Origin of the sequence: Acinetobacter sp. WU_MDCI_Abxc222 (assembly GCF_025514755.1) — a bacterium.
Classification (GTDB): domain Bacteria; phylum Pseudomonadota; class Gammaproteobacteria; order Pseudomonadales; family Moraxellaceae; genus Acinetobacter; species Acinetobacter geminorum.
The window spans coordinates 692,059-807,401 of sequence record NZ_JAHPVG010000001.1; the positions used below are offsets into that span (position 1 = coordinate 692,059).

Annotated in this window: 113 protein-coding genes, 2 tRNA genes and 4 pseudogenes (2 of these 119 only partly in view); 52 read left to right on the forward strand and 67 right to left on the reverse strand. The window is 38.2% G+C overall.

Translation table 11 applies throughout. The annotated features are described in order from the left end of the window. The 8 genes from KTJ10_RS03280 to KTJ10_RS03320 all read right to left on the reverse strand — a co-directional run. A protein-coding gene (locus KTJ10_RS03280) for an HlyD family efflux transporter periplasmic adaptor subunit (protein WP_032042581.1) crosses the window boundary here: on the reverse strand, positions 1-315 show its 5' portion. 882 nt of this gene lie to the left of the window's left edge; 315 of the gene's 1,197 nt are visible here — the first part of the coding sequence; it begins with the start codon at positions 313-315; the stop codon falls past the left edge of the window. Further along, complete coding sequence (locus KTJ10_RS03285) at positions 312-2,453, reverse strand: type I secretion system permease/ATPase (RefSeq protein ID WP_032003909.1); 2,142 nt, start codon at positions 2,451-2,453, stop codon at positions 312-314. Before KTJ10_RS03285 ends, KTJ10_RS03280 begins: the two co-directional genes overlap by 4 nt. After that, complete coding sequence (locus tag KTJ10_RS17995; protein WP_410468407.1) at positions 2,450-3,916, reverse strand: TolC family protein; 1,467 nt, start codon at positions 3,914-3,916, stop codon at positions 2,450-2,452. Before KTJ10_RS17995 ends, KTJ10_RS03285 begins: the two co-directional genes overlap by 4 nt. A 273-nt stretch (positions 3,917-4,189) precedes the next feature. Then, positions 4,190-4,933, reverse strand: coding sequence for an LPS export ABC transporter ATP-binding protein (gene lptB / locus KTJ10_RS03300; RefSeq protein ID WP_002122331.1), 744 nt, complete (start codon positions 4,931-4,933; stop codon positions 4,190-4,192). Next, positions 4,933-5,481 (reverse strand): lipopolysaccharide transport periplasmic protein LptA, encoded by a 549-nt coding sequence (gene lptA, locus KTJ10_RS03305; RefSeq protein ID WP_016144762.1) that lies wholly within the window; start codon positions 5,479-5,481, stop codon positions 4,933-4,935. Before lptA ends, lptB begins: the two co-directional genes overlap by 1 nt. Next, positions 5,465-6,013, reverse strand: coding sequence for an LPS export ABC transporter periplasmic protein LptC (gene lptC, locus KTJ10_RS03310; RefSeq protein WP_032007582.1), 549 nt, complete (start codon positions 6,011-6,013; stop codon positions 5,465-5,467). Before lptC ends, lptA begins: the two co-directional genes overlap by 17 nt. A gap of 37 nt (positions 6,014-6,050) precedes the next feature. Beyond that, entirely contained in the window at positions 6,051-6,590 is a 540-nt protein-coding gene (locus tag KTJ10_RS03315) for a KdsC family phosphatase (RefSeq protein ID WP_002122322.1), read from the reverse strand. A gap of 3 nt (positions 6,591-6,593) precedes the next feature. Next, the gene (locus KTJ10_RS03320; RefSeq protein WP_002122342.1) at positions 6,594-7,571 is read right to left on the reverse strand and encodes an SIS domain-containing protein; all 978 of its coding nucleotides are present in this window, start codon (positions 7,569-7,571) and stop codon (positions 6,594-6,596) included. Between the two features lie 213 nt (positions 7,572-7,784). On the opposite strand from KTJ10_RS03320, the gene cysS reads away from it, so the two are divergent. Both cysS and KTJ10_RS03330 read left to right on the forward strand, forming a co-directional pair. Beyond that, positions 7,785-9,206, forward strand: a complete 1,422-nt coding sequence (cysS, locus tag KTJ10_RS03325) for a cysteine--tRNA ligase (protein ID WP_032007583.1) — start codon at positions 7,785-7,787, stop codon at positions 9,204-9,206. 63 nt (positions 9,207-9,269) lie between these two features. Continuing rightward, positions 9,270-9,345, forward strand: a tRNA-Gly gene (locus KTJ10_RS03330). A 173-nt stretch (positions 9,346-9,518) separates the two neighbouring features. Here the strand turns inward: KTJ10_RS03330 and KTJ10_RS03335 are convergent. Further along, the gene (locus KTJ10_RS03335) at positions 9,519-9,872 is read right to left on the reverse strand and encodes a lysozyme inhibitor LprI family protein (RefSeq protein WP_000735767.1); all 354 of its coding nucleotides are present in this window, start codon (positions 9,870-9,872) and stop codon (positions 9,519-9,521) included. A gap of 111 nt (positions 9,873-9,983) precedes the next feature. Here KTJ10_RS03335 and KTJ10_RS03340 point away from each other — a divergent pair. The 3 genes and pseudogenes from KTJ10_RS03340 to KTJ10_RS03350 all read left to right on the forward strand — a co-directional run. Continuing rightward, a pseudogene (locus KTJ10_RS03340) lies at positions 9,984-10,163 on the forward strand (hypothetical protein); the annotation flags it as partial. A 305-nt stretch (positions 10,164-10,468) separates the two neighbouring features. Further along, positions 10,469-11,902 carry a hypothetical protein gene (locus KTJ10_RS03345; protein WP_032042649.1) on the forward strand — a complete coding sequence of 478 codons (1,434 nt, stop codon included), beginning with the start codon at positions 10,469-10,471 and terminating at the stop codon, positions 11,900-11,902. Further along, entirely contained in the window at positions 11,889-12,284 is a 396-nt protein-coding gene (locus KTJ10_RS03350; RefSeq protein WP_031960191.1) for a hypothetical protein, read from the forward strand. The genes KTJ10_RS03345 and KTJ10_RS03350 overlap by 14 nt, the downstream gene beginning before the upstream one ends. A gap of 68 nt (positions 12,285-12,352) precedes the next feature. On the opposite strand, the gene KTJ10_RS03355 is transcribed toward KTJ10_RS03350, so the two are convergent. Next, positions 12,353-12,895 (reverse strand): hypothetical protein, encoded by a 543-nt coding sequence (locus KTJ10_RS03355; RefSeq protein ID WP_228131199.1) that lies wholly within the window; start codon positions 12,893-12,895, stop codon positions 12,353-12,355. A gap of 387 nt (positions 12,896-13,282) precedes the next feature. Here KTJ10_RS03355 and KTJ10_RS03360 point away from each other — a divergent pair, with 387 nt between their 5' ends. After that, complete coding sequence (locus tag KTJ10_RS03360) at positions 13,283-14,419, forward strand: beta family protein (protein ID WP_159454953.1); 1,137 nt, start codon at positions 13,283-13,285, stop codon at positions 14,417-14,419. 3 nt (positions 14,420-14,422) lie between these two features. Here the strand turns inward: KTJ10_RS03360 and KTJ10_RS03365 are convergent, their stop codons facing one another. The 3 genes from KTJ10_RS03365 to KTJ10_RS03375 form a co-directional block, all read right to left on the reverse strand. After that, entirely contained in the window at positions 14,423-15,028 is a 606-nt protein-coding gene (locus KTJ10_RS03365; protein ID WP_032007592.1) for a sce7726 family protein, read from the reverse strand. A gap of 450 nt (positions 15,029-15,478) precedes the next feature. After that, complete coding sequence (locus tag KTJ10_RS03370) at positions 15,479-15,808, reverse strand: hypothetical protein (RefSeq protein WP_032007594.1); 330 nt, start codon at positions 15,806-15,808, stop codon at positions 15,479-15,481. 85 nt (positions 15,809-15,893) lie between these two features. Beyond that, entirely contained in the window at positions 15,894-16,340 is a 447-nt protein-coding gene (locus KTJ10_RS03375) for a winged helix-turn-helix transcriptional regulator (protein ID WP_262441347.1), read from the reverse strand. A 111-nt stretch (positions 16,341-16,451) separates the two neighbouring features. Here KTJ10_RS03375 and KTJ10_RS03380 point away from each other — a divergent pair. Both KTJ10_RS03380 and KTJ10_RS03385 read left to right on the forward strand, forming a co-directional pair. After that, positions 16,452-17,718 (forward strand): annotated as a pseudogene (locus KTJ10_RS03380) (MFS transporter). Between the two features lie 132 nt (positions 17,719-17,850). Beyond that, the gene (locus tag KTJ10_RS03385; RefSeq protein ID WP_125519125.1) at positions 17,851-18,255 is read left to right on the forward strand and encodes a hypothetical protein; all 405 of its coding nucleotides are present in this window, start codon (positions 17,851-17,853) and stop codon (positions 18,253-18,255) included. Between the two features lie 87 nt (positions 18,256-18,342). Here KTJ10_RS03385 and KTJ10_RS03390 read toward each other — a convergent pair whose 3' ends face one another. Beyond that, positions 18,343-19,590, reverse strand: a complete 1,248-nt coding sequence (locus KTJ10_RS03390; RefSeq protein ID WP_032003974.1) for a mechanosensitive ion channel family protein — start codon at positions 19,588-19,590, stop codon at positions 18,343-18,345. Positions 19,591-19,831: 241 nt separating this feature from the next. Between KTJ10_RS03390 and KTJ10_RS03395 the strand changes: the two genes are divergently transcribed. Continuing rightward, positions 19,832-20,194, forward strand: coding sequence for a DUF3592 domain-containing protein (locus KTJ10_RS03395; RefSeq protein WP_262441350.1), 363 nt, complete (start codon positions 19,832-19,834; stop codon positions 20,192-20,194). Positions 20,195-20,198: 4 nt separating this feature from the next. Here KTJ10_RS03395 and KTJ10_RS03400 read toward each other — a convergent pair whose 3' ends face one another. The 4 genes from KTJ10_RS03400 to KTJ10_RS03415 are packed head-to-tail and all read right to left on the reverse strand — an operon-like array spanning position 20,199 to position 23,209. After that, complete coding sequence (locus tag KTJ10_RS03400; RefSeq protein ID WP_032003976.1) at positions 20,199-20,843, reverse strand: glycosyltransferase; 645 nt, start codon at positions 20,841-20,843, stop codon at positions 20,199-20,201. After that, positions 20,840-21,439 (reverse strand): class I SAM-dependent methyltransferase, encoded by a 600-nt coding sequence (locus tag KTJ10_RS03405; protein ID WP_262441351.1) that lies wholly within the window; start codon positions 21,437-21,439, stop codon positions 20,840-20,842. The genes KTJ10_RS03400 and KTJ10_RS03405 overlap by 4 nt, the downstream gene beginning before the upstream one ends. Beyond that, positions 21,414-22,208 carry a PIG-L deacetylase family protein gene (locus KTJ10_RS03410; RefSeq protein WP_262441352.1) on the reverse strand — a complete coding sequence of 265 codons (795 nt, stop codon included), beginning with the start codon at positions 22,206-22,208 and terminating at the stop codon, positions 21,414-21,416. The genes KTJ10_RS03405 and KTJ10_RS03410 overlap by 26 nt, the downstream gene beginning before the upstream one ends. After that, complete coding sequence (locus tag KTJ10_RS03415) at positions 22,196-23,209, reverse strand: acyl-CoA dehydrogenase (protein ID WP_262441353.1); 1,014 nt, start codon at positions 23,207-23,209, stop codon at positions 22,196-22,198. The genes KTJ10_RS03410 and KTJ10_RS03415 overlap by 13 nt, the downstream gene beginning before the upstream one ends. Before the next feature lie 249 nt (positions 23,210-23,458). Here KTJ10_RS03415 and KTJ10_RS03420 point away from each other — a divergent pair, with 249 nt between their 5' ends. Beyond that, positions 23,459-23,692 (forward strand): DUF2171 domain-containing protein, encoded by a 234-nt coding sequence (locus KTJ10_RS03420; RefSeq protein WP_014206240.1) that lies wholly within the window; start codon positions 23,459-23,461, stop codon positions 23,690-23,692. Positions 23,693-24,012: 320 nt separating this feature from the next. Continuing rightward, positions 24,013-24,957 carry a metal-dependent hydrolase gene (locus KTJ10_RS03430; RefSeq protein WP_262441354.1) on the forward strand — a complete coding sequence of 315 codons (945 nt, stop codon included), beginning with the start codon at positions 24,013-24,015 and terminating at the stop codon, positions 24,955-24,957. A 68-nt stretch (positions 24,958-25,025) separates the two neighbouring features. On the opposite strand, the gene KTJ10_RS03435 is transcribed toward KTJ10_RS03430, so the two are convergent. Both KTJ10_RS03435 and KTJ10_RS03440 read right to left on the reverse strand, forming a co-directional pair. Then, the gene (locus KTJ10_RS03435; protein WP_262441355.1) at positions 25,026-25,580 is read right to left on the reverse strand and encodes a TetR/AcrR family transcriptional regulator; all 555 of its coding nucleotides are present in this window, start codon (positions 25,578-25,580) and stop codon (positions 25,026-25,028) included. A gap of 634 nt (positions 25,581-26,214) precedes the next feature. Next, positions 26,215-26,844, reverse strand: a complete 630-nt coding sequence (locus KTJ10_RS03440; protein WP_262441356.1) for a class I SAM-dependent methyltransferase — start codon at positions 26,842-26,844, stop codon at positions 26,215-26,217. Between the two features lie 182 nt (positions 26,845-27,026). On the opposite strand from KTJ10_RS03440, the gene KTJ10_RS03445 reads away from it, so the two are divergent. Further along, positions 27,027-27,530, forward strand: a complete 504-nt coding sequence (locus KTJ10_RS03445) for an AAA family ATPase (RefSeq protein ID WP_262441357.1) — start codon at positions 27,027-27,029, stop codon at positions 27,528-27,530. Positions 27,531-27,789: 259 nt separating this feature from the next. On the opposite strand, the gene KTJ10_RS03450 is transcribed toward KTJ10_RS03445, so the two are convergent. Further along, positions 27,790-28,128, reverse strand: a complete 339-nt coding sequence (locus KTJ10_RS03450; RefSeq protein ID WP_262441358.1) for a hypothetical protein — start codon at positions 28,126-28,128, stop codon at positions 27,790-27,792. Between the two features lie 284 nt (positions 28,129-28,412). Continuing rightward, the gene (locus tag KTJ10_RS03455) at positions 28,413-29,180 is read right to left on the reverse strand and encodes a class I SAM-dependent methyltransferase (protein WP_068563693.1); all 768 of its coding nucleotides are present in this window, start codon (positions 29,178-29,180) and stop codon (positions 28,413-28,415) included. A 363-nt stretch (positions 29,181-29,543) separates the two neighbouring features. On the opposite strand from KTJ10_RS03455, the gene KTJ10_RS03460 reads away from it, so the two are divergent. Beyond that, a complete protein-coding gene (locus KTJ10_RS03460; RefSeq protein ID WP_031945309.1) occupies positions 29,544-30,029 on the forward strand; it encodes an Lrp/AsnC family transcriptional regulator in 486 nt (161 codons plus the stop codon). Between the two features lie 178 nt (positions 30,030-30,207). Continuing rightward, entirely contained in the window at positions 30,208-30,324 is a 117-nt protein-coding gene (locus KTJ10_RS03465) for a hypothetical protein (RefSeq protein ID WP_002117441.1), read from the forward strand. A gap of 15 nt (positions 30,325-30,339) precedes the next feature. Here KTJ10_RS03465 and KTJ10_RS03470 read toward each other — a convergent pair whose 3' ends face one another. The 4 genes from KTJ10_RS03470 to KTJ10_RS03485 form a co-directional block, all read right to left on the reverse strand. After that, positions 30,340-31,149, reverse strand: a complete 810-nt coding sequence (locus tag KTJ10_RS03470) for a pyrroline-5-carboxylate reductase family protein (RefSeq protein WP_262441359.1) — start codon at positions 31,147-31,149, stop codon at positions 30,340-30,342. Between the two features lie 343 nt (positions 31,150-31,492). Next, a complete protein-coding gene (locus KTJ10_RS03475; protein WP_032037905.1) occupies positions 31,493-31,717 on the reverse strand; it encodes a hypothetical protein in 225 nt (74 codons plus the stop codon). A 221-nt stretch (positions 31,718-31,938) separates the two neighbouring features. Continuing rightward, the gene (locus KTJ10_RS03480) at positions 31,939-32,154 is read right to left on the reverse strand and encodes a cold-shock protein (protein WP_032037901.1); all 216 of its coding nucleotides are present in this window, start codon (positions 32,152-32,154) and stop codon (positions 31,939-31,941) included. 333 nt (positions 32,155-32,487) lie between these two features. Further along, positions 32,488-33,420, reverse strand: coding sequence for a lauroyl acyltransferase (locus KTJ10_RS03485; RefSeq protein WP_262441360.1), 933 nt, complete (start codon positions 33,418-33,420; stop codon positions 32,488-32,490). Between the two features lie 239 nt (positions 33,421-33,659). Between KTJ10_RS03485 and KTJ10_RS03490 the strand changes: the two genes are divergently transcribed. Beyond that, positions 33,660-34,277: a LysE family translocator gene (locus tag KTJ10_RS03490; protein WP_262441361.1), complete on the forward strand. Its 618-nt coding sequence runs from the start codon at positions 33,660-33,662 to the stop codon at positions 34,275-34,277. Positions 34,278-34,372: 95 nt separating this feature from the next. On the opposite strand, the gene KTJ10_RS03495 is transcribed toward KTJ10_RS03490, so the two are convergent. The 3 genes from KTJ10_RS03495 to KTJ10_RS03505 all read right to left on the reverse strand — a co-directional run bounded on the left by KTJ10_RS03495 (position 34,373) and on the right by KTJ10_RS03505 (position 35,804). Next, complete coding sequence (locus tag KTJ10_RS03495; RefSeq protein WP_262441362.1) at positions 34,373-34,918, reverse strand: glycoside hydrolase family 108 protein; 546 nt, start codon at positions 34,916-34,918, stop codon at positions 34,373-34,375. Between the two features lie 30 nt (positions 34,919-34,948). Continuing rightward, complete coding sequence (locus KTJ10_RS03500; protein WP_002119864.1) at positions 34,949-35,338, reverse strand: hypothetical protein; 390 nt, start codon at positions 35,336-35,338, stop codon at positions 34,949-34,951. A gap of 211 nt (positions 35,339-35,549) precedes the next feature. After that, on the reverse strand, positions 35,550-35,804 hold the full coding sequence (locus tag KTJ10_RS03505; RefSeq protein ID WP_262441363.1) for a hypothetical protein: 255 nt from the start codon (positions 35,802-35,804) through the stop codon (positions 35,550-35,552). Between the two features lie 672 nt (positions 35,805-36,476). Between KTJ10_RS03505 and KTJ10_RS03510 the strand changes: the two genes are divergently transcribed. Then, complete coding sequence (locus tag KTJ10_RS03510) at positions 36,477-37,148, forward strand: XRE family transcriptional regulator (protein WP_002119885.1); 672 nt, start codon at positions 36,477-36,479, stop codon at positions 37,146-37,148. Between the two features lie 151 nt (positions 37,149-37,299). Here KTJ10_RS03510 and KTJ10_RS03515 read toward each other — a convergent pair whose 3' ends face one another. Both KTJ10_RS03515 and KTJ10_RS03520 read right to left on the reverse strand, forming a co-directional pair. Then, complete coding sequence (locus tag KTJ10_RS03515; protein WP_002119938.1) at positions 37,300-37,533, reverse strand: hypothetical protein; 234 nt, start codon at positions 37,531-37,533, stop codon at positions 37,300-37,302. 174 nt (positions 37,534-37,707) lie between these two features. Further along, positions 37,708-37,784, reverse strand: a tRNA-Met gene (locus KTJ10_RS03520). 255 nt (positions 37,785-38,039) lie between these two features. On the opposite strand from KTJ10_RS03520, the gene xseA reads away from it, so the two are divergent. Beyond that, complete coding sequence (gene xseA / locus KTJ10_RS03525) at positions 38,040-39,305, forward strand: exodeoxyribonuclease VII large subunit (protein ID WP_108008439.1); 1,266 nt, start codon at positions 38,040-38,042, stop codon at positions 39,303-39,305. After that, positions 39,295-39,489, forward strand: a complete 195-nt coding sequence (xseB, locus tag KTJ10_RS03530) for an exodeoxyribonuclease VII small subunit (RefSeq protein WP_002119890.1) — start codon at positions 39,295-39,297, stop codon at positions 39,487-39,489. Before xseA ends, xseB begins: the two co-directional genes overlap by 11 nt. Before the next feature lie 254 nt (positions 39,490-39,743). Here the strand turns inward: xseB and KTJ10_RS03535 are convergent, their stop codons facing one another. Both KTJ10_RS03535 and KTJ10_RS03540 read right to left on the reverse strand, forming a co-directional pair. After that, entirely contained in the window at positions 39,744-39,962 is a 219-nt protein-coding gene (locus KTJ10_RS03535) for a hypothetical protein (protein WP_004709788.1), read from the reverse strand. 48 nt (positions 39,963-40,010) lie between these two features. Beyond that, positions 40,011-40,604 (reverse strand): LysE family translocator, encoded by a 594-nt coding sequence (locus KTJ10_RS03540; RefSeq protein WP_032006561.1) that lies wholly within the window; start codon positions 40,602-40,604, stop codon positions 40,011-40,013. Positions 40,605-41,046: 442 nt separating this feature from the next. Here KTJ10_RS03540 and KTJ10_RS03545 point away from each other — a divergent pair, with 442 nt between their 5' ends. Beyond that, the gene (locus KTJ10_RS03545) at positions 41,047-41,376 is read left to right on the forward strand and encodes a hypothetical protein (RefSeq protein ID WP_086266310.1); all 330 of its coding nucleotides are present in this window, start codon (positions 41,047-41,049) and stop codon (positions 41,374-41,376) included. A 475-nt stretch (positions 41,377-41,851) separates the two neighbouring features. Further along, positions 41,852-42,208 carry a four-helix bundle copper-binding protein gene (locus KTJ10_RS03550; RefSeq protein WP_262441364.1) on the forward strand — a complete coding sequence of 119 codons (357 nt, stop codon included), beginning with the start codon at positions 41,852-41,854 and terminating at the stop codon, positions 42,206-42,208. Positions 42,209-42,805: 597 nt separating this feature from the next. On the opposite strand, the gene KTJ10_RS03555 is transcribed toward KTJ10_RS03550, so the two are convergent. The 3 genes from KTJ10_RS03555 to KTJ10_RS03565 form a co-directional block, all read right to left on the reverse strand. Continuing rightward, entirely contained in the window at positions 42,806-43,213 is a 408-nt protein-coding gene (locus tag KTJ10_RS03555; RefSeq protein ID WP_046812967.1) for a GFA family protein, read from the reverse strand. A gap of 27 nt (positions 43,214-43,240) precedes the next feature. Continuing rightward, a complete protein-coding gene (gene cueR / locus KTJ10_RS03560) occupies positions 43,241-43,642 on the reverse strand; it encodes a Cu(I)-responsive transcriptional regulator (RefSeq protein WP_001020650.1) in 402 nt (133 codons plus the stop codon). Between the two features lie 75 nt (positions 43,643-43,717). After that, positions 43,718-46,189 carry a heavy metal translocating P-type ATPase gene (locus KTJ10_RS03565; protein WP_262441365.1) on the reverse strand — a complete coding sequence of 824 codons (2,472 nt, stop codon included), beginning with the start codon at positions 46,187-46,189 and terminating at the stop codon, positions 43,718-43,720. A 166-nt stretch (positions 46,190-46,355) separates the two neighbouring features. On the opposite strand from KTJ10_RS03565, the gene KTJ10_RS03570 reads away from it, so the two are divergent. After that, complete coding sequence (locus KTJ10_RS03570; RefSeq protein WP_077164555.1) at positions 46,356-46,556, forward strand: heavy-metal-associated domain-containing protein; 201 nt, start codon at positions 46,356-46,358, stop codon at positions 46,554-46,556. 49 nt (positions 46,557-46,605) lie between these two features. Here the strand turns inward: KTJ10_RS03570 and KTJ10_RS03575 are convergent, their stop codons facing one another. After that, complete coding sequence (locus tag KTJ10_RS03575) at positions 46,606-47,565, reverse strand: LysR family transcriptional regulator (RefSeq protein WP_039757490.1); 960 nt, start codon at positions 47,563-47,565, stop codon at positions 46,606-46,608. A gap of 44 nt (positions 47,566-47,609) precedes the next feature. After that, positions 47,610-47,739, reverse strand: a pseudogene (locus KTJ10_RS03580) (hypothetical protein). 106 nt (positions 47,740-47,845) lie between these two features. Here KTJ10_RS03580 and benA point away from each other — a divergent pair. From benA to KTJ10_RS03615, 7 genes are all read left to right on the forward strand, one after another. After that, positions 47,846-49,228 (forward strand): benzoate 1,2-dioxygenase large subunit, encoded by a 1,383-nt coding sequence (benA, locus tag KTJ10_RS03585; protein ID WP_262441366.1) that lies wholly within the window; start codon positions 47,846-47,848, stop codon positions 49,226-49,228. Then, positions 49,225-49,725, forward strand: coding sequence for a benzoate 1,2-dioxygenase small subunit (gene benB, locus KTJ10_RS03590; RefSeq protein WP_001275819.1), 501 nt, complete (start codon positions 49,225-49,227; stop codon positions 49,723-49,725). Before benA ends, benB begins: the two co-directional genes overlap by 4 nt. Before the next feature lie 71 nt (positions 49,726-49,796). Next, positions 49,797-50,813, forward strand: coding sequence for a benzoate 1,2-dioxygenase electron transfer component BenC (gene benC / locus KTJ10_RS03595; RefSeq protein WP_262441367.1), 1,017 nt, complete (start codon positions 49,797-49,799; stop codon positions 50,811-50,813). A gap of 21 nt (positions 50,814-50,834) precedes the next feature. Continuing rightward, positions 50,835-51,620 (forward strand): 1,6-dihydroxycyclohexa-2,4-diene-1-carboxylate dehydrogenase, encoded by a 786-nt coding sequence (locus KTJ10_RS03600; protein ID WP_262441368.1) that lies wholly within the window; start codon positions 50,835-50,837, stop codon positions 51,618-51,620. A gap of 57 nt (positions 51,621-51,677) precedes the next feature. Then, positions 51,678-52,871, forward strand: coding sequence for a benzoate/H(+) symporter BenE (gene benE / locus KTJ10_RS03605; RefSeq protein WP_262441369.1), 1,194 nt, complete (start codon positions 51,678-51,680; stop codon positions 52,869-52,871). 479 nt (positions 52,872-53,350) lie between these two features. Next, a complete protein-coding gene (locus KTJ10_RS03610; RefSeq protein ID WP_262441370.1) occupies positions 53,351-54,709 on the forward strand; it encodes an aromatic acid/H+ symport family MFS transporter in 1,359 nt (452 codons plus the stop codon). 44 nt (positions 54,710-54,753) lie between these two features. Continuing rightward, complete coding sequence (locus KTJ10_RS03615; RefSeq protein WP_262441371.1) at positions 54,754-56,010, forward strand: OprD family porin; 1,257 nt, start codon at positions 54,754-54,756, stop codon at positions 56,008-56,010. Between the two features lie 100 nt (positions 56,011-56,110). On the opposite strand, the gene KTJ10_RS03620 is transcribed toward KTJ10_RS03615, so the two are convergent. Together KTJ10_RS03620 and hrpA are read right to left on the reverse strand one after the other, a co-directional pair. Next, on the reverse strand, positions 56,111-57,217 hold the full coding sequence (locus KTJ10_RS03620; protein ID WP_032004013.1) for a beta-ketoacyl-ACP synthase III: 1,107 nt from the start codon (positions 57,215-57,217) through the stop codon (positions 56,111-56,113). 95 nt (positions 57,218-57,312) lie between these two features. Then, the gene (gene hrpA / locus KTJ10_RS03625) at positions 57,313-61,170 is read right to left on the reverse strand and encodes an ATP-dependent RNA helicase HrpA (protein WP_262441373.1); all 3,858 of its coding nucleotides are present in this window, start codon (positions 61,168-61,170) and stop codon (positions 57,313-57,315) included. Between the two features lie 352 nt (positions 61,171-61,522). On the opposite strand from hrpA, the gene ahpC reads away from it, so the two are divergent. After that, a complete protein-coding gene (gene ahpC / locus KTJ10_RS03630) occupies positions 61,523-62,086 on the forward strand; it encodes an alkyl hydroperoxide reductase subunit C (protein WP_003652649.1) in 564 nt (187 codons plus the stop codon). Positions 62,087-62,280: 194 nt separating this feature from the next. Then, on the forward strand, positions 62,281-62,496 hold the full coding sequence (locus tag KTJ10_RS03635) for a KTSC domain-containing protein (protein WP_005070287.1): 216 nt from the start codon (positions 62,281-62,283) through the stop codon (positions 62,494-62,496). A 65-nt stretch (positions 62,497-62,561) separates the two neighbouring features. Here the strand turns inward: KTJ10_RS03635 and KTJ10_RS03640 are convergent, their stop codons facing one another. Continuing rightward, entirely contained in the window at positions 62,562-63,149 is a 588-nt protein-coding gene (locus KTJ10_RS03640; protein WP_262441374.1) for an O-methyltransferase, read from the reverse strand. Positions 63,150-63,194: 45 nt separating this feature from the next. Further along, positions 63,195-63,413, reverse strand: coding sequence for a DUF1653 domain-containing protein (locus tag KTJ10_RS03645; RefSeq protein WP_004702746.1), 219 nt, complete (start codon positions 63,411-63,413; stop codon positions 63,195-63,197). 256 nt (positions 63,414-63,669) lie between these two features. Here KTJ10_RS03645 and ahpF point away from each other — a divergent pair, with 256 nt between their 5' ends. Continuing rightward, entirely contained in the window at positions 63,670-65,235 is a 1,566-nt protein-coding gene (gene ahpF / locus KTJ10_RS03650; protein ID WP_031946971.1) for an alkyl hydroperoxide reductase subunit F, read from the forward strand. A 172-nt stretch (positions 65,236-65,407) separates the two neighbouring features. Continuing rightward, entirely contained in the window at positions 65,408-65,752 is a 345-nt protein-coding gene (locus KTJ10_RS03655) for a hypothetical protein (protein WP_060465558.1), read from the forward strand. A gap of 61 nt (positions 65,753-65,813) precedes the next feature. On the opposite strand, the gene KTJ10_RS03660 is transcribed toward KTJ10_RS03655, so the two are convergent. Together KTJ10_RS03660 and KTJ10_RS03665 are read right to left on the reverse strand one after the other, a co-directional pair. Beyond that, the gene (locus tag KTJ10_RS03660; protein ID WP_005303579.1) at positions 65,814-66,425 is read right to left on the reverse strand and encodes a glutathione binding-like protein; all 612 of its coding nucleotides are present in this window, start codon (positions 66,423-66,425) and stop codon (positions 65,814-65,816) included. A 207-nt stretch (positions 66,426-66,632) separates the two neighbouring features. Beyond that, positions 66,633-69,071, reverse strand: coding sequence for an ExeM/NucH family extracellular endonuclease (locus KTJ10_RS03665; protein ID WP_262441375.1), 2,439 nt, complete (start codon positions 69,069-69,071; stop codon positions 66,633-66,635). 145 nt (positions 69,072-69,216) lie between these two features. Here KTJ10_RS03665 and trmB point away from each other — a divergent pair, with 145 nt between their 5' ends. Further along, positions 69,217-69,933 carry a tRNA (guanosine(46)-N7)-methyltransferase TrmB gene (trmB, locus tag KTJ10_RS03670; protein WP_002121537.1) on the forward strand — a complete coding sequence of 239 codons (717 nt, stop codon included), beginning with the start codon at positions 69,217-69,219 and terminating at the stop codon, positions 69,931-69,933. 173 nt (positions 69,934-70,106) lie between these two features. Beyond that, the gene (locus KTJ10_RS03675; RefSeq protein ID WP_069122659.1) at positions 70,107-70,733 is read left to right on the forward strand and encodes a glutathione S-transferase family protein; all 627 of its coding nucleotides are present in this window, start codon (positions 70,107-70,109) and stop codon (positions 70,731-70,733) included. 13 nt (positions 70,734-70,746) lie between these two features. On the opposite strand, the gene KTJ10_RS03680 is transcribed toward KTJ10_RS03675, so the two are convergent. The 5 genes from KTJ10_RS03680 to KTJ10_RS03700 form a co-directional block, all read right to left on the reverse strand. Further along, entirely contained in the window at positions 70,747-71,526 is a 780-nt protein-coding gene (locus tag KTJ10_RS03680) for a Rossmann-like and DUF2520 domain-containing protein (protein WP_262441376.1), read from the reverse strand. Positions 71,527-71,619: 93 nt separating this feature from the next. Then, entirely contained in the window at positions 71,620-73,041 is a 1,422-nt protein-coding gene (locus KTJ10_RS03685; RefSeq protein WP_262441377.1) for an OmpA family protein, read from the reverse strand. Positions 73,042-73,254: 213 nt separating this feature from the next. Then, positions 73,255-74,490, reverse strand: a complete 1,236-nt coding sequence (locus KTJ10_RS03690; RefSeq protein WP_262441378.1) for a dihydroorotase — start codon at positions 74,488-74,490, stop codon at positions 73,255-73,257. 12 nt (positions 74,491-74,502) lie between these two features. Then, positions 74,503-75,519 (reverse strand): aspartate carbamoyltransferase catalytic subunit, encoded by a 1,017-nt coding sequence (locus KTJ10_RS03695; RefSeq protein WP_002121555.1) that lies wholly within the window; start codon positions 75,517-75,519, stop codon positions 74,503-74,505. A 124-nt stretch (positions 75,520-75,643) separates the two neighbouring features. Further along, positions 75,644-75,988 carry a hypothetical protein gene (locus KTJ10_RS03700; protein WP_014206195.1) on the reverse strand — a complete coding sequence of 115 codons (345 nt, stop codon included), beginning with the start codon at positions 75,986-75,988 and terminating at the stop codon, positions 75,644-75,646. Positions 75,989-76,228: 240 nt separating this feature from the next. On the opposite strand from KTJ10_RS03700, the gene rlmKL reads away from it, so the two are divergent. Then, positions 76,229-78,439 carry a bifunctional 23S rRNA (guanine(2069)-N(7))-methyltransferase RlmK/23S rRNA (guanine(2445)-N(2))-methyltransferase RlmL gene (gene rlmKL / locus KTJ10_RS03705; protein ID WP_199978422.1) on the forward strand — a complete coding sequence of 737 codons (2,211 nt, stop codon included), beginning with the start codon at positions 76,229-76,231 and terminating at the stop codon, positions 78,437-78,439. Between the two features lie 18 nt (positions 78,440-78,457). On the opposite strand, the gene KTJ10_RS03710 is transcribed toward rlmKL, so the two are convergent. After that, positions 78,458-78,874, reverse strand: a complete 417-nt coding sequence (locus KTJ10_RS03710; protein ID WP_199992618.1) for a hypothetical protein — start codon at positions 78,872-78,874, stop codon at positions 78,458-78,460. 265 nt (positions 78,875-79,139) lie between these two features. Here KTJ10_RS03710 and KTJ10_RS03715 point away from each other — a divergent pair, with 265 nt between their 5' ends. Beyond that, positions 79,140-79,634: a CinA family protein gene (locus KTJ10_RS03715; RefSeq protein ID WP_262441379.1), complete on the forward strand. Its 495-nt coding sequence runs from the start codon at positions 79,140-79,142 to the stop codon at positions 79,632-79,634. Positions 79,635-79,685: 51 nt separating this feature from the next. Here KTJ10_RS03715 and clpB read toward each other — a convergent pair whose 3' ends face one another. Next, complete coding sequence (clpB, locus tag KTJ10_RS03720; protein WP_086264406.1) at positions 79,686-82,265, reverse strand: ATP-dependent chaperone ClpB; 2,580 nt, start codon at positions 82,263-82,265, stop codon at positions 79,686-79,688. Between the two features lie 299 nt (positions 82,266-82,564). Here clpB and KTJ10_RS03725 point away from each other — a divergent pair, with 299 nt between their 5' ends. Next, positions 82,565-83,374: a M23 family metallopeptidase gene (locus tag KTJ10_RS03725; RefSeq protein ID WP_262441380.1), complete on the forward strand. Its 810-nt coding sequence runs from the start codon at positions 82,565-82,567 to the stop codon at positions 83,372-83,374. Here KTJ10_RS03725 and KTJ10_RS03730 read toward each other — a convergent pair. From KTJ10_RS03730 to KTJ10_RS03740, 3 genes and pseudogenes are all read right to left on the reverse strand, one after another. Then, a complete protein-coding gene (locus KTJ10_RS03730; protein ID WP_262441423.1) occupies positions 83,371-83,796 on the reverse strand; it encodes a GNAT family N-acetyltransferase in 426 nt (141 codons plus the stop codon). The genes KTJ10_RS03725 and KTJ10_RS03730 overlap by 4 nt on opposite strands. Positions 83,797-83,892: 96 nt before the next feature. Next, positions 83,893-84,315: an OsmC family protein gene (locus KTJ10_RS03735; RefSeq protein WP_005041936.1), complete on the reverse strand. Its 423-nt coding sequence runs from the start codon at positions 84,313-84,315 to the stop codon at positions 83,893-83,895. Positions 84,316-84,393: 78 nt separating this feature from the next. Continuing rightward, a pseudogene (locus KTJ10_RS03740) lies at positions 84,394-84,504 on the reverse strand (hypothetical protein); the annotation flags it as partial. 249 nt (positions 84,505-84,753) lie between these two features. Between KTJ10_RS03740 and crp the strand changes: the two are divergent. Together crp and KTJ10_RS03750 are read left to right on the forward strand one after the other, a co-directional pair. Then, positions 84,754-85,461, forward strand: a complete 708-nt coding sequence (gene crp, locus KTJ10_RS03745; RefSeq protein WP_046812331.1) for a cAMP-activated global transcriptional regulator CRP — start codon at positions 84,754-84,756, stop codon at positions 85,459-85,461. A gap of 158 nt (positions 85,462-85,619) precedes the next feature. Beyond that, the gene (locus tag KTJ10_RS03750; RefSeq protein ID WP_262441381.1) at positions 85,620-86,669 is read left to right on the forward strand and encodes an NADP(H)-dependent aldo-keto reductase; all 1,050 of its coding nucleotides are present in this window, start codon (positions 85,620-85,622) and stop codon (positions 86,667-86,669) included. A 54-nt stretch (positions 86,670-86,723) separates the two neighbouring features. Here the strand turns inward: KTJ10_RS03750 and KTJ10_RS03755 are convergent, their stop codons facing one another. The 6 genes from KTJ10_RS03755 to KTJ10_RS03780 form a co-directional block, all read right to left on the reverse strand. Continuing rightward, positions 86,724-87,503, reverse strand: a complete 780-nt coding sequence (locus KTJ10_RS03755) for a M48 family metallopeptidase (RefSeq protein WP_002121572.1) — start codon at positions 87,501-87,503, stop codon at positions 86,724-86,726. A gap of 115 nt (positions 87,504-87,618) precedes the next feature. After that, positions 87,619-87,936 (reverse strand): hypothetical protein, encoded by a 318-nt coding sequence (locus KTJ10_RS03760; protein ID WP_199992622.1) that lies wholly within the window; start codon positions 87,934-87,936, stop codon positions 87,619-87,621. A gap of 121 nt (positions 87,937-88,057) precedes the next feature. After that, entirely contained in the window at positions 88,058-89,377 is a 1,320-nt protein-coding gene (locus tag KTJ10_RS03765; RefSeq protein WP_086264402.1) for an adenylosuccinate synthase, read from the reverse strand. A 63-nt stretch (positions 89,378-89,440) separates the two neighbouring features. Then, on the reverse strand, positions 89,441-90,607 hold the full coding sequence (locus tag KTJ10_RS03770; RefSeq protein WP_262441382.1) for an ATP phosphoribosyltransferase regulatory subunit: 1,167 nt from the start codon (positions 90,605-90,607) through the stop codon (positions 89,441-89,443). A gap of 189 nt (positions 90,608-90,796) precedes the next feature. After that, the gene (locus KTJ10_RS03775) at positions 90,797-91,879 is read right to left on the reverse strand and encodes a hypothetical protein (protein WP_262441383.1); all 1,083 of its coding nucleotides are present in this window, start codon (positions 91,877-91,879) and stop codon (positions 90,797-90,799) included. A 166-nt stretch (positions 91,880-92,045) separates the two neighbouring features. Further along, positions 92,046-93,065 (reverse strand): type I glyceraldehyde-3-phosphate dehydrogenase, encoded by a 1,020-nt coding sequence (locus KTJ10_RS03780; RefSeq protein ID WP_262441384.1) that lies wholly within the window; start codon positions 93,063-93,065, stop codon positions 92,046-92,048. A 269-nt stretch (positions 93,066-93,334) separates the two neighbouring features. Here KTJ10_RS03780 and alaS point away from each other — a divergent pair, with 269 nt between their 5' ends. The 3 genes from alaS to csrA all read left to right on the forward strand — a co-directional run bounded on the left by alaS (position 93,335) and on the right by csrA (position 97,818). After that, positions 93,335-95,971 (forward strand): alanine--tRNA ligase, encoded by a 2,637-nt coding sequence (alaS, locus tag KTJ10_RS03785; RefSeq protein WP_130118807.1) that lies wholly within the window; start codon positions 93,335-93,337, stop codon positions 95,969-95,971. 65 nt (positions 95,972-96,036) lie between these two features. Beyond that, positions 96,037-97,317: an aspartate kinase gene (locus tag KTJ10_RS03790; protein ID WP_032004034.1), complete on the forward strand. Its 1,281-nt coding sequence runs from the start codon at positions 96,037-96,039 to the stop codon at positions 97,315-97,317. Between the two features lie 246 nt (positions 97,318-97,563). Further along, positions 97,564-97,818 carry a carbon storage regulator CsrA gene (gene csrA, locus KTJ10_RS03795; protein WP_000906487.1) on the forward strand — a complete coding sequence of 85 codons (255 nt, stop codon included), beginning with the start codon at positions 97,564-97,566 and terminating at the stop codon, positions 97,816-97,818. Positions 97,819-97,885: 67 nt separating this feature from the next. On the opposite strand, the gene rnhB is transcribed toward csrA, so the two are convergent. Both rnhB and KTJ10_RS03805 read right to left on the reverse strand, forming a co-directional pair. Beyond that, positions 97,886-98,452, reverse strand: coding sequence for a ribonuclease HII (gene rnhB / locus KTJ10_RS03800; protein WP_002163155.1), 567 nt, complete (start codon positions 98,450-98,452; stop codon positions 97,886-97,888). Between the two features lie 68 nt (positions 98,453-98,520). Further along, positions 98,521-98,907, reverse strand: coding sequence for a hypothetical protein (locus tag KTJ10_RS03805; RefSeq protein ID WP_078220413.1), 387 nt, complete (start codon positions 98,905-98,907; stop codon positions 98,521-98,523). Between the two features lie 239 nt (positions 98,908-99,146). Here KTJ10_RS03805 and KTJ10_RS03810 point away from each other — a divergent pair, with 239 nt between their 5' ends. Next, on the forward strand, positions 99,147-99,701 hold the full coding sequence (locus tag KTJ10_RS03810) for a cytochrome b (protein ID WP_262441385.1): 555 nt from the start codon (positions 99,147-99,149) through the stop codon (positions 99,699-99,701). A gap of 44 nt (positions 99,702-99,745) precedes the next feature. Here the strand turns inward: KTJ10_RS03810 and KTJ10_RS03815 are convergent, their stop codons facing one another. The 3 genes from KTJ10_RS03815 to KTJ10_RS03825 all read right to left on the reverse strand — a co-directional run bounded on the left by KTJ10_RS03815 (position 99,746) and on the right by KTJ10_RS03825 (position 102,728). Next, entirely contained in the window at positions 99,746-100,744 is a 999-nt protein-coding gene (locus KTJ10_RS03815; RefSeq protein ID WP_086264397.1) for an adenosine deaminase, read from the reverse strand. A gap of 115 nt (positions 100,745-100,859) precedes the next feature. After that, entirely contained in the window at positions 100,860-102,179 is a 1,320-nt protein-coding gene (locus KTJ10_RS03820) for an NCS2 family permease (RefSeq protein ID WP_069141079.1), read from the reverse strand. A 321-nt stretch (positions 102,180-102,500) separates the two neighbouring features. After that, positions 102,501-102,728, reverse strand: coding sequence for a hypothetical protein (locus KTJ10_RS03825; RefSeq protein ID WP_171545296.1), 228 nt, complete (start codon positions 102,726-102,728; stop codon positions 102,501-102,503). A gap of 598 nt (positions 102,729-103,326) precedes the next feature. Here KTJ10_RS03825 and KTJ10_RS03830 point away from each other — a divergent pair. Next, positions 103,327-104,049 carry a pirin family protein gene (locus KTJ10_RS03830; RefSeq protein WP_005070386.1) on the forward strand — a complete coding sequence of 241 codons (723 nt, stop codon included), beginning with the start codon at positions 103,327-103,329 and terminating at the stop codon, positions 104,047-104,049. Between the two features lie 78 nt (positions 104,050-104,127). Here KTJ10_RS03830 and KTJ10_RS03835 read toward each other — a convergent pair whose 3' ends face one another. Continuing rightward, on the reverse strand, positions 104,128-104,748 hold the full coding sequence (locus KTJ10_RS03835; protein ID WP_262441386.1) for a TetR/AcrR family transcriptional regulator: 621 nt from the start codon (positions 104,746-104,748) through the stop codon (positions 104,128-104,130). Positions 104,749-105,274: 526 nt separating this feature from the next. Here KTJ10_RS03835 and KTJ10_RS03840 point away from each other — a divergent pair. The 4 genes from KTJ10_RS03840 (at position 105,275) to KTJ10_RS03855 (ending at position 109,668) form a co-directional block, all read left to right on the forward strand. Next, on the forward strand, positions 105,275-106,234 hold the full coding sequence (locus KTJ10_RS03840; protein ID WP_002163169.1) for a metal-dependent hydrolase: 960 nt from the start codon (positions 105,275-105,277) through the stop codon (positions 106,232-106,234). Positions 106,235-106,299: 65 nt separating this feature from the next. Continuing rightward, positions 106,300-107,133 carry an SDR family NAD(P)-dependent oxidoreductase gene (locus KTJ10_RS03845; RefSeq protein WP_002163159.1) on the forward strand — a complete coding sequence of 278 codons (834 nt, stop codon included), beginning with the start codon at positions 106,300-106,302 and terminating at the stop codon, positions 107,131-107,133. A gap of 22 nt (positions 107,134-107,155) precedes the next feature. Further along, positions 107,156-108,679: a flavin-containing monooxygenase gene (locus tag KTJ10_RS03850; RefSeq protein WP_262441387.1), complete on the forward strand. Its 1,524-nt coding sequence runs from the start codon at positions 107,156-107,158 to the stop codon at positions 108,677-108,679. A 113-nt stretch (positions 108,680-108,792) separates the two neighbouring features. Beyond that, positions 108,793-109,668, forward strand: coding sequence for a class I SAM-dependent methyltransferase (locus KTJ10_RS03855; protein WP_262441388.1), 876 nt, complete (start codon positions 108,793-108,795; stop codon positions 109,666-109,668). Between the two features lie 11 nt (positions 109,669-109,679). On the opposite strand, the gene KTJ10_RS03860 is transcribed toward KTJ10_RS03855, so the two are convergent. Then, on the reverse strand, positions 109,680-110,693 hold the full coding sequence (locus KTJ10_RS03860; RefSeq protein WP_262441389.1) for an AraC family transcriptional regulator: 1,014 nt from the start codon (positions 110,691-110,693) through the stop codon (positions 109,680-109,682). Between the two features lie 135 nt (positions 110,694-110,828). Between KTJ10_RS03860 and KTJ10_RS03865 the strand changes: the two genes are divergently transcribed. The 4 genes from KTJ10_RS03865 to KTJ10_RS03880 form a co-directional block, all read left to right on the forward strand. Next, the gene (locus KTJ10_RS03865) at positions 110,829-112,316 is read left to right on the forward strand and encodes a flavin-containing monooxygenase (RefSeq protein WP_167563907.1); all 1,488 of its coding nucleotides are present in this window, start codon (positions 110,829-110,831) and stop codon (positions 112,314-112,316) included. A gap of 44 nt (positions 112,317-112,360) precedes the next feature. Next, positions 112,361-113,215 (forward strand): SDR family NAD(P)-dependent oxidoreductase, encoded by an 855-nt coding sequence (locus KTJ10_RS03870; RefSeq protein WP_262441390.1) that lies wholly within the window; start codon positions 112,361-112,363, stop codon positions 113,213-113,215. A gap of 72 nt (positions 113,216-113,287) precedes the next feature. Continuing rightward, a complete protein-coding gene (locus KTJ10_RS03875) occupies positions 113,288-114,181 on the forward strand; it encodes an alpha/beta hydrolase (RefSeq protein ID WP_262441391.1) in 894 nt (297 codons plus the stop codon). A gap of 27 nt (positions 114,182-114,208) precedes the next feature. Beyond that, positions 114,209-115,343 carry the 5' portion of a GMC family oxidoreductase gene (locus KTJ10_RS03880; RefSeq protein ID WP_262441392.1) on the forward strand. It continues 536 nt past the right edge of the window, so the window shows 1,135 of its 1,671 coding nt (coding positions 1-1,135); its start codon is at positions 114,209-114,211; its stop codon lies off the right edge, out of view.

The following is a 115,343-nucleotide window of genomic DNA, read 5'->3' on the forward strand; positions in this document are numbered from 1 at the left end:
AACATTAGAGGCAAAACGGGTTGGATCGAGCTGCGCAAGAATTTCGCCTTTTTGAACAATATCGCCTTCTTGTACATTCAGCTTGGTTAAAATACCGCCTTCTAAAGACTGGATGACCTGCTCTTTAGATGATGGAATGACTTTACCTGTACCGGTAGAAACTTCTTCAAGTTTAAATACCCATGCCCAGATAAAGAAAATAACTAAGCCAATGCCCACAATCCAGATTACTAAGCTCGCACGTGGTAAGGGTGGCTCACTATAAGAGACATTCATTGAACGGGTGAGTTGTTGTTCTTGTTGTGGTTCGCTCATGAATTACCCCCTTGGCTCACTTGTTTTTGTTGGGCTGTTGATTGATTAAGGACCTGATCTCTTGGACCGTCCATCACGATTTTGCCTTCGTTAACGACAATGATACGATCCACCAGTTCTAAAACAGCACGGCGGTGGGTCGCAACGACCAAAGTACGATGTGCTAGCCAACCTTTTAAATGATCAATCAGTTGTTTCTCTGCCACGTCATCAATTGCGGCTGTCGGTTCGTCTAACAATAAAATGTTAGGTTGACGAATCAACAAACGAGCCAGTAACAATGCTTGTTTCTGACCACCAGAGAAACCAACACCACCTTCTAAAATCAGATGATCTAACCCTTCTTTTTTCTCTTGAACAAAAGGTAATGCACCAGTCACCACTAAAGCTCGAAGAATCTCTTCATCCGTTGCAAGCGGCGCGCCTAAAGTGAGGTTTTCACGAATCGTACCGTAGAAAAGATGCGCATTCTGGTTAAGTAAGCCCATATCACGACGTACATCAGACGGATCAATTAATGAAAGATCGAGACCATCTAAATGTACTGCGCCTTGAGTTGGAACTTGCATACCAGATAGAAGCTGGAGCAGTGTCGATTTACCTGCACCGTTACGCCCCAATATGGCAATTTTTTCACCAGCGCGAATTTTTAAATGACGGATTGCCAAACTTGGTTTCGGGTCTTCTTCGCCATACTGGAATAAGACATTTTTTAATTCATAGTCGCCATTTAAAACTGCTTTGTGTACCAGATGCGAACGGTCAGCCTGATCAATCGGACGCTGCATGAGTTCATCAAGGCTTTGTTTGGCAACTTTTGCTTGCTGTAAACGACCTAAAACACCTGTAATCTGTGCAATCGGTGCCAACATACGTGAAGATAGAATGGAGCAAGCCACTAACGCACCTGTGGTCATTTCACCGTCCATTACGGCAAAACATCCTACCAACACCACAATTGCATAGGTCAAACCTTGAAGCATTTGAGTCCATGCCATTAAGGTACCGACAATTTTACGCTGTCTCATCCCGATATCGGCTGAAACTTCATTCATGTGGTTCCACTGATTTTGGAAACGTGATTCAGCACGCAATAGCTTAATATCTTCGATGCCCTGCACCGCTTCAACAAGAATTGCGTTACGGATTGAAGACTCTCTCATGCCCTCTTGTGCGAGTTGCGCTAGCTTCTTTTGCACCAGAATACCCGGCAAAATCATAAGTGGCACAACCAGCAACATCACCCAAAATAGCTTTCCGCCAATAATCGCAAAAATGATCAGGAAAAGGAAAAAGAACGGGAAATCAGCAATAGCACTAATGGTGGTTGAAGTCACCAGTTCACGAACACCTTCGAGCTCACGAATCTGGGAAATAAAACTACCGGTAGACTTTGAACGGTCTTTATTTTTGATGCGTAAGGCATGACCAAATACACGGTCAGACACCCGTAAGTCAGCACGTTTACCAATAATATCGGATAAATATACCCGTGATATACGTAAGGTAAACTCAAAAAGTGCTGCAATGAGTACACCCCCTGCCAGCACCCATAAAGTCGGGATAGACTGTGAGGGTACAACACGGTCATACACTTGCATTGAAAAAATAATGGTTGCCAGTGCCAAGACATTGGCAATGAGTGAGGCAAACATAATATCAACGTAGCGCTTCCAGTCTCTTAGAACAATCGACCAGAACCAGCTTGCTTCGTACGGTTTGATATATTCGTCAATACGCGCATCGGGAATAGACGTTTCAGGACGCAGAATATAGACATTCTTAATTGTTGTTTTTAAGACATCTAAGCTTAAATTTTGGGAAAGGCCATGATCTCCACTAAACTGGATACTGACATTTCCTTGAGTATCAGCCTTATCAATTACACCAACTTGTCCGTCATTAAACTCGACCATGACAGGTAAACGCCATGGGTTGAGCAACTCTAAAGAAAACGGCACTTTACGTAAATTGAGTCCTACCTGACGTGTAATGAGTTGTAAAACATCATCAAGGTTTTGGTTTTGGTTCCAGTCAAGTTGTAAACGAATCCTTTCTTCTGAAGGCTCAATTCTATAATGTTTAGCAATCGTTAAGACCGCCTGTAACCAGGGCTGGTAATTTATTTTTGTCATCATGGTTGTACTTCGAACCCCTGAATTGAAATATTATTTAAGTCATAAGCTTGGCGAGAACGTCCTGTTGCCGCAATGTACTGAACAATACTGCTGTAGATGTCATAACGTGCAGTTTCAAGTTCCGAATTAGCGCTATGAATCGCTTGTTCAGCATTCAGTAAGTCAACCAATGAACGGGTACCGAGTTTGTACTGCTCTTGATAAAGTTCGCGTGTACGAACTGTTGTCGCTTGGCGGTTTGCTAAAACCTGCATTTGACGTTGTTTATTTTCAATTTGTTCACGGCTAGTTCTAATCTGATCGAGCACATCCAGATACACAGAATTCACTTTAGATTTAGCGGCTTCTTCTGCATAACTTGCCATTTTTACTTGGGAAGAAACTGCCCCACCTTGATAAAACTGGCTGGTGGCTTCAAGCATGATGGAACTATATAAACCGTCGTCCTCATCATTGTTTGGGTTTTTTCCATTAATGGCCTGACTGACTGAACCTTTCACTGCCAAAGTTGGATAACGAGTTAAGCGAGTCTGTTCCTTTTGAGCTTTAGCCACTTCAATGCCCGCTTGTGCAGCGATCATTTTTGGAATGGTATTAAACTCAGGCTCGCCATATAAATCAGATACTTTCACCAAATCATCTGAAATAATCCAACCTGTACGCGAAACATCAGCACCCAACAATGTTCTTAAATGTTGTTGGTACTGACGTAATAAAGATTGCTGTGCAATCAAACCGGACTGTGCAGCTTGTAAATAAGACTGAGCTTGGATCGGGTCAGCCTGACTGCTAATACCAGCATTTGCACGTAAATTAGCGATTTCCTGAATTCGCTGAATACCCGCAATTTGCTGCTCGGCAATTTTATTTAATTGGAGATAGCGCTGAATATTGATAATCGACTGAGCCACATCAAGTGCAATATCATCAATGCTGACCAACACATTCGCCTGCTCGACTTGGAGTTTAGCCTTCTCAACCGATACGCCTGATTTGACTTTACCAAAATCATAAAGCATTTGAGTTGCGTTTAAAGTCAATAACTGCCGACCACGTTCACCACTACTCAAGTCTCCTGTGGTAATACCACCTGAAATTTGAGGATAGTAACCTGCCTTCGCAACATCAATACCAGCGTTTTGGCCAGCTAGAGTTGAAATGGCTTGGGAAATATCAGGGTTACGCTGGATGGCGATTTTCACCGCTTCCTGTAGAGCCATTTTCCTTGATGGCAAATTTGAATAAGATGAAGCTGCTCTATCATTGAGCTGAACAGTCGGAAACTCCTGCACTCTAGAACGATCTAGCCTAAAATTACTCAACTCTTGCATCTTAGCGACTTTAAATTCATCACTACTTTTAGGGGCAAAAAGTTGTGATAAGTTGTCTTTTAATGTGTGATATTGCTCACTTGGTTTAGCGGCATATATCACCATAGGTACATGCAGTGAAGTTAAAAGCATCAACCCTTTCAGGAAAGCTGGCTTTTTACATGTCCTTTTTACTCTTCTCTGGTTATATCCAATCATGCTTGTCTTGTTGATCTTGTTTGTTATCGTTTAAAAGCTTTTACATTCTACATATTTTTTTGCATAAAGAAGCATAAATGCAGGAATAATTCACATATTACTTTTTCATCAACTAAAGATTCTAATTTATTGTTTTTAAAAAATAAATATAAAAAAACTAAAAAGAGGCACTGACCTCTTTTTAGCCAAACAGATTAACTTTTTTATTTAAACTGTAAAATCGTCGCCTAAATATACTTTACGGACTTGTTCATTATCCAAAATTTCTTGTGGAGTGCCTTCCGCAATTACCGCACCTTCACTCACAATATACGCACGTTCACAGATTGCCAAAGTTTCACGTACGTTATGGTCTGTGATAAGCACACCAATACCACGATCTTTTAAGGTCTGGATAATATCTTTAATATCACCTACCGAAATTGGATCGACACCGGCAAACGGTTCATCAAGTAACATAAACTTAGGATCAGCAGCCAATGCACGTGCAATTTCAGCACGACGACGCTCACCACCAGACACACTCATTCCTAATGAATCTTTAATATGACTGATTTTAAAGTCATTCAACAATTCAGTAAGACGTTGTTGGCGCTGTTGCTTATTTAAGTCTTTGCGTGTTTCTAAAATAGACATAATATTTTCAGCAATTGTCAGTTTTCTAAAAATAGAAGCTTCTTGCGGAAGATAGCCGATTCCCTTACGTGCCCGTTCATGCATTGCTAAATCGGACATATCAAGATCATCAAGGTGAATTTCACCTTTGTCCATACGCACTAGCCCAACAACCATATAGAAGCTTGTTGTTTTTCCTGCACCGTTAGGGCCAAGCAAACCAACAATCTGTCCACTTTGCATACTAAAAGATACGTCTTTGACGACCCAACGTTTACTATAGTTTTTTGCTAAGTGCTTAATACACAAAGTTTGGGGTTGAAGAGCTTGTTGCATTAGTCACGCGCTCCTGGGAAACTTTTTGAAGTTGATGGCGGAATAATAATTTGAACACGGTTTGATGATGAACCTTGAGCTTCAACATCACCTTTGTTCATACTATATTTCAATGAGTTACCACGGATGCTTGAACCATCTTGATATAGATATGCACCACCAGTCAAAGTAATAATGCCTGTATCTGCATTATAAACAATGGTTTGACCCTCGCCTCGTGCAACGCCCTTGTCAGCACTAATTTGCTGTTGGAATTTAGACGGTCTACCTTTGGCAGTAATCGTTTGAATTTCACGTTTAGAGTTCAGCGTAGCAACAATCGAGTCGGCTTGAAGCTTCATCGTACCTTGCTCAATCACAACATTACCCGTATAGGTCGTCAAACCCGTTTTTTCATTATAAGTTGCACGATCTGCCACTAAAGAAATTTGTTGATTACGGTCAGACGGTAAAGCAAAAGTCGAAGCAGATGATAAAGCAACGAATGTAATTACCGCAGCTTGTTTTAGGAAAGCTGAAGAACGTTTTAAATTAAGACTTTGGTACATACTTTCCTCGAATATTAAAAAATTCGTACTGACCATTATTCAAATTAGCTTTTAATCCTTTGCTGACAAAATCGCCTTGCGGAGATTGAACAACCACTTGGTGATCGGTTTCAATTTCTCTGGTTTTTGGATATCCGGTTAACTCATCAGTTTGGAACTCAATCTTCCCTTGTGGCGCAAGTTTAGTTGCGACCACATCACCCGATAAAATAACTTTACGGTTATCATCGTAGCCATTTGCCTGTTTTGCAAAGAACGTCGCATCAACTTTGCCATCTTTATACATCGAGGCATTAAGTTGATCCAACTTTGATGTTTTTTGTTGCATATCCTGTTCAAGCTGACGAACTTCAGCACGGATATACAAATTGCCTTGATCATCAGTTTGAGTCAAATGGACGCCCTGCGCTGAATATGTCATATTCTTCGCAGAACCAATGTCTAGTTTTTTTGCCTTGCCACTATAGTAGTAGTAACCACCACTTATAGCAGCAACCACTACAGCAACAATTGATAAAACTCTGGTATCCATGAGCAGGAATAGCCTACCTTTTTAAGTAATCTTATTATTAATGCGGTACTGCAAGATATTTTTCAAGAAGTTCTTGGTAAATGCCTTTTGCGATCAGCAACATATCACAGACTTCACGCACAGCACCACGCCCACCCATCGACTGCGTAACCAAATGCGCACGGCGACGTACTTCTTCGTGACCATTTGGCACAGTAACACTCATACCTGCGATTGCAAAAGCAGATAAATCAGGCCAATCATCGCCCATATACAAGCAATCAGACGGCAAAATATTAAACTGCGCACAAGCTTCACGAAGTGCTGAGCCTTTGTCTTCACGGCCTTGAAAAACGAGATCTACACCTAAATCAGACATACGTTTTTCAACAATATTACTTTTTCTGCCTGTAATAATGATAACTTTCATGCCGGCTTGCTGTGCAAGCTTCATTCCTAAACCATCACGAATATCGAATGATTTAATTTCATCGCCACTATTGGTTAACGTTACGAAGCCATCACTTAAAATACCATCAACATCCAGAACCAATGCCTGTAAATGACGCGCTTGTTCTAACAATGCATAAGATGCCATTGATTAATTCACCCCTGCCTGAATAAGGTCATGCATACTAATTACACCAATCACTTTGTTTTGGTCATCTACCACAACAAACTGACTAATTTTTTTCAGGTTCAGCTGTTGTAGAGCTTCTACCGCACGTGCTTCTTGAGAAATCGTTGATGGTTTTTTTGTCATCACTTCTGAAACAGGCAAATTCACATCAAAACCTTGCTGTTTATCAATTAAACGGCGCAAGTCACCATCGGTGAAAATACCAAGCAAATGTTCTTGTTCATCTACAATTGTCGTCAAGCCTAAACGTTTATTAGAAATTTCATAAAGCACTTGATTCATTGGTGTATCTGGTGAAACTTTTGGCAGTTCATCGCCTGTATGCATCAGATGTTTTACATGTAAAAGTAAGCGTTTACCCAACGCACCTGCTGGATGCGAACGAGCAAAATCATCTGCGGTAAAACCACGCGCTTCAAGTAAAGCGACAGCCAGTGCATCACCCAATACTAAAGTTGCTGTAGTACTCGACGTAGGCGCCAAACCTAATGGGCACGCTTCGTCAGACTCACCTAAAGTTAAAGCGATGTCGGCATTTTGTGGCATTGGGCCTTTATCATCACGGCTAATCGTAATAAGAGGAACGCCAAGATGTTTGATTAAAGGCATCAACATCATGATTTCATCACTTTTTCCAGAGTTGGAAATCGCAATTAAAACATCACCACGAACCAGCATTCCCAAATCGCCATGTCCAGCTTCACCCGGATGCATAAAGAAAGATGGTGTACCAGTTGAGGCGAAAGTAGCAGCCATTTTACGGCCAATATGCCCTGACTTACCCATGCCAGTGATCACAACACGACCTTTACACTGTAACAATATTTCACAAGCTCGGTTAAAACTGTCACCAATTTGTGTTGCTAACACGTCTAAGGCTTGTTGCTCAATACGCAATGTTGCTAATGCGCTGCTTTGGAAATCTGTAGGATTGGGCATACGAGTTTGACTCAAAATAATTGATCTGATCTCTTGTGAAGATCGGTGATTTTAATCAAAAGATTTGGGGGCATTCTAACATAACTCAATCATCTACACGTTTTTAAATGTATAAGATTTCACAAGCTTATAAAATTCTTGCATAAACCTTTGTGAAAAATGATGCATCAGTTATGATGTAACACTGTTTTTGTTGAGTGTTTGAAAACCCTTATGCAACCGTTTGTTTTATATAACTCTGAGCAACGAAAAAAAGTTGAATTTGTACCTCGCAAAGAAGGTCACATCGATATGTACGTCTGCGGTATGACCGTTTACGACTACTGTCATATCGGGCATGCTCGAGTTATGGTTGCATTTGACTACATTATTCGTTTCTTACGTAGTCAAGGCTGGAATGTGCGCTACATTCGCAACATTACCGACATTGACGACAAAATCATCAAACGTGCGAATGAGAATGGTGAAACAATCCAACAACTCACCACTCGTTTCATCGATGCAATGAATGAAGATGCAGCGAACCTAGGCTGTTTGGCTCCTGATGAAGCACCTAAAGCAACTGAATATATCGACCAGATGCAAAATATGATTGGCAATTTGGTCAACAAAGGCGCTGCTTACCCTGCTTCAAACGGCGATGTTTATTTTGAAGTGACCAAATTTGAAAAATATGGTCGTCTTTCTGGCCGTAAGCTTGATGATATGCAAGCTGGCGCAAGTGAGCGTGTTGATGTAGAAGTTGAAAAGAAACACCCTTTTGACTTTGTACTTTGGAAACATGCCAAAGAAAATGAACCATCTTGGGCATCACCTTGGGGTAATGGCCGTCCGGGTTGGCACATTGAATGTTCTGCAATGTCGACTTGCTGCTTAGGCAATCACTTTGACATTCATGGTGGTGGTTCAGATTTAATGTTCCCACACCATGAAAATGAAATTGCGCAAAGTGAAGCTTCGACTGGTGAGCAATATGTAAACTACTGGATGCATGTTGGCTTCATTAACGTTGACGGAGAAAAGATGTCTAAATCTTTAGGCAACTTCTTTACGATTCGTGACGTGATGGAGAAATTCCACCCTGAAGTGATCCGCTACTTTATTGTGTCTTCGCACTATCGTAGTCCTGTGAACTTCTCTGATGTGGCACTCAAAGAAGCAAAAACTTCTTTAACTCGCTTCTACCATTCATTTAAAGCTTACCAACAAGTGTATGGTCACAAGACAACTGAAACGCTTGAGCAAAGCTTTATTGAACGCTTTAACAATGCAATGTGTGATGACTTCAACACGGCCGAAGCAATGGCTGTATTGTTTGAACTCAATAAAGAGTTAAACCGTGCTGTAAAAGAAGAGCAAGCTGACCAAGCGACTGTACTTTATTCGACATTACGTCACCTCACCAATATTTTAGGTTTGGTACAACACAATGTAGATGATTTCTTAAAATCAGATATTGGACAAGAAGCGCTTGCTTTGTCTGATGCTGAAATTGAAGATTTCATTCAACAACGTGTTGATGCGAAAAAAGCAAAAGACTTTGCTAAAGCAGACGGTATTCGCCAGTCTTTACTCGACCAAGGTGTGGTACTTGAAGACACTCGCCAAGGTACAGTTTGGCGTCGTGCTGATTAAACGTTCAATTAGATCACAAGAGTGTTGACACTTTAATGAAACACTCTATAATGTGCTCACATTGCGGGAATAGCTCAGTTGGTAGAGCATAACCTTGCCAAGGTTGGGGTCGCGAGTTCGAGTCTCGTTTCCCGCTCCAAAATTTAAAAACCACCTAATTTGAAAGAATTAGGTGGTTTTTTATTGTCTGGTAGTTATTTGCTTTGATTAATTAGACTATTCAACTAACCTATACTTTAAGTATTAAAAAAACCCGCTAAAAAGCAGGTTTAGAATTAAATATTTAAAACACCGTAATTTTTAAAACCTATTTTAAAGATCTAAACTTTTAAGCTCATTAAGACGTTCTTTAGTTTTATCAGCTTCACAACTTAAAATAATTAAATGTGAACCTGCTCCCATTGCTTGAGATCCATAATACCCCATCAAACCAGAACATTGCTTTGTACGATAATCAAGCCAAGCCTTTTGGGAATTTTCCAAACTGGCTTTCCCTTCACTATCCAAGTTTGAAGCTAATTTATTGTATATCTTATTCATTTTAGCTTTATCAGTTTTTAACTGTTTTTCAAAACATTCAATATCAGAATAAACATTGCCAGTTTTACATTCTGCATGAGCAACCCCACAAAATAACACTAACAATGTAAGCATTAATTTCTTCATTTATATAATACCTTTCAAATTTCTAACTATTTGAATCATTAGGTTTTAATTATGACATGAAACAACTTTTATTCGTACCAGAGGTTTTAATTATTTAGCTACGTCATTTCAGTTACTGCAGCATGGTTAATTGATCGCTATAGCCTGTCTCGTAAATTGATTATTGATGAGCTTCGTCCATTCAATAAAGGGACTGATGGCAAGCATCTTTATGAACCGAATGAAGTTATTCCTATCCTTGAAAATTTAAACAGGCAAAGACAGCAACGTCAGTCGAGAAGGAAGAATTAATATAGGGCTTTACGCCCCTTTATTATTTCTTATAAAAATATATTCCACCAAAAAAACCAAGTTTAAATAAAATCACAAATTTAAAAACAATATTTTCATTAAAGTTATTCAATGTAAAAACCACTTATAAATTAATTTATTTACAATTTTACAATGATTTTATTTTCATATTTATATTAACCATTTAACATATAAATTCTTATATTTTATCAATTGGTAAAATATTTAGTTACACGCTTTTATATTTTATAAAAAAACTATATGTTAGGTTTTAGACTCATAATTGATTCCATTGTGAGATAAAAATGTCATCTAAATACAAGAAATTTAAATTAAAAACCCTTTCAACCACTTTATTTATTGCATTTACTTCGACCGGTGTATTTGCAGCAGATAGTAATTCAAATCAACAAAAACCTGTAATGAATGTCGCTGAGACATTAGCATTTGATGCGAAACACTATGCAGCATCTTATGGAGTTACATTAGACGAAGCTATGCGAAGATTACTTATTATGCATGGTACAGATAATCAGGTAGCAGGTTTAAGTGATAAATATAAAAATGTTATTTCTGGTCTATATTTTGATAATGGACCTGACTTCGGATTAAAAGTTAAAGTTGTTGGAAATAATAATTCTCAACAAGCTTTTAAATTAGAAAGAAAACCAGATACATCGATTAAGCTTTTAAAAAATAAAAATGTTCAAGAACGTATTCAAGTTAGAAAGCTGGCAAATTTAACTGAAACAGAAGTGGAATCAGCATATAGAGCTATTGAGCGCGGTGTAAGTGCCCCTATTACCCTTATACAAGGGGCTTCAAATACTAAGCAACAACGAGTAAATCATCTTAATAAATCATTTGCTGCTGTGAAAAAGGCTTACCCTACAGTTGAAATGATTTTAGATAATGAGCAGACTGGAAATGCCTTAGTCTATGTGAAATCTCTAAAACAAGTTGATAAACAAGCTCTCGAAAGACTACTCAACGTCAAAGTAGATTTATCAGAAATTCCTAGTGGTATTCGCCCTACTAAAACACGTGGGGGTTCATGGTTAGTAACGAATTCAGGTGGTAACTACTGTATGACTGGTTTTACCGCAAAAAGAATTTCTACTGGTGAGCTTGGCGTTATAACTGCAGGCCACTGTATAGATCCAAATGTTCCTTTAAATTATAAAGATAAAGATGGAACTCAATATGCTATTTCACCAGTAGCAGGTATGTATCGTGACGATACTGGAATGGATCTAGCTTTTATGAAAGCTGGAACGACTACTACTCAACAAGCAGTACCGGAGTTTTATGCTGACGCAACATCACCAGCTCGAGCATTAACAGGTAAACGAAATCGAACAAGTACTGCAGTAAAAAGTGGAACAGTTAAAGGATCTTATGTTTGTCACCTTGGACAAACTTCACCAACAAATCCAGCATTGATGCAAAGCTGTGGTGAAGTAATATCAATTACTGGTGCGAATCATCATCCAGGTGGAAACACTTATGTAGTTGTTACCAATACCCAAAGTGGAGCTGGCACTAATCATACATCTGGCTTAGGTACTTTGCGTTGTGTGCGTGGTGACAGTGGCGGCCCATGGTTTGCTTTAAATGTAGCATTTGGTATTCAGTCAGCATGCTCATGGAAAGATACTGGCGAAACAATCACAAATACAGTCATTTATACCAGCGTAGATTACTTGGCTGATATAGGAGCTCAACTTGTATATCAATAAAATATTATTAGCGGTTGCTTCGTTAGGACTACTTGCTGCATGTCAGCAGCAAGTACCCAGTAAGCAAGAAAATAAAGATCAACTTAACTCAGTAAAAATTCCTGTTTATCAATTCAATGGTATTTCTGCTTCTGCAAGATTAAGAGGACCATTACAACTTAAGGATGAGTGTCTATATGTGAATGACATTTTAGTTGTATTTCCTGAACGATCTACAGAATGGAATAGCAAAAATCAGACTTTAACTTATAAAGGTAAAAAAATTGCCTTAGGTGAAGAATTGGACATAGCTGGTGGTTTTGGTCAGTTTGAACGAGATAGCCAGCGAATTCAAAACTTAAGTACTTTATGTGATCATAAAAGTATTTGGTTTGCTGGATAACTTAACATCTTATTAAAAGGCAGCAGCGGCAGTCGAGACGGAAGAATTAAAGGGCGCTAAAAGCGCCTTTATCCCTTAGCCGATAACTTCCCTATCAAACCAAAAACGATCTCAACATAAAGTTTTCCCACCAAGTCATTTTCGAGATCTCTAAAATTTTTTAATTTATAAATTGTTTCTTCATAGTTATTTGTATCTGAGATTTTTTGAATTTCATTACATACATTCTGATAAGAATTATATAGCTCATCTTCATAATCAGTAATCGTTTTATACATCTCATCAAAATTATTAAAGTCACTCTTAATTTCCTTAATTTCTAATAGAGTAATTTGAATTTCTTTAAATACTCTTGAGAAAGTAGTATATGACAAAGTAATTTTTTCGATTACTTCAAACGTCAACGCTTGTGTAGGCTGATTGAATTTAAGCTTGTGTAGCATTTCATGTAAGCTATATAAGTCTTCAATATATTTGTCATTTAATTTTCTATAATCTTGTTTAATAGTTTTTATAAGTTCAGTGAACACTTGATGTTCTTGTTCATCTCTCCAATCATTGAAAAGTATAAAAGCAATAACTGAAGCAAATAAAGTTGCTGCAGCAGACAAATAGTCTCCTTCTAGACCTAAAATATGTTTCCCTATGAGAGAAAAAATTATACAGGTTAGTAAAAGAGCAATTCCTATTCCTATTAATTGAAATTCATTAAAATTTTTCATTAGCTAAAGTTAGTAAATAGTTTCCTTAATCTTAACCTAAGACACTGAAAGTTTGAAAATTATTACTTTTTTATTATCGCCACTGCTTTTAAAAATTTTTATATCAGTTAATAAAAGTAGGTTTGATATGTATTTTGGCCCTTAGTCTTATTAATATTTACAATAAGAAAATATTACATTATATATTTAATAAATATTTATAAATTTTAACCACATAATTTTAGTTTTCGTCATGAGCCCGACATGACTCTTTATTACAGATCGGGGGGAGAAATAATGAATAATCTATTGAGCACAATAAACTATTGTCCAGCAATAAGAACGAGTAGATTTGAACTAGCAGCCCTTACTGAGCTTGACAAAAAAGTTAAACAACAAGTAGCACCGTTATTAATTTTGAGAAGTAATTCGGAATCACTTAAAGATATTGAACGCTTCTTGAGTGACTGGGATGGTGGACCATTATTTGTTGATAATTCTAGATATACACTTGATCAAGTCTCAGGCATTGCTCCTCTATTAGACAATTCAGAGAACCATTATGAATACAAATACAATTTTTTCGAAAATTTATCTCAACTAAACTCGAATATAAAGCCAGTCGTGGGTTTTAACGCATTAGACGATGCCAGATCTGTCACACAGTTTGCTTTAAAAGTATTAGATAAATTTGGATATTTAGGAATCAGATTAGAAATCGATCATATCGATAGCACAAATCTAGATAAAAAGCTTGGTATTTTCTCATCTATCATGAATGCAATTCCTGACGAGAAAATAAATAAAATCCTTCTTATTATTGACATATGCTCAATCGAAGTCATACCTTCTTTAAGTGCAGAAAGTGCAGTTATGAAATGTGTGAACAGAGCTATATCATATGAAATTAAGAATATTTTAACTCTAAGTACCTCTTGGCCTAATAATCGTCCTAATAAAAATGAAGAATTAGAGATTAGAAATATAGATCCAATTTGGCAAGCTTATTTTGCTCAATTAGTAAATAAGTCAAATCCAGCTATTAGATGTATATATGGTGATTACGCCTCTACGAATCCATTAAGAGATATTTCAGATGATTACGATCCTGCAAAAATGAGTCTACCTATACCTTTTGCAGGCTATGCCTTTGACTTAGGCTGGATTCAATATCGTTACGGTAAGAGCGGAGAATGGGAGCAATTAATTGAAGTAGCAAAGCGAATTGTTGAAACTGTACACTTTAAGGAACATGGTGAGAATTTTTGTTGGGGAAATCGAAGAATTCACGCAATTAGTCGATGTACTGAAGAACCCAAAACAAATTCTGTATGGAATAAAATTCGGATTAATCAACATATTACTCTTTTGAATAAGCTGTTAACCGAAGACCTTTACAACAAATTACTTACTCCAAAAGATGAAGATGAATAAATTTCAATCAACTAAAGAATAAGCTCTATCTCTAGTTTTAAGACATTTTAAAACAAAATCGTTAATTACATTCATATCAATATTTGATGCTATTCGTTCCCTTATAACTTTCTTATTATCAGATGAGCGAATAGCCAAGTTATTTAAATATGCCAATTCTTTAAGTTCATCCTTCCACAAAAAACTTGTTAAATCAAAAGCATTAATATTTTTATTTGGACTAGCATTTTTATAAATTGCAATTGTACCATGGTCATCAACCATTAAAATTCCAATATGATTTTCAGTAGTTTCAATTGCTTTTTTTAGATGAGAGCTATGACAACATAACCAAACTTCATTGAAAACATTGCTATAAGCTAACATTTGCTTATCCCAACGTTTTAAAGAATCTGCCTTAGATTTAATTTCAAATCCGACTAGACGACCATTGGCCAAAACTAAGTCAGCTCGGAAAGTTGTTTCAACTGATGATTCAGGAGTTCTATTGTAAAAACCTAACTCATTAATAAGCATATCATTATGTTTTAATTCAGCTTTATCTTTAAGCCAATTGGTTAAATTAATTCTAATTTCGTCAGGCCCAAGCGCATTTTCAGTGTAAAACATAAAGTATCCTCCGTTACTTTTGCCTCCATGCAAAAAGTGGAAAAGATTCTAACAAACCAGTATGATTTTTCAATCGTCCAATAGTACTTAAAAAATTATTGTTCTCTTTATTAGTAATCTAATATGCATCTGCTGCTATGACAACAGATTATTTATATTAGAATTAATTGTAGATAATCTCATACATTTTTTAGAATCATATTCTGTTAGTAATTTTGAAAAATAATGAGAAAAACATTCAAAGTAACTCAAGATTTTTGTAAAAAAATATTCGACACCACTTCGACCCCATTAAAATATAAACTATTGTTATTTAATAGTTATTATAACCTTGCCAAGGTTGAGGTCGCGAGTTCGAGTCTCGTTTCCCGCTCCAAAATTTAAAAACCACCTAGCTTAAAAAATAGGTGGTTTTTAGTATCGGTTAGTTAGCTAATTTCGCCAACTCCCTCACATATTTTTAGCTAATTCTTTTGCCAAACATTGTTCATGCCAAGTGGTTTGAAAATTTTCGACAGCTTTTGACTTAATGAGAGGATCTTCAAATAGCTTTGAAGAATATGCAGATTTGATAAGTTCTTGATAAAGTTGCTTGGCTTGTTGCTCTTCAAGATGATTGGCGATGTCATGTAACTCTTTAGCGGGCACATCATGTTGTCTAGCATCCATCACACCACTCGCTGCTTTTTTCACAGTTTCACAGTAATGAAGTTCCATTGCTTCTGATGCTGCATAACATTGAATTGAAATTGCACTTATAAAGAGGAATATAAATCTCATAATCTCACCTTAATTTGACGCGCAAGATTAGCAACTAATCTGCCCAAATTTAAGTTAAAAAAAGTTATTTTTGTTTTCTCTTCTTTTATTTCACCTTTTGCACTTCAGTATTAGAAGCTCTCAGCACTGTTCCATCTGCCGCGACTGGTGCCATAAATGGAATTTGCTGACCCGTATTTTTATCAATTAACAGTGAATGGTGCTCACCACTTTCAAATAGGTTCTGCTCTCCCCATTGTCGTAGGGCAACAATCACTGGGAACAAACTCTCCCCTTTAGCGGTCAATACATATTCTTGATAAGCCGTGCCATCTGAAGCATCTTGCAGTTCAAGAACACCTGCATCGACTAATTTTTTTAGGCGATCAGAAAGAATATTACGTGCTACTCCTAAGCTGCGCTGAAAATCTCCAAAACGGCGCATTCCATCAAAAGCATCACGCACAATAAGCAATGACCAACGATCTCCTATGAGATTGACACAGCGCGCAACAGGACAAGGTTCATCTTTTATCAGTGTAGAGTTCGCCATTGAGTTTCCTAACCAATTATCAGTAACAAGTTATCTAGTTGCATTTTAAAACCAGTCGATCTAACATTCAACTAGTTGCATTTTAAAACTAGATTGAATGGATTTAGGCCCATGAAAGCTTCTCTTGCATCTTCAACTTCATCCTCCGAAAGTGATAAACCGCTTCCAAGCATGCCTCGTGGCGTAATTTTGCTATTTGCGATTGCTAGTGGTGCAAGCGTAGCAAATGTCTATTATGCACAGCCCTTGCTCGACATATTGGCGAGTGACTTTAATGTGAGTCATGCCGCCATTGGTGGTGTGGTGACAGCCACTCAAATAGGTTGTGCGCTAGCCTTAATCTTTGTAGTGCCGTTGGGTGATTTGGTAAATCGGCGTCGGTTAATGGCCCTACAGTTATTGGCTTTAATATCTGCATTGTTCGTAGTTGGCTTTGCCCATTCTACGATTATTCTTTTGGTAGGAATGCTTGCGGTGGGTTTACTCGGCACAGCCATGACACAAGGGCTTATCGCTTATGCTGCAAGTGCTGCGGCCCCACATGAGCAAGGACATGTAGTAGGTACTGCACAAAGTGGTGTGTTCATTGGTTTACTACTTGCCCGCGTATTTTCAGGGGGAATTAGTGATATAGCGGGTTGGCGCGGCGTATACTTTTGCGCAGCCATCATCATGCTCATGCTTGCTTTTCCCCTTTGGAAACGACTTCCTCATTTAAATATTCAACCCAGTGCCATGCGCTACCCTCAACTTCTGGCTTCTATGTTGAAACTGCTACGCCAAGAAAAAGTGCTACAAGTGCGCGGTGTGTTAGCTTTACTGATGTTTGCAGCATTTAATATTTTCTGGAGTGCATTGGTACTGCCATTAAGTGCCCGGCCTTATAACTTTTCTCATACTGTAATTGGGTCTTTTGGGCTCGTTGGGGTGATTGGTGCTTTGGCTGCTGCGCGTGCCGGTTACTGGGCAGACCGTGGATATGCTCAGCGTACAAGCTTGGCAGCACTGTTAATATTATTAATTGCATGGGCTCCACTTTCACTCATGTCCTATTCGCTCTGGGCACTTGTAATTGGCATCGTATTGCTAGACTTAGGTGGACAAGCCCTACATGTCACCAACCAGAGTATGATTTTTCGTACTCGTCCTGAAGCGCATAGTCGGCTTGTTGGTCTATACATGCTCTTTTATGCGGTAGGTAGCGGATTGGGTGCAATCAGCACAACAGCGACTTATGCTTATGCTGGATGGTTTGGCGTGTGTACACTCGGCGCAGGTGTTAGCCTTCTGGCATTATTATTTTGGCGAATGACACAACATATTGCGTCTTAAAGAGCAGATGAAAAAAGATAACAATATACAAATACATAAATTATAATAACCAAAAATTTTATCCCCCATAAATAAACTCATTTGGTCTTCAACTTTGAAGTTCGAGCGGTAATGGGATGAAATCTTCTTTAACAATCTAAAGATTGATATGTAACTTTAGTCAATTACTATCAAATATATGAAAACCCCTATAGGAACAAAATTGGGTATCTATAATAAAGTGATTTACACCATGATATTTGCCCTTGTTGCAGGATGTCATCAACAAGAAGCAGACGATGGTCCCGATGCTGTAAAACTCCCAGTTTATCAGTTTAATGGCGTTTCTGGTTCAGCACGCTTAAAAGGAAATTTAGAGTTAAAGCAAGGATGTCTTTATGTGAAGGATATACTCATTGTCTTCCCTGAACATACTGCTCAGTGGGATGATGAAAAAAACACTTTAAGTTATAAAGGTCAGCAGATCGGCTTAGGCAATAGATTAGATATTACTGGAAATATTGGTGATTTTGAGCAAGACAATCTACGTATTAAGCATTTGAGTCCCATGTGTGATCATCAGAATATTTGGTTTGCCGGCTAATCTTTTGTGAAGACTATGAGTAAAAAAAAGCCCCCGTCTGGGAGCTTTTTTAAAATAGTTTAGGCGCTGTTATTTACAGCTTAAAACTTAACTGGGGTGAATTTCTGCCGTTAATCTTTGCAAATCATGACCCGAAGGTGCTTGGTAAACACGTAAACCAAATTCGGGAAGAATCGCAATTAAATGGTCAAAAATATCTGACTGAATCGCTTCATAAGAAACCCATGCAATCGTGTTGGTAAATGCATAAATCTCTAACGGCAAACCTTGGCTGGTCGGTTGTAACTGACGAACAATAATGGTTTGATTTTGAGCAATACCCTTGTGCTGACGTAAGTAAAATTCAACATAGGCTCTAAATGTACCAATATTGGTTAGACGGCGCTTGTTGTAACGAGATTGATTGCTTAAATGCTTATTGAATTCTTCAATTTCAGAATTCTTTGCATTTAAGTATTGATCGAGCAATAAAAAGTCTTTGAGCTTTTGTTGCTCTTCATCACTCATGAAATGAACGCTACTTTGATCGATAAAAAGTGAACGCTTCATTCGACGGCAACCCGAATTGCTCATGCCTCGCCAGTTTTTAAATGTATCGGTCACGAGCTTATTGGTTGGAATGGTGGTATAGGTTTTATCGAAATTTTGAACAGTCACGGTATGCAGTGAAATATCAATTACATCACCATCTGCATTGAGTGATGGCATTTCAATCCAGTCGCCAATACGCACCATGTCATAAGAGGCAATTTGTACACTCGCCACCAAAGACAAAATGGTGTTTTGGAAAACCAGCATTAATACCGCTGCCATTGCACCAAAACCTGCAAGTAAAGTGAACACATCCTTTTTAAGGAATGTTCCCAAAATCATGAGGCCACACACAACAAATAAAATGAGTTTAACCAGCTGTAAGTAACCTTTAATCGGCTTATTTCTAGATTTCGGATTACGCTGATAAATAAGGTTAAAGATATTTAATAGTTCGCTGATCGTAAGCGCGAGTGTAAGAAAAATGAATGCTTGCGCGCCCATCTCCACAAAAGCAATAAACTTCGGAGATAGATGAGGAACCGTTGCAATACCGTTCATAATCACAACGGCAGGAACAATATTTGCAAATTTCTTTATAACGCTATGCTGAGCAAAAATAGATTGATTCGGAGATTTGAGTTTTGTGACTAAATGACGAACGCCCCGAACAATAATGCGTTTAGCAATAAAATTTGCTATTGCTGCAAATAAAATCAAAATAGTGAGTGAAACAAACATCTCTAGCCAAGGATATTGGCTTAACTCACCCCGAATATCACGGAAAAAATTTAAAAAATCCAAACCTATACACCTTAAAACTTTCTTTTCTAGAATTTTAGGGGTTAAGGACATTTATAATAAGGTTTGTTTACATATGTAGTCATAAATACAACAACTAAGTTATATACCCACTCAAATTTAAATCGAATCGCTTAATTTCACCCCCTTGCCTATTTATGTTTAAGATTGATTCTAGAAAGTAGATCGAAGCTATCAGCTCCTTTAGAATAATGTGCTAAACGAAGGCTTCTGGTTGTATTGAGTGAAATTTTCTGACTTTTTGACTTTTATTGGAGTGGTCTGGTTCAGCTTATTCTTTATCTATATTGTCTGGACCTTTTTTCTTAAAAGTCAGGTTCAAAGATTTTTGATTTATAAACGAGGAAAGATGACTTCTGCCGAGGTCGTATATTTTCAAGACTCATTAGCTAAGGTGCAATATCGCCCTTTATGTTATATCAAATTAAAATTTCAAACTGAGCAAGGCCAAATCATTACTGAAAATCTAAAGGTACTTATTGCTAAGCAAGATCAACATAAATATAAAGTCGGTAGCATTATTAATATTAAATATGACCCTAAAAATTTAAAGAATATTTCGATATTGGGCGAAGTGATGATTTAGGTCATTAGAGATTATTTAAAAAGTACGATAATCCTTGAGGTGCGCGTCCGTTTAAACGACTACTTGTAGTTACTCGAACCAGATTGCTCCAAGTAATATTGCAACAATGATGGATCAATTTTTTGATTAGTGATACATCTTCATGACATGAAATAGGCTCAAAGCCACCAACCAAAAGATAGACCTCTGCACTAAAACTTAAATTTGCCCCATGAATATGCGCGTGATCCATCTGATCTTTATAGTGCGCTAAATATTTCTGCTGTTTCGTTATAGAGAGATGACTAAAATCATCTAGCGTCACAGTGCCGCAAATTGCATCTGTGGGTTGATGCTGGATTTGATAGCGTAGCCAATCTGGACTCACCACGGTGTCTGCATCAGTACATGCAATCCAAGTGACGCCACGCCTGATTAAATGACGGATTCCCAAATCCCTCGCTTGCCCCACACATGCATAGTTGCATTCAATCCAATTGATTTGATGGCTTTGTACAATCAACCGCGACTGATCTGTACAGTTATCGAGTACAACAAGCACTTCTACCTCATAACCAGAAATATTATCTATGGCGACCTGAATAGATTGCAAACAGGCAGATAGATAGTGCTCTTCGTTATGTGCTGGAATGACGATACCTATTTTCATCTTAGTTTTTCCTGCTGAGCTAAAGAGGAAGTATTCGCCGTCCACAGATCAATCATAAAGTCTGGGTCGTTTAAGCTGAGGTAATGATGAAATGGGAAATGTTGCTGAAAAGCTTGATGGACTTGTTCGGCGTTTAACTCAAAATCTTGAATTTCATGACGCCAGTGACAACACAGAATCTCGCCATCATCATTTAAACTATGCTTTAACTTTTCAATAAACTGATGCAATTCATCCTTGGATAAGTAATAGGCCATCTCACTAATTAAAATTAGGTCAAATTTTTGAATCGAGTAGTCTTCGGGTATTTTTCTGTTTTCAACAACGACATGCTCAAATTCTTTTAAACGCTCGGAAGCCAAGCGAACAGCACACTCAGAGACGTCTATACACACTAACTCCTCAGCTCTTTGTGCCAAATGAAAACTTAAATGTCCATTTGAACAGCCCACTTCTAGCACCTTTGGATAGCGGGGTTTTGTCAGTAGCGCGAGACAAATTAGTCTTTTACGAGCTTCATACCAGTGAGCATCATAGCCCCATGGATCACTGTTATGCCGATATAAATCTTCAAAGTACATGCGAGAATGAATCACTCAAATAAACCTCATAAGGTATTAAAAGACGTTTAATTGCATTTGAAGAAAGAACCGCAGCATTACCCGTAGTTTCATCTGCTTCAAGTTGGGTTTTAAACTGCAAAATTGCTTGATGTTTTTTAGTTAGCTGTTCTTCGGTTAAGTGATAGGCTTTTGCTCGGTGCCAATCAATGCGTGGGTCTAAAGGCTCTGCCCAATGCCAAGCCCAGATTAATACGTGTAAACAAATTAGTTGCTTAGCGGTTGCATAGGCTTGTACGGTTTTACCTACTGCTTCATGGTCTGGGTGACCATCAAATTCATAGCTACAAATTAGAATATCGTCGGCTTGAATAGTTTGCTCTAAACTCTGCCACAGTTGATCGGTTTGCAAATGGATCTGACCATCTAACAAATTAAGCTCTACATGCTCAGTTGACTCTGTTACCTCTAAACAATTTAAAGCCGCCAAGCTTTCTTGTGGGCGAAGAATATTGAGCTGATCTGGAGGATACTTTGTAGAGTTAGGATGGCTTTGTGTGCCGTTACTCACTGCTAAAATTAGGATCTTACAGTTCAGTGCAATAAGCTGCTGCATTAATCCGCCACAGCCAAGCACTTCATCATCAGGATGTGGCGCAACAATTACCACTCTTTTTGAGCGAAATAAATCAAGATCTAAAGGCGCTAATGGATGCTCTTGAAATGCCTTTAACCATTGCTCTTTGGCCGTACCCTCACCAAAAATAACGCGGTCTTCAACCAAAGGATGTTTTAAAGTTCCCATAGGCTTTGCTCCGATACACAGAGTTCTGCAATTTGTTCATAGTCAAAAGCAGCATGACTTTGCCGTATAAACACGGGCAGATCAGCCATGAGCTGAGCAAATGTCGCATCCTCACAAAAAGGACGAGCGCCTAAGGCTTTCCCTACTCTTTCAATAACACTCAAACAGCATTGTTCTGTTTGGGCACGCAATATTCGAATTTCCCGCTCATGACTTAGCATTGGTTTCTGGTCTATAAGCTTGGCCACATATTCAAAATACTGTTTGGTGATTTCTAACTGATGAGCGACTTCGCCTAAATACAATTTTTTATAAAGATTCGGATTTGCCTGACAGCTTTCTTGTAAAAAACCGGCTAGACGAACGGCGGCACCAAACCAGCAGGCCGCAACACCTGCTGCACCATGCCAAAAACCTGGGCGTTTTAAATAACTGTTTGGCTGACCAACCATCTGAACAGGCGTATTCTCGAAACGAACTTGTGCAGTCTGTGTTGCGTGCATGCCTATAGCATGCCAGTGGGTTAAATCGGTCGTAATGGATGGATGACTTAAGTCAACAATACAAAGCTGCGCCTGCCCTTGCTGGTCCTTATAACTCATTAAAGCTTTTTGAATAAATTCCGCACCAGAGCACCAAAGCTTGATGCCATTACAAAGACTCTCTTTCACTTGTAATGGCGCTGGTCCACCGTCTGCTGCCCAAACAGCCCAAGTCTGGTCATCTATTTGTTGTTGATAACCCAATTCCCTCAAAATGCTTAAAGCATCGCAATGAGACTCAAAAAGCTTAGCTAAACTTAAGTCAACTCCAGCAATCTGAGCAAAAAGTTGCCAACGTTGATAGGTTTGGCCAGAAGCTGGGTGAGGCAAATTGTGAGTTAAACTTACCAATTGATTGAGCAAATCTATACGAAGCTTACTTTTCTCTTCAGCTAAGGCAGCTTCAAATTCACTCAAGATACTTAATATCGTCATATTTATAGGTATTTTAATATTCATTGCAAATAATTATTTATAAGACTTGATTTAACCATATCTAAATACTTCTGTTTAAATAAACATATAAATTGTAATAAAAAGATAAATATTATTAGTTTTATATCTAATTATTTCATTGTTATTCAAATACACCCATTAAGTGAACTTATAAACCGATCATGTAAGGTTTATTAAAAACTCAACATTTAGTTCATTATTTAAAGTAATTTAGTTCTTACCGTTTTTCTATTTCTACAGAAGAGGTCTAAAATGAACACTTTAAATATTAATGATATTAAAAAACACGCAGATGTTATTGCTTCTTGTGGCACTAAAGTAGGAACAGTCGATCACCTCGAAGGTGAAAATCAGTTAAAGCTCACCCGAGACGAAAGTGGTCAACATCACCTTATTCCTACAGGATGGATTGGGGAAGTAAAAGAAGACCAAGTCATTCTGAATAAAAATTCAGAGGAAGTTAAAGATCAGTGGCAAGCGATCTAGACTTCTAAATATAACTATAAAAGAGTTAGCTTTTATAAATAAGCTATTTTTTACTAATAAAATAAAATTAGTTGATTATTAAAATCTAAAACTAAGGCTCCTTTTTATAAAGGAGCCTTTTTTATTTATCTCATATTTAAAATAAATAAAACTTAACCTCGTTTTATTTCAAATTTACCTAGTCTTTAATGGAGCTGCTTTTATCTCTACAAACCTTTTTGTGGTTCATTTTGTCCCTTAAGCACATGGTGATCGTTTTTACTTAGTGCTAAAAATTGTGCATTCGCATTAAATGAACAATTATGAATAAGGTGACGTATATGATCACAGGGAATCATCAGCTTAAAGCCAGAAAGGTACATTTCGATTTTACCGATTCATCCGTCTGTTGGATGCCGAATGATCCGCTATGCTCGCATGTAGCCAATGGCATTAACATGCTCTTGCCAGCTGGTGAGTTTTGGTTTTGCCGTGTGTTTAATAAAACCCTGCCCTTAATTACCGATGAAACCCTAAAACAAGAAGTGATTGGATTTGTCCGCCAAGAAGCTGCTCATGCACGTGCGCATGAAAAAGCACAGGACTTCTTACGTGAAAATGGTTACGACATTCAAGAAACACTCAACCGTGCCCATTTTGTTTTTAACATTTTATTGGGTGACAAACCGCTCGGCATGCCCTTTTTAAAAGGCGAAAAGCTTGATGAATATTGGTTACTTTTCCGAGTAGGCGTGATTGCTGCAATCGAGCACTTTACGGGAACCATTGGTCAATGGACGCTGGACAGTAAATCTTGGGACCAAGCTGACCCTGCTATGGCAGATTTGTTCCGTTGGCATTTGGCTGAAGAAGTGGAACATCGCTGTGTTGCTTATGATTTATTTGAGCACCTTTTAACAAACAAGTTTGGGTTTTATGTGTCACGCCAAGTGATTATGGCTGCGGTTTTCCCACTATTTATTTATTTCCTTGCTGACTTTGCCCGTAGTTTAGGTAAGCAAGATTTAGAGCATGAAGATATTCAAAAATTGATGCGCCGTGGCTACTTCAAAATTATTCGTGAATTTGAAAAAACCGCGACTCGCTCAGACAACTTACCAACCATTAAATATTTGTGGAAAGCGACGTTAAGATGGGTTTCTCCAAAATTTAACCCAATTCATGAGGGAGACACCGAGCAAGCTTTAGCTTATATGGCTCGCTCGCCTGCCGTTCAATACTTTGAAGGAATGGTACAGGCTGCAAAACCGGCGACATTAAGCTAAGCAACTATTTTTATTTAGAATGAAAAGCCTCCTTGTTTGGAGGCTTTTTCTTAGATGAGTTTTATCGCTTAAGCAAAATTTAAAAAGAAATAATCCAACAACCGACCTCTTTCATCTACCAAATTTTTATCTAAAAGCTGAACCATTGCCCCATCAATCATAAATAAGAACATATAAGCATCTTGGATTGAAGCCGTAGATTTTAAGGTTAAAAGCACCTTATAGATTTCGCTAACCAACCAGTTTCTATAATCAATCACAACTTTATAGGCAACTGGGTAGAGCTTTTCTATTTCAAAAATTGCTTTAAAGGGTAAATGATAAAAGCCATTTAAGTCGGCATGTAAAAGGTAAATCTGCTTAAGTTTATCGAGCACTATTTGCTCACGGTAAGAATTAATAATGGAAAACACTTTTACTTTTAACGCATCTTTTTGAAAAGTGAGACACATCTCGATGAGTCGTGCTTTTGAGTGAAAGTCGTTGTAAAAAGTAGCCTTGGCAACTTTGGCCTCTGCAATAATTTGGTCGACTCCGACCTTATGAAACCCATATTGATTAAATAAGTCTTTTGCAGTGTGAAGCACTCTGAGTGCTCTAAATGAAGATTCTAAATTTGGCATAGGAATACCGTTTAAATAATTTTTTGTTGTATCTAAAAGAGATAGAAATGCCGTCACTCTTAAAATGAGTGCTAAAAACAGGCATGCAAAAGCAGCACAAAAATGTGCCTAAGCTATCTCAGGTTTTATTGTTGCTATGATTTTTTAGTCGTAACGAGCTAAGGTTGTAGAAAACCTAGAGTCGGTTAAACCGCTTTAAAGACCAGTTGGGCGGTGTAGATAGAGAGACTTTGGCAACGACCAATAAAGAAGAAATAGTACGCATAGCGGACTCCTTGTGTGTAAAGAAGTTCTACCAGATCACTGTCAAATGATTATGGTGGTAGAACGAGAGAAGGTTGACAGACTGACACACAAGAATCAGCACGCACAAGGCGTCCCTCCCTCGCCCTACCGCTACGAAGGGGGACGAACGAGTTCGCCACCAAAAAGAGAACTTTTTGATGTCTTGTGTGTTAAATCGATCTGTCAAAATCGACTGGCAATGTGGCCAGCACGCAAAGCATAATCGGAGGGGTTTTAGGTGTCAATGTGATATTGGCTACAAATAAAGCTTTAAAAAGTTTAGTAAAAATATTTATTACTGCATTACACAAGCATTGGTTTATAAAATGAAAAAATTGTTGAACGCAGCTTAAGAAACTTTAAAAGAACATAATGCATTCTTCTCTTTTAATAATTGAATATTTTTAAAACCAACTAAAGAAAATGTATTTATATGCTCATCAATAGTCATATATAAGTCTTTATTTTTCATTCCATCCTTATCTTTAACGATATGATCGGTCACTATATATAAAGAATTTGTATTTAATAGATGATTTCGAACTTGTATGTGAAATTCTTTAGCAAAATTTTTATGCCTTAACTCATGTAAAGCTTGATGAATAATGACGACATCAAAAGTTTCTTGTTGGCACACGTCATACCAACCAGAGTCTTTAAAATTTGCAGTTAAGTAGTTAGCTTTACTCGATAGTAATCCTAAATTTTTTCTAGACAAATCATGCATAGCTTCAGAAAAATCTAAAGCTGTGTATTCTAGAGACTCTATATTTTCTAATAGAATTTTTGCCAAATAGCCAGGACCAGCACCTATCTCAAGAATCTTAGTTTTTTTGATATTGAGTGACTTAATCTCAGCCACATACATACTAAAAAATTCATATCTCCAAGGACGTTTAATATTTACTTCTTCAGCCCACTCTAAAGCATCAGCGGCTTGTCTGAGGTCAATTGGGCTTGCCACTTCCTTTATAGTCATAATTTTACGCCCTTCTAATCGCTCTTTTAGTATTAAAAAATGAATATGCCTTTTAAAATATATCTCTATTAGTTTCTCAGTTCTATTAATTTATACGAATTTTATGATTAACACTTCACTTAATATTTTCAATATTTTGAAGTTATTTATTTAAAAACTCATTTAGTAATTTAGAATAAACCATGAAAATTTGTATTGTAGGCCCTTCTGGCGCTGGTAAAACAACTATCACTAAGAAATTAGCTGATGAATTAAAGATATCAACTTATATATTTGATGAGATCTACTGGAATATAAGTGGAACTGAGTTTGTAAAAAATTCGGAAGAAACGATCTCACGTGGTACCCAAGAAATCGCCTTACAAGATAGATGGATTGTAGAAGGAGCTTACGATAAACGCTTACTTCCATTACTTCTTGAATGCTCTTTAATTTTAAAAATGGAAGTTCCTTTTTATTTAAGAACAGTAAGGCTCTTACAACGTTATTTACAGTCTGTAGTTACAGGCAAAAAACCTAAAGAAACTCTAAAAAATACAATCGAGCTGATTTGGTTTTCACATAGTTTTGATAAACGTTTAGAAAAATTTCTGAGTAGTAATACTCAACTTTCTAAAAAGACTATTCCTTTTAATAACTTTTCAAAAGCTATAAATATTATTCAGACATTTTTTAAAAACAATTAATTCATTTTATTAAATCATGATGACAGAACGGAGGTGGGTTGACAGACCAGCCATCTAGAACTGGCACGCACTAAGCGTCCCTCCCCCGTTCTATCGCAGAGAATAATAAGACCGATTATATGTGTCAATGTGGTGTTAGGCAGTTTTTTAGGGTTATTTTCTATTTTAATTGGCGAATTATATAGGGTGATACACCGATAAAATGAATAATTAAATCCATTTTATCGGCTTGCTAGAAGAGGTTTTTTAAAACCTTTTTTTATTTTTTAATATAGTTTGGGTAATCTTTTAAAACCTTACCACATAGATGGCCTTTTGCATCTTCTCTTTTGCGCTCTTCAAATTGTTTCATACCAAACTTCATGACTTCTCTACCGTATTTATCGCCTAGCTCATGTTTAGTACATTTTGCTGCAGCATCCTTTAACTCTTCTGAATAATAGTGAGAATTACAATCAAGTTGAGCACGGCTTAAAAAGCCATGTAGTTCAACTGCTTTCTCACATTGTGTCTGCTCTAGAAGATTCTTAGTTTCTTGACTAGCATAAATTGATGTTCCTACTAATAAAGTGAGAACTGTTACTAAAAAAATATGCATTATTTCCCCGACAAAGTTATTAAAAGTATTAGTGATAATATTGCGGGCATATTAAATAATAATTATTCATAAGTGTCTATTAATAAAAAGAAAATTAAATAAAACCACTTCTCTTTTGAATACTTAATCACCTTAATAAAATTGGGTGATTAATTTTTATCAAGTAAATCATATTAGATTTGTTTTATAGTCATCTTTAATATAATCCAAGCTATTCGAGAAAAGAGTTCTAGTGATATTTAATTCATTTCTAATCTACTAAAACTCTTACTCATTCTGCTAATTTAAAACCCTAGTTTCTTAAAGACAAAATAACCCACATGACTTTCAAAGCTACCATCATTTTGAATTTTGAAATATTTCTTAACGAGGTCAGATGAACCTTCCTGCAAATAACGTAAAGTTTTGATTTGATCTTCAGGCGTTTTCATACGCTTCACCCAACTATCAAAGTCTAATGAAAGTGTTTGTTTGTCTAAACCCACCAAATCAAAGCCCGCATCTTCGATAAAATAGACCCACTCTTTCACACTATAGTTTCTTACATGACTCGGGTCTCGAATCGTTTCGATCGTCTGTAAAAACGTATCCAATATAGGCGAACTAGAACTAATAATATCTACAAAAATAACAATGCCATCAGGCTTAAGAACACGATTTACTTCCTTCATTGCAGTCGGAACATGCTGCCAGTGATGCGCAGAATATCGGCTAATGACCACATCAAACTGATGGTCGCTAAAAGGCATATCTTCAGCAATGCCCTGCTGCACAAAGATGTTTTTTAATTTACGTTGGCTAGCAGTTTTAGACACGGTGTCTAACATTTCATGAGATAAATCGTATGCAAAGACTAGATCAGCATGAGGAGCAACATTATAAGAGACATGACCACCACCACAGCCTAAATCAAGGACTACAGCATTTTCAACTTTCTGAATTTCATTAACAAATTTATTAAATTCAATACCTTCAGAGTGAGCTTGGCTGTTTAAATAGTCGAGAGATTTATTTTGATATTGTTTTTGATTTATATCATGCTGGGTGATCATAACCTTGCTCCTTCTATGTAATGCAACCACATTAAAGGAAAATTTAGATAAAAAATAATGATTAGTTTTTCTTCAATTGATAAATAAAAGTTATTATTTAGTTTATTTTTATATGCCATGCCAATTAATAAAATAGATTTAAAGATTAATAAGAAATCCGCAAAGAGCACTGTTTAGTCACCCTTACTGAAACAGTGCTCTTTGCTCCATCCCAACCTCTATCCAGAAAGGTTCGATGCATAGAAATAGTGTATGTACCTTTGACTCAAAATGTTTCCTGTATTTTTTAAAATTTTTAAACATTCTCAGCATAAAAATGAAGTATATTGATTTTTATCAGAAGATTCTTCTTTGGTTTATATTTTGAACAGAACAGAATACACACTAGATCGTATAGATCGGAAAATTTTATCTGCATTGCGTGGAAATGGCCGTTTAACCGTTGCTCAACTGGCCGAAGAAGTAGGTCTTTCATCTTCTCCATGCTGGACTCGACTGAAACGTCTGGAAACTTTAAAAATTATTGAAGGATATACGGTAAACGTAAACCCAAAAGCGATTGGCATTCATGAAGTCTTTTTTATTGAAATTACTTTAGAGCGCCACGATGATGAAATGCTAGAAAATTTCAGTGAAGCATTAGCAGATATACCTGAAGTTGTAGAAGCTCACCTCGTCACAGGTGACTACGATTATCTGGTTAAAGTAGCAGTCAAAGATGCTGACCATTACGAACGATTTTTAAGAAAAAAACTTTATTCAATTAAGGGGATTCGACACACACGTTCGACCTTTGCCTTACGCCCTCTCAAATCTGCTAATACTGCCGATTTAATGTTAATTGAATAAAAAGGTTAAACGCGTACAGTTAAATACTTAATTTATTGATTTTAAAATATTTACCAAGGGAAAACCTAAAAAATATAACAGATCATAGCTCTGTTATATTTTTTTTGAAAAATTCTGTATCTATGATTACAGCCTTCAATTCTTCAAAATGTAATTAATCTGAATTGGAGGCATCGCCATGAACATTTTGAAGAAAAAAAATAAGGCCAGTTTTGTATTCTTTATTATTACTCTCTACTCTTTTATTGGGTTTGGCTTAGGTTTCGTGATTTGGGAATACTTTTTAAAGGCCTAGTTTGCTCAAGAAGCGCTAACTCACCTCAGTAATAATTTCTGAAGTGATTTCTTTACTACGATGATATGCGGCCTTCATAGCTAAACGTATATCATCAGATACATTTCCTAACTCAAACATTCTGAGTGCTGATTCGGTAATCCCGTTAGCCAACGTCACCTTGCCACACAGATCTGCTGGCGGGACATTACTTTTACGGATCATTTCAACTGCCCCACTAGCCGCTTGGAGTGCTAAATCTAGAGCAAATTGTTTATCAAGTCCTAAAGAAACCCCTGTCTTTATCATGCTATCTAAAATATAGAAAAAATAAGCCGGTCCAGACCCAGATAAAGCAATAATTGCGTCTGTCTGAGTTTCCGACGGCGCCCAAAAAGTCTGCCCCGTTGCAGAATAGAGCATTTCGATTAAGTCTTTATCAAGCTGGTCCATTTGCTCTGACGCAATAAGCACATGCGTACCTGTATGCGTAAGTACAGGAGGATTTGAAATTACACGAACAATTTTTTTCGAACCAGTAAAACGATTCAAGTTAGTAATATCAATCCCTGCCATCATAGAAACAATTATTTTATTTGCTAACGCTTTTTTGAGGGGAATAAGTGTCTCTTTTAACTGTTTAGGATCTAATAACAACACCACAATTTCAGCTTTTTTTAAACCATTTTCTTTTTGATTTAAAATATTTAAATCATTAATTTTTTTCTCTTCAATCAAATGTATCTTTTCTTTTTGAAATCCTTTTAAAACTAATCCTCCTATTAACGCCAAAGCTAAATTACTACTTCCAATGAAACAAATACTAGGTTGTACTGCACTTAACATTTAAAATGTTTTCCTTTCTTAAGAGAGGCTTATAAAAAGAAATATTATCTATAATTTAATTATGAATATTGAATTAATGATGACCGTCTGAATAAAGAACCCACTTTAATAATATAAATTATTAAAATGGGTTTTGTTTTATTTGCGCAATAAATAAAACAACTTTAGCTTAAGCCTAATGTATTACTATTGTTAGTAAATACCACAAAAAAAATGTTAAGCTGTGTAACGTATACAATAGTATTGTAAAAAAATTCTATTAAGCTTATATAAAGAATATCTATCACTTAATAAGAAAATCTTTAAACAAAATTAAGGCACAGAAGTGTTCTAGTTCAAACAACTAAAGAGTTTCTTTCTTATTCGCTAAAATTCTCTCAGCTTTTCTGATTGCCTGTTGCAGATCAATCTCATCACAGACCCAGAAAGTAAAAATTTTTCCAAATAAGTGAAAATGTTGTTTTACATACTTCGAACTGTTATCAGAGTAATGCTCTTCTATCTTAAAAAAATCATTGTGATTTTCTATTTTTTGACCGTCAAAAATACCGCCAATACAAATATCCATTTTAGCACCATACACCTAATTACTTATATTTTAAAAAAATTTAGAAGTACTTTTAAGAGCGTATTTTTATTCTGCTTTTTATTTTAAAGATAAGTTTAATTAAAACTTATAAAAAACCCACAACATATAGTGGGTTTTCTTAAACTCTATCAAAGCACTTTAGCTTTAAACATATTCTATTTAAATAATATGTTTAAAACAACTATAGATGCCCTATCAAGTTATGAATTCTGAAGAATCACAATATTTGAAGCTTGTGGGCCTTTTTTACCCTGTACTACAGTAAACTCAACACGTTGACCTTCCAAGAGAACTTTAAAACCTTGTGTTTGAATATCGGTAAAATGAGCAAAAATATCTTTACCTTCATCAGCTGCAATAAAACCAAAACCTTTAGTTTCATTGAACCATTTTACTGTACCAGTAGTAGTAGACATATATTTATCCTAAATCTTAAAATATTATAACTTATTATTGGGGAAACCAATTTAACTAAAAAATAGACGTGAAAACTTAAATATCTGAATGAACCGAAGACTTATAAATAAAACTGCGAAATAGAAATTTATGATGACAAGAATATTTTGTTAGTTATGCTCGACTATACACGCTTCAAAATCATTTGCAATCGATATTCAAAATAATTAAAGCGAGAAAAATTCTATGCTGTCTACATTTCGTCTTTCATATTGATTTAATTAAAGATCTTTCAATTAAAAATCAGATATTTTATATTTTAATTGAAAGAAATACATTTAATTATTTACACATTAATAGAATTTCTGTTCACCAGCAGGACGTGTCTTAAAGCGTCGGTGAAACCACATGTATTGTGTTGGGGCAATACGAATTTGGTTCTCAATAATTTTGTTTACCCTTTCAGCATCACTGACTTCACAGCCACTTGGGAAGTTGTCCAATTTTGGCTCTACTAAAACATGATATTGCGGATTACGAATGTTACCGCTTCGATAAAAATATAAAGGAACTGCCGCTGCTTTTGAAATATCCATTAGTCTGCGATGGGCTGTAACTGTAGCGGCCTGAATACCGAAAAATGATGCCATTACACCTTGCTTAAGGCCAAAATCCTGATCTGGGCTATACCATATCGCATGGCCATGCTTAAGATTTTGTATGAGCCCGCGCATATTGTCTCGAGCAATCTGATTTTTATACACTCGAGCCCGACTACGATGAATCAAAAAATCTAAAAATGGATTATTTTGTGGTCGGTAAACCACATCCATATTGAAAAATAAAGTACACGCCGCCCCACCTGCATCTAAAAGCGTACTATGGGTACCTAATAAAAGTACACCATTTTCCTGATTATTGGTTAAGTTCTCTAATCCATCTATGTGAACACGGCTTTTAAACCAGTTTGGGCAATACCAAGCATTTAGAGCTTCAAATACACCCGTTAAAGTATCAACAAAAACCTGTTTAGCTTTTGCCTCAATTTGCAAAGGTGTTTTTTCTGGAAAACATGCTTGTAAATTACGTAGTGTCGTTTTTCTTCGAGAACTTAAAGATTTCCACGCTATTTTTGATAGAAAATCAGCAAGGCGCCATTGAATAGCCCAAGGTAACATCGCAAATAACATTAGAATAAAAGCTAAAAACCATATACCCCAATATTTAAACGCTAAAAAGGAAAATTGAAACTCGCCAGATTTAAACTGCCGTTCATTTTTCGTCATACTATAGATTTCTTGAGGTATAGACTTAGCATACTAACACGCTCAATTTTTAACGTTGTGTGTTTATGTTGCTTTCACTTTTATAGTTTTATATGCCCTATTTATTTATACAAATCTATATTTTAAATATTTAATCTATTTAAAGCTTAAATATACATAACCTTCTGTATACAACGATTATTTTCTCATTTAAAGTAACCGCACAATCTTGCCTCAATTGATAAATAGGATATATCAGCGTGAGCGGTCTTTTAGTATTTATAACTATAGCATTTCTTACCCTATTAAGCCCAGGACCGGGAGTTTTATTTACTGTCACAAATTCAATTAACTATGGTGTTAAAACTGCTTTGTTTGGAATAAGTGGTTTAATTATTGGTATGTTTGTGATTGCTATAATTTCTGCCAGCGGTGTAGGACTTATTATTACCAGTAACCCTACTATTTTTACGGTTTTAAAGTTTATTGGTGCATTTTATTTAATGTATCTCGGATATAAAAACTTCACTAAAAAACTTGCAACCCAAGAGTTAATGACCGATCAACAAAACGATAAAGCTGTAAGTAAATCTAAATTGTTTTATCAGGGCCTATTTGCATCTTTGCTTAATCCTAAAACAATCGTATTTTTTATCGCACTCTTCCCTCAATTTATTGATATCAAGAAAGAGATTTTAAATCAATTTTTAATTCTTTCTTTAACCTTTTGTTTTATTGGTTTTTTAATTCATTTAGTTTACGCAAACTTCTCTTCAATTTTTAAAGAGAAAATGTTAGCTGGAAATAATTTCTCGATGCTCAATAAAATTAGTGGTGCTATTTTCTTTCTACTTGCCATTTTACTTATCGCACAATAAAGCATTGCTCGATCTATTATTTGTTAAAAAGCCTTAACTCATGGTTAGGCTTTTAACTCATTAGATCTTTAAACATGCTTTCTTCTAATACATTTTTAGAGTGTTACTCTGTTTAATATCCAACCGTAAAAGAAATCTTCATAGTTAGGATTGTTCTCGGTAATTTCAATATAATGCTGCCCTTGCATAATATTTAAAATACGCACGAATACTTTTTCTCCCTCTTTATTACGTCTTTTTAAGTACGTAGCTAGTGCTTGCAAAGTAAGAGGTCCGTACTGACCATCTACCACAAGATTTGGCCAACCTTCCTTCCCCTGCTTATTCAGCAGATTTAAAGCACGTTGTAATAAAGGCTTTGTAAAATTGACGCCACAATTTATAGCTGTATCCAGTAACTCTTCTGCAATAGCTGGGCTAATCGCATTAATCTGGTCAAACTGGGGTTCAAACCAGTATTTTTGCTTATAAATAGATTTGGCGACACTTAAGGGCAAGTCTTGCATGTTGCCTTGATATCCGTTCGATCGAGCGACTGCTTCTGTAATGCCAAATTTAGTCGTATGGCCATGATCTGATGGATGGTTAACATATCCGCCTTCTCGGCTGATAACTGTTTCTAAGTATTGGTCAATATTCATTTTATTCTACCTATATGTTTAAAACTGTCTTTAGCTATTTTGAAGATCATCTTTTGCTTTTTTTAGGTCTTTGATGACCTCTACAATCGTTTTACCTTCTTGTTTATTGATGAAGTTAAATATCCATCTCACAATAGCCCAGCCCGGTAAACCACAGATAAAGAAGAATCCAGATAGGGTGATCATTCCCCAAATATCGGATACCCATTCATGCAGGTTCCATTTCATAATAATGAATGAGCCGCCTGTAAGGCTTGAAACTACTGTACAGATGAGAGCAACAATCCATTCTTGTGGTGAACGAGGGAAACGCATCATTAATACAACTGCGACAACTAAGCTGACTGCTAGAGCCACCATAATTGCAATACTATAAAAATTTAAAAATGTGGCTAACCCACTGCTAGAAACTGTTTCCATGACTTTGTCCTGCGCTAAAGGGTAAAACTTAAAAACTCATCACGTTGACCAGCTTGCGGTTTTCAATGTTTATTAATACCCTTCGTTTTCTTTATTACAGTCAATAAAAAAACACTAACGCTTTAAAGCTGCGCTAAATTGCAAGACGAACTTATTCTTGACCCCATTTATTTCAGGGGTCCGAGAAAAAATGTTTGTATGCTAAAGTCTGTTAGTGTGCACCGTTTAAGGCTTGTTCAATCAACTCAATCACTGTGATTGCACCAATCGCTTTTTGCATAGAGACTTGATCATCGAATTCGAATGCTTCATCTTCAAGCTCATTTACAATCTGCTTGGCCTCCTCAAGTGCCCTTTTTACTTTTTGTACCTTATATTTGTTCACGTCTTTGGCAATTGTTGGGATATACCCTCCACGTTTTGCATTTTTAAGTTGTTTAGCTCTGTTCTGCATTGCTGTAGTCATTCACTATCTCCAACTCAACTTACTCGTTAATAAGGCATCTTTATCGTTTGTTATTCTTGAGGTTTTGATACATTCTTTGAGCAATATAGCTAAGCTATGGCTTCAAATATGTGTTCGAAACGTTTCAACGAGTACAACAAGCTTAAAGAACCAAACAAATCACTTTTAAGACATTAATTTATAAACAAATATTTCCTTTTTCTAAAATGTAAAAAAGTATTAATTTTTTTGGAATTAAACTTTTTACACGCCTTAATTTTTTGACCAAAAAGTTCATATAAAGCTTTGCCGTATATCGGAAACTTTTGTTAGGCCTCACAATCTTTGTTAAATTCTTCATGTTCTTGATACCCTTTATCGACGAACATTAAGCCTGATCCACGGAATCGGGCTTTTTTTTATTCCAATTTTTGTTTTGATAGCCTGTTTGCAAATAATAATTGAGCTATCTCCCTTTTATTCTGCTACCTATAGAAACAAAATAAATTTAGCTTCCATCTCAAAGTTTTGATAAAGCGATAAATAGTGACTTAGACACCACTTAAATTTCTCTATTCATCTTGAGATATAACTGATATTATAACTATAGTTATTATTAGTCAATAACTATAGTTGTTTTACTAGATATAACTTAAGTTATATATTTGTTATAAGTTTACTGGTGTAACCATTATGGCTCTTAAAGACCGTTTAAAAGACTCTAGAATTAAAGCCAAAAAAACTCAGGCTGAAGTGGCAGAAGCTGTAAAGATGTCGCAACCCGCCTATCAGGCTTTAGAGTCAGGGAAAAATTTAAAATCTGCATTTCTTCCTTTAATTGCCCAATTTTTAGGAGTAGATGGTTATTGGTTAACGACGGGGAATACTGAAGATTCTTTTAGAGAAAGTGACGTATTTAGTCCGACTGTAGTGAGTGCAGAATCTACCGATCAGTATGTTTGGATTGAAGTTGTAGAAGCTAACTTTTCTTGCGGGACAGGTGAATCTATTGAATTTCACTTTGATGCTATTAATGGAAAAATTCCATTCCCTGCTTCATTCTTTAAAGAAAAACGCGTTGCTCAAGAATGCATGCGTATTATTAAAGCTAAAGGCGATAGCATGACCGACTACATTAAAGACGGAGATTTGGTGGGTATTGATATCTCTCAAACAGAAGTCATTGATGGCGAGATTTATGCGGTTTACTTTGCTGGCGAAGGGATGATTAAACAGATTTTTAAAGAGGCAGATGGCTCTTTAATTTTGCATAGCTTAAATGAAAAATTTAGAGACCGACGTGTAACAGAAGAGAACGGTAAAAACTTTAAGGTTATGGGTCGCCAGTTTTGGCGGGCAGGTTAATTGATTTATTAAATATAATTAAAATAATAAGTCAATTTTTTTAATCACTTCAGTCTTTTTATAACTTTAATTATTTATATAACCTGTAGACATAAAAAAACCTATCTCCTTTAAAAGAGATAGGTTTTCTCGCTTTATTACCATGGTTTTATCAACAATATGTATTTAAACGATAAAGTTGATTAAACCCGGCATAGAAGCTTTTACCATCTTGGTTTAACTCAATTTCTTCACCAGACTGAAGTTGAATTTTTTTACCAACTTCGACCCAACGATATCCATCGAGAGAGTTTTGTTTACGCACATGAGGAACAATCCTCACATTAATTTCGTTGCCATTTACGGCTGTGGCAATGTGCCACTCATTTACTATATTCACAATCATTCACTCATCACTGAGCTCATGTGATTTTACGGTATGTAATTAGAACGCTAGATTTAGGGTATGGACAGTTCGTCTAGAATTTAATATTTAGCTTTATATAGGGTTATTTATAAGCTAATTGCTTTTCATAATTTTCGTATTATGAAAAGTGGTACATCACAGAGCATAATATTTTGGATGCGGGAGTCGGATTTGAACCAACGACCTTCGGGTTATGAGCCCGACGAGCTACCAGACTGCTCCACCCCGCAATTGGAAGTAAGCTTTATACGCTCATATATTTTATAAAGCAAACTTTATTTTTTAATCGTTTGTAATTATTAACAATTCTCTTTTTATTATTTTTTCATTTTAACCATTCAGTCTAAATTCACATATCAGTTTCAATTTTTAATTCTTTAAATTGTTGTATTTATTTTAAATAGAACCCGATATTCATAGACAACAATTGCCTTGGTTGGATGGCTTTTATACTATCTAGATTGGTCCTTTAATTTTTAGTTCGTATGTCTGAACCTCAGTTTTCCCTTAGTGAATATCTCGGCACAGTTCAGGAAGTCATACGTGTGGCTTTTGATGAGCCAGTTTGGGTAAAAGCAGAAATTCGAAATTTAAATATTAAGGGCGGTCATTACTATTTAGAACTCGCAGAAAAAGATGCAGAGACTGATAAAGTTATTGCCAGCTGTAAAGCCACGATCTGGAAATTTTCAGCGAGTAAAATTGTTTTAAAGTTCGAACGTGAAACTGGGATTGAGATTTCAAGTGATTTAAATGTACTCATCAAAATTAGAGCACGTTTTGATCCTCAATATGGATTTTCGGTCAATATTGAAGAGATTGACTCAAGCTTTACATTGGGTGAAATTGCTAAACGTTATCAGCAAATTATTGAACGACTTACTCAAGAAGGTTTAATCCATAAAAATAAACTTCTTCCCACTCCTTTTGATATTCAAAATGTTTTAGTGATTGCCCCTCAAAATGCTGCGGGACTCGGTGACTTTAAAAAAGATGCAGATGCTCTTGAGCGAAATAGGGTTTGCCATTTTGTGTATCACACCGCTACTTTTCAAGGAAACACGGCTGCAACCAGTTTGATTGAATCCTTAGGTTCAGGTTTAAGACAATGGGCCAGCACGTTTAACTTTCCACCTGATTTAATTGTGATTATTCGCGGTGGCGGATCGGTGAATGATTTAGCTTATTTAAATGATTATGAACTTGCCGCCCTACTTTGCAAACGTAGTGTACCCATTTGGGTAGGCATAGGGCATGAAAAAGATCGTACAATTCTTGATGAAATTGCTCATCGCTCATTTGATACACCAAGTAAAGTGATTGCTGGTATTCGAAACCACATTGTTGAACGCGTACAAGAAGCTGTAGATAGTCTACAAACGATTAAGCTACTTTCTCAGCATCAAATCACGACCTATCAAAGTAAGAATGATCAACTGCTTCATCACATAAAATCTTCGGCACAGAGTCAACTTAGCTCGGCCCATCGTTTGCTTGACCAGATGAAAGAACGTATTCAGTTTAGCTCACAGCAACAAGTTAAATTTTCATTAGCCCAAATCGAATCGTTGATGAAAGAAATCCTTTTGCAAAACCCGAAACAGGTTCAAGCCAAGGGCTATGCAATTGTTAGATCAGAAGGTAAAGCGATTCGCTCTATACATCAAATTTCAAGCCCCGCCATTGCTATTGAGATGCAAGATGGTGTGGTTGAAGCCAACATTACACAGGTAATTCCAAATGAAGAATGAAGAGTTAACGTTTAAAGATGGTCATGACATTTTGAAGAAAAATGCCGAATTATTAGAATCTCAAGAAAGCCCAGATATTGATAATTTAATGAAGATTGTTGAAGAATCTATTACTGCTTATAAAGCATGTAAGTCACGTATTGAAGCCGTTCAACAAGCTCTAGATGAGACATTCAAAGAATAAAAAAAGCCCACTCCTACTTCTCATTGAAGGAATGGGCTTAGTGAAATCCACTTAATCCTGAAATGCAAAAATGTGGATTAGGTCACATTTTTACACAAGCATAGTCCCATAACCATTTTAGATGTTCAATATTTTAATTGTGTCTATACGTTAGTTTGGCTTAATTTTCACCACCTCTTAAATAAAACGAGTTCTATTAAGACCCTACCAAACACAAACTCTACTCATGGTTATTGTTAAATTTAATTTAAGAGTTATTCCTCACTGAATGGACCAATTAACTGATAAATTTTGCCGTCTTTAGGGTTTTCATAGAGCAAATCCATATTGGGTAAAATAATATCGTCATTAATTTCAATATGTTCAACGCTTTTATGAAGCTCAAGTGCATGGTCATTCATGGGTCTAACTTTTGCCAAAGCAATTGATTCTTTATCAAACTGGTCCTTGATAATTACTTTTAATCTTTTCATAAAAATCTCCTGAAAAATAAATTTTTTAATATAAATAATGGGTTAAGTTTAAAATGAGCTAATCGCAGAATAGCCGATTGGCATCGCAAAAAAAGTTAAAATAAATGCAGCCGTACGTTGTAAATTACGTTGGTTTAACCAAGTTACTTTGTTTGAAATTAATACGGTTCCAAAAGCAATCCATAAAAATGCAATGGGTGTAATTAATGATAAAAAAATAGCAATATGCACAAAATAAACGTGAAGCACTTCCCATGCTGCATGTGGAAAAATAGCAGAAGCAAAGAGTAAAGCTTTAGGATTTAAAAGTGTTGCAACAAATAAAGCCTTAGGTGTAATCAGTGGGGTGTCTAATTTGATGTCATTTGTTGATGTTATCCAAAGTTTAAATGCAAGGTAGAGAATAAAAGTTGCACTTATTAACTTTAATAAGGCAGGAAGCCAAGGAATAAAATGTGAAACTGACTCAAGCAAAACACCCCATGAAGTAATAGCAATGAGATAACCCATCACTTCAGCAGGGATAAGTTTAAGAGACTGCTTCACCCCTGCTTGTATTCCAGCCGAGGCTAACAATGTATTTGTTGGGCCTGGAGTCAACAAAATGGTGACCACAAGTCCAATAAACATAAATGACACCATAGGCAATGAACTCTTTAGTTATGCTAGGCGAAATATGTCAAAAAGGAATATCTATTGTCGACATATTGGTTGTAACAAGAAATATTGAATTTTATTTTTTTAATTTTAAAACAATTAATTAACTCCACATGACTACAAATTCACTTACTATTTCAATAATTTTAAATATGCAAAATCGATCACACAAATATAGAATAAGTACAATTTTTTTCTGCTTGCTAAACAATTAAATCAAGCTTTTTTTCACAGAAAAATAAGCCGTTATTTTTAATATTTAGTTCTTATTCAGCTTATTTAATAAACGCTTTTTTCTGACTTGAAATTTAAAAATTGATCAATATATAAACAACTAGAAGTCGTGATTTTACTGAATATGATGTCCCATTCCCCATCAATTCTTTGATTGTCGCTTTCATCAAATAAATCAGATGATGGAGGATGTATGATGAATGCTTATGTTCGCCCTCATCCAGATGGTTTTAAATCTTTTTTAGGCAAGAATCAGAAAACTGGACTCTACATTGTACGAGTTGGTTGGACGGTTTATGAAATGAATGGCAATGGTTCTGTGCTATACATTGTCAAAAATGAAGATACGATTCCGTTGGATGTAGAAAAGTTTAAAACTGATCGTCCCAAAATTTATGCTGCTCTTCTAAGTGAAGTTCAGTTTCAACGCAAGAAACAACTCGCGATTGATCTCCAGCAATCAAACATCCCTTCTTATGACCGTAAAGCCTACAAAAAACGGCGTGGCTTTATTAACTCTTAAGTGAAGGTATTTACTTTAAACTCATATAGAAAAAGCACCCTTAGGTGCTTTTTCTTTTAACGACCTGTTGTAATTAATACAAGCATACTCAGTATTAAAGTACTTAATGATCGTTTGCAATGTATGTGGACTTCATGCTCAGCTCCGTGAGCATATTGATTAACGTTTTCCATTTCGTGTGCCCTTAAAGTTCACACTGATAATCTGCCCAATTTTCACACAATAAGAAATTAGCCAAAAGTATTATATGCAATTAAATTTAACACAATCCTTAAATTTAAATCCCCTCTTAACATGAACAATTATGAGCGTTTTAACTAAAAACTGGATGTAACATTCTACTACGAGGTTAATTATGTATTAGCGATTTGTAGACCTTTCATCTCAAACAGCCATGCCTTAAAAATGATCTTCTAAAATAGGAAATATAACGATATTCCATTTTTTAATAATAGTCTTCGACAGGAGAACTTTTATGGAAATTCAACGAGAAACCAACTCTTCTTTATTTTGTAATGCCTCTACCTCAATTCAAGCATGTATTGAATGTATGATTGCTTGTAAAATTTGTGCAGCTGCATGTTTACAAGAAGAACATGTTCATATGATGCGTGAATGTATTAAGCATTGCATGACATGTGTAGAAACCTGCCAACTTTGTACGTCTTTAGAACTAAGAAACTCTGAACTAGCAGAATCAGCCATGCAACTTTGCGCAAATGCATGTCAACTTTGTGCAGCGGAATGCAGCAAACATGAGCATGAACATTGTCAGATCTGTGCGAAAGCATGTTTAGCCTGTGCTCAAGCTTGTCTTGCCTATCGTGCTTAAATAATCTTCCAGATGTAAAGCCTACGCGTCTTTAGATCGTAGGCTGATTAAAATATTCTAAATAACAACAAATTATATATTTATTATTTAAGGAATACTTTTTTATAGGCATAAAAAAAACCCGCATCTTGGGGAAAATGCAGGCTCTTAGATCTCCCACAACGACCATGAGTTCATTATTAAACTTGAACTTTAAACCGTTAACTAAATGTACCGTTAATTAAAATAAAAATCAATACAGAATAGTCTGTATATTTCAATTTTTTTATGATTTTTACATTACTTTTTCATAAATAGTTTAAAAATATAAGATATTTTTAAATGAGAAATAGCTTTTTAAAAGACATTAAAAAAGCCCGTTTCACGGGCTTTTCTGCAACGGTGAGCAAGTTAAGATTTGTGTCTATCCATCTCTTAGTTTGCTCTTTGCTAGCTATATGTAAGGTCTTATCGTATCTTTTGCCCTGTCCCAAGTTTCCCTGTGGATCGAGGAGATATTACGATTACCTTAGGTACAGTTATAGCACATTATTTATTCATGACTAGTCTTGTTCACGTTTTTTTACAAATGAATAAAATACGATCTAACCTTAATATTTAAGGGTTTTCTATCCCATTTGGATATTGGCGAGCGTTATCACAAATTGGATACCACTTCACTTGTGAATTGACAAAAGCATGAGAGATGACTGGCGTCGATATTTCTTCATTAATAAGTCCTACCCTTAGGCGTACCACTTCTGGCTTATCTAGACGTTCACTCCAGATCGGTGAACCACAAGTTTTACAGAACACTCTCTTTTTATTAGGCGATGCAAAATAAGCCTGTAAAAGATTTTCACCCTGCACAATGTTTAAATCACTTTTTTGTACTTGAGTGATGGCAGCAAAAGCAGCCCCTTGTGCTTTTTGGCATTGCTTACAATGACAAACCATGATGGGTTCTAATTCGACATTAATGCACAGTTGAACGCCATTACAAAGACAAGAAGCAGTATAAGCCATGATTTTTCCTTTTTATTTTAATGAAACTTAGCTTACACCCACACCTTTTTCAATGTGATCTAAGATGGCACAAGAAGCCTGTTGGTCGCCACAGCAATCATCAGCAGAAGCCTGCAAAATATTGACCATTTCTTGGAGATGGGCAATTTTTTGTTTTAATTCGGCAATGTGTTTTACAGTTAAGGCTTTCACCTCTGCACTATGCCGATCGGTATTTTTCCAAAGCGAAATGAGTTCTTTCATCTGTTCGGATGAAAAACCTAACTCTCGAGCATGCTTTAAAAAGTTTAAAGTTTTCAGGTCTGTTTCTGAATAAATGCGATAGCCAGAAGCAGAACGCTGAGCTGCTTCAAGTAAACCGATTTCTTCATAGTAGCGAATCATTTTCGCCGAAATGCCCGAATGTTTGGATGCCTGACCGATATTCATCTCACACCTCAAATACTAAATTTGGTTTAAGACCTGCTGTCATGATCTTAAACCAAAAGTTGATTTTCAGCACGCTTACTCTACTGGCGCATGAAAGCGTTTTAAGCGTAATGCATTGCCTAAAACAAAGACTGAAGAAAGTGCCATCGCGCCTGCTGCAAACATAGGTGAAAGCAACACACCAAATGCTGGATATAGCGCACCTGCTGCAATTGGAATCAGAGCAACATTATATACAAATGCCCAGAATAGGTTTTGACGTATGTTTCGCATGGTGGCTTTACTTAATGCAATTGCATTCGGCACGCCTTTTAAACTACCAGACATCAGCACTACATCGGCAGCTTCAATGGCAACATCTGTGCCTGTACCAATGGCTAAACCGACATCTGCTTGCGCCAAGGCTGGTGCATCGTTAATGCCATCACCTACAAAGGCCAAACGACCATATTGTTTTTGCAGTTGGCGAACTGTGTCCACTTTGCCTTCAGGTAAAACCTCTGCCACAACTTCATCAATGTTCAGCTTTTTGGCAATTGCTTGCGCCGTATGACGATTGTCTCCTGTAATCATGGCAACCTTGAGACCTAATTGATGCAAGGCTTCAATCGCAGCATAGGTTGTTTCTTTAATTGGGTCTGCCACGGCAATAATTGCGGCTAGTTTCTGATCAATAGCGACGTATAGCGGTGTTTTGCCTTCTTCACCCAATTGAGCAGCAATCGCTTGGAATGAGTTGGTGTCTAAACCAAGTTGATGCATATAACGATCTGCGCCAATTTGTACTTTTTGACCTAAAACTTCCGCTTCAATACCTGAGCCTGTAATCGAATTAAATGCTGTTACTGGTAATAAGTTTAGGCCTTCACTTTCTGCTGCTTGAACAATCGCGAGGGCAATTGGGTGTTCAGACTTGGCTTCGACTGAAGCAACTAAAGTTAGCACTTGTTCACGTTCAAAACCTGATTGCACATTAAAGTCTGTCAGTGTCGGTTTACCCTCGGTCAGTGTGCCCGTTTTATCAACGGCAACGACCTTCGCTTCTTGTAAAAGCTGCAAAGCTTCACCTTTACGGAACAAGACACCTAACTCAGCACCACGTCCAGTACCGACCATAATAGAAGTTGGCGTTGCAAGCCCCATCGCACAAGGACAAGCAATAATTAGTACCGCAACAGCATTCACTAAACCAAAAGTCAGCGCAGGCTCTGGCCCAAAAATAAACCAAACCAAGAAAGTAATTGCAGCAATTAACATCACTACAGGTACAAACCACATGGTGACTTTATCGACTAAACCCTGAATCGGAAGTTTAGAACCTTGAGCTTGTTCAACCATGCGAATAATTTGTGAAAGTACAGATGAGCTACCCACTGCGGTTGCCCGAATGTTTAGAGTACCGTTCTGGTTGACTGTACCACCGACCACCTGATGCCCTACTATTTTTTCAACAGGAACAGGTTCACCCGTAATCATAGATTCATCAATGTAGCTATGCCCTTCAATCACTTCACCATCGACAGGTACACGTTCACCCGGACGAATTTCTACAATAGTTCCACTAACCACGTCGGCAACAGCAACTTCCACCACTTGACCGTCACGCTGAATACGAGCAGTTTTTGGTTGCATTCCCACTAAATGTTGAATCGCTTGTGAAGTACGCCCTTTAGCTTTAGCTTCAAAATATCGCCCAAGCAAAATTAAACTGACAATAACAGCAGCCGCTTCAAAGTAAACATTGACCGTGCCTTGGGGTAATACGTGTGGCATAAAGGTGGCCACAACTGAAAAGCTATAGGCTGCTAAGGTTCCAACAGCAACCAGCGAGTTCATATCTGGCGCTAAACGCCATAAAGCTGGGATCCCTTTTTGATAAAAACGGCGGCCAGGAAAAATGAGTACTAAGGTTGTTAAAACAAACTGTAAAAGCCAGCTATTGTATTGACCAATGGTGTGCATGACCCACATGTGAAAAGCTGGAATGAGATGTGAACCCATTTCCAAAATAAACACAGGTAAGGCCAACACAATCGAAATGATCAAATCTTTTTTAAGCTGATCTAACTCTGAAGCTTTTTTGTCGAGCTGCTCATCTTGATTTTTTTCAGATGCTTTCGCGTCGTAACCTGCTTTTTTAACAGCGCGAATTAAGTCTTCAACATTAACTGATGCATCTGCTTGTACCCAAGCCTGCTCTGTTGCTAAGTTGACAGTCGCTTCTTGAACACCGTCTACTTTTTTAAGGGCTTTTTCTACACGTGCAACACAAGATGCACAAGTCATGCCCTCAATAGATAACTCCACTGGCGCAGCTTTTGGCACATCATAACCTGCTCGTTCTACTGCTTTAACCAGTGCTTCGCGCTGAATCGGTTGATTTGAATAAACAACCGCTTTTTCTGTTGCCAAATTAACGTTGGCAATCTCTACATTTTCAACTTTCTTAAGTGCTTTTTCGACACGCCCTACACAGGAGGCACAAGTCATGCCCTCAATTGAGAGTGTCTCACTATATGCTGGCAATTTTGTGGTTTTTGAGTCCATCAAACACCTCTGCAAATCTGCAAAATTTAATATTCTGTATTGAGCATACAGATTCCCATCATGGGAAGGTCAAGCATATTTTTTTAAAAAATTGGTCTTGACCTTACAATCATGACAAGGTTTAGACTCAGTGTTATCCAAACAAACATCTCATTCTTGATGGAGTATGAACATGAAACTACTTATTGAAAATATGACTTGTGGTGGCTGCGCCCGTGGAGTGACTGCGACGATTCAAGATATCGACCCAAATGCAAAAGTAGATGTAGATTTAGCAACCAAAATCGTGACTGTTGAAAGCAGTGAAAGCGTCGATAAAATTACCGAAGCACTTGAAGAAGATGGTTTCCCAGCGAAAGTGCAATAAGATATAAAACTGCATAGCTTCAACTTTTGAGGCTATGCACTTCCATTATTTAAAAATCGACACCATTTGAATCATCTATCGGGTTCTGATCGAGTGTAAAGACAGTCCGTTGATAAGGTATCCCTTCTAAGTCATAAACCTGATAAATACAATCAAACAGTGACTGTAAATCTTCACTTCGGTCCATTGCCCGTGCAGTAATAAAAATTGGACTGACCGCGCCGTTATCTAAAATTGGAATATAGTTTAGGTGTGGAAATCGAATGGTATCGGCACTTGCTGGAATAATGCAAATCCCTTCTCCCGCTGCCACTAAGCCCAAAGCCAACTGAATCTCTCGTATTTCATGCATATTTTTTGGAACCAAACTATGTTCGGCAAAAATATTTAAAAGCTGGGTCGAAAAATTGGGTTTCGGTGAAGTGGGATACATAAACATCTTTTCATCAATGAGATCGGCCAGATATACCCCTTCCGTGCGCTGTGCAATTGGATGGCTGGTATGTGCTGCCACTACCAAACGCTCTTTACGTAAAAGAATTCGTCTCACAGCAGGATCACTAATTCTTAGGCGTCCAAATCCAACATCAATGCGCCCTTCTTTTAATGCCTGTAGTTGCTCAGTCGTACTTAACTCCATCAATTGAATATTCAAATGCGGTTGCTGTTGGCGAAATAAATAAATGATTCGAGGCAGCAAACCATAGAGTAAAGACCCAACAAAACCAATGGTCATACTTCTTTCGATGAGACCAATACGCTTGGTCATACTTTTTATTTCTTCAGCATTCGACAAAAGTTTAACGGCGTGCTGATAAAAGAAATGCCCTGCTTGTGTGGTTTGTAAAGGGCGGCTTCCACGCTCAAACAGTTGAATGCCAAGCTCGCTTTCCAGATTTTGAATCTGTCTACTCAAAGGTGGTTGAGCAATAAATAGTTTTTCAGCTGCCTTTGTAAAGCTCTGTTCTTCAACAACAGCCACAAAATACCGTAAATGTCTTAGTTCCATAAGGTTTCCATACCTTTAAGATATAAAAAAATGCAAATTCAGTCTTAGACACAGTTTAACCATTCTTTTAAGGTATATACAAGCAACAAACCGATGAAGTGATGAATTGCTTTGTGAACAAGCCTTTTTGCCAATCTTCCAGTTATTCATCTTCATCAATTCACGGTTAAACACTCAGCGCACTCATGCGCTTCATTGAAAATATTAGGATATCAAGACCTTGTAGATCGTAGCTAAGGCCTTGGTGACTTCCACACTTTTGGAAAGTCGGAGAACGGACATGCCACGTATTCCTGTAATCAATACTAGCCATCTTGACCGTATTGATGAATTACTTGTCGATAACATCGATACAGGCGAATTTAAACTTCATCGCTCAGTGTTTACTGACGAAGCTCTTTTTGACCTCGAAATGAAATATATCTTCGAAGGCAATTGGGTTTACTTAGCGCACGAAAGCCAAATTCCAAACAATAATGACTACTACACCACTCATATTGGTCGTCAGCCAGTCATTATTGCACGTAACCGTAACGGCGCACTCAATGCCATGATCAATGCGTGTTCACACCGCGGAGCACAACTTTGCCGTTACAAACGTGGTAATAAAGCAACGTATACTTGCCCTTTCCACGGCTGGACTTTTAACAACTCAGGTAAATTGCTTAAGGTTAAAGATCCAAGTGAAGCAGGCTATTCTGACTGTTTTAACCAAGACGGCTCACACGACCTTAAAAAAGTAGCTCGTTTTGAGAGCTACAAAGGCTTCTTATTTGGTAGTTTAAATCCCGATGTTCCTTCACTTGAAGAGTTCTTGGGCGAAACCACCAAAATCATCGACATGATTGTTGACCAGTCTGAACATGGTTTAGAAGTTTTACGTGGTTCATCTACTTATACCTACGAAGGCAACTGGAAACTCACTGCTGAAAATGGTGCCGATGGTTATCACGTTTCTGCTGTTCACTGGAACTATGCGGCAACAACTCAACACCGTAAAGAAACTCAAGCTGCCGATAACATTCGTGCGATGAGTGCAGGTTCTTGGGGTAAACAAGGCGGTGGCTCGTATGGCTTTGAAAATGGCCACATGTTGCTTTGGACACAATGGGCAAACCCAGAAGACCGTCCAAACTTCCCGAAAGCAGACGAATACACCGAAAAATACGGCGAAGCCATGTCGAAATGGATGATTGAGCGTTCACGTAATCTTTGTCTCTATCCAAATGTTTATTTGATGGATCAGTTCGGTTCGCAAATTCGTGTACTTCGCCCACTTTCGGTTAATCGAACCGAAGTTACCATTTACTGTATCGCACCTAAAGGTGAAGCACCTGAAGCTCGCGCACGTCGTATCCGTCAATATGAAGATTTCTTTAATGCTTCAGGTATGGCAACACCAGACGATTTAGAAGAATTCCGTGCTTGTCAGGCAGGCTACGCAGGAATTGCACTTGAATGGAATGACATGTGCCGTGGTTCAAAACATTGGATTTATGGACCAGACGATGCAGCAAATGAAATTGGTTTAAAACCCATGTTAAGTGGGATCAAAACTGAAGATGAAGGGCTTTATCTTGCCCAACATCAATATTGGTTACAAACCATGAAACACGCGATTGCATCAGAGAAAGAAATTGCTGATCAGGGAGAAACAGCATGAGTGCTCAAGACAAAGCAACTTTAGAAAATATTGCTCAGTTTCTCTATCGTGAAGCTCGTTTTTTAGATGATGAACAATGGGATGACTGGCTTGAATGCTACGCACCGGAAGCTTCTTTCTGGATGCCAGCTTGGGACGACGACGATAGATTAACTGAAGATCCACAATCTGAAATTTCACTTATTTATTATCCAGATCGTCAAGGTTTAGAAGATCGTGTGTTCCGTATTAAAACCGAGCGCTCATCTGCAACCATGCCAGACACTCGCACAAGCCACAATATTGCCAACGTTGAAGTCGTTGAGCGCGACGGCGACAAAGTTACTGTTCGCTTTAACTGGAATACCTTGAGTTTCCGTTACAAGACAAATTACAGCTATTTCGGTATGTCACGTTATGTGATCGATTTTTCAGGTGATCAACCAAAAATCTTGAGCAAGTATGTCGTTTTGAAAAATGACTACATCAATCAAGTGATTGATATTTACCATCTTTAAGACATGCCCTCTCAGTTAAACGGACTGTTGGCTGAGGGTAAAAGTTTCAAATATTTTGTAGGATACATGCCATGTCAAACCACAATATCGCACTTCAATTTGAAGATGGTGTTACACGTTTCATTAACGTAGCTCAAGGCGAAACCCTATCTGACGCAGCCTATCGCCAAAAAATTAATATTCCTTTGGATTGCCGTGATGGTGCATGTGGAACTTGCCGCGCATTTTGCGAGTCCGGTAGTTATGACATGCCAGAAGAAACCTATATTGAAGATGCATTAACCCCTGAAGAAGCTGAACAAGGCTATATTCTTGCTTGCCAATGTCGCCCAACTTCCGATGCAGTATTCCAGATTCAAGCCTCATCAGATGTCTGCAAAACAGAAATTCATAGCTTCCAAGGTACATTAGCCCGCGTTGAAAACCTATCAGATTCAACCATCACATTTGATATTCAACTTGATGAAGGCCAACCGGATATTCATTTCCTTGCAGGCCAATACGTCAACGTTACAATTCCAGAAACTGGCGAAACCCGTTCATATTCATTTAGTTCAAAACCGGGCAATCGCTTAACAGGCTTTGTGGTCCGTAACGTACCGAATGGCAAAATGAGTGAATTCTTAAGCAAGAATGCCAAAGCCGGCGACAAAATGACTTTTACCGGTCCATTCGGTAGCTTCTACTTACGTAATGTAGCGCGTCCAGTACTAATGCTTGCAGGCGGTACTGGTATTGCCCCATTTATGTCGATGTTACAAGTGCTTGAAGAAAAAGGTTCAGAACAGCCTGTTCGATTGGTTTTTGGTGTCACCAATGATTTTGATTTGGTGGCTCTAGAAAAACTCAATGAATTGCAGGCGAAATTCCCATGGTTTGAATATCGAACTGTAGTTGCAAGCCCTGAGAGTAACCATGAACGCAAAGGCTATGTCACTGGTCATATTGAAAGTGAATGGTTAAACGGTGGCGATGTCGATGTTTATCTATGTGGTCCAGTTCCAATGGTAGAGGCTGTACGTGGCTGGTTAGACACTGAAAATATCAAACCTGCTAATTTCTTGTTTGAAAAATTCTCTGCAAACTAACTTAAGGTGGAGAAGTTATCTATGTCAAACCGTCAAAGATTTACTAATAAAGTCGTGATTGTTACGGGTAGTGCCCAAGGTATTGGTCGTGGCGTGGCCCTGCAAGTCGCGGCTGAAGGCGGACAAGTCGTCATGGCTGACCGCTCTGAATACGTTGAAGACGTTCTCAAAGAAATTCAGAGTACAGGTGGTGATGCTGTTACGATTAATGCTGATCTTGAAACCTATGCAGGCGCGCAAGCGGTTGTTGCAAAAGCCATTGAACACTATGGTCGGGTAGATATCCTGATTAATAATGTGGGTGGCGCGATCTGGATGAAACCTTTTGAAGAGTTTTCCGAAGAAGAGATCATTAAGGAAGTGAATCGCTCGTTGTTTCCAACGTTATGGTGTTGCCGTGCCGTGTTACCCGCCATGATTAAGCAACAATCTGGTGTTATTGTAAATGTCTCTTCAATTGCAACCCGTGGTATTAATCGTATTCCCTACTCGGCATCTAAAGGTGGGGTAAATGCTCTAACGGCATCGCTTGCTTTTGAACATGCCAAAGACGGAATTCGAGTCAATGCCGTTGCGACCGGTGGAACTGAAGCACCACCTCGCAAAATACCACGCAATGCCAACCCGTTAAGTCAAAATGAAAAAGACTGGATGCAGCAAGTGGTTGATCAAACAATAGATCGAACATTTATGGCCCGTTATGGCACAATTCAAGAACAAGTCAATGCAATTTTATTTCTTGCATCAGACGAAGCATCATATATGACTGGCTCGGTTATTTCAGTCGGAGGTGGAGATCAGGGTTAACCCTGATCTTTTTGCATGATTGGGTAAATAACATGATTTGCATGGAGGCAATCACACATGGCAACCCTGTTAAAGACGTTAAAAAATGACTGGTCCATATCAGCAACAGTTGCTGGCTTTCTTGCGGTTTTAATTTCTTACTCAGGCCCATTGATTATTTTTTTTCAAGCTGCTCAGCGCGCCCATGTATCCACCGACATGATGGTGTCATGGATTTGGGGAATCTCAATTGGTGCCGCCGTTTCAGGTATTTATCTTTCAATTAAATATAAAACGCCTGTCATAACCGCATGGTCTGCACCGGGTACTGCCCTGTTAGTTACCCTATTTCCAAATGTCTCACTGAATGAAGCGGTAGCCGCCTATATTACTTCTGCCATCGTTATTTTTTTAATTGGCGTTACAGGTTACTTCGACAAGTTACTGAAGTGGATTCCCCAAGATGTCGCTGCGGGCATGATGGCTGGTATTCTTTTTCAATTCGGTATTGGTCTATTTACCTCGTCCGACAGCATGCCTTTTATTGTCTTTAGCATGCTCATTGTTTTTTTAATTGCCAAACGATTAATGCCACGCTACACCATGATCTGGGTGTTAGCAGCCGGAGTTTTATTAAGCCTCATTTTAGGCAAAATGAATCCGGTTGATGTGAGTTTTAGTTTAGCGATCCCACAGTGGATTAGCCCAGAATGGACTTGGAGCTCAACACTCAACCTCGCCGTTCCTCTCATTTTAGTCAGCCTAACTGGCCAGTTTTTACCGGGTATGGCGATTATGAAACTCAGCGGTTACGACACCCCAGCTAAACCCATTATTACTGTTACCAGTATTGCCTCTTTAGCTGTTGCTTGCATCGGTGGTATTACCATTGTGCTTGCCTCAATTACCGCCGCTTTATGTATGGGCAAAGATGCACATGAACTTAAAGAAAAACGCTATATCGCAGGAATCGCCAACGGAATTTTTTATATTTTAGGAGGCTTATTTGCTGGCAGTATTGTCATGCTATTTAGTTTACTTCCTAAAGAGTTGGTTGCAGCACTGGCGGGTTTAGCCTTGCTTGGAGCGATTGCGACCAATATTTCTGTTGCCATGAAAAATGACAATCAACGCGATGCTGCACTTATTACCTTTTTAGCAACAGCATCAGGCATGCATTTTCTTGGATTAAGCTCAGTTTTTTGGGGCATTTGTATTGGTGTAATCGCCCATTTCATTCTCACACCACGCTCAACGCCATCCACAAATTAAGTTTTTTATCTAAGCGCCTACCACTAAAATAAAGCCTCAATCGTCACATCAGGATGCAAATAATTTACTAATTCTGATTTGGCGATTTTTTATTGAATATAGAGTAAATTTCATTTTTAACATGAATCTCTAAAATAGTTAAATAATAGACTTTAGTATTTTGTTTTTATATTTTCACTTCAATTTATAATATAAATTTAACAATATTTTTAGGTGTGATTCTCACCAATAAAATCTATAAAAAAGTACCTATAAAATCCTTAAAATTCTCATCATACAATATTTAACCCTATTTTAAAGACACAACAAAGACAGCTAAAACAATAAAAATAAATACATATTTTTCAAATAATTAAATCAATAAAACCACAATACCTTAAAGACATAAAGATATATCAATTAGGTTTTTGACTCTAATCCAATAACAAAATAGTTTATTAAAAAATAACGCGATGCTTCACAAATTGGAGGTGAAGAAAATGAATACGAGCAAGGTTAATATTAATGAGTTAATTGATAAAGCCAGTTTTACCTCTTTTCATTGGAAAGTTTTAATCTGGTGTTTACTTATTATTATTTTTGATGGATATGATTTAGTTATTTACGGGGTTGCTCTTCCTCTGTTAATGCAGCAATGGTCATTAACTGCTGTTGAAGCTGGTTTACTCGCCAGTGCTGCTCTATTCGGGATGATGTTTGGTGCCATGATTTTCGGCACGCTTTCAGACAAATTGGGACGTAAAAAGACCATCCTGATTTGTGTCACCTTATTTAGCGGATTTACCTTTATGGGTGCCTTTGCCAAAGGACCAACAGAGTTTGCTATTTTGCGTTTTATCGCAGGTCTTGGGATTGGTGGCGTTATGCCAAACGTTGTGGCACTTATGACCGAATATGCACCAAAAAAAATCCGCAGTACCTTAGTCGCAATCATGTTTAGTGGCTATGCAATTGGCGGCATGACATCTGCTCTACTCGGTGCATGGCTCGTTAAAGATATGGGTTGGCAAATCATGTTTTTAATTGCGGGTATTCCCCTGTTACTGCTCCCACTCATCTGGAAATTTTTGCCAGAGTCTCTCGCCTTTTTAGTGAAATCTAACCATAGCGAACAGGCGAAAAGTATTGTGAGTAAAATTGCACCTCAAACTCAGGTAAACGCCAATACTCAACTGGTATTAAACGAGAGCACCACAACAGATGCACCTGTCCGTGCACTTTTCCAGCAGGGTCGTACCTTCAGCACATTTATGTTCTGGATTGCTTTCTTTATGTGCTTACTAATGGTGTATGCCTTAGGAAGCTGGTTACCTAAACTCATGCTGCAAGCGGGCTACTCGTTAGGTGCGAGCATGTTATTCCTGTTTGCACTCAATATTGGCGGCATGGTCGGTGCAATTGGTGGCGGTGCTTTAGCAGACAGATTCCATTTAAAACCTGTTATTACCATTATGTTTATTGTGGGATCAGCAGCTTTAATTCTGCTTGGCATTAATAGTCCACAATTTATTTTATATAGCCTGATTGCGATTGCTGGCGCTGCCACAATTGGTTCGCAAATCTTACTCTACACTTTCGTGGCACAGTTCTATCCAACAGCACTTCGTTCAACTGGCATGGGCTGGGCATCTGGAATTGGTCGTATTGGCGCGATTATCGGACCAGTTTTAACCGGAGCGCTACTCACACTTGAGCTTCCTCACCAAATGAATTTCTTAGCGATTGCAATTCCGGGTGTGATTGCTGCACTTGCAATATTTATGGTCAATCTAAAAGCCTCTGTTGCCGCACAAACGCCTTCAACTTTTAACCCTCAAAACACGCTTCCCCAGCAGTAAACATAAATGCGCCGAGGACTGGCGCATCTTTTTGGAAATGGATTATGGAATTATTACATCGCTTTAAGCCATGTGCTTTAACTTTCGCAACCTTAGTGTTGATGTGTGGCAATTCATTCGCTGCAAATCCAAATCAGCAAACTGAAGATGAATGGAAATTCACTTTAAAAAACGCCTATATCAACCGTAATTTTGATAATGATGTACTTAAAGATACTGGTAGTTGGTCTCAAGCAGCATCATTATTTTATAAATCGAAAATGCATGACACCCCGTTAGTCATAGCAGATAAGCCAATCACGATTGGTGCAGATGCTTCTGTTCAATACGCCGTGCGCTTAAGTTCAGACAAACATGTTGCGGACACAGTTTTGCCTTTTAATAAAGAAACTCAATCACAAGCATCTGACTTTTTAAAATACGGAGCAACTTTAAAACTAGGTTATGACAAAACCTTGCTAAGTGTCGGTGAACTCTGGTTAGACCTGCCTGTAACGGCTGTGGATGCCAGTCGTCAGTTGCTTGCTTCATATTGGGGAACCAATCTTAAGTCGCAACTTTCAGATCAGCTTTATGCAGAAATTGGCCGAGTGGAAAAAGTCTCTCCACGAAATGAAGAAGACTTTAAAAAGTTTTCATTCACGGCAAATGGAATAACTAAAGAATCTGATGGTTTAAATTACATAGATCTGCGCTATCAATTTACCCCCTCACTCAAGGGCGAATACTACTTTGGTAATTTAGAAGATCTGTATAATAAGCATTATGTTGGGCTTGAACATACTTGGAAACAACCTAATTTTGCGCTTACGTCTAAGTTTAAATACTTCAATGCAAAAGATGATGGCAATACTTTTGATATTGATGCGCAAAACATCGGGGTACTAGAAACACTTAAAGTAAGAAATCATACCTTCGGCTTGGGATACCAGCAAATTATGGGTGAGTCGGCTTATCCATTACCGGATGGTTTCTTACCAGAGACGTATTTCATTAACTGGAACGCAACTGGATTCTTTAAAGAAGATGAAAAGTCTTACCATGTCATGTATGGCTACGACTTTAAAGACTATGTACCGGGCCTAAATGCGATGGTGAAATATGTCTATGGCCATGACTTTAAAGCAGCCAATGGTGAAAAAAACCATGAAACCGAGTCTAATGTGATTTTAAACTATGCATTTCAACAGCCGTTCTTAAAAGGCGTGGCTCTGCAATATATTCGTATTGATTACAATGTAAAACACGGCAATGACTTTGGTGAAGATCGCCTGTTTGTAAACTACACCAAAAAGTTTTAATCATTTTTGATTCAATTGAAGCGGGCTAATTTTAGTCCGCTTTATTATTTTCGACCCATAAAAAAACGCTCTTACGAGCGTTTTTAATTAATCTAGTAACTTAAGCAACGTGCTTTTGAACAACAATCGAACCTACTGAATAACCAGCACCGAAAGATGAAATCACGCCATATTCGCCATCATCCACTTCGTGGCCTGTACGGTGCAAAGCAATAATAACACCTGCTGATGAGGTATTGGCAAACTCATCTAGAATAATTGGTGCACGGCTTAGATCTGCCTCTTTACCAGCCACATATTTCAAGATTAATTCATTCATATTGGCATTGGCTTGGTGTAACCAGAAACGCTTAATATCATTTGCAGTTAACTGCATTTTTTCCAACTGTGCATTAATGATTTTTGCCACCAATGGACAAACATCTTTAAATACCTTACGGCCATCTTGACGGAATAACTTGTCATCAACGACCGCATCTTCGCTACGGTTTAAGAAACCAAAGTTATTGCGAATGTTGTTTGAAAATTGAGTAAATAAATGAATATCTAAAATTTCAAAACCAGTTTTAGTGGTGGTTTCTTCAATAATAGAAGCGGTCGCAACATCACCAAAAATGAAGTGACAATCACGGTTACGGTAGTCTAGGTGACCCGATGTAATCTCAACGTTCACCAATAAAACACGGCGAGCACCTGAACGAATTGCATCTGCTGCTTGTTTCAAACCAAAAGTAGCAGCTGAACATGCAACGTTCATGTCGTAGGCATAACCTTGAATGCCAAGTGCCGATTGAATTTCAATTGCTACAGCTGGATAAGCACGCTGCATGTTTGAACATGCCAAAATCACAACATCGATATCTTCAGCGGTTACGCCTGCATTTTCCATTGCCTGTTTCGCAGCAATGACGCCCCACTCTGCTTGAAGTGAAAGTTCATCATTTGAACGTTCAGACAAACGAGGACGCAAACGATTTGGATCGAGAATACCTGATTTCTCAATCACGTAACGGCGCTTAATACCAGACGCTTTTTCAATAAATTCAGCACTAGAACCACGTAATTCTTCTAGCTCACCTGCTGCAATTTTCTCTGCATTCTCTTGGTTATATTGTTCCACATAAGCATTTAAACTGTCGGCCAGTTCTTCATTAGAAATGATTTCTGTTGGGTGAAATAACCCAGTACCTGTGATACGAATGCCCATGTAAAACTCCTAAAAAAATGAATAGGGTCTGTTAATCTTTCATTTATAAATTGCGTTGTAGGCTAAACAACAGCATAAACAGACCCCGATCTATCTTAACTGATTCCCAAACGATCCCATAACTTTTGCAGTCGAGTTGGCGAAATAGGCATCTTGGTTTTCATCGGTTGAGAAAATAAAGAAATGCGGAATTCTTCCAACATCAAATACAATTCTTTGATTTTGGGGTTGTTTTTGAATTTAAACACCTTGTCCATCCATGGATCGACATCATCAATAGCGGCATGATCTCGCTGTAGACTATTTGGCAATCGATCTAAACGCAATAGCAGCGCTTTTAAATATCGCGGATATTCCTGCCAAAGATCGACCGGTTGGCAATAAACAAAATTACCAAGTGACATGAGATCTAACTGGTCTTCAATATCATCAATACTGCGTCCAAACACGCCTGAATCAAGTACTAAAAGCTGACGACGGATTTGCTGCCACTGAATATAAATATCACTTAATTGCTCAAGTGCTTGCTGACCATAACTCAAAAATTGCTTTTTGACCTGATCTAGCAGCTTATTAAATTCATCAGCGTTAATTGGCAAAGTCGTAATTGCCATCTGCAACGTTGCATAGACTAACATCTGCTCAAGCTTAGCTTTATCGCCCAAAGGTGAATAAGCCAACGCGAGCGGTTTTGAAATCTGCTTTTTCAACTGACGAACCAAATCGCCAAGTTGCATATGGACCAGACGAATAATCCCTTCACGATGTTGTTTAATCGCCTCAGCTTGATCGTTAAACGTTTGAATAACAATGCCTGACTCATCTTTAGCTTCGAGGTCAGCAAAAGCCTTGGTCGGAACTAAAGCCTGATATTGTTTAACTACAACGCCCGTGACTTTATGAGAGGCCTCAAAAGTAAAGTTTTCAGGAAAGTTTTTAAACTCACCTTTTTGCTGTTTAACTGGACGATGTGTTTCTACGCGGCAACGTGCTTTTAACTCAGGTAAATCACGCCCTTTCGCAATCAGCTTACCTTTTTCATCAATCACTTTAATGAAAGGTACCAAATATGGATCAATACGTTCAAACGAGAAATCTTTTTCAGTAATTTGCTCACCACGCAAGGCAAAAGCTAAATAACTAAAAATATGTTCACGTAAATGTACCGCATCAACCCCTTGCATGAGCTTACGAGCTGTATCAGGAATTGGCACCACATTACGACGCTTGTCTTTAGGTAAAGCTTTGAGTAAAGCCTCAATTAAATCTTGTCGCCAACCCGGAATTCCCCATGACCATATATTTTCATCAACTTGAGGCAGCGCCTGTACAGGAATTTGAACAGTGGCACCATCTTCGTCGTGGCTCGGGTCAAAATGATATGTCGTTGCTAAACGTAGCTGACCATTGTGCAAATGATCTGGAAATTGCTGAGTTGTTGGTCGGTCATTGAGCCAGAGCGCATCATCGTCAATAAATAAATAACGAGGATTATTTGCTTCTACCGTTGCACGCCAGTCTTCAAAACTACGGCGACTCGCGATTTCCTCAGGAATTTTCGATGCATAAAACTGATAAATTGTTTCTTCATCCACCACCAAATCACGGCGACGCAATTTATCTTCAACTCGCTCTACTTCTTCAAGCTTAAGTAAGTTGTGTTTTAAAAATGGCGGAATCGTACCCAAGTTACCTGTGGTTAATGCATCGCGTAAGAAAATCTCATGAGCAGCAGGTTGGTCAACTTTCTCAAAATTAATTAACCGCTTTGGTTCAATAATTAAACCAAATAAAGAAATTTGCGCATACGCATTGACGATCCCAGCTTTCTTAGACCAATGTGGCTCAAAATAGTGATATTTCAATAAATCACGTGCAGCAAGCAAAATCCATTCAGGGTCAATTTTGGCTAAAGTACGTAAGTACACTTGAGAGGTTTCGACCATCTCAAAAGCCATCACCCAAGAGGTATTGGTTTTATGCAGCGTACTTGCAGGGAAAACTTTAGCCTTTTGCTGACGCACCGCCATAAAGGTATTACGTTCATCAGTTTTATTAGCAATGAACGATAATAAACCTGTCAGCAACGCACGGTGCAAGTTTTCATAATTCGCAGGTTTTTCATTAAAGCTGAGTTTTAAACCTTCTGCTAACTCAACCAATTGCTGGTGTGTCTGCTTCCACTCACGTAAACGTAACCAACTTAAAAAATTCTGCTTAGCAAACTGACGTCGTTTATTTTCAGACATCCCTGCTTCACCTTTAGGATTTAAAGTATCCCAAAGTTTTAAATAAAACAGAAAATCTGAATCTGCTTCCTTAAACAAAGCATGCTTTTGGTCAGCCTGCATTTGTTTGTCTGCTGGACGCTCGCGCGGGTCTTGAACTGCTAACGCACTCACCACAATTAAGATTTCTTTGAGTACACCAAAATGAGCACCACCAACAATCATACGAGCGAGTCGCGGGTCAATTGGCATACGAGCCATCATTTGCCCGACTTTAGTCAGCTCATTTTTCTTTTCGTTAAGTGCGCCTAACTCAATCAGCAACTTACGCCCATCATTAACTAGGCGGAAATCTGGCGGCTCAATAAAATCGAAGTTTTCTAACTCACCTAACCCTAAGCTCTGCATTTGCAAAATAACAGATGCTAAGTTGGTTCGTTTAATTTCAGGTTCGGTAAATTCAGGACGACTTAAAAAGTCTTCTTCGCTATATAAACGGATACACACACCCGGAGCAATACGACCACAACGCCCTTTACGCTGATTGGCCGCAGCCTGAGAAATTGCTTCAATTGGTAAGCGTTGTACACGTGAACGATAGTTATAACGCGATATACGAGCAAAACCGCTATCAATCACATAGCGAATATTTGGAACCGTAAGTGCAGTTTCGGCCACGTTCGTCGCAATAATAATACGACGGCCTTTTCCGCCAGGGCTAAAAATCTTCTGCTGTTCAGAAACGGCTAAACGCGCATACAAAGGTAAAATTTCGGTATGTCTTGGCCCGTACTTTTGCAAGGTTTCCTGCAACTCTCGAATTTCTTGCTCTGTGCTTGAGAAAATCAGAATATCGGCATGTTCAGGGTGACCTTTTGCTTCTGCATCAGCAAAGCATTCTTCTACCGCTTGTACCACTGCACGCGGAAGGTTTTCTTCAAAATCATCAAACTCATCGTCATCACTACCGCCGATATTCATTTCTGAAATTGGGCGATAAAGTACTTCGACAGGATAACTACGCCCTTCTACTTCAAAAATAGGTGCGTCATTAAAGTAATTACTAAAGCGATTTACATCTAAAGTTGCCGAAGTCACGATAACTTTTAGATCTGGGCGTTTTGGTAGTAACTGCTTTAGATAGCCCATAATAAAATCTATATTGAGTGAGCGTTCATGCGCTTCATCAATAATGATCGTGTCATATTTAGACAAATAACGGTCATTACCTAACTCGGCAAGCAAAATACCATCGGTCATTAACCTTACGATAGAGTCCTGCGAACCTTGTTCATTAAAACGGATTTTAAAACCAATCGATTCGCCAAGCTTTTCGCCGACTTCTTCTGCAATACGCTGAGAAACACTACGTGCAGCTAAACGACGTGGCTGGGTATGACCAATCATTCCCGTTAAACCACGGCCCGCTAGCATTGCAATCTGAGGAAGCTGGGTGGTTTTACCTGAACCCGTCTCACCTGCCACAATAATCACCTGATGCTTTTGAATCGCATCAATTAAACGGTCTGCATATTGGGAAACAGGTAAATCCTGATTCAGTTTGATTTTAGGAAGACGTTCAAATCGCTGCCTTACTTTGGCATTAGATTGTTCAAATAATTTTTCAATCTCTGCTGTATTGGCTTTTTTATCTTTACGCAAACGATTTAAACGGTAACGATCTCTTGCCATCACCCACTGATCAATATTTAAATCATTCTGCACAGACAAATTTTCCTGAAAATACAACAATCCTCTATTTTACGCTCTAATGACCATAAGGTAAAACAGTTGGTTTTTTATATATTTTTAATTTTTTAAAATTTTACCCTTGAATTTTGATTCACTAGACTTCATGTTGTTAGGCAAGTTTCTTTTACGATAACTGTCATTTGATTTACATGTTTTTGTAGTCAAATCGAATACAGTGTGTGGGGACTTAAAAATCGTAAACTTATCACTTATTCGATTTTCCGATTTTAGTCATGTAAAAATACTATTTCCCCAATAAAGAATTTTTATTTATTCTACATCTCGTAAACAAGTTTAAATATAAACCTCAATCATGGAGACAATGATGAGCTTGATTAATACTGAAGTTAAACCATTCCAAGCAACTGCTTACCACAACGGCCAATTTGTTGAAGTTAACGAAACTAACCTTAAAGGCAAATGGTCTGTTGTATTCTTCTATCCAGCTGACTTCACTTTCGTTTGTCCAACTGAACTTGGTGACTTAGCTGACAACTACGCTGAATTCCAAAAACTTGGTGTTGAAATTTATGCTGTATCTACTGATACACACTTCACTCACAAAGCTTGGCACGACACTTCTGAAGAAATCAAAAAAATCCAATACCCATTAGTTGGTGACCCAACTTGGACTCTTTCTAAAAACTTCGACGTTCTTATCGAATCTGAAGGTTTAGCTGATCGTGGTACTTTCGTTATCGATCCAGAAGGTAAAATCCAAATCGTTGAACTCAACGCTGGTGGTATCGGCCGTGACGCATCTGAACTTCTTCGTAAAGTAAAAGCTGCTCAATACGTACACGCTCACCCAGGTGAAGTTTGCCCAGCTAAATGGAAAGAAGGCGAAGCAACTCTTGCTCCATCTATCGACCTAGTTGGTAAAATCTAATCTCTTATTAGATTTTAAAAACTCAAAGAACCATCCCTCATCGGATGGTTCTTTTGTTTTGAATAAGCACATCACATTTTCTACTGATACTTTTACAATTATGCCCTTCCCCATTACATGAAGTTTGAGTAATGTCGAATAAATAACCGATGTTTTTTGAGCTTAAGTAATATGAAATAAAAGGGGAAAAATTTATGGCGAATACTGTGGCAGTCACTTCATGGAAATACAATGCGACTTCACGTCATCTAAAAATATTTTATAGCGATGGTTCGGGCGAACTTTATCATCCTGTACCAGAATTTATTTATGACAACTTATTACGATCAACAGACAAAGCTGCTTTTGTACATAAATATTTAGAATTCGACTTACACTTTACTCGCCTATCTTTAGTGAATGCTTCATAACATAATAAAATAAGGCCTGCGTTAAACAGGCCTTTATGAATGAATAAATCAGATTTTTAAATGGCTTACCTTGCCACTACAATACATAAACCAGCACCTACAGGTAAAATACTGCTCATAAAATTTTCATCTTTTTTAATTAAAGCTAAGAATGAACTGACTTCAGCCGCATGTGAAATAACCTTATCAATAATGAGTACGCCACCTTTTGGCTTTATCAGCCGTTTTAAATCTAGCCAATAATTCTCATAAGCAGGACGCTCAGCATCTAACAAAATAAAATCAAAAGTTTCCTGAGCTTCTTTTAGGTAATAGGCTGCATCGCCCACCCAAAAATCAACCAATTCATCTAATGCCAGTTCAGTTGCATGGCGTTTTGCTTCATTACTACGCTTGGCATCAATTTCAAGCGTGGTTACTTTTCCATGAGTAGCTTGAGCAGCCTCAGCAAGCCATAAAGTAGAATAACCTGTTGATGTCCCGATTTCTAAAATTGATTTGGTTTGCTGCATTCGAATAAATTGCGACAGTAACTTTGCAGATTCAGCTTCAATATTACGATAACGTAGTAGCCGATCTGTTTGCTGGGCATCGTGTCGTTTAAAGGTGTCATATAAATCTGCAACTCTTTGTAAGAAAAAAGTATTTGGCATATATTCACCCTTTAAAATCGTTATTTTATATGAAAGTCGTTTGAGTTAAGTACTTTGAATTAACTTGAAACGCGGCACGATACTTCCATCAGCCATTTGAACCGTTTCTGTAAACATATCTAGAGGACGTACCCAAGTTGAATAGTCACCATAAAGACACTGATAAACGACTAACTCCTCTTCAGTCTCGCTGTGTTTTGCCACAGAAAAAACTTGATATAGATTACCTTTATAATGCTGATAAATGCCGCGTTGCAATGACATGAAAGTACCTTTTAATGTTATGACATAAAATCTTTACAGCCATATAACATATATAAATTTTTAAATACTTTCACTTTAAAACACTACAAAACATAAAAAAGCGTATTTTAGAGATAAATTATTGATCTTATTTATGAATGTTTTCAATAATTCAAAAAACCGATCAAATATATAAAAACATACTGTTTTACCTATTTTGTGTTTTCACGTACTATGCATCTATTGAAAGAATTTGGATGCATTGGAGTAAAAACAGATGTTAGATCAAAACATTAAAACTCAATTAAAAGCTTACTTAGAACGTCTAGAAAGTCCAATCGAATTAGTTGCTGCCTTAGATGAATCAGATAAAGCTGCTCAAATTAAAGAGCTGGTGAGTGAAATCGCTGAGCTTTCTGACAAAGTGACTGCCCGTTTTGATGGCAACAATACACGTCGTCCAAGCTTTGGTGTGGCTAAAGCAGGTGAACAACCTCGTGTGTTCTTTGCTGGCTTACCAATGGGCCATGAGTTTACGTCTTTGATCTTGGCGCTGTTACAGGTGTCTGGCTATGCACCTAAAGTGTCGGATGAAGTGCTCAACCAGATTAAAGGTTTAAACCTTAAAGCCAACTTCGATGTGTTTGTATCACTCAGCTGTCATAACTGTCCGGATGTGGTACAGGCGCTTAACCTGATCGCGATTTATAACCCGAACACTACGGCAACCATGATTGACGGTTCATTCTTCCAAGACGAAGTGGAACAACGCAAAATCATGGCCGTACCAATGGTATTCCAAGACAACGAACACATTGGTCAAGGTCGTATGACCCTTGAAGAGATTGTGGCAAAACTTGACACCAATTCAGCTGAAAAAGATGCAGCAGCACTCAATGCCAAAGATGCTTTTGATGTGTTGGTGATTGGTGGTGGCCCTGCAGGTGCAACAGCTGCAATCTATGCTGCACGTAAAGGTATTAACACAGGTATCGTCGCTGAACGCTTCGGTGGTCAGGTGATGGACACCATGGACATTGAAAACTTCACGTCTGTGCAAAAGACTCAAGGTCCTAAGTTTGCTGCCGAGATGGAAGCACATGTCCGTGAATACGATGTCGATATCATGAATCTGCAACGTGTCAGCAAAATCACGGGTGCCAACCAGACTGCAAATGGCTTGGTTGAAGTTGAACTTGAAAACGGTGCCAAACTTGAATCAAAAACTGTAATCCTTTCAACAGGTGCACGTTGGAGAGAGATGAATGTACCGGGTGAGCAAGAATACCGTACCCGTGGTGTCGCGTACTGCCCACACTGTGATGGTCCACTGTTCAAAGGCAAACGTGTTGCTGTGATTGGTGGTGGTAACTCAGGCGTAGAAGCTGCAATTGATCTTGCGGGGATTGTTGAGCATGTAACTCTGGTTGAATTCGATACCAAACTTCGTGCAGACCAAGTCTTGCAAAACAAATTGCATAGCTTGCCAAACACAACGGTGATTATGAATGCCTTAAGTACAGAAGTGTTAGGTGACGGATCACAAGTGACTGGTCTTAAATATAAAGACCGTGCGACTGATGAAGAGCATGTGGTCGAGCTTGCAGGGATCTTTGTCCAGATTGGTTTATTGCCAAATACTGACTTCTTGAAAGACAGTGAAGTTGAGTTAACCAACCGTGGCGAGATCATTGTGAATGACCGCAACGAAACCAATGTTCAAGGTGTATTTGCTGCCGGTGACTGTACGACTGTACCTTACAAGCAAATCATTATTGCTACAGGTGAAGGTGCTAAAGCATCACTCTCTGCGTTTGATTACATCATCCGTTCTGGGCAGTAAAATCGATCAAAATCATTATTATTTATTTCAAGCCTAGCATTACAAAATGCTAGGCTTTTTTAATACTAGAGTTACAACTTCTTAACAATTTTCGATCTTTATTAATCATTTACTTTATGTTTATATTTTAGACATCCATATTTGGATGCCATGAATTAGAAGGAAAAACACAATGAATAAATTACTTGTTGCTTTAGGTCTTGCTGCGACTGTTGCCCTTGTTGGTTGTAATAAAGATAAAGCTCCAGAAACTGGCGCGACTACAGGTGAACACTTAGAAAATGCTGCTCAACAAGCAAGCGCGGATATCAAATCTGCTGGTGACAAAGCTGCAGAAGATATTGCAACTGCGACTGATAATGCTGCTGAGAAGATTGATGCTGCAACTGATCATGCTGCTGACGCAACCGCTGAAGCTGCTGCAAAAACTGAAGCGACTGCACGTAAAGCAACTGCCGATACAGCTCAAGCTGTTGAAAATGCAGCTGCTGATGTGAAAAAAGATGCTCAACACTAATCGTCTTTAGTATAAAAAAGCCCCTATTGATTAGGGGCTTTTTTTTGGCTTTTAAAATCTTTTATGAAATTAAACCTTCATCACGCATCGCAATTTGTACAGATTGACGTTCTGCAACTTTATTACGTAATGCAATAATGTGTTTATATGGTGTTAAATCATGCTCAATTGAGTTTGACCAATTTGTTAAAACAAATAGATAAGCATCTGCTGGGCCGAAATTATCATTTACCAAATAATCATAATCAGATTCAGCCAAATAATTATCGATATATTTTAAAAGGCGATCAATTTCTGCATAAGCTTTATTTTTTTCATCAGTCGTTAACGGTGCCCCAAAGAATACTGCATAGGCATCATGTAACTCAGAGTTCAAATACCCCAACCACTCCAATACTTTCGCACGGCCCATCCCTGATGGCGGAATCAAATCCTGCTTAGGATCATGCTGAGCAAGAAACGGTAAAATCGCAACGTTTTCGGTTAACATTAAGCCAGGATTAATTTCTAAAGCTGGTACATATCCCTTTGGATTAATCTCGTAATAATCTGCGCCTTTTTCTGTTTTATGTGTTTTTAAATTTACTCGTTCTAAATCAAAATCAACATTAATTTCATTTAAAATAATATGTGCAGCTAAAGAACATGCGCCTGGCGAATAATATAATTTCATATCTGATCCTTGTTATCTCATATTAACGTTTTAAATTGCTTCTAGAAAACCTGCAAGGTTTGCACAATTCCTTAATTGTAAAAAAGCGTAAACTTATAAAATACTTACACCATCTAATATTCTTGAAAAAGTTATTCCTTGCAAGTTGTCTTGCGTGACGATTGTTTAAAATATGATAAAACACATTTGCGTCACGCAATTTTTCCATTAATTACGTTTAAAAAGCTGGCTAATCCAATTCATTAATTCAGTTAAGAAATCAAAAATACCGTTTTTCTTATCATCATCAGGCTGGCTTGAATCTTTACCATTTAAATCCAGATCAACAATTACAGGGTCATGGTCCGAAGAACGATAAGCATCTTCACCATAGAACAATGCCTTTTGCTCATCCGTTTTATATTCTTCGTTGTAGTCTAAAACGGTTGGCTCATCTGCATTGATATGCCATGCAAAGGTTCTCACTACTTTTGGATATAAAGATGCATCCGCAATTGCATGGTCTAAGTTACCTGCTCCACCATTTCCATTGGCATCACTCGCAACACCAAATACATAGCTATATGCCTGAGCACCCTGTCCTACCTTAGCGTCATTCAGCAAAACTTTGTAGTTTGCTTTTTCAAATGACAAAATAGGTTCTTCTTTTGCATAGCTGTTCATGTCCCCTACAAGTAAAGCATTTTGCTTAGGCACTTGAGTTGGATTTTTCGCCAACCACTGCACAATTTGATCTACTGCTTTCACGCGAGTCGGGTTCCAACAACCTTGACCATCTTTTTGGTCTGCATCAGTAGAGCTAGCATCTACCCCGCTACAGCTTTTCGATTTCAAATGGTTTGGAATAACGGTAAACGTTTTATTGCCGCGAACTGCTTGGAAACTTTGCGCCAATGTTGTTCGGTTCTTGTCGCCCAAATCAAGCACAACAGGTTTATTCAAAGGCTTAACACGCTTGCTGTTATAAATAATAGCAACAGCAATTGCATCACCACCTAAACGGTTTAAGTTTTCAGGAACAACATATTTCCAGTCACTACCTAAAGCACTGGTTAAATGAGCAATTGCACTGTTCGGGCCATAACCATTGTTCGCAATTTCCATTAAACCGTAAACATCGGCATCAATCGCTTTAAGTGCACTCACAATTTTACGGTGCTGTTTATCAAACTCAGCTTGCGTCGTTGCACCACGCTCTGTTGGGAAACCAGTTGCACCATTGTCATAGTTCAAAACGTTAAATGAAGCTACACGGATGTGATTGGCATTTTTGGTAATGACACTTTGACGCGGGTTTGTTTGAGTAATTACTTCAGGTTGATTACGTCCAAGCACTGGTTGCACACGCCAACCATTAAAACGATATTCCAAAATACCTTCAGCATTCTTAAGTTGATAACCCGAACGTAGCGTATTGGCAGCACTAAAATTTGTCGGTAACCATGGAGTACGGTTTTGATTGTTATAGCCGTCATCAAAAATAATTTTCGACAATAAATTCTTCTGAGCAAGAGCTTTAGCTTCTGGAGATAACGCTGGATATAAATTAGTCGGAATATATAAGCGGCCTAAGCTTAGAGATAGTTCACCATAACGACCATAATTGTAGTTCTCGCTCACGGTTAAAGTCTGAGGTAATTTGACCAACATACCTTGATAACGCTGCGGAGAATGGGTCGAACTACCTGTTAAGCTAGCAAATGGGAGTTCAAGGCTAATCGGCTGAACTTGATTTGCCATATTGCTATTACAAGTTTGAATATCTTGTTGTAATTGATCTAATTGCAATTGGTTTTGATAAGTCGTTAAACGACCACGCAAAATAACTTCATCGCCAATTTGTCCACCTTTTATAGCGCTACTATTTGGAATATATACAAAAATAGCATTGCTAACATTCGCACGTGCTTTCATATCTGGTGTCTGAATATAGAAACCAGAGAAACCATTGGCATAACGATAGTCAGCTGTAATCACCCCACGCACTGTATAAGTCTGGTCTTGAGTTGATGTAGCTAAATCAGCAATTGGTGTATCTGAGCTAGAACAACTTACTGTTTCAACAGGAGGCTGAGTTGTAGAACCTGATAAATTTGAAAAGTCATTTCGATTTACCCAAGCCGACCATGAACGGTCCAAATCAAATGCTGCGGTTGCATCAATACTTAAAGCTGGGTTCTCAGTTTCAAGACGCTTAAAACTATTTCCTAAGCTCGAAACGGCTGTTCCCCATCCTGCTTCTGGTCGCTCGCCAATACGCCCAAAACGGTCTACAGGTGTGCCTTTATAAACAAGTACAACGGCATCATCACCGTTAAAAGATAATGCAGCGACCTGATTTACTTTACTACCAAGTTCAGCCTGCAACTCAGAACGACCTACTAAAAACTTCTGCTTACTGGTTAATGAACCTTGTAAACGGAAAGTCGCTGTTTTTGCTGTACCACCATTATTAAATTGTTGAATTTCATAGTCGGCTAAATTAACGGTGGTCCCATCTGGATTATAAATTTCCAAACCTTTGCGGTTACTACTGCCGTCAACATATTGACTAAACATGAGCTGTGCTTGTGCCCAAGGACTATATGTAAAAGCACCAAGTGCCCCTAATAGCACAGAAAGTGTGCGTAATTGAAAGTTTTTCATGAGTAAATATGTTCATTTGAAATTTATATAGATTCTTAGATTAAATATTGAACATGACATCTACATGAAGAAAAACACCGAAACATTTGACTTGACCAGATGAAGACTTAAAATACCGCATTTGAATTTCAATATTGCCAAGGTTATGTCGATCGATCAGTTAGAAACGCAAATTGCAGACTTAGACAATTTGCCTGAACACCGTGAAATTGTGACGTTTATGCGTCGTTCAGCACCACTTAATACGTCTCAACGCACGGCATTAGAACAACATCGCGATTTAATTTTGGAATATCCTGTTGGTGACTTACGCCAACACTTCGAACATCCAGAACGTCCTTTAACTGTTGAAATCGGTTTTGGTATGGGTCGTTCATTAGTGCTTATGGCAAAAGCCAACCCTGAGCGCAACTATGTGGGTATTGAAGTCCACGTACCTGGTATTGCTCAGTGTCTTTATGAAGCAGGTATGGCAGAACTTAAAAACTTACGTGTACTTGATGCAGACGCGATTCAGGTTTTACGTGAAATGCCAGACAACAGCATTAACTGCGTACAACTTTACTTTCCAGACCCTTGGCAAAAGAAACGTCATTTCAAACGCCGTTTTGTTATTCATGAGCGTATGCAATTGGTTGAACAGAAACTTGAGCTTGGTGGTACATTCCACGCAGCAACAGACTGGGAACCGTATGCTGAATGGATGCTTGATATTTTAGACAACCGTCCAGACCTTGAAAACTTGGCAGGTAAAGGCAACAGTTACCCACGTCCAGAATGGCGCCCAGTGACTAAGTTTGAACGCCGTGGTATTGAGTCAGGCCATAAAATTAATGACTTTATCTTTAAAAAGATTAAGTAAATAATAAAAAGGCTTAGTAATAAACTAGGCCTTTTCTTTTTTATATAAAAAGAAATTAAATATATATCTGATCTATAGTATTTCTTCTTTCTAATTAATAATTGCCAATCTAAGCGAATCTAGCTATTTATAGAAACTGGTACTTGCCACACTAAAAATACTAAGGACACCACATGTTAAAAATTTTAGGGCGCGATAACTCCATTAATGTTCGCAAAGTCTTATGGTTGTGCGAAGAATTAAATCTTGAATATGAAAGAGAAGATTGGGGACGAGGCTTTCGCTCCGCTCAATCACCTGAATATTTACAATTAAATCCAAATGGTCAAATTCCTGTTGTTTTAGATGGCGATTTAGTCCTTTGGCAGTCCAACAGTATTATCCGTTATTTGGCAAATGCTTACGATAAAGAACATCAGCTTTACCCTACTCAAGCGAAAGAAAGATTCTTTGTTGATCAGTGGATTGATTGGCAAGCCATCGAGCTGAATAACAGCTGGACTTATACCATTATGTCTCTCTTGAGACATTCTCCAGATCATCAAGATCCAAACTTATTACAACAAGGTATTGATGACTGGAATCATCATATGCAGATTCTCGATCAACAACTTGAAAAAACTCAGGCCTATGTTGCTGGTTCACAATTTAGCTTGGCCGATATTCCAATTGGTCTGTCTGTACAACGCTGGAAGGCCACTCCTTTTGACCATCCAACGCTTAAGAATGTCGACCAATATTTTGAACGTTTAAATCAACGTGCGGGTTTCTTAAAATGGGGCAATAACGGCGAACCTTAATTTTGAGCAAGCTTTAGTCCGAGTGATGGCGCTTCACGATGCCATCACTTAAAAGTTGATAGACTTGTTTTAAGTCATCTTGATTTGCTTGAGCTAATAAGTCTTGATGCATTGCCAAGATATTCTGATCTCCCCGTACTGCAGGCCCAGTTTGCATTTGTTTCGGATCATTTTCAGTCGCTTTTTTAGCTGTTTCCAAAATTAAAGGATAGAGCAAGCCAAAGTCCACCTGCTCTTTATCTACAACCTGCTTTGCCATATCAAAACAATAGTTACTAAAGTTACAAGCAAACACAGCTGCCAAATGCAAAGTTAAACGCTGTTTTGAGGTGTATTGATATACTCGTTTACTTAGGCTATTTGCTAAATCTGAAAGTAGTTCTTGATCAGTATCTGTTACCGCTTCAACAAATAGCGGTGTTGCAGACCAGTCAACGCCTCTTTCAAGGCTAAATGTTTGTAATGGATAAAATACCCCTGCTTTTTTGTGCACATGACTGATGACTTCAATATCTGTGCTACCAGAGGTGTGAACCATAAGTGTTTCAGGAAATAATTCATGAATCTGGTTTGCAAGGTCAGCAATAGCACTATCTGAAACTGATAAAATAATAAGATCGGTCAGTTGAAATTCGCGAAGAGACTGACATGCTTTTGCATGAAATTGCTCTGCAAACTTTTGGGTTTTATCAAAATCACGCGCATAGACTTGTACGATGTGATGTCCTTGAGCTAACAGTACCTTTGCTAAATGAAAGGCAACTCTCCCACTTCCAACCAAACTGATTTTCATATCAACTCAACACTATTTGTTTCAACAAAAAAGCTTCTCAAAATGAGAAGCTTTTTTCAAATTTAAATAACTAATTTTTCATAAATCAGAATATTATTGAGCTACTGAAAACTCGATACGACGGTTTTTAAAGCGTCCTTCTTCTGTTGTATTCTCTGCAACAGGCTGATCAGAGCCATGACCTTGTGCAACTAATTTAGATCCATCTACACCTTTAGATGTTAAATAGTCGACTACTGCTTGAGCACGGCGTTGTGATAAAGCTTTATTTGCCGCAGCGTTGCCTGTTGAATCGGTATGACCACCCACATTTAATTTTACATTAGTCACTTTACTTAAGAGTGCTGCAGCTTGATCAAGAATGGCTTTGTTATCTGCAGGAATATCACTTGAGCCACTCGCAAAGTTAATGATTTGTAAGTTGAGTGCTTTTACTAATGCATTTACATCGACATTGTTCGGGTCAATTGAGCTTAAAGCTGTTTGCGAAGCACTTAAACTATTACTTACGGATTGCTCAGCTGTTTGTGGGGCTGTAGAAACAACTTCAGTGTGAGGAACAAGCGCTTTTACTTTAGCAGTTAATGCTGCTAACGCTGCTGCATCACCTGCTTTCAAAGTAATTTTGTCACCTACCCATTCTAAAGATGCATTTGGCACACCTTTTAAGGCACCAAGCACGCCAGCAAGAGCATCTTTATCTGTAAATCCAGCTGCATATGTTTGACTGGTATCAACGTTACAATCTTGGGTTGATGAGAAAACCTGTTTAACTTGAGTTTGTAGTGTTGCTAAGAATCCTTGATCTCCAATACCTGCCTGACACTGGCTCACAGCACCTTTATCATCTGTGCTTAATGTTAAACTCGCGGGTGCAGCTGCGGTAGTAGCTTCAACACCACTTGCACCCGTTGGTTCTGGTGCTGGCACAGCCTCCTTATGTTGGCAAGAACGCCATAACCAAGCAATGATAAGACCCAGAATAATGAGTGCAATAATAGGCAAGAATCCACGAGATTTGCCTGTATTTTCAGTCGCAGCGGCAAGTGGTGGTGCTGTTGACGGTGTAACAGAAGACAAGTCTGCACCAAGCCCTAGTGGCGCTAATAGGCCAACAGCCCATCCCGGTAAATGTGAACGAATTGTTTCGGCATGCTGACGTAAATAATTCACAATACTTTGTTGATCATTTCCGGCAACATCCGAAATTGCATTAAGGCTGGGTTTAATTGCACTATTGAGTGTACTTTCGATTTCATTATTTGGTGCCGTACCGCTTAAATGAGTAAGTACCGTATTCTTGATTTGGTCATTATGAGAAAAGAGGTCTGATAATGAAGGAGTCAAACTATTTTTTAATTGTCCAATAAGATCAGGTTTAGCAGCTAACAATGAAAGTAAAATTGGATAAAACTTAGATAAAGCATTCGATTTTTCGCCTAGGTATCCGTCCTGATTATTTAATATAGTTGATGATACTTTTTCTTTAAGCAGTTCTATAGGGTTTATCGACATTGGTTATTCTCCCGAATTTTATACGTCGTAACCAGCAACTTTTGATTATTCAAATACTTCTCTTTGCTGATAGTTTTTTATTCTAATCTGCGTTCAATCTTTTATTGTTTTTTAAATAATTTATATACAAATTTGCATCTAGTCTTTACAAAACAGGCAGATCTTATTGATCTACCTGTTTATATTTTAAATTTACTTTAAATAACCACTTTATCAGTTAGCAAAAGTTTGAAGTACTTTACCGCTAAGGTTTTGGCCCAACAATGGAGTATTTTTCCCTTGCGATAAAATCGTGTCTTTGCTTACTGTCCAGCTTAATTCAGGATCGACTAACACCCATCCTGCTTCATCTTTCCAACGCGTAGTCATATTAGCAACCTGCGCAGGTACGCTCGTCACTTTTTCCACCCACTCTAAAGGTTCAAATAAGCCTTCATTAATGAGTTGAATGCCTAAAGATACATAAGTATCAAAAGCAGTAATGCCCGGTTGAGTTTCAGCAAATGGTGCCATTTTTGCGGAGCTGCTTAAAGGTTCATGATGCGTACAAATTGCATCAATCACGCCCTCTTTTAAACCTTGACGTAAAAGTTCTTTATCTTGCTCAGAACGCAATGGTGGACGAACATGTGCTAGCGAATTGAAACCATCAGTTAAGTGTTCAGTTAAATGCAACTGATGCATTGCTACATCGGCAGTCACAGGTAAACCTTTTGCTTTTGCTGCGCGGATTAATTCAACCGATGCACCACAAGATAACAAACCAAAGTGGGCTTTTACGCCAGTTGCTTCAATCATAAGCAAATATTTCGCAATCGCCACAGTTTCAGCAATTGCCGGAATCATTGGCAAACCTTGGCGAGAAGCAATAAAGCCTTCGTGTGCACATCCGTCTTTAGCAATCTGTGGCTCTTCAGCATAAAACACAACCGTTAGACCAAGACCCGCTGCATATTCCAAGGTACGAATAACTACATCGTCATTTTCAAAAGCAGCATTCGCATTAGAAACAGCAGTACAACCACCTTTTTTCAGGCCCGCCATGTTTGCTGGTTGCTTACCATTTAAACCTTGGGTCTGAGCACCAATGATATGCATGTGAATGCCCCCATCATGCCATGCCTTTTCAATCAAGCCATGAATGAGAGCACCGTTGTCTTGTACAATCGGCTTTGAATCAGGTGGTGTAATAACATGCAAAATACCATTGGCAAGTGCTGCCTTACCTTCTGATTTCAATGTCCCATGTTGTTGTTGACCCGGTTCACGCAAACGCGCGCACAAATCAACCATGGTTGGCATTAACCATTTACCTTGACCATCAATGGTTTGTTCAGCTTGCGCTACTGGAGCAACCAACTTGCCATTTTCAATATATACAGTTTGTACGCTGTCTGTTTTTTGGATTGGGTCTAACACACGTACATTTTCAATTTTTACAATACTCATGTGATCCATTCCTTATAACGTAATCGCTTCAATTAAACCTTGCTCTTGGAGTTGGCCTTGCATCGATAACGCCAATACGGCCATACGAACTGCAATGCCATTGGTTACTTGTTTCAAAATAACCGACTGATCTCCATCAGCAACACTTGAATCAATTTCTACACCACGATTCATTGGTCCCGGATGCATCACAATGCAGTCTGGTTTAGCTAAACCAAGACGTTCTTTGTTTAAGCCATACATTCTGTAGAATTCAGACTGTGAAGATAATGCTGGAGAGTCAATACGCTCGTTTTGAATACGTAAAGCAATAATCACATCACAATCAGTAATGCCTTCATCCATCTTGTTGAACAAGCGAACGTGCTCGCCATATTCCGAAAAACCCACTGGCAATAATGTATTCGGTGCAATCACACGAATATCTTTACAACCTAGAGTTTGTAATGCAGCCACATCCGAACGTGCAACGCGAGAGTGTTTAATGTCCCCGATAATGGCAACGCTTAAATCTTCAAATGGTTTTTTAGTTTCACGGCGAATGGTCAGCATATCAAGCATCGCTTGCGTTGGATGTGCATGACGTCCATCCCCTGCATTAATAATCGCGACCTTAGGACATACATCTTTAGCAATAAAATGTGCAGCACCCGAAGATGAATGGCGAACAACAAAAATGTCTGCAGCCATTGCTTCAAGGTTCCAGAGCGTATCGCGTAGAGTTTCACCTTTTGAAGTGCTTGAACGTGCAATATCAATGTTCAGTACATTGGCAGACAAACGTTTTGCTGCTGCTTCAAAAGTAGTACGGGTACGGGTGGAGTTTTCAAAGAAGAGATTCATAACCGTCAATCCCTCTAAGAGCGGACGGTTAATTAAATTATTATTATCATCTAAAAAGCTTTGTGCGGTATCTAAAATCTTAGTGAGGTTTTCTTTTGAAAGCCCCTCAATGGTTAAAAAATGTTTTAAATTTCCGTCTTGATTGAGCTGAACCTGGCTCGGTTGATGCAACGCTGCAATATGCATAATGGATTCCTATGGGTCGAATCGCGAAAACGTGCATAGTGTAGCTGAATTCCGCTCTTTTCGCAGAAGAACTTTACAGAATAAGGCCCTAAATTAACCAGAAAATTTAGGACCTTGATCTAGATTATCTCAAGGCACCAATATAATGATGTGGAACTTGTGCTCGATAAATGTCTTCGGCACTGATTTCTGAATCTTCATCATCGTTAACAACAGTAATTTTTTCTTTTTGAGAAAGCTCCGGTATTGTGTCAACCAACGATTTTAATCGTTCAACGCATCGTTTTAATTCGTCGTCGTCCGACTCTAGTGCAAGCCCAATAACATATTTTGCATAATCTTTATTTTGAACCACATACAGGGCATCTATTACCCGCCCTGTCACCCTACGCATGCGTACATATATTTGTGTAGCTACTGAGAAAGCATCTGCATTAGAAACAAAACCATTCCCCATCATGTCTTTCATTTATAATTACCCCATTAATCTAAAATAATAAAAATGGTTAAAAAATAGCTGTGTTTGTTAAATAAATAACCATTGATAGGATTGACTTAGCAAAATACATACCACTTTTACTGTATTAATCTTTAAAAATCAGTTTATTGGTTGGATTATGATAGGTTGCAATAATTTAAAAACCTTTACACATCAAAATAAGTTAAACTTTGCATCGTTAATATTTATATGTTTTGGTCAATCGAGTTTATGAATACCTCTTTACGTTTAAACCACTATTGGATTACTTGTGCTGATGGTTTAGAAGCCCTCTTACAAGAAGAAATAGAACAGCTTGGCACCAAAGTGACAGAACGTAAAGCAGGACGTTTAATCATTGAAGGGACGCTTGAACATGCTTATCGCATCTGTATGTGGTCGCGTCTTGCTTCACGTGTTTTACTTCCAATTCATACTTATGAACTCGAACATACACATGATGCACGTGATGTAGCTGAAGAGCTTTATGAAGGTGCGATTAGCTTTGACTGGTCACTTATTTTTGCACCACAAAGTACCTTCGCAATTCGCTTACATGCAGAACGTGAAATTAAGGTTAATACTCAATTTGCAACACTTCGAGCAAAAGATGGTGTTGTCGATTCTTTCATGGAAGCTGTAGGTCGTCGTCCGAGCATTGACACCAAACAACCAGAAATTACGTTATATGTTTTAGCAGGTAAAACCGAACATACTTACTGCTTAGATTTATCTGGTGATTCATTACATAAACGTGGTTACCGTCGTTATATGACGGATGCACCAATCAAAGAAAACCTTGCGGCGGCAATCTTACAAAAAGCTCAGCTTCAACAACGTAAGCCAGAGATTGTGCTCGACCCAATGTGTGGTTCTGGTACATTTATTATTGAAGCATTAATGATTTTGACTGACCGTGCGCCAGGACTTGTTCGCCGTTTTGGATTTAATGGTTGGCATGGTCATGACCGCGAACTTTGGCTTTCAATTAAAGCTGAAGCAGCAGAACGTCATGAAAAAGCACTTGAATTACCTTTACCTAAATTTTATGCCTACGATGCAGACTGGGAAGCTGTAAAAGCAACCCGTGAAAATATTATTGCGGCTGGCTTTGAAAAAGTATTAGGTCAAATTCAGATTGAAGAACGTACTTTAGCGGATTGGCCTGATTTTTCAGCTGAAGGCAAAACTGCATTTATTGTGACAAACCCTCCCTATGGTGAACGTTTAGGTGATAAAGCATCTAACCGCTCTCTTTACCTAGGTTTATCTGCGCTTTTACAAAAACATTTCCCAAATCAGTATGCAGCAATTATTGCAGCGCAAATTGAACAAGCTGATGTTTTAGCATTTGAAGCACCTGAAACTTTACGCTTAATGAATGGTAAATTACCGATTTACATTCGCTTTGGTTCAATTAAGCCAGAAAAAGTTACACAACCATTCTTAGCAACTTGGCAAGCTCAACCTATTGAAATGGAAGAAGCTCAAGATTTTGCTAACCGTTTGCAAAAAAATATGACTGCCTTGAAAAAATGGGCAACGAAAGAAAATGTCTATTGCTTACGTTTGTATGATGCAGACTTACCTGACTTTAATGTCGCTGTAGATTTATATGGCGATCGCTTACACGTTCAGGAATATGCACCACCAAAGACAATTGATCCTGAAAAAGCAAAGAAACGTTTTAATTTAGCACTCGCTGCAATTCGTGCTGTTACTGGTTTAAACCGCGATGCCATCTTTATTAAGACACGTGCGCGCCAAACAGGTACAAATCAATATACAAAACAAAGTACTGCCTCAAAACGTTTTATCGTTCAGGAAGGTAAAGCTAAAATTTTAGTTAACCTGACAGATTACCTAGATACAGGTTTATTCCTTGACCATCGTCAAATGCGTTTACGTATCGCTCAAGAAGCGCGTGGCAAACACTTCTTGAATTTATATAGCTACACCTCTACAGCAAGCTTACATGCTGCTTTAGGCGGTGCCGCAAGCACGACAAGTGTAGACTTATCTAATACTTACTTAAGCTGGTCAAAAGAAAACTTCGTTTTAAATGGCCTGACTGTAGATCATGCAGATGAACAGCACATGTTCTTTGCGAGCGACTGTTTTGAATGGTTAAAAGAAGGTCATGAACAATACGACCTTATTTTTATCGATCCACCGACATTCTCAAACTCTAAAAAGTTCTACGGTACTTTCGACGTCCAACGTGACCATGTTTCACTCATTAAACGTGCAATGAACCGTTTACATAGTGAAGGAACACTCTATTTCTCAAACAACTATCGTGGTTTTGAAATGGACGAAGAGATCGAAGCTATTTTTCAGGTTGAAGAAATTACTTCTGAGACCATTGGCCCTGATTTTAAACGTAATCAAAAAATCCACCGTGCATGGAAAATCCAGCATCCTGGCCTAGACCAATATTAATAAGACTAGAGGTTATTATTACTTCACGGTAATAATAACCTCACCATGAACATTCTTTGATTCAAAATCATATTTGGTAAAGCGGTCTGCTCTTTCTGGTAATGCCATCATTTCCAGTTTCTTCTTTTCCTTACTATCGATAACATTGTTTTGTTTTTGCTCTTGATAAGGTGAAAGTACACTTGTTCTAAGTGCATCCCATCGGACTTGTTGTAAATAATTATCCCCTAACACCTGACGTGCCTGTTGCTGTTCTGTCATTGGTTTCTTAGCATCGTCTTGAGCTTTCGCAATAATTACAGGCAAAGCTGCATTTACCGCCCCTGTTTGCGTTGCCAAAGCCCCTTCACTTAGAGGCTGCGCAGCCCATACATTAATTGGTATCATTGAAATACAACCTAAAATACACAGCGCAGGTCCTTGTTTATTGTTCATTGCATTTATCCTAAATTGTTATTGTTTGTTATATCGAACAAAATTAACAATTTTTTAAACATGTCGCAATGTTATGAATAGATTTCCCGACAATTAACATTGATCAATTTAAAACCAGAAATATTTCCCAAGCATTTTTCAAATATTAAGCCTTTTTATAGATTTTTATCTTCGACTTGAATCACACCTTTAAATCACTTACTGTGATTTTATAATTTTCTATAATTGATTTTAGTTATAAATAAACACCATTCGAGGTGAAATAATGCTTCAGTACTGCTGCCAACTATTAGAAGATCGCCAGCTCAAAATTGCTTTTATTGAGAGTGCGAGTTCCGGTTATTTAACAAGTCAGTTTTCTATTCACAAAAATAGTGGTGCAGATATTTTACTGGGTGGCTTAGTTAGCTACGACCCAAGCATTAAAATTAGTATTTTAAATATCGATCCAAAGTTAATAGAGACTTACACAGCAGAGTCACCGCAAGTCACGGAGGAAATGTGTAGGCTGGGTCAAAGCTTATTTCAACAAGCTGATATTATTGTCAGTTGTACTGGGCTATTAAAATCTGGCGGAAGTGAAACCCCAGAAAAGCCTGTAGGTACATTTTTTATTTGTATGTCTTATCAAAAGCATATTTACCATTATCGTTATTTTTTATCTGGTCACTCAGAACAAAAGTTAAAGACATTAACTCAGAAAGTTTCAGATGCCATAATTGCTTTACTCACTTCAACTATAAAAACTGATTCACCATAAAAAAAAGAGAATATGTTTCCATATTCTCTTTTCGGTTTTAGCAGACAAAGCTTAGCTGAGTTTCATTTTATCGAAGACTAAATGCCCATTTTCGCCTTTGACTAGAATAGTATCACCTGCGACAAAATCACCCGACAAGATTTTTTGTGCTAATGTGTTTTCAATCTGTTGTTGAATCGCACGTTTTAATGGACGCGCACCATATACAGGATCGAATCCAGCATCAATCAATAAATCAAAAGCAGTGTCATCTACAGTTAAACTCATGTCACGATCAACAAGACGCGAACGTAATCGATCCAACTGAATATCGGCAATGCCACGAATTTGTGCTTTTTTGAGTGAATGGAAAATCACAAGCTCATCAATCCGGTTAATAAATTCCGGACGGAAATGCTGACTTACCGCATTCATTACAATGGTACGCACTTCATCGTCTGTTGCACCCTCGCCTAGCTCACGTACATCTTGTGAACCTAAGTTCGAAGTCATCACAATTACCGTATTTTTAAAGTCTACTACTCGACCTTGTGAGTCTGTTAAGCGGCCATCGTCCAATACTTGGAGCAAGATATTGAATACATCTGGATGCGCTTTTTCAACCTCATCAAACAACACTACGCTATATGGCTTACGGCGAACAGCTTCAGTTAAAACACCGCCTTCTTCATAACCGACATATCCTGGAGGTGCACCAACCAAACGGCTAACCGAATGTTTCTCCATGAATTCACTCATGTCGATACGAATCATGGCATCATCACTGTCAAACAAGAAGTTAGCCAGCGCTTTAGTCAACTCAGTTTTACCAACACCTGTTGGACCCAAGAACAAGAACGAACCACTAGGACGATTCGGGTCAGACAAACCGGCACGTGAACGACGTACTGCATTCGACACCGCAACAACAGCTTCATCTTGCCCTACAACACGGTCATGTAAAAACTCTTCCATATGAAGGAGTTTTTCACGCTCGCCTTGCATCATTTTAGCAACCGGAATACCTGTTGCAGCACTAACAACTTCAGCAATTTCATTTTCAGTCACTTTAGTACGAATCAGTTTTGGCTCTTCGTTTTCTTCTGCAACCTCGTCTTGCTCGAGTTGTTTTTGCAACTCTGGAATTACGCCATACTGTAAACGTGCTGCCTCAGCCAAATCACCTTCACGCTGAGCTTTCTCAAAAGCAATACGCGCTTTATCAAGTTCCACCTGAGCCTGTTTAGTACCTTCTACTAAAGTTTTTTCAGACTTCCAGATTTCTTCAAGATCGTTGTATTCTTTCTCGACTTCAGCAATCTGTTTTTCAAGATGAGTGACTTCAGCTTTACTGCCGACATCTTCATCTTTTTTCACAGCTTCCAATTGCATTTTCAACTGGATTAAACGGCGATCAAGCTTATCAAGTGCTTCAGGTTTAGAGTCAATCTCCATTTTGATACGAGAAGCTGCTTCATCAATCAAATCAATTGCCTTGTCTGGTAATTGACGATCGGTGATGTAACGATGAGACATTTTCGCCGCAGCAATAATCGCAGAGTCTAAAATTTGCACACCATGGTGAGTAGCATATTTTTCTTTGAGTCCACGCAAAATCGCAATCGTATCTTCAACACTTGGTTCATCAACCAATACTTTCTGGAAACGACGCTCTAAAGCAGCATCTTTTTCAATGTATTGGCGATATTCATCTAATGTTGTCGCACCCACACAGCGCAATTCACCACGTGCTAATGCAGGTTTTAACATATTCCCTGCATCCATTGCGCCATCGCCTTTACCAGCGCCTACAAGCGTATGTAGCTCATCAATAAAGAGGATGATTTCGCCTTCGTGTTTCGCCAAATCTTTTAAAACTGCTTTTAAGCGTTCTTCAAACTCACCACGATATTTAGCACCAGCCAGTAATGAACCCAAGTCGAGGGATAAAACACGTTTATTTTTTAATCCCTCTGGCACTTCACCATTCACTATACGCTGCGCCAAACCTTCAACAATAGCGGTTTTACCTACGCCCGGCTCACCAATAAGAACAGGGTTGTTTTTGGTACGACGCGATAACACCTGAATGGTACGGCGAATTTCATCATCACGCCCAATGACAGGATCAAGTTTTCCAGATAAAGCACGCTCTGTTAAATCAATCGTATATTTATTCAGTGAGTCACGTTGGTCTTCGTGATTATTACTCATGACTTTGTCATTACCTCGAATATGTTCAATTACTTTACGTAAGCTGTCGGGAGTTACGCCTACCGCGCTTAAAATACTTTTAGTTTCGCCGGTCTCTGCCAAACCCAACAACACCCAATCAGTTGATAAAAATTCATCACCTGCTTTCTGTGCATATCTGTCTGCCAAATTAAGTGCTTTTACAGCTTCTGGGTTTAAGTTGACATCACCCGTTGGATTGGCAATTGTCGGTGCATCTTTTATAGCCTGTTCAAGTTTCTGTTTAAGTTCAGGTAGCCGTGCACCTGCTTGTTGCAACAAACTAATATTTGATGGCTCTTCTAACAAGGTAGACAAAATATGAATACCTGCGATAGCGGTATGGTCCTTACCCATCGCTAAAGATTGAGCATCTGAGAGGGCTTGCTGCAAGCGGTTTGTAAATTTTTCAAAACGCATTCTTGTTATTCCTCACAACAAATTTGTACTTGTCTAATAGATGGGAACACTTCTTCGAATTTCAAATAAATTTTTATATATTTTTCATAATGTTATAAAAATAACAATGAGTAAAACTCCATTATAATATGGGATTGTTTTGTATATATTTCAAGTACAGTTCAGCTACATTTTATTAAAATGCTTGAATATTTAGATTCATGCTTATTCTTACTACGCTTTTCACAAAGTCTTCATTGAGAATTTAGTGATTAAGCTTTAGTTTATCTTGCTAGTTTCCTACTCGTCTTGAAATGAAAATGCACTTTAAACACTTTATATTAACAACAACTTGTCTTTTTACTTCGGCACTGACAATCGCTCAGCTTCCACAAGACTCTAGACGACCTGGTGGAATTGCAGTTATTCCTCTAACTACTGATATTACTCAGGTCACTTTTCAACAAAAGCCTGTTTTAATTAGTCAAGAAGGTCAGCAGCGTTATGCTGTGCTTGGTATTCCATTATCTACTCCAATCGGTAGTATTCAACTCGACACAAATAAAGCCCCGATCCAAATAGAAGTTAAGTCTTATCCTTACGCAGAACAACGGATTAAAGTCACTAACCAAGATTACGTGAACCCCAACCAAAGTCAATTAGACCGCTACGCTCAAGAAGCGAAAGAACAAAATGATGTATATAGTTCATTTAGACAGAGCTCATGGCAAACCTTCCCAACATTTATACGTCCAACTTCAGGAAAATTTAGCAACTCTTTCGGGAGAAAACGTTTCTTTAACGGTGAAGAACGAGCGCCCCACTCAGGCTTAGATATTCCTGCCCCAGTAGGACAAAAAGTAGTTGCGCCCGCAGATGGTGTCGTTATGCAAACTGGATCTTATTTTTTTAATGGTCAAACAGTGTTGATTGATCATGGTCAAGGCCTCATCAGCATGTTCTGCCATTTAAGTGCAATTAAAGTTGAGAAAGGCCAGCATATCCGCCAAGGAGAAACATTAGGTTTAGTAGGCAAAACTGGACGAGTGACAGGCCCTCACCTTCATTGGGGGATGAGCCTTAATAATGCTCGGGTAGATCCTCAGCTTTTCCTAAATACAGCTCGTTAATTTAAAGCTTTACGAAAATACTTTGGTGCCTCGACATAACCTTCTCTTAGGTAAAATTGATGTGCCAAAGGTCTTTGCACTCCTGAATGCAGTTCCATTCGATCGCAACCACGGCGCTTGGCTTGTTTCTCAGCCTCATGTACGAGTAAATGTCCTACACCTTTGCTACGTATATTCTCGTTAACGCACAAATAACATATTTTGGCAAAGTCGCCTTGTAAGGCTATTTGTGGAATAAAGTAGAGGGATAAAAAACCACAAATTTTACCTTCTTCTTCAGCAACTAAAATTTGTGAATTAGAGTCGTGATTTAGTAATTCAAATTTTTCTTGAATAAGAGCGAGAGGTTGAGAGTATCCCATCTGTTTGAGTAGATCACATATTGCTTGAATATCTTCCGATTTAGCAGAACGAATATGCACTTTCATTGTTCCTCTTATTTTTTAGTTATTTTTGATAATAAAAAAGCCAACTCTCATGTCAGCTTCTTTTAATTTTTTATCTATCAAACAAGTGCCTTATTCAGCTTCAATAATTTCAAAGTCATGTGTAATTTCTACACCACCATCAGAAAGCATTTTACTTGCTGAACAATATTTCTCGGCAGACAATTCAACTGCTTTTGCAACTTGCTTTTCTTTCACAGCTTTACCCGTTACCACAAAATGTAAGTGAATTTTAGTAAAGACAGCCGGAATTGTGTCAGCACGCTCAGCTTTTAAGTTACATACAACATTCGTCACATCTTGGCGAGATTTCTTTAAAATGGTCACAATATCAAACGAAGCACATCCACCAAGTCCCATTAATAACAGCTCCATAGGACGTGGACCACGGTTTTCACCACCATACTCAGGTGAGCCATCCATAATGACACTATGCCCACTATCTGATTTCGCTTCAAAAGCAACATTCTCTAGCCAATGTACACTTGTTTGCATTGCAACTACCTAAAAAAAATTATAAATTTAAGTAGGGTCTTTTGACATTTCATCTATGGATTGCGTTATAGCTAAAAATTAATCCAAATAAGACGCAAAACCCAGACAATGGCAATCCTTTGTCCAGTTTTGTAATAAAGTTTGTGAAATTTCAGCCATAATCTGAGTTGCAGTAAAAGCAGCGCAGGCTTAGCGCAAGACCAAGTTATTTTGTACGTTCCGTTGTTAAGATCTATTTATTTAGAATGACTAAATTTCATAGTTCTTATTAGGTACGTCTAAAAGAATTGTCTTATGTCGCAACCATCTGTGAAATGTCAACAGGCCCTTGTTTTGTACACTAACATAAAATGAGTTGATAAGGAATTTCATCTCTTCTGTGTAATAGCTCATCTCGGGCTTGTGTGAATTGTTTACCCTATTCGGAACATATTAAGCATGACTTCAAATTTTTCACAACTCAGCACAGATGCTTTATCCCCGGGGCAACTACCTGAATCCGTTAAAGCATTGTTAAAACGTGCTCACATCAACAGATATCCAAAACGAACCACAATTGTTGATGCCGGAACAGAGTCAAAATCTTTATATTTAATTTTAAAAGGCTCAGTTTCAATTATTTTACGTGAAGATGATGAACGTGAAATTGTTGTTGCATATTTAAATCCGGGAGATTTCTTTGGGGAAATGGGGCTTTTCGAACCGAACCCTCAACGTACAGCCGAAGTTCGTACGCGCGATGTCTGTGAAATTGCAGAAATTTCATATGACAACTTTCACGAACTTAGCAAACAATATCCAGACTTAAGCTATGCTGTTTTTGCACAATTAGTTCGCCGTCTAAAAAATACCACGCGTAAAATGACTGATCTGGCATTCATTGATGTGTCTGGTCGTATTGCACGTTGTTTAATCGATCTATCTTCTCAACCAGAAGCAATGATTTTGCCAAATGGGCGTCAAATTCGCATTACTCGTCAAGAAATTGGCCGTATTGTTGGATGCTCACGCGAGATGGTTGGTCGTGTACTCAAAACCTTAGAAGATCAAGGTATGATCCAGACAGATGGTAAAGCTATTCTTATTTTTGATACTTCATTAGAAGAAAACTCTGTTTCTGATGAAGACTACGACGATGAAGAATAACATTCATTAAATTTTAATAAAAAGCAAACTTCGGTTTGCTTTTTTTATATGCAACAATGAGTTAATACACAAAACTTACAAACTATTCTAAGTTTATGATTTAAGTTGAATACATATTCTCCGTTAGGCTAACTCAAAATTTCCAAGGATTTCACTGTATGCAATTTAATTCGCTTAGTCGCACAGGCATTAAACTTCCAGAAATTTGTTTAGGCACCATGACATTTGGTGAGCAAAACTCCCAACAAGAAGCTTTTGAACAACTCAATTATGCCTTGGCACATGGTTTATATTTTTGGGATACAGCAGAGATGTATTCTGTTCCACCAAAACCCGAAACTTACGGTGCAACTGAAACTATTATTGGCAATTGGTTTGCCCAGCATGGACAACGCGACAAAGTTTTTCTCGCATCTAAAATTGCAGGTCCAGGCTTTGGAGGAACGCACATCAGAGAAGGCCATACCCGCTTTAACAGTGACCATATTGCCAAAGCACTAGATGGTTCACTTAAACGCCTCCAAACGGACTATATCGATCTTTATCAACTGCATTGGCCTGAACGTCATACCAACTTTTTTGGTACACTCGCTTATGGCAATCAGCAAGCTGAAAATAATTACGACACAACACCTCTAGAAGAAACTTTACTCGCTCTACAAGAAGAAATTAACCGTGGGCGCATTCGCTATATTGGTTTATCAAATGAAACGCCTTGGGGCACTATGAAATTTTTACATTTGGCTGAAAAGCTAGGTGTCAGTAAATTTGTAAGTGTTCAAAACCCATATAGTCTTCTCAACCGTACTTATGAAATAGGTATGTCTGAGATTGCCAAATATGAAGATGTCGGCTTGCTCGCCTACTCTCCTCTGGCTTTTGGATACTTAACCGGCAAGTTTAGAAATGGTGCTCGTCCAGCTAATGCCCGTGTAACATTATTTCCTCGTTTTAGCCGCTACAGTAACCCTCAAAGCGAATGGGCAACTGAACAATATGCACAGCTAGCAGAAAAGCATGGGCTAAGCTTAACTCAAATGGCCTTAGCTTTTATTAAACAACAGTTCTTTGTAACAAGCACAATTATTGGTGCCACTAATTTAGACCAACTCAAAGAGAATATTCAGGCATTTGAGATTGAGTTGTCTAGTGAAGTGCTACAAGGTATTGAAGCCATCCATACCCAGCAGCCCAACCCTGCTCCTTAAATAAAAAACGGATGCTTAAGCATCCGTTTTCTTTATCTATATAAAATTTACATCTTATTTGCGGCTATTATAAACTGCCATTGCCGCAGGTAAGTTTTTACGCATATCACCAATACGTTGTGAGTTAGATGGGTGAGTAGACAAGAATGATGAACCACCACCACCTTCAAGCTTATTCATTTTTTCCCAAAGTGTAATCGCTGCATTTGGATTATAGCCTGCACGCGCCATTAGCATTAAACCACCTTGGTCAGCACGACTTTCCAAGCTACGAGAATATGGTAAGCCCACACCCACTTGTGTACCTAACTGAGCGGCAGCAGTACCAAGCTGGCCTACATTATTACCCGCATAGCTTAAACCAATGCCTAGAGCTAAATCAGTTAAAGCTTGTGCACCGATTTTACTTTTTGCATGCTCTTCTAAAGCATGTGTCATTTCATGTCCCATAACAGCTGCAATTTCAGCATCTGTCAGGTTCAATTTATTCACAATACCTGTATAGAACACGACCTTGCCACCAGGTGCAACGTAAGCATTAATCGTATCTGATTTCAACACCGCTAACTGCCAGCTAAATGGTTGACCAGTCTGATTCATCTGGTTCGCATATGGTTTTAAACGGTTGAATACAGCATTAATACGGTTATATGTACTAGAACTTGTATCGAGAGCACCCTTACCACGTGCTTCCTGCACCATCTTATTAAAACCTTGAGCAGATTGAGCATTCAAGGTTGCAGTATCTGCACCTGCCATGTCCGCTACGGTTGCACAGCCAGAAATGGTCATCACGCTTGCTGCACACAAGCTTAAAAAGAGTTTTTTATTCATAACACGGATCACCTAAATCGATAAAAAGCTGTTTATTCTTTTGCACTTATTATAAGAAATACCAGTCACGCTTTGAATGTCTCATTTCTCCATGATCATAGTATTTATGTAACGATCAAGCAGATAAAGTCATCAAATAAATCCAGAAAATCAAACAGATTACATTTAAACCCAGATAAACATGACTTAAGGTCTTAACTTTCTCTTCAAGATTAGGACTTTCTCTTTTCCAGAGTAAATAACTATTTTGTATGAATACGACAGGAATTAACACACATGCGAACAAAACCGACAAGCTCATAAACGCAGTCATAAAGAAGTCTTTATGATATTCCTGTCCATAAATAATCAACATTGCCAGCGTGGGTGAACCACCAATAGCAAATAAAAAAGAATAAAAAATTGTTTTTGAAATAGTTGGTTGCAGCTTCATCCTGAGCCCATCCTTCCTGATCTATATATAACGTTTTAATCTGGATCTAATAAAACGAAAACTGCACTTTAGTCGGGTATAAAAAAGCCCCCTTTCAGGAGGCCTTTTTAATCTTTGCTAATTAAGCAGAGAATGGATGACGTAAAACAATTGTTTCTGCACGGTCTGGACCAGTTGAAACAATATCAATCGGACATTCGATTAATTGTTCAATACGCTTAACATAAGCTAAAGCATTTGCTGGTAATTGATCGATACTAGTTAAACCAACAGTCGACTCGCTCCAACCAGGCATAGTTTCATAGATTGGCTTCAAGCATTCAAAAGAAACCGCATCTGAAGAACCTACACAACCTGAATCTGTATTTTCATAACCCACACAGATTTTTACTTCTTCCAAACCATCTAAAACGTCAAGTTTAGTTAAGCAAATACCTGAAAGTGAGTTTACATCTACAGAACGGCGAAGAATTTCAGCATCAAACCAACCACAACGACGTTGACGGCCAGTAGAAGCACCAAATTCATGACCAACTGTACCTAGGTGTTTACCAATTGGGTCACCAGAATCAGTCGCTGCATCGTAAACCAATTCAGTTGGGAATGGACCAGCACCTACACGTGTTGTATAAGCCTTAGTAATACCCAATACATAATCAAGATGTAAAGGTCCCATACCTGAACCAGAGCTTACGCCACCAGCAGTTGTATTTGAACTTGTAACATACGGATAAGTACCGTGATCGATATCAAGAAGTGAGCCTTGAGCTCCTTCAAACATTACCGCCTTACCTTCTTTGCGATAGTCATGCAATACTTTAGTAACATCAATCACTAATGGAGCAAGCACTTCACGCCATTGGTTGCAAAGAGCCAATACATCTTCAAATTTAACAGCTTCTACACCGTAGAACTGAGTTAACTGGAAGTTATGCAACTCAAGCATTTCTTGGAGTTTTTCTTCAAGCGCTGCACCACCACGAACAAGGTCAGCAACACGCACTGCACGGCGAGCCACTTTATCTTCGTATGCAGGACCAATACCACGACCTGTAGTACCGATTTTAGCATTACCACGTTTCTTCTCACGTGCCTGATCAAGTGCAATGTGGTTAGGCAAAATGAGTGGACAGTTTGGAGAAATACGTAGACGTTCTTTAACAGGAACACCTTCCGCTTCCAAAATTCCCATTTCTTCAATTAACGCGGCTGGTGAAAGTACTACACCATTACCAATTAAGCACAATACGTTTTCACGTAAAATGCCTGATGGAATGAGGTGCAATACAGTCTTTTTACCACCTACGACAAGAGTATGACCTGCGTTATGTCCGCCTTGATAACGTACTACCGCAGCCGCTTGATCTGTGAGCAGGTCGACGATTTTACCTTTACCTTCGTCGCCCCATTGGGTACCAAGTACCACAACATTTTTGCCCATAATAGCCTCATTACATCATGCTGTTAAAATTGGAAACCACCAGTAAAAATTTACCGCTGGCGATTAAATCTTTTCAATATTCCATTGTCCATTTTGCGACACGAATTGATGGGTCGCATATGGAATAGAACTTAAATCATCATTACCTAACAATTGAACGACACGTAAACCTTGAGCGCGTGCATTCGAAATTGCTGAGAGTAAATCCTGTTCTGAGCCTTTTGGAGCAACAATAGTTTCGATTTCGGCAAACTGATTTGCACCTAAGGCATATAAATCACAACTAAAGCCAGTAGCAGGACGTGCGCGGCCAAAGTGCTCACCAATACCATCATAACGACCACCCTGTGCTAAAGGCGCAGCACGATTCGGTGCATAGACCGCATACATCAAACCAGTGTGATAGTGATAACTACGTAGCTCTACAACATCAATACCGATATTGAGATTTGGCCAACGGCCTTTAATTTGCGCATGTGTCGTTTTAAGTGCATCTAATGCTGACTTAAATTCAGCATCTTGTAAGATGTTTGCACTTAAATTCGCCTGTAATGCTTCTAGATCACTAGAATAGCGACCAAGCGCATAGAAATCAGAACCCATATTCAGGTTTTGTGTAAACTCGGCTAACTCTGGTAACGCTTTTCTTTGATAAAGATCTGAAAGCTCATGCTCTTCATTTTTTGACAGTCCAGCATACTTTACTAAACTGCGAAACACCCCTACATGGCCCAAATCTAAATGCGCGCCTTGTAAAGTATAAATGTTCTCGATCAACCCCAGCATGACATCGACCATTTCGACATCAGCTTCGATACTGTCGTGTCCGTATAACTCTGCACCTAATTGTAGAGGTGCACGTGTGGCATTGAAATTTTGTGGTTTAGTATGTAATACAGTCCCTGAATAACAGTAACGTGCAACGCCTTCAACTGGTCTTACATGTGCATCAATACGTGCAACTTGTGGCGTCATATCAGCACGAACACCGAGTAAACGGCCTGAGAGCTGATCAATGACCTTAAAAGTTACTAAATCCAAGTCTTGATTTGATTCTGATAATGAAGACAACGATTCGATGTATTCGATAAATGGTGTATATACCAATTGATAACCTCGTACCGCGAGGAAATCTAAAGCTTCACGGCGAAGTTTTTCAATGACTTGTGCCTGTTCCGGCAATACATCTGCTACCCCGTCAGGCAGCAACCATGTCTCTGAAATGGTCATATTTCAAGCCTAAAATCTGATCAACGTGGAACGACCCCACATAAAAAAATCGGGAACACACCCGATTTCTCTTAGTGTAGCATGATACTTTGCGCCATGCACCTGACAATTTGCATAAATCTTCGTTAATAAACTCTAAAGTCAAAAAGAAGATTTTATAAATTAACAATAATATTCAATACCTTACTATCATTCTCTCATATCATAAGCAAAAGTTCTTCGACTAAAGAATGGGCCAATATCTGAGCTATCCCCTTGTTGCCAGTTAACCAGATTTAATCTTTGAATAGCTTGAGCTGCTTGAGTATTAAAAGCAAAACAGCCTTTTTCAAGATTTGCGATTTTTAACTTTTGTCTTAAAGCAATTAATGAATGCACATTATTAAGCGGGTTATCTTCTATAGAATACAGATGAGACTTTTCATACGCCAAACTTTTATCAGCATTCCATAAATTACTTGATACAAAACCCATAGAAGCAGACTGATCGTTATTATTACCTAAGACACTTTGAGTATCACCAGTTTCTAAGTTTTCTAAAACAGTTAAGTTATAACCATACCACTGCGAATTTAGAAGTCTAAAATACTTTTTATCTGGACCTAAGTTATTATATCTTTCGACAATTGACTGCTTTTTCTCACTAAACGAAGGATTTGAATTAAAACTAGATATATAAGAAATATAAGATTGATTCCATTGAGTTTCTTTTAAACGATAACAATAACTATTTTTTGGGAACCTAACATTCTTATAATTTTGGTAGAAGTCTATTAAATTTTTATCAAGTTGATTGTGAAGGCCCGTTTCTAAATTTTTATTTTCTTTATAGCCAGGTAATACACGATCAAAGATATTTTCACCCTCTAAATTTACAATTTCAAACTTTAAATTTTCTTTCAAATCAGGCGTTAATTCATAAGTCCAACTGCTAGATGTTAACCTTTTCACAGTATGTGTTTGTAACGTCCCTTTATTTAAAACTTTCTGTTCAGTTAAAAGTTCAGTTTCTAGCGGTTGGTTATGTGACTTAGCAAAAAAGATTTCATTATTCTTAATTGGATATTGAGTAATTTCAAAAGAATCACTATAGATACCTGAAGAAATATCAGAAGGTTGATAATAAACTTGATAAATCGAGCCTTCTTTTTCTAAATTACTATTAGCCTCATTATTTGTATTTTGATCGGAACTTTCACCACCACAAGCAGTTAAAAAAATAGTAGATGTAATAATTAAAAACCCACTTATTCTTTTTAAGTTAAATTTCATATGATCTCTATAATTAAAATTTTAATGTTTGAGAATCATACAAATAGATATAATTTTACACAACACTAATATTTATAATTTTAATTATTTTTAACTTTTCATATTAGAAATTGATCATCATAAAAAGGATGTTAATTTAACACCCTTAAAAGATTTAAATTTACATTTAGAAAGAATCACACAAATCCAATAATCGGTTTGCATAGCCCCATTCATTATCATACCAAGCGAATACTTTAGCTTGATGGCCAACAACCATCGTCTGAGTTAAATCAACGATGAGTGAATAAGGTGAATGATTAAAATCACTTGAAACTAAAGGCTCATCTGTTACCGCCATAATTTCTACATAATCTGTTTGAGATGCTTTAATGAGTAACTCATTAATGTGATGCACAGTAATTGGAGATTGCGCGATAAAAGTTAAGTCAATTGCAGCCACATTAATAGTCGGCACCCGAATTGAATAACCATCAATACGGTCTTCCATTTTAGGCATAACACGTTTTAATGCACCAAGCGCACTAGACGTGGTCGGGATAATATTTTGCCCTGAAGCTCTAGCACGTCGTAAATCACGATGTGCGTGGTCAAGAACAGATTGATCTGCCGTTACCGCATGAATTTCTGTCATAAGTGCGGTTTCAATACCGAAAGCATCATCAATGATTTTGACTAATGGAACCAAAGCTTGAGTAGTACACGACACACTCGAAATGATTTGATCAGTCACTTTGACTTCATTGTGGTTCACACCATAAACAATGGCTGCATCGACATGATCAAAAGGTGCTGCTCCAATAATGACCCGCTTCGCCCCTGCTTGTAGATGACGTGTTGCATCCGCATGAGAACGAAACAGTCCTGTACACTCAAGTACCACATCAATATCTAAACTAGACCATGGTAAAAGTTCAGGTTGTTTCTGCTTTAAAACCTCAACTTTTAGCGTTCGTTGATTTGACTGAATATTCAAAAAAACTTTTTCATTTTCAATCAATATATCTACATTTCCATTGAAGCGGCCATGTGTAGAATCATATTTAAATAAATGCACTAATGTCTGGACATCTGCTATATCGTTAATCGCCACGATTTCAAAATGAAATTGTTTTGGGCTTTCGAACCAGGCGCGTAAAACATTACGTCCAATCCGACCAAACCCATTAATGGCGATACGTTGCATGACCTATCCTTATCAACAAAACTACAAACTAAAGAAGGCATATAGTAAAGCACGTCAAGGCCAATTGAATATAGATTTTTAGCCAAATCACAGTTTTGTAAGATATTCCTTTTAAAATCGTTGGTTCGGTGGGGTTTTTCCGCTACAATTTAGCGTTTTTAAAAAATAAGCCCCGTATCACATGCAAGGTTTGGCATAAAACAAACAGGCATTGATACATTTAGCCAAATTCGAAAATATGGAGTGACTTGGTTGTGAGTACTCGTTTAATGACATCTGCTGAAATTCGTGAAGCATTTTTGCGCTACTTTGAAACGCAAGGGCATACACGTGTCGCGTCGAGTTCTCTTGTTCCTGCCAACGACCCAACTTTATTATTTACAAATGCTGGGATGAACCAGTTTAAAGACTGCTTTTTAGGTCTCGAGAAACGTGACTATGTGCGTGCGACCACATCACAAAAATGTGTACGCGCTGGCGGTAAACACAATGACTTAGATAACGTTGGCTACACTGCACGTCACCATACATTCTTTGAAATGTTAGGTAACTTCTCATTCGGTGATTACTTCAAACGTGATGCACTTAAATTCGCATGGGAATTTTTAACCAGCGAACAATGGCTTGCTTTACCAAAAGATAAACTTTATGCCACGGTTTACCACACCGATGACGAAGCTTACGACATCTGGAACAAAGAAATCGGTTTAGCACCAGAACGTATTATCCGTATTGGTGATAATAAGGGCGAAAAATACGCATCTGATAATTTCTGGGCAATGGGTGATACTGGCCCATGTGGTCCATGTTCTGAGATTTTCTTTGACCATGGTGATCACATTTGGGGTGGTTTACCAGGCTCACCTGAAGAAGACGGTGACCGTTTCATTGAAATCTGGAACAACGTTTTCATGCAGTTTAACCGTACTGCTGATGGCGTGCTTCACCCTCTTCCTGCTCCGTCTGTTGATACAGGTATGGGCTTAGAGCGTATCTCTGCTGTATTGCAACATGTTAATTCAAACTATGATATTGACCTGTTCCAACACCTATTAAAAGCTGCTGCCAACATTATCGGTATTGAAGACCAAGGTCAGCCTTCTTTACGTGTTGTTGCAGACCATGCGCGTTCATGCTGTTTCCTCATTGCTGATGGTGTAAACCCAAGCAATGAAGGTCGTGGTTATGTACTTCGCCGTATTATCCGCCGTGCTGTTCGTCACGGAAATAAACTTGGTGCAACTGGTACGTTCTTCTACAAAATGTTGCAACCTTTAATTGAAGTTATGGGTGATGCATATCCAGAGCTTGTAGCGCGTAAAGATGTGATTGAAGCAACTTTAATTCGTGAAGAAGAACAATTTGCTAAAACACTTGAGCAAGGCTTGAAACTACTTGAAGGCGAACTTGCTCAATTAAAAGATAAGACGATTCCTGGCGCCACTGTATTTAAACTTTACGACACTTATGGTTTCCCGACAGACTTAACTGCTGATATTGCACGTGAACGTGACTTTATTATTGATGAAGCTGGTTTTGAAGTAGAAATGGCAGCACAGCGTCAACGTGCTCGTGATGCTGGTAAGTTTGCAGTTGATTACAACAACATTGTAAAAGTTGAAGGCGAAACTCAGTTTGATGGTTACATCAACACCACTGGTCAAGGTCAAATTGTAGCGATCTATAAAGATGGTGTACAAGTTGATGAAGTTTCTGAAGGTGATGAAGCGCTTATCGTTTTAAACCAAACTCCTTTCTATGCTGAAAGTGGTGGTCAGATTGGCGACACTGGTATCTTCAAAAATGAAACTGGTATTTTTGAAGTTCAAGATACTAAAAAGTCAGGTGGTGCCTTTGTTCATCAAGGTATTGTGACCGTTGGTAGTCTTAAAGCAGATCAAAATGTTGAAGCGATTGTTAAAGCAGACATTCGTGAAGCAACTGCACGTAACCACTCTGCAACTCACCTATTACATGCTGCCCTTCGTCAAATCTTAGGTTCACATGTACAACAAAAAGGTTCTCTAGTTGCAAGCGATATCTTACGTTTCGACTTTGCTAATGACCAACCTGTAACTTTTGAACAGTTACAACAAGTTGAGCGTTTAGTGAATGCAGAAATTATTGCAAACAGTGCTGTAACAACCGAACTTCTTGATATCGAAGCTGCAAAAGCTAAAGGTGCCATGATGTTGTTTGGTGAAAAATACGGTGATGAAGTACGTGTACTTTCTATGGGTTCAATTATTGATGAGAAAAACTTCTCAATTGAACTATGTGGTGGTATCCACGTTAAACGTACAGGTGATATTGGTTTATTCAAAATCACTTCTGAAGGTGGTGTAGCTGCTGGTGTACGTCGTATTGAAGCTGTTACAGGTACTAAAGCACTAGATGTAGTACAAAAAACTGATGCTGATATCCAGCACATTAATGGCTTATTAAAAGCACAGAAAGACCAAACTGTTGAGCGTGTACAAGCCAATGTTGAATTGGTTTCTGCATTACAAAAGCAGATTGAACAGCTCAATCAGAAATTGGCAAACTTCCAAGCGTCAGAATTGATTGATCAGGTACAAACCATTGCTGGTCGTCAAACGCTTATTACCACTGTTCAAGGTGTAGATGCAAAATCACTTCGCAACTTACACGACAGTGTTAAATCGAAATTAGAGAATGCAGTTATTGTTTTAGCTGGTGTAGAGGGTGACAAAGTTAGCCTACTTGCTTCAGTTGCATCACAATACACTGCAACTCTAAAAGCAGGTGACATCATCAAACATCTAGCAACTGAGCTAGGTGGTAAAGGTGGTGGTAAACCTGACTTAGCACAAGGTGGCGCGCCACTTAACGAGAAGTTTGGACAAGTTATCGCAGCATTACCTGCATGGCTTGAACAAAAATAAGACTTCACTTTTTGTGTAACTGACCCTGAAAAGCCTCTCAGGGTCATGGCTTATATGGAACAACTATGGCATTAATCGTTCAAAAATATGGCGGTACTTCTATGGGTACCCCCGAGCGCATTTTAAATGTTGCTCGTCGTGTGAAGCGTTGGCATGATCACGGTCACAAGGTTGTTGTGGTCGTATCTGCAATGAGTGGTGAAACAAACCGCTTACTTGCTCTCGCTAAAGCCATTACCGAAACACCTGACCCACGTGAGTTAGACCAAATGGTTTCAACCGGTGAACAGGTGACGATTTCCATGTTAGCTATGGCACTTAATTCGATTGGTGTGGAAGCTAAATCCTATACCGGACGTCAAGTCGGTATTAAAACTGACAGTGCATTTACCAAGGCGCGTATCGAGTCTATTGATACAGATGTCATGACCAATGACCTAGATGCAGGCCGTGTTATTGTGGTTGCTGGTTTCCAAGGCTTTGATGCTAATGGAAATACCACAACACTAGGTCGAGGTGGTTCAGATACTTCTGGTGTTGCTCTTGCTGCTGCTTTAAAAGCTGACGAATGCCAGATTTACACTGATGTAGATGGTGTTTACACCACTGACCCTCGCGTTGCTCCTAAAGCCAAAAAAATCGACCGTATTTCTTTTGAAGAAATGCTAGAAATGGCATCATTAGGTTCTAAAGTTTTACAAATTCGCTCAGTAGAGTTTGCCGGGAAATATCAAGTTCCTTTACGTGTATTATCAAGCTTTGATAATGACGACGACGGCGTTTTTGACGACGAATTTAAAGAAAATGTTGGTACACTCATTACTACTGAGGCAGAAGATACTATGGAACAGCCAATTATTGCAGGTATTGCTTTTAACCGTGACGAAGCAAAATTAACGATTTTAGGTGTACCTGATGAACCAGGCATTGCTTCTAAAATCTTATCACCAGTAAGTGATGCCAATATCGAAGTCGATATGATAGTGCAAAATGTTGAAGAAGATGGCACAACAGATTTCACTTTCACTGTAAACCGTGTTGATTTAGCGAAAGCTGAAAAAATCTTAAATGAAACTGCTAAAAATATTGGCGCACGTGAAGTTTCAACACGTGATGACATCGTTAAAGTATCTATCGTTGGTGTAGGTATGCGTTCACACGCAGGTGTAGCGAGCAGAATGTTCACTGCCCTTGCTGATGAAGGTATCAATATTCTTATGATTTCAACTTCTGAAATTAAAGTTTCTGTGATTATCGACGAGAAATATCTTGAACTTGCTGTTCGCTGCTTACATACCGCTTTTGGTTTGGATCGTGAACATGGTGAAAGCAGCGCTCGCGCTTAATTTTACCAACCGGTCAAGAATTCATTAAAAAATGTCTACTTGTCCGACAATAATCAAAGAAAACACAGAGCCGCTATAGTTTTTTTTATAGCGGCTCTGTTATATTAAACGGAAAGTTTTTTGGCAGAGATTATCAAAATATGACTTTGTTCTCATATTTCTGTTAGAATCTGACTGAAAACTGAGGTTGAGCTTTTTATTTGGGTACCAATATTGCAGTTTTAAGCGTTTAGCAAGGAGATAAACATGCTGATTCTGACCCGCCGTGTCGGGGAAACATTAATGATTGGGGATCAAGTCAGTGTTACTGTGCTTGGCGTCAAAGGAAACCAAGTTCGTATTGGTGTGAATGCACCAAAAGAGGTTTCTGTTCATCGCGAAGAAATTTATCAACGTATTCAACATGAACGTGCAATGCATGAACACCTTCAACATCTTGATCAAGATTATCAAGTTTCTTATGAAGATGATAATTATGCACAGAAAAACTTCAATCGTTAGTATGAAGTTGTTCTCTCCCTAATTAAAGCGACTTTATAGTCGCTTTAAATTTTTTAAGTGGTTGTATTTATAGACCTAACGCACGTTTAACAGGTGCATAACTACGACGATGCTGATCAATCACACCATGCACGGCAATCGCTTCAAAATGTGCTTTGGTTGGATATCCTTTATGTTTGGCAAAACCAAATAACGGATATTGCTGATCTAATTCCGCCATTTGTCGATCTCGTGTCACTTTTGCCAAGATACTTGCTGCACTAATTTCAGCATGGCTTGCGTCCCCACCAACAATCGCTTCACAAGGAATAATAATTCCTTTAGGAATTTGATTACCATCGACAATCACTTTTTGAGGTTGAGTTTTTAAGCCATCAACAGCGCGCTGCATAGCCAAAAAAGTTGCCTGTAAAATATTTAGCTCATCAATTTCAGCATGTGTTGCTTCAGCAATTGACCAAGCTAAGGCTTTTTCTTGTATTTCAATAAACAACTTTTCACGTTTCTTTTCAGTTAATTTTTTAGAATCATTTAATCCTAAAATTGGATTATTCGGATCTAAAATAACGGCCGCTGCCACAACCGAACCTACTAAAGGCCCCCGTCCCGCCTCATCTACACCAGCAATAAACATCGACTCACTACCTTTAAATAAAAGAGGCTGATCAATATAATCAGCCTTCTTTAATACAAAATCATTAATTACTTTTGTAAAGCTTCTGCCACACAAGCATTTACAGTTTTAGAAACCACTTGGTTTACGATTGTAGCACGTGTATTTACATCAAGTGCAGCTGCCGCTAATTCTACAGCTGTCACACTGTTTGGAGCCTTTTCACTCACACAACCACATACATTTGTTTGAATGCTATCACGTTGCTCAGCAGTCATATATTTTGTTGCTGTTTTCCAAGCCGCAACATTATTAATCTCTGTAATACATTTTGCATTTACAGCAACCTTTAACGCAGCAACTCCCAATTGTTGAGTTGTAGTTTGTGCAGGAGCGCCCGTGTCAGTTCCTGTAGTCGTTGCACATGCTGTTAAAGCTAAAACAACTGGTGCTAGAGCAAGCATCAATTTTTTCATCATTTTTTCCTTTGATTGAACGTTGGCAGCGCGTATTGTGCCTAAACTCGACTTTAGAAGAAACAAATAATTTGATGCATTTATGCAAACTATTTTCACTGGTTAAACTCAACTCATTAAATGTTTCTTTTGGGGAAAAACGTTCTGTTTTTAGCACGCTCTGTTACATTTAAAACATTTCTCAAAATCTGTGCTTTCACCTAAAATCACGAATCAAAACGACAAAAAAAGGGTCTTTTATGCCTGCTGCTTCCTCTCAGTATTACACCCGTACCGCACAAATCCTGCATTGGGTGATGGCAATCATTTTCATCGCAGCATGGGCTATTGGCTTTTATAGTGGAAATTTTTTAAGTTATGATACTAGTACCATTAAAGGTGATGTCATTACGCTGCACAAAAATATTGCAACCACCATTATCTTTTTGGTGATTATCCGGATTTTATGGCGCTATACACATCCAGCTCCAAAACTACCTGACACCATGTCACCGATGATGAAAACTCTGGCTCACATTGGTCATCTGTTACTTTATGTGATTTTGGTGGCTTTACCTATCACTGGATGTCTATTTAGTTGGAGTGCAGACCATCCGGCTCCAGTTTTATATTTATTTGATATTCCACGTTTAGTTCAAAAAAATGATGAGCTTTTAGCTATCGTTAAACCTTTACATATTTATATTTCTTGGTTTGCAGGCTTGCTGATTGTTGGGCATGTACTAGCAGCTTTAAAACATCACTTTGTTGATAAAGACAATATTTTAAATAGTATGACCAAACAACCTAAATAAAACGTATGTATAAAAAAACCGCCTGAGATAGGCGGTTTTTTTATTTAAATTTTTTGGATTTCTGCAATCCACTTTTGTTTCTCTTCATCTGAAATGAAAGAGGCTTCAAAAGAGTTAATTGCGAGTTGCTTCAACTCATCATTGTTTAAGTCTAATGCTTGCTGGATGGCAAAGAAATTATCATTCATATAACCACCGAAATATGAAGGGTCATCTGAGTTAACCGTCACGTGTACGCCTTTTTGTAAAAGACGGCGGATATTATGATCTTTCATATCCTTAACAACACATAGCTTTAAGTTACTTAAAGGACAAACTGTTAATGGCATTTTTTCATTAATTAAACGCGCCATTAATTGTTCGTCTTCTTCAGAACGCACACCATGATCAATACGATTCACTTTAAGTAGATCTAAAGCTTCCCATACATATTCAGGCGGACCTTCTTCGCCAGCGTGAGCAACGATTAAGAAACCTTCTTCACGCGCCTTAGCAAAAACACGTTCAAATTTAGCTGGCGGATGCCCTACTTCACTTGAATCAAGGCCAACTGCAATAATGTCTTGTTTAAATGGTAAAGCCTGCTCAAGTGTTTCAAATGCAGCTTCTTCACTTAAATGACGTAAGAAACACATAATCAGTTGAGAGCTAATACCAAACTTAGCTTTGGCATCTGCACAAGCGCGTTTTAAACCATTAATCACTGTTGAGAATGCAATACCACGGTCAGTGTGGGTTTGCGGGTCAAAGAACATTTCTGTGTGAACGACATGATCTTCGGCACATTTCTCAAAATAAGCCCATGCTAAATCATAAAAGTCTTGTTCATGTACAAGAACATTCGCCCCAGCATAGTAAATATCTAAGAATGATTGAAGATTATGAAAGTTATAAGCTTGCTTTACTTCTTCAACAGATTTGTAAGGAATCTGAATCTGATTGCGCTGGGCAATTGCAAACATTAATTCAGGTTCGAAAGTCCCTTCAATATGTACATGCAATTCGGCTTTTGGCAAGGCGCGAATCAGCTCGACTTGATTCATATTAACTCCACGTCTAAAGAAAAAGGGTGTGGTCAAAATCACACCCTTTTATAATTTTCTTCTTATTGAAAACTATGTCTAAGATAGCTCAAGAAGAAAATTATAAAAAATCATATTAACCGCCAAACGCGATAAATTTAAATACCCAAAGTGCAGCAATAATCCATACCATGTACGGTACAGTTTTTGCCTTCCCCGTGAATAATTTAACTAATGCATAGCTAATAAAGCCCATTGCAATACCATCAGCAATTGAATAGGTGAATGGCATAAATACAATGGTTAAAAATGCTGGAACAGCTTCAGTAATATCATCCCAATCAATGTGAGTGATCCCTTGGATCATCAATACACCAATAAACAATAAAGCTGGCGCCGTTGCAAAACCTGGTACAGATTGAGCGAGAGGTGCTAAAAATAAACAGCAGATAAATAAAACTGCAACCACAACAGCAGTTAAACCAGTACGTCCGCCTGCTGCTACACCTGAAGCTGATTCAATATATGGTGTAGTTGAAGATGTACCTAATGCAGCACCTGCAACGATTGCAGTAGAGTCTGCAAATAATGCTTTCTTCAAACGGGGTAATTTACCGTCTTGTAAAAGACCTGCACGGTGCGAAACACCAACCAAAGTACCTGTACTGTCAAACAAGTCGACAATAAAGAATACGAAAATGACGCCAACCATACTTGCAGTAAATAGACCTTCAAAGTCCATTTGCATGAATGTTGGTGCAATTGAAGGAATTTGACCCACTACACCCTTAAATTCATTTAAACCTAAAGCAGTAGCGATGGCCGTAACAACTAAAATACTAATAATGATTGCGCCACGAACTTTTAATTGGTGTAAAACCACAATCATTAAAAATCCGAATAACGCTAATAATACTGTAGGCTGTTTAATATCACCCAAACCAACTAATGTCGCTTGGTTATCAACAATGATTCCAGCATTTTTTAGTGCAATCAGTGCTAGGAACAAACCAATACCACCACCGATTGCAAACTTAAGTGACATTGGAATCGCATTAACAATCGCTTCACGAATTTTAAAGAAGCTAATTGCAAGAAAGACAAGGCCTGAAACAAAAACAGCGGCTAAAGCTGTTTGCCATGGCACGCCCATTCCCATACAAACCGAATAGGTAAAGTAAGCGTTTAAACCCATACCAGGGGCCAGTGCGATTGGATAATTAGCAATGATCCCCATTACTAAACATCCGATTGCTGCTGCCAAACAGGTCGCAACGAATACGGCACCATGATCCATGCCGGTTTCAGATAAAATGAGTGGATTGACAATAATGATGTAACACATCGTTAGGAATGTAGTTACACCAGCAAGAACTTCAGTTCGGAAAGTGGTTTTATTGTCGCTTAGCTTAAATAAACGCTCTAACCAGCCTACCGAAGAATTGGGCGCCGCCATAAGTAGCCTCTATGCAAAATCTGAACTGTGAAATATTTACGTCTATGTAGGTCTCTGAACAATATTGTTTTTCTGTTCAGTCCTATAAACAAGAATCTCAAATTTAAGAAGCAACAAATATGCCACTCATTTGGTTTCTAGCTGTATACGTAGAAAATAACCACAGCCCCTCTTGAAACACAAAAAAGCTGCATAACCCCTATGCAGCTTTTTTACTATACGTTCAATAAGTTTAACAGATTCAAGAGAAACATGATCAAAATTTATGAAAAGATATGACCAATGGCACTGTAAAAATTAGAAATTTATAGCTCAATATTGCTAAAAAATAATTTTTTTCTCGCCTATATATTGTTGCATATTATAAGAGGCTAAATTGCTATGATGAGCATGATTAGGATTTCGCTCGATACTTTGTAAATTTTTTTCAGCTTCTTGTATGATCCGCATTAGCTCTTGATGCCTTTTATTTTGAGTATCTAAATACACCCAATACCCTAATACAAAGACGATACCCACACACAACACTATTAATACTTTATTGATCATTATTATTATCTCTATGTTTTTAATGTTAATGATCTTAACAAAAAATTATAGCTTTGTGAATATTTTCACATTTATTTACAATAACACATTACCACTCAAGCAATTGAAAATAAATGTGATTTTTAAAATATTCATAAAATTACCAATAATTATTAAACTTTTCCATTGAAAAGTACCTTTATTTTATTAGAACTTATTTTAGTTATTTTTTAATATTATTTTTTATCACATTTAATTATTAAGTTATTTTAAAGACAAGGTATAGACAAATGTGTATAGGGCTTAAAATTTCTTTTTTATTTACCGAGCTTCAAATGAAATAAAAAGGAGCTATTTTTGTTTATGCAGTTTTCTTTAAAATTGTTTCTTTAGCTACTAATTTCCGTGTTTCTCCTCCAGCTTACAAAGAAAATTCTATTCAACGTAATCTTCATCTTATTTAAGAAATAGCTTTTATTACTATCTTTCGATTAGCAACATTACGTTCAAGTTTCATCGTTCCATAAATCACACCAAGCTTTCTATTTTTAGAGCTTTATTCCCATAAACGCTACGATAAAATGCACTCAGATAAAAAATTAAATGAGGAGAATACATCATGTTTGATATGCGTTTATCTCACGAGCGTGGTGCAGCACATCATGGTTGGTTACAATCAAAACATAGCTTTTCATTTGCTAACTATTGGGATCCTAAACAAGTCGGTTTTTCGGACCTCCTTGTAATTAACGATGATAACGTTGCTCCATCTAAAGGCTTTGGTACTCACCCTCACCGCAATATGGAAATTATTTCCTATGTGCTTGAAGGCGCATTAGAGCATAAAGACTCAATGGGTACAGGTTCTGTGATTGTGCCGGGTGACATTCAACTAATGAGTGCAGGTCGTGGTGTTGCTCATAGTGAATTTAACCACTCAGCTCAAGAAGGTGTTCATTTCTTGCAAATTTGGGTTGTTCCAAATGAAGTGAATACAGAGCCAGGCTATCAACAAGTTCATATTGATGAAGCAGATAAACGCGGTAAATTGCATTTGATCATCTCACCAAAAGGTGGTGAGAAAACTTTATCGATCAAACAAGACATTAATATTTACTCAGGTCTTTTTGATGGTGAAGAAACTGCTGAATTTGTAATTCCTGAGGGTCGTTATGTGTACCTACACGTTGCCAAAGGTCGTGTTGATGTAAATGGTAAAACTTTTAATACTGGCGACGCAGCACGTATTCGTGACGGTGGAAGCTTATCGTTTACCAATGGTGATAACGCCGAAATTTTGATTTTCGATATGCGTCCTGAAGAAGTTCCAACCATGCCATAATGCAACTAGGCCCTCACATAAACTTTATGTGAGGGCTTTTTATATTGTTTAGTCGACTTATGAAAATGCTATCTCTGCTCAATGCTCTTCTGAACGCGCCATCTCTGTATTGATATAACTCATGATCATCGTGCTTAGCCCTTGTACCATTTCATCAAAACTAATATAAGGGTTTGGCAAAATAAGATGCCGTGCGACATTAAAAATTCCACTATTGATACATATATATGTAATTACGGGTAAATTATTAATTTTTAGGTATTTGGGATTATGCATCATATATTTCATGATGACTTCCATTAAAGCTTGTTCAATTTTGGGAATGTATTTGTCGTACTGCAATTCCCCTGCATAGCGCAAAACAGTCAAATAGCGGTCATTATTTTTCTTTAATAAATCACTAAAAGTATAAAAAATCATTTCAATGACAGGCTCTAACTCCAATTGTAAAATCGTCGGTGTAAGCTCTGTAATCATGTCCAGAATTTCCCGAACAAAAAAGTGATTCATCGCATCATAAATTTCTTCTTTATTTTTAAAATATTCGTATAAAGACCCGACACTCACCCCTGCAATTTCTGCAATATGACGTGTCGTGGTTCCACTCGGTCCATGAAGTGCCACTGCAATAAAACCTGCTTCAATAATCGTGTCGACAGTGACTTTGGCTCGAGTTTGACGAGGTTTACGCGTAGTCATACGATCTAATCAATAATCCGAACATAAAGTCAGATTAGCATGTAATCTAACTCGGTAGAAATAAAAAAACAAAATCCGAATAGTTGTCAAACTTAATCAGAAAAACTGAGAAAAACAGATCTCAACTTATCAATCAATCGATGCTTTTATTTACTATTTTCCGAGATCAGGAATAAATTTAATTTGTTATATTTCAAAAATATAAATCAAATTTATTTAAAATTATTATTACAAAGAATGTCTATAAAATACTTTTATATATTTAAAAATTTACCCGAATTGAATCCGAACATAATGTCAGATTAATATGAAAAAATTAAAGAAGACTCTTTAAGCAGCTCTTTTGTCTGCCTCGGTTCTTCTTCCGTTATTCAGCCAAATAATCAAACAAATAACGGAGCAACAACACCGTAGTCAATGCAGAGAATTATCTGTTTTTGAAAATGGAATTTTACAGTGCTTTGTTGATCATTGAGTTTATTAATTTTCATCAAAATGCACCACTACTTTGCTTCAGGGTGTCGCCATGATCTCGACCGCAGTTAAAAAATCATTCAACAAACTTAAATTTCAGCGTGAAATTGAGCTACCAGATTTTGCTAGCAAAAGCTCAATTCCGATCAGACATTTAAATATTGGTTTTGATGGTAAAGAAATTGATGTCAGATTCTATATGGACAATCAATTTGCTACTTTGTTTTTTGCCACTCTCTCAGTATTTTTAACTTATGGTGAAGATCTGGTTATTGAAACCGCTCGCCATCACCGTGAATTTATCAAAGATCCAATATTAAAGCAGCGAGTAACGTCGTTGATTGGCCAAGAAGCAATTCACTCGAAATTGCACAATGAATATAACGATGCCCTTCAAGATGCTGAATATCCTGTCGCTCTATATCGTTTTCTTGGCTCAAACTTCTTTAAATATGTTTTCTTAAAGTTTCCACAGCCACTCAAATTATCAATGATGGCGGGTATTGAGCATTTTACTGCGGTACTTGCTGAATACATGATGAAGCATGAAAAGAACTTCTATTATTCAAATGACGAAAAAAGCCGCGCACTTTGGATGTGGCATATGCTTGAAGAGTCTGAGCATAAAGATATTGCCTATGATGTCTATCAACTTTTAAATGGTAGTTATGCACTACGTGCGTCTGGTTTTTTCCTCGCGCTATTTACCATTTTAGGTTTAATCCCTGCGACTACATTATTTGTGCCTGTGTTAAGAAAGCCACAAGAGATGCTGACCTTGAAATTCTGGAAGGACGCCCGTCGTGGTGTAGGCTTAATCTTTGGTCCAAAAGACGGAGTTTTCGGCAGTACGATTGGTCAAATTCTTGACTACTTACGCCCAGACTTTCATCCAAATGATCATGATACGACTGAATATCTTGAGTATTACAAAAAGAAATTGCTGACAGAAGGCGGCGCAATTGCTCCTTACTTTGTTAAAGAATTTACCCCACCAGTACGCATGTCTTAATCGTCCTGTATTTCCAGCTATCGAATAGGTAGCTGGTATCTCTTCAAGCTATTTATGGATGAATCATGATTTTATTTGGCAAAAAGAAAGTTAAACCAAGCCAAAAAGCTTATGCCGTAGTGACGGGTGCAGGCAGTGGGATTGGTCGAAGTTTTGCAATTGAACTTGCGAAACGTGGTGGTAGCGTAGTGTGTGCAGATATTAATCTCGAAGCTGCTGAAGAAACAGTAAAACTTCTTGAACAAGAAGGCGCAAAAGCTTTTGCTATGCGCTGTGATGTGGGTAATGCTGAACAAGTTAACCATCTCGCTGAGACTGCTGAAATCTTGCTTGGGCACCCTGTAACTCTTGTCATTAATAATGCTGGTGTGGGTTTGGGTGGCAAGTTTGATGAGCTAACCCTAGAAGACTGGAACTGGGTCATGAATATTAACCTTTGGGGTGTTATTCATGGTTGTCATGCATTTGTTCCCAAGTTTAAAAAGTTAGGTTACGGCGCGATTATTAATGTGGCATCTGCGGCATCTTACACGGCTGCACCAGAAATGACTGCTTATAACGTGACTAAAGCGGGTGTGCGTGCGCTTTCAGAAACTCTTTCTGCCGAACTGCGTAAGTTTAATATTAAAGTGAATGTGCTCTGCCCGACGCTGGTACCCACCAATATCATTAAAAATGGTCGAATTCCAGGACGTTATTCAAAGCTAGCAGACCATGCACTGATGAACTATGCGCTCACCACAAGTGACGATGTTGCAAGATTAACCCTTAATCGCCTTGATCAGGATGAGATGTATACCATTCCTCAAATTGATGCGAAGTTATTCTGGCTCATGAAACGTGCATCCCCAAGCTTGTATACCAAGTTCCTTGGCACATCGTACAAATTATTTAAATAAGAAATTTATAGGTAGTACACATATGACTGCTCAAATGAAAACAAATGCATCAGCAAAAAAAGCTGTCAAATCACCAAGCCATATTTTCGATACTTTTATTGTGGGTGCGGGCATTTCAGGGATCGCTGCTGCCATTCGCCTAGATCAAGTTGGTTATACCAATTATAAAATTATTGAAAAAGCTAGTCGTGTTGGTGGAACATGGCGTGAAAACACCTACCCAGGCTGTGGCTGCGATGTACCTTCTGCTCTTTATTCTTACTCATTTGCACCAAGTGCAAAATGGAGCCATTTATTTGCGCGCCAACCAGAAATCTTAAGTTATCTGGAAGATGTGAGTAACGAATTTAATGTTACTTCTAAAATCGAGTTTAACAACGAGTTGCTTAACGCAGCGTGGGATGACTCACGGCATGTGTGGGTGCTTGACACCACTACTGGGCAATATTTATCTAAAACCGTTATTTTTGCCACAGGTCCAATTACCGAAGCTCAAATTCCACGTCTTGAAGGCTTAGAAACATTTAAAGGCGAAATGTTCCATTCAGCGAAATGGAATCATGATTATGACCTCACAGGTAAACGCATTGCCGTAATTGGTACTGGTGCATCTGCTATTCAGTTTGTGCCACAAATCCAACCAAAAGCGAAAGAACTGTTTGTGTTCCAACGTACAGCACCTTGGGTACTGCCAAAACCAGATACAGACTTGGGCGAGTTTAGTAAATCAGTCATTGCAAAATATCCAGCTATTCAGGCGAGCTGGCGTAAAAGTGTCGCGTTAACGCTGAATGCAATTAACTTTGGTTTACGTAATCCACTTGCCCTAAAACCAGTCAATGTATTGGGTAAGCAATTACTTAAATTGCAAATTAACGACCCAGTGCTACGTAAAAACGTAACGCCGAACTTTGACATTGGTTGTAAACGTATCTTGTTTGCTAACAACTATTACCCTGCTTTACAAGCACCGAATACCACACTTATTCCACATGGTTTAGTGAAAGTAGAAGGCAACACAGTGGTTGCTGCGAATGGTGAACGCCACGAAGTTGATGTGATTATTTGGGGTACAGGCTTTGAAGTATCTCACCCGCCAATCGGTAAACGTGTGTTTAATGAAAAAGGTCAATGTTTACAAGATATTTGGAAAGATAGTTCACCAGAGGCTTATTTAGGAACCAACATTGAAAATGTACCAAATGCATTTTTAATTTTAGGACCTAACGTACTGGTTTATGATTCTTTCATTGGTTTAGCAGAGGCACAGCTCGACTATATCGTAGATGGCTTATTGAAAATTAAAAACAAAGGAATTAGCAAGTTAAATGTTAAATCTGATGTGATTAAAAAGCATAATGATTTAGTACAAAAGCACTTACAAACGACCGTATTTAATAGCGGCGGATGTAAGAGTTACTACCTTGATGCCAACGGTCGTAACTTTGCCGCATGGCCTTGGTCATTGAAAAAACTTAAACAGCGTTTGAAAAAAGTAGATTTGAAAGATTATGAAGTGACGTATCAAACGACAAAAACTCACTAATTTGTATTTTCGATCAAATCAGTTGTAAGAAATAGGCAGTGTATTTTAGGTTTTCATGAAATGCACTGCCTTCTTCGTTGAATATCTTCAAGAAATAAAAAAACAGGATAAAGATGAAAGAAGGTCAATCTAGTCGTACTGCTGAAGCCGCTGCTGCATTACGAGCCAATCATTTTCAAAATACACAGAACCCTGTATTTTCAGACCCTTATGCTTTTGAACTAACGAGTAAAGGCTGGAAAAAACTTCTATCTAACACACTGATTGTTAAACTCATGAATTCTGCGGTGTTAAACCGCACTTTAGGTTTACTTACTGGGCAAGTGGTCGGGCGCTCCCGTTATGCCGAAGATTTACTTGATCTAGCAGTTCAACAGAACACTGAACAATATGTATTAGTGGGTGCTGGCCTAGACTCTTTTGTACTACGTGAATCACACCACTACCCTACTTTGAAAATTTTTGAAGTGGATCATCCTGATACTCAAGCGGCCAAACAGACTAAGCTAAAAAAGTTAGGGAATATTCCTGCTACCGTTGAATTTGTTGCGATTAACTTTGAGAAAGAGTCTATTTCAGAAGCATTAAACAGAAGTATCTATGATTCATCTGCTCCTGCATTTTTTTCGTGGTTAGGCACAACGCACTATTTAAATCCGCAAACGACATTACAAACTTTAAAAAGTATTGCTGAATTTGCTGCAAACGGTAGTGAAGTGGTACTCGACTATTCGACCGATTTTCAGGAATTAAACGGTATTGAGCGACTTGGAAGTATGGGCGTTGCACAATTTACCTATTTGCTGAAAGAGCCTTTATTGGGCCAATTTAAACCAATAGACTTACATCATGCAGTGGAGCAGATGGGATTTGAAGTAGTCGAAGATCTTTCAGGTGAAGCCATTACTGAACGATATTTTAATGGAAGGATTGATGAAATTCGCCACACATCAGCAACGCGTTTGCTGCATTTGCGTTTAAAGAAATAAAGATAATTTGATTATTGGTTGTTAAGCCGCATGGCATGAGGTGTTTTCCCATGCCATCTTTTATAAGCATGAATAAAACTGGCAGGTTCTGCATAACCTAACCACTCGGCAATCTGCTCAACCGAAACTTTTGATAATGCCAAATATTGCTCAGCTAAAACCTGCCTAACCTCTTCACGAATTTGAATAAAAGTCATTCCCTCTAATGCCAAATGACGGCGTAAAGTACGAACATTTAAATGCAAACGTTCAGCCACTATATCCATAGATGGCATTTCCCCGCGCATACTCATCAGCTGCTGTTGCACTAAGGTTGTAAATTTATTTTGTGATTGGCGCTTTTCTAATATTTGACGGCATTGTTCTTCTGCAGTGTGCAAAACCAACTCATTCGCCATAAGCAACTTTTGGTCTACTTTTTGCGGATCCAGAATTACAAAATTTTTAGCTGCGCCAAATTCTGGCATGACCCCAAATAAATTCCGATAAGGCTCGGCATCACCTTTGGGTTGGAAAGAAAAAGCCAAATATTGGCAAAAATTGTCCTGCACCAAATCTCGCTGTACCGTAATGAGCGCAGCGGCATCGCGTTCAATAATGAATTGACGTACTGAAGATGGAATATCTTGCTCATCAATTTCAATACGGATTCCTTGTGGTGTATCCGACACATCAAAGCGGGTAAAAGCAAAGGTTAAGGTAAAATAGGTCAAGGCCAAATCTAATGCTTCGCGAATGCTAGCGCTACTCATCAGAGCCATACCTAATGGCCCAAATGTGGTGAAATGATAGCGTGTGCCGACCTCTAAGCCTAATGTTGGTCTGTCTCCTAGTTGCTCAACCAAGTTATGAATCAACTGTAATTCCTGATGGCCTGTCACCACCATATTAGGGTCAAGTAATTGTTGTTGGCTAAGCCCAGTCCCTTGCAAAATTGTCTGATAAGAGATGCCTGATTCCATCGCGAAATCAGCCATTAACCGAACACTATGTACACTGCGTTCAAATGCCCATGCATACTTCACTGTATTGCTCAGAATGTCCTCGAATCACAATATTTTGTCCTCATCCATCCTCTAAATCAAGTTAATAAACGTCTATTCTGCATACAGGAAATTGCGATTTTTTCGCTCACTGTTTTTAAGGATTTAGAGCAGCCCATGTTTAACTCGTCATCTAATTCAAATAAAAATGTACGCATCGCCATTATTGGCACAGGTTTTGGTGGTCTAGGACTTGCCATTCGTCTCAAACAAGCAGGTTTTGAACAATTTACGCTCTTTGAAAAAGCTAGCGATGTTGGTGGTGTCTGGCGTGACAATACGTATCCAGGTGCTGCATGTGATGTGCCTTCTCATCTGTATTCTTTTTCTTTTGAGCAAGAGCTAGGCTGGAAAAATCGCTATGGGACATCTCAAGAGATTTATCAATATTTACGCCACTGTGCGGATAAATATGATATTCGTCCGCATGTTCAATTTAATACTGAAATTGCCAGTGCTGAATTTGATGCACTGCAAGGTGTATGGCACATTCAAAGTACGACTGGTGAACAGTTTGAAGCTGAGTTTCTAGTCGGTGCGGTAGGCCAACTCAACCGTCCTGCTTATCCAAAACTTAAAGGTATTGAAAACTTTAAGGGTAAGGCATTTCACTCAGCACGTTGGGACCATGATTATGATTTAACTGGCAAACGTGTTGCAGTGATTGGTACAGGTGCAAGTGCAATTCAGTTCGTCCCTGAAATTGCTAAACAGGTTGCTCATCTCGATGTTTATCAACGCTCCGCACCTTACGTGATTCCTAAACCAGATCGGGTTTACCAGCCTTTAGAGAAAAAAGCTTTCCGCAAACTACCGATTTTGCAAAGTCTAGACCGTGCTTTGCAATATGGACATCATGAAATTCGCCTACTTGCTTTTACAACTTCTTTAAATGAAATGCCTTTGGTGGAATATTTATTTCAGCGTCACATCCGTAAAGTCGTTAAAGATGGGAAGCTGCGCCACCGCTTAATGCCGGATTATCCAATTGGTTGCAAACGTATTTTAATTTCTAACCATTGGTATGAAACACTGACTCAGCCTCATGTCGATGTGATTAATACGGGCATTCAAGAAATTACTGAAAATGGAATTTTAGATACGGAAGGAAATCTGCGTGAAGTCGATACCATTATTTATGGTACAGGCTTTGCCGCAACAGAATTTATGGCGCCAATGCAAATTACAGGTCTTGATGGTCGCACCTTAAAAGACACATGGAAAGATGGTGCAGAAGCTTATCTCGGTTTAACTGTAAGTGGTTTTCCAAACTTTTTTATGCTCTATGGTCCAAACACCAATCTTGGGCACAACTCAATTGTATATATGATTGAAAGCCAAGTGAATTATATTTTAGATGCCATTCAAACAACCCTACAAAACAAACTTCTGTTCACCAATGTTCGTGCAGAAGTTCAACATGAGTTTAATCAAAGCATTCAAGAAAAAATGAAAAAAACTGTCTGGGCTCAAGGTTGTACCAGTTGGTATCAAACTGCTGAGGGTAAAAATACCAATAATTGGCCAGGTTTTACTCTTGAATATCGTCAACGTACTCGTCGCTTCGATGTTGAAAACTACACTCAGGTTTCGGCTATTTCTTAAACAAGCTTCACCATAGGAAATGAGAAAAATAAACGGAGAATTTTATGAAGTCTTTTAAAAATAAAGTCGCAGCTGTGACAGGTGCGGGTTCTGGTATTGGACAAGCACTTGCCATTGCATTAGCCAAACAAGGTTGCCATCTGGCACTTTCTGACATTAGTGAAGCTGGATTAGCTAAAACAGTCGATCTGATAGCACCCTATTCTGTCAAAGTCACTACTCAGAAAGTCGATGTAGCTAAGCGTGATGAAGTTGCAACTTGGGCCAAAGCTGTTGTAGATGAGCATGGTCAAGTTAACCTGATTTTTAATAATGCTGGTGTTGCAATAGGTAGTACGGCTGAAGGGGTGAGCTACGAAGATCTTGAATGGCTCATTGGTATTAATTTTTGGGGTGTAGTTTATGGCACCAAAGAGTTTTTACCTTACTTAAAGCAAAGTGGTGACGGGCATATTATTAATATTTCCAGTATGTTTGGCTTAACAGCTCAACCAACTCAAAGTGCTTATAACGCTAGTAAATTTGCCGTTCGTGGCTTCACTGAATCCCTACGCCAAGAACTCGATCTACAAAATGCTGGAGTGAGTGCGACCTGTGTGCATCCGGGTGGTATTCGTACCAATATTGCCAAAGCTGCCCGCATGAATAATAGCGTCCAGTCTTTAGGAATGGATCCTCTAAAAAGTCAGGATGCTTTCGATAAATTACTTCGCACCCCTGCTGATGATGCAGCTCAACAAATTTTAGAAGCTGTTCGTAAGGACCGCCGCCGTTTACTTATTGGAGCCGATGCGAAAGCCGTTGATGTGATTCAACGTATTCTGCCACAAGGCTACCAAAAGATTTTTGCAACTGCCACTGCTTGGCAAACTCGCCTACTCAACAAATCAGCAAAATAAAAACAGTGGTCAGCATACTCTTCATTTTAAGAGATGCTGACTGATATTAAATGCTTAGTATGAGTCCTTATTATGAAGCAGCTTCTTGCATTGACTATTCGTACCACACTACGTCCAGCTTTATCCCCTAAAACACCACTAAAGCTACAACGTTTTTGTAGTAATGCAGCCAGTGCAATTGTGCTTGGGCCACGTGGCTATAAAACAAAAAAGCAAACCATTGCGCAAGTACCGACAGTCCATATTCAGCCCAAAACGACTCAATCAGGACGCGGCATTTTGTATTTACATGGCGGAGGCTATGTGGTGGGTAGCTCAAAAAGTCACACTAAGCTTGCTGCTCAAATCGGACATGCAGCTCAAGCACAAGTCTGGTTACCTGAATATCGCCTAGCCCCAGAGCACACAAGCCCTGCTGCTATTGAAGAGGTAATTGCAGTTTATAAAGCTTTACTTGCTCAAGGACAAGACCCGAAAAAACTCGTGATCGCTGGTGACTCTGCTGGCGGCGGACTGAGTTTAAGTACTGCAATTGCAATACGAAATGCGGGGTTACCTTTACCAGCGGCATTAGCTTTACTTTCACCGTGGGTTGACTTAAGCCTCTCTGGAAGCACAATAAAAACTCATGCTGCTCAAGATGCGATGTTGTCAGAGGACTGGTTAGCTTGGTGTGCAAAAAACTATTGCGGCCAAAAATCGGCAACCGATCCAACCTGTTCCCCACTCTATGCCGACTTAACTGGATTACCTCATATTCTAATTCATGTCGGTACCGAAGAAGTTTTATTAGACGATGCAAAACGCCTTGCTGAACAAACCGAAAAGTATGGTATTCCGACGAACTTGAAGATTTATGACCGAGTCGGACATGTTTTTCAGTTCCACGCGGGTATACTAAATGAATCTAATGACTCGATTGAGCGCATTGGGCAATTCATTGATAAACATACACAGTCAATATAAAAATATCGCCAGAGAGGAGTCCTCGGCATGACAACAAACAATTATGACTATGATTACCTCATTATTGGTTCAGGCTTTGGTGGTAGTGTTTCTGCCTGCCGTCTAACCGAAAAGGGCTACTCAGTTGCTGTAATGGAAATGGGGCGACGCTGGGAAGCTAAAGATTTTGCTAAAAATAACTGGAATACCCGTCGCTGGATTTGGCGCCCGGGCATGAAACTTTTTGGTTATTTCAACATGCGTTTTTTTCGCCATGTCACCATTATTTGCGGTAATGCTGTAGGTGGCGGTTCAATCACCTACGCCAATACCCTACTTGTTCCACCTGAACATATTTGGGATGAAGGCACGTGGGCAGATGCAGCGGACTGGAAAAATGAAATGCCACAGCACTATGCTGAAGCCGAACGTATGCTTGGTGTGACTGATAATAAAATTTTCGGTCCTGCCGACCACATGCTCAAAAAAATGGGCGATGCAGTTGGTGTTGGGCATACGTTTAAGCCGACGCGCGTTGCAACTTTCTTTCCACCCGAAGGTGAACAAGGTGGTAAAACCTACCCAGACCCGTATTTTAACGGCGTAGGTCCAGACCGCGGAACCTGTACCGCATGTGGCGGCTGTATGACAGGTTGCAAGCACAACGCAAAAAATACATTAGATAAAAACTATTTGTATTTTGCCGAAAAAAATGGTGCCAAGGTTTACGAAGAAACCAAAGTTGTTGATGTTAAACCACTTAATGGTAAAGCCGATGGCAGCGATGGCTATGAAGTTACGACTGAATGTTCAAGCTCATGGTTTAACAAACAACGCCGTACATGGCGTGTTCGTAATGTGATTTTCTCAGCATCTTCTTTGGGAACCCAAGAAATGTTGTTCCGTTTAAAACAATCAGGTTCTCTGCCAAATATTTCTGATGATTTGGGTAATCGGGTACGTACCAATGCCGAGTCAATTTTAGGTGTTCGTTTTTTTGGTAAAGATGTCGACATGAGTAAAGGTGTGGCCATTGGTTCAAGTATTTACATTGACCATGACACCCACATTGAAGCAACACGTTACCAAACTGGTTCAGATGCCATGGGTCTTATGTGTACTTATATGGCGAAAGGTAAACCGGGTTGGACGCGTATCTTCTTTTGGTTATGGGCACTTATTT

Excerpts from the sequence above, each read along its gene's own strand:
- KTJ10_RS03285 (WP_032003909.1), bottom strand. The coding sequence starts at position 2,453 with ATGATGACAAAAATAAATTACCAGCCCTGGTTACAGGCGGTCTTAACG.
- KTJ10_RS17995 (WP_410468407.1), bottom strand. The coding sequence starts at position 3,916 with ATGCTTTTAACTTCACTGCATGTACCTATGGTGATATATGCCGCTAAA.
- lptB (WP_002122331.1), bottom strand. The coding sequence starts at position 4,933 with ATGCAACAAGCTCTTCAACCCCAAACTTTGTGTATTAAGCACTTAGCA.
- lptA (WP_016144762.1), bottom strand. The coding sequence starts at position 5,481 with ATGTACCAAAGTCTTAATTTAAAACGTTCTTCAGCTTTCCTAAAACAA.
- lptC (WP_032007582.1), bottom strand. The coding sequence starts at position 6,013 with ATGGATACCAGAGTTTTATCAATTGTTGCTGTAGTGGTTGCTGCTATA.
- KTJ10_RS03315 (WP_002122322.1), bottom strand. The coding sequence starts at position 6,590 with ATGGCATCTTATGCATTGTTAGAACAAGCGCGTCATTTACAGGCATTG.
- KTJ10_RS03320 (WP_002122342.1), bottom strand. The coding sequence starts at position 7,571 with ATGCCCAATCCTACAGATTTCCAAAGCAGCGCATTAGCAACATTGCGT.
- cysS (WP_032007583.1), top strand. The coding sequence starts at position 7,785 with ATGCAACCGTTTGTTTTATATAACTCTGAGCAACGAAAAAAAGTTGAA.
- KTJ10_RS03335 (WP_000735767.1), bottom strand. The coding sequence starts at position 9,872 with ATGAAGAAATTAATGCTTACATTGTTAGTGTTATTTTGTGGGGTTGCT.
- KTJ10_RS03345 (WP_032042649.1), top strand. The coding sequence starts at position 10,469 with ATGTCATCTAAATACAAGAAATTTAAATTAAAAACCCTTTCAACCACT.
- KTJ10_RS03360 (WP_159454953.1), top strand. The coding sequence starts at position 13,283 with ATGAATAATCTATTGAGCACAATAAACTATTGTCCAGCAATAAGAACG.
- KTJ10_RS03365 (WP_032007592.1), bottom strand. The coding sequence starts at position 15,028 with ATGTTTTACACTGAAAATGCGCTTGGGCCTGACGAAATTAGAATTAAT.
- KTJ10_RS03370 (WP_032007594.1), bottom strand. The coding sequence starts at position 15,808 with ATGAGATTTATATTCCTCTTTATAAGTGCAATTTCAATTCAATGTTAT.
- KTJ10_RS03375 (WP_262441347.1), bottom strand. The coding sequence starts at position 16,340 with ATGGCGAACTCTACACTGATAAAAGATGAACCTTGTCCTGTTGCGCGC.
- KTJ10_RS03385 (WP_125519125.1), top strand. The coding sequence starts at position 17,851 with ATGAAAACCCCTATAGGAACAAAATTGGGTATCTATAATAAAGTGATT.
- KTJ10_RS03400 (WP_032003976.1), bottom strand. The coding sequence starts at position 20,843 with ATGAAAATAGGTATCGTCATTCCAGCACATAACGAAGAGCACTATCTA.
- KTJ10_RS03410 (WP_262441352.1), bottom strand. The coding sequence starts at position 22,208 with ATGGGAACTTTAAAACATCCTTTGGTTGAAGACCGCGTTATTTTTGGT.
- KTJ10_RS03415 (WP_262441353.1), bottom strand. The coding sequence starts at position 23,209 with ATGAATATTAAAATACCTATAAATATGACGATATTAAGTATCTTGAGT.
- KTJ10_RS03420 (WP_014206240.1), top strand. The coding sequence starts at position 23,459 with ATGAACACTTTAAATATTAATGATATTAAAAAACACGCAGATGTTATT.
- KTJ10_RS03430 (WP_262441354.1), top strand. The coding sequence starts at position 24,013 with ATGATCACAGGGAATCATCAGCTTAAAGCCAGAAAGGTACATTTCGAT.
- KTJ10_RS03435 (WP_262441355.1), bottom strand. The coding sequence starts at position 25,580 with ATGCCAAATTTAGAATCTTCATTTAGAGCACTCAGAGTGCTTCACACT.
- KTJ10_RS03440 (WP_262441356.1), bottom strand. The coding sequence starts at position 26,844 with ATGACTATAAAGGAAGTGGCAAGCCCAATTGACCTCAGACAAGCCGCT.
- KTJ10_RS03445 (WP_262441357.1), top strand. The coding sequence starts at position 27,027 with ATGAAAATTTGTATTGTAGGCCCTTCTGGCGCTGGTAAAACAACTATC.
- KTJ10_RS03450 (WP_262441358.1), bottom strand. The coding sequence starts at position 28,128 with ATGCATATTTTTTTAGTAACAGTTCTCACTTTATTAGTAGGAACATCA.
- KTJ10_RS03455 (WP_068563693.1), bottom strand. The coding sequence starts at position 29,180 with ATGATCACCCAGCATGATATAAATCAAAAACAATATCAAAATAAATCT.
- KTJ10_RS03465 (WP_002117441.1), top strand. The coding sequence starts at position 30,208 with ATGAACATTTTGAAGAAAAAAAATAAGGCCAGTTTTGTATTCTTTATT.
- KTJ10_RS03470 (WP_262441359.1), bottom strand. The coding sequence starts at position 31,149 with ATGTTAAGTGCAGTACAACCTAGTATTTGTTTCATTGGAAGTAGTAAT.
- KTJ10_RS03475 (WP_032037905.1), bottom strand. The coding sequence starts at position 31,717 with ATGGATATTTGTATTGGCGGTATTTTTGACGGTCAAAAAATAGAAAAT.
- KTJ10_RS03480 (WP_032037901.1), bottom strand. The coding sequence starts at position 32,154 with ATGTCTACTACTACTGGTACAGTAAAATGGTTCAATGAAACTAAAGGT.
- KTJ10_RS03485 (WP_262441360.1), bottom strand. The coding sequence starts at position 33,420 with ATGACGAAAAATGAACGGCAGTTTAAATCTGGCGAGTTTCAATTTTCC.
- KTJ10_RS03495 (WP_262441362.1), bottom strand. The coding sequence starts at position 34,918 with ATGAATATTGACCAATACTTAGAAACAGTTATCAGCCGAGAAGGCGGA.
- KTJ10_RS03500 (WP_002119864.1), bottom strand. The coding sequence starts at position 35,338 with ATGGAAACAGTTTCTAGCAGTGGGTTAGCCACATTTTTAAATTTTTAT.
- KTJ10_RS03505 (WP_262441363.1), bottom strand. The coding sequence starts at position 35,804 with ATGACTACAGCAATGCAGAACAGAGCTAAACAACTTAAAAATGCAAAA.
- KTJ10_RS03510 (WP_002119885.1), top strand. The coding sequence starts at position 36,477 with ATGGCTCTTAAAGACCGTTTAAAAGACTCTAGAATTAAAGCCAAAAAA.
- KTJ10_RS03515 (WP_002119938.1), bottom strand. The coding sequence starts at position 37,533 with ATGATTGTGAATATAGTAAATGAGTGGCACATTGCCACAGCCGTAAAT.
- xseA (WP_108008439.1), top strand. The coding sequence starts at position 38,040 with ATGTCTGAACCTCAGTTTTCCCTTAGTGAATATCTCGGCACAGTTCAG.
- xseB (WP_002119890.1), top strand. The coding sequence starts at position 39,295 with ATGAAGAATGAAGAGTTAACGTTTAAAGATGGTCATGACATTTTGAAG.
- KTJ10_RS03535 (WP_004709788.1), bottom strand. The coding sequence starts at position 39,962 with ATGAAAAGATTAAAAGTAATTATCAAGGACCAGTTTGATAAAGAATCA.
- KTJ10_RS03540 (WP_032006561.1), bottom strand. The coding sequence starts at position 40,604 with ATGGTGTCATTTATGTTTATTGGACTTGTGGTCACCATTTTGTTGACT.
- KTJ10_RS03545 (WP_086266310.1), top strand. The coding sequence starts at position 41,047 with ATGATGAATGCTTATGTTCGCCCTCATCCAGATGGTTTTAAATCTTTT.
- KTJ10_RS03550 (WP_262441364.1), top strand. The coding sequence starts at position 41,852 with ATGGAAATTCAACGAGAAACCAACTCTTCTTTATTTTGTAATGCCTCT.
- KTJ10_RS03555 (WP_046812967.1), bottom strand. The coding sequence starts at position 43,213 with ATGGCTTATACTGCTTCTTGTCTTTGTAATGGCGTTCAACTGTGCATT.
- cueR (WP_001020650.1), bottom strand. The coding sequence starts at position 43,642 with ATGAATATCGGTCAGGCATCCAAACATTCGGGCATTTCGGCGAAAATG.
- KTJ10_RS03565 (WP_262441365.1), bottom strand. The coding sequence starts at position 46,189 with ATGGACTCAAAAACCACAAAATTGCCAGCATATAGTGAGACACTCTCA.
- KTJ10_RS03570 (WP_077164555.1), top strand. The coding sequence starts at position 46,356 with ATGAACATGAAACTACTTATTGAAAATATGACTTGTGGTGGCTGCGCC.
- KTJ10_RS03575 (WP_039757490.1), bottom strand. The coding sequence starts at position 47,565 with ATGGAACTAAGACATTTACGGTATTTTGTGGCTGTTGTTGAAGAACAG.
- benA (WP_262441366.1), top strand. The coding sequence starts at position 47,846 with ATGCCACGTATTCCTGTAATCAATACTAGCCATCTTGACCGTATTGAT.
- benB (WP_001275819.1), top strand. The coding sequence starts at position 49,225 with ATGAGTGCTCAAGACAAAGCAACTTTAGAAAATATTGCTCAGTTTCTC.
- benC (WP_262441367.1), top strand. The coding sequence starts at position 49,797 with ATGTCAAACCACAATATCGCACTTCAATTTGAAGATGGTGTTACACGT.
- KTJ10_RS03600 (WP_262441368.1), top strand. The coding sequence starts at position 50,835 with ATGTCAAACCGTCAAAGATTTACTAATAAAGTCGTGATTGTTACGGGT.
- benE (WP_262441369.1), top strand. The coding sequence starts at position 51,678 with ATGGCAACCCTGTTAAAGACGTTAAAAAATGACTGGTCCATATCAGCA.
- KTJ10_RS03610 (WP_262441370.1), top strand. The coding sequence starts at position 53,351 with ATGAATACGAGCAAGGTTAATATTAATGAGTTAATTGATAAAGCCAGT.
- KTJ10_RS03615 (WP_262441371.1), top strand. The coding sequence starts at position 54,754 with ATGGAATTATTACATCGCTTTAAGCCATGTGCTTTAACTTTCGCAACC.
- KTJ10_RS03620 (WP_032004013.1), bottom strand. The coding sequence starts at position 57,217 with ATGGGCATTCGTATCACAGGTACTGGGTTATTTCACCCAACAGAAATC.
- ahpC (WP_003652649.1), top strand. The coding sequence starts at position 61,523 with ATGAGCTTGATTAATACTGAAGTTAAACCATTCCAAGCAACTGCTTAC.
- KTJ10_RS03635 (WP_005070287.1), top strand. The coding sequence starts at position 62,281 with ATGGCGAATACTGTGGCAGTCACTTCATGGAAATACAATGCGACTTCA.
- KTJ10_RS03640 (WP_262441374.1), bottom strand. The coding sequence starts at position 63,149 with ATGCCAAATACTTTTTTCTTACAAAGAGTTGCAGATTTATATGACACC.
- KTJ10_RS03645 (WP_004702746.1), bottom strand. The coding sequence starts at position 63,413 with ATGTCATTGCAACGCGGCATTTATCAGCATTATAAAGGTAATCTATAT.
- ahpF (WP_031946971.1), top strand. The coding sequence starts at position 63,670 with ATGTTAGATCAAAACATTAAAACTCAATTAAAAGCTTACTTAGAACGT.
- KTJ10_RS03655 (WP_060465558.1), top strand. The coding sequence starts at position 65,408 with ATGAATAAATTACTTGTTGCTTTAGGTCTTGCTGCGACTGTTGCCCTT.
- KTJ10_RS03660 (WP_005303579.1), bottom strand. The coding sequence starts at position 66,425 with ATGAAATTATATTATTCGCCAGGCGCATGTTCTTTAGCTGCACATATT.
- KTJ10_RS03665 (WP_262441375.1), bottom strand. The coding sequence starts at position 69,071 with ATGAAAAACTTTCAATTACGCACACTTTCTGTGCTATTAGGGGCACTT.
- trmB (WP_002121537.1), top strand. The coding sequence starts at position 69,217 with ATGTCGATCGATCAGTTAGAAACGCAAATTGCAGACTTAGACAATTTG.
- KTJ10_RS03675 (WP_069122659.1), top strand. The coding sequence starts at position 70,107 with ATGTTAAAAATTTTAGGGCGCGATAACTCCATTAATGTTCGCAAAGTC.
- KTJ10_RS03680 (WP_262441376.1), bottom strand. The coding sequence starts at position 71,526 with ATGAAAATCAGTTTGGTTGGAAGTGGGAGAGTTGCCTTTCATTTAGCA.
- KTJ10_RS03685 (WP_262441377.1), bottom strand. The coding sequence starts at position 73,041 with ATGTCGATAAACCCTATAGAACTGCTTAAAGAAAAAGTATCATCAACT.
- KTJ10_RS03690 (WP_262441378.1), bottom strand. The coding sequence starts at position 74,490 with ATGAGTATTGTAAAAATTGAAAATGTACGTGTGTTAGACCCAATCCAA.
- KTJ10_RS03695 (WP_002121555.1), bottom strand. The coding sequence starts at position 75,519 with ATGCATATTGCAGCGTTGCATCAACCGAGCCAGGTTCAGCTCAATCAA.
- KTJ10_RS03700 (WP_014206195.1), bottom strand. The coding sequence starts at position 75,988 with ATGAAAGACATGATGGGGAATGGTTTTGTTTCTAATGCAGATGCTTTC.
- rlmKL (WP_199978422.1), top strand. The coding sequence starts at position 76,229 with ATGAATACCTCTTTACGTTTAAACCACTATTGGATTACTTGTGCTGAT.
- KTJ10_RS03710 (WP_199992618.1), bottom strand. The coding sequence starts at position 78,874 with ATGAACAATAAACAAGGACCTGCGCTGTGTATTTTAGGTTGTATTTCA.
- KTJ10_RS03715 (WP_262441379.1), top strand. The coding sequence starts at position 79,140 with ATGCTTCAGTACTGCTGCCAACTATTAGAAGATCGCCAGCTCAAAATT.
- clpB (WP_086264406.1), bottom strand. The coding sequence starts at position 82,265 with ATGCGTTTTGAAAAATTTACAAACCGCTTGCAGCAAGCCCTCTCAGAT.
- KTJ10_RS03725 (WP_262441380.1), top strand. The coding sequence starts at position 82,565 with ATGCACTTTAAACACTTTATATTAACAACAACTTGTCTTTTTACTTCG.
- KTJ10_RS03735 (WP_005041936.1), bottom strand. The coding sequence starts at position 84,315 with ATGCAAACAAGTGTACATTGGCTAGAGAATGTTGCTTTTGAAGCGAAA.
- crp (WP_046812331.1), top strand. The coding sequence starts at position 84,754 with ATGACTTCAAATTTTTCACAACTCAGCACAGATGCTTTATCCCCGGGG.
- KTJ10_RS03750 (WP_262441381.1), top strand. The coding sequence starts at position 85,620 with ATGCAATTTAATTCGCTTAGTCGCACAGGCATTAAACTTCCAGAAATT.
- KTJ10_RS03755 (WP_002121572.1), bottom strand. The coding sequence starts at position 87,503 with ATGAATAAAAAACTCTTTTTAAGCTTGTGTGCAGCAAGCGTGATGACC.
- KTJ10_RS03760 (WP_199992622.1), bottom strand. The coding sequence starts at position 87,936 with ATGAAGCTGCAACCAACTATTTCAAAAACAATTTTTTATTCTTTTTTA.
- KTJ10_RS03765 (WP_086264402.1), bottom strand. The coding sequence starts at position 89,377 with ATGGGCAAAAATGTTGTGGTACTTGGTACCCAATGGGGCGACGAAGGT.
- KTJ10_RS03770 (WP_262441382.1), bottom strand. The coding sequence starts at position 90,607 with ATGACCATTTCAGAGACATGGTTGCTGCCTGACGGGGTAGCAGATGTA.
- KTJ10_RS03775 (WP_262441383.1), bottom strand. The coding sequence starts at position 91,879 with ATGAAATTTAACTTAAAAAGAATAAGTGGGTTTTTAATTATTACATCT.
- KTJ10_RS03780 (WP_262441384.1), bottom strand. The coding sequence starts at position 93,065 with ATGCAACGTATCGCCATTAATGGGTTTGGTCGGATTGGACGTAATGTT.
- alaS (WP_130118807.1), top strand. The coding sequence starts at position 93,335 with ATGACATCTGCTGAAATTCGTGAAGCATTTTTGCGCTACTTTGAAACG.
- KTJ10_RS03790 (WP_032004034.1), top strand. The coding sequence starts at position 96,037 with ATGGCATTAATCGTTCAAAAATATGGCGGTACTTCTATGGGTACCCCC.
- csrA (WP_000906487.1), top strand. The coding sequence starts at position 97,564 with ATGCTGATTCTGACCCGCCGTGTCGGGGAAACATTAATGATTGGGGAT.
- rnhB (WP_002163155.1), bottom strand. The coding sequence starts at position 98,452 with ATGTTTATTGCTGGTGTAGATGAGGCGGGACGGGGGCCTTTAGTAGGT.
- KTJ10_RS03805 (WP_078220413.1), bottom strand. The coding sequence starts at position 98,907 with ATGAAAAAATTGATGCTTGCTCTAGCACCAGTTGTTTTAGCTTTAACA.
- KTJ10_RS03810 (WP_262441385.1), top strand. The coding sequence starts at position 99,147 with ATGCCTGCTGCTTCCTCTCAGTATTACACCCGTACCGCACAAATCCTG.
- KTJ10_RS03815 (WP_086264397.1), bottom strand. The coding sequence starts at position 100,744 with ATGAATCAAGTCGAGCTGATTCGCGCCTTGCCAAAAGCCGAATTGCAT.
- KTJ10_RS03820 (WP_069141079.1), bottom strand. The coding sequence starts at position 102,179 with ATGGCGGCGCCCAATTCTTCGGTAGGCTGGTTAGAGCGTTTATTTAAG.
- KTJ10_RS03825 (WP_171545296.1), bottom strand. The coding sequence starts at position 102,728 with ATGATCAATAAAGTATTAATAGTGTTGTGTGTGGGTATCGTCTTTGTA.
- KTJ10_RS03830 (WP_005070386.1), top strand. The coding sequence starts at position 103,327 with ATGTTTGATATGCGTTTATCTCACGAGCGTGGTGCAGCACATCATGGT.
- KTJ10_RS03835 (WP_262441386.1), bottom strand. The coding sequence starts at position 104,748 with ATGACTACGCGTAAACCTCGTCAAACTCGAGCCAAAGTCACTGTCGAC.
- KTJ10_RS03840 (WP_002163169.1), top strand. The coding sequence starts at position 105,275 with ATGATCTCGACCGCAGTTAAAAAATCATTCAACAAACTTAAATTTCAG.
- KTJ10_RS03845 (WP_002163159.1), top strand. The coding sequence starts at position 106,300 with ATGATTTTATTTGGCAAAAAGAAAGTTAAACCAAGCCAAAAAGCTTAT.
- KTJ10_RS03850 (WP_262441387.1), top strand. The coding sequence starts at position 107,156 with ATGACTGCTCAAATGAAAACAAATGCATCAGCAAAAAAAGCTGTCAAA.
- KTJ10_RS03855 (WP_262441388.1), top strand. The coding sequence starts at position 108,793 with ATGAAAGAAGGTCAATCTAGTCGTACTGCTGAAGCCGCTGCTGCATTA.
- KTJ10_RS03865 (WP_167563907.1), top strand. The coding sequence starts at position 110,829 with ATGTTTAACTCGTCATCTAATTCAAATAAAAATGTACGCATCGCCATT.
- KTJ10_RS03870 (WP_262441390.1), top strand. The coding sequence starts at position 112,361 with ATGAAGTCTTTTAAAAATAAAGTCGCAGCTGTGACAGGTGCGGGTTCT.
- KTJ10_RS03875 (WP_262441391.1), top strand. The coding sequence starts at position 113,288 with ATGAAGCAGCTTCTTGCATTGACTATTCGTACCACACTACGTCCAGCT.